Source organism: Microbacterium yannicii PS01 (assembly GCF_000304335.1).
GTDB lineage: Bacteria > Actinomycetota > Actinomycetes > Actinomycetales > Microbacteriaceae > Microbacterium > Microbacterium yannicii_A.
Map to the genome: position 1 here is coordinate 1 of NZ_CAJF01000017.1, position 81,970 is coordinate 81,970.

The 81,970-nt window shown below is 69.7% G+C and carries 74 protein-coding genes and 1 pseudogene; 24 read left to right on the forward strand and 51 right to left on the reverse strand.

The window, feature by feature from the left end; translation table 11 throughout:
* The 3 genes from WYM_RS19945 to WYM_RS10895 all read right to left on the reverse strand — a co-directional run.
* A partial coding sequence (locus tag WYM_RS19945) for an ABC transporter permease (protein WP_019180864.1) occupies positions 1 to 1,137 on the reverse strand: 1,137 nt, incomplete at its 3' end.
* A complete protein-coding gene (locus WYM_RS10890; protein WP_237739396.1) occupies positions 1,134 to 2,132 on the reverse strand; it encodes an ABC transporter permease in 999 nt (332 codons plus the stop codon). The genes WYM_RS10890 and WYM_RS19945, both read right to left, overlap by 4 nt.
* A 4-nt stretch (positions 2,133 to 2,136) precedes the next feature.
* Entirely contained in the window at positions 2,137 to 3,714 is a 1,578-nt protein-coding gene (locus WYM_RS10895) for an ABC transporter substrate-binding protein (protein ID WP_019180866.1), read from the reverse strand.
* 235 nt (positions 3,715 to 3,949) lie between these two features.
* Here WYM_RS10895 and WYM_RS10900 point away from each other — a divergent pair, with 235 nt between their 5' ends.
* Together WYM_RS10900 and WYM_RS10905 are read left to right on the forward strand one after the other, a co-directional pair.
* The gene (locus WYM_RS10900; protein WP_019180867.1) at positions 3,950 to 5,197 is read left to right on the forward strand and encodes a glycoside hydrolase family 1 protein; all 1,248 of its coding nucleotides are present in this window, start codon (positions 3,950 to 3,952) and stop codon (positions 5,195 to 5,197) included.
* A gap of 127 nt (positions 5,198 to 5,324) precedes the next feature.
* Positions 5,325 to 6,557: an MFS transporter gene (locus WYM_RS10905; protein WP_019180868.1), complete on the forward strand. Its 1,233-nt coding sequence runs from the start codon at positions 5,325 to 5,327 to the stop codon at positions 6,555 to 6,557.
* Positions 6,558 to 6,644: 87 nt separating this feature from the next.
* On the opposite strand, the gene WYM_RS10910 is transcribed toward WYM_RS10905, so the two are convergent.
* The 10 genes from WYM_RS10910 to WYM_RS10955 form a co-directional block, all read right to left on the reverse strand.
* Entirely contained in the window at positions 6,645 to 8,240 is a 1,596-nt protein-coding gene (locus WYM_RS10910; protein ID WP_019180869.1) for a GMC oxidoreductase, read from the reverse strand.
* 31 nt (positions 8,241 to 8,271) lie between these two features.
* On the reverse strand, positions 8,272 to 9,780 hold the full coding sequence (locus tag WYM_RS10915; RefSeq protein ID WP_019180870.1) for an MDR family MFS transporter: 1,509 nt from the start codon (positions 9,778 to 9,780) through the stop codon (positions 8,272 to 8,274).
* A gap of 153 nt (positions 9,781 to 9,933) precedes the next feature.
* A complete protein-coding gene (locus WYM_RS10920; protein WP_019180871.1) occupies positions 9,934 to 10,950 on the reverse strand; it encodes a fumarylacetoacetate hydrolase family protein in 1,017 nt (338 codons plus the stop codon).
* Positions 10,947 to 11,987: an amidohydrolase family protein gene (locus WYM_RS10925; RefSeq protein ID WP_019180872.1), complete on the reverse strand. Its 1,041-nt coding sequence runs from the start codon at positions 11,985 to 11,987 to the stop codon at positions 10,947 to 10,949. Before WYM_RS10925 ends, WYM_RS10920 begins: the two co-directional genes overlap by 4 nt.
* Positions 11,984 to 13,126: an FAD-dependent oxidoreductase gene (locus WYM_RS10930; protein ID WP_019180873.1), complete on the reverse strand. Its 1,143-nt coding sequence runs from the start codon at positions 13,124 to 13,126 to the stop codon at positions 11,984 to 11,986. The genes WYM_RS10925 and WYM_RS10930 overlap by 4 nt, the downstream gene beginning before the upstream one ends.
* Before the next feature lie 36 nt (positions 13,127 to 13,162).
* On the reverse strand, positions 13,163 to 14,200 hold the full coding sequence (locus WYM_RS10935) for a cyclase family protein (RefSeq protein ID WP_051008119.1): 1,038 nt from the start codon (positions 14,198 to 14,200) through the stop codon (positions 13,163 to 13,165).
* A 23-nt stretch (positions 14,201 to 14,223) separates the two neighbouring features.
* Positions 14,224 to 15,198: a fumarylacetoacetate hydrolase family protein gene (locus tag WYM_RS10940; protein ID WP_019180875.1), complete on the reverse strand. Its 975-nt coding sequence runs from the start codon at positions 15,196 to 15,198 to the stop codon at positions 14,224 to 14,226.
* A gap of 68 nt (positions 15,199 to 15,266) precedes the next feature.
* Positions 15,267 to 16,286, reverse strand: a complete 1,020-nt coding sequence (locus WYM_RS10945) for a VOC family protein (RefSeq protein ID WP_019180876.1) — start codon at positions 16,284 to 16,286, stop codon at positions 15,267 to 15,269.
* A gap of 105 nt (positions 16,287 to 16,391) precedes the next feature.
* Positions 16,392 to 17,159, reverse strand: coding sequence for a hypothetical protein (locus tag WYM_RS10950; RefSeq protein WP_157525094.1), 768 nt, complete (start codon positions 17,157 to 17,159; stop codon positions 16,392 to 16,394).
* Positions 17,156 to 18,196, reverse strand: coding sequence for a Gfo/Idh/MocA family oxidoreductase (locus tag WYM_RS10955; protein WP_019180878.1), 1,041 nt, complete (start codon positions 18,194 to 18,196; stop codon positions 17,156 to 17,158). Before WYM_RS10955 ends, WYM_RS10950 begins: the two co-directional genes overlap by 4 nt.
* 117 nt (positions 18,197 to 18,313) lie before the next feature.
* On the opposite strand from WYM_RS10955, the gene WYM_RS10960 reads away from it, so the two are divergent.
* The 3 genes from WYM_RS10960 to WYM_RS22215 all read left to right on the forward strand — a co-directional run bounded on the left by WYM_RS10960 (position 18,314) and on the right by WYM_RS22215 (position 21,154).
* Positions 18,314 to 19,576, forward strand: a complete 1,263-nt coding sequence (locus WYM_RS10960; protein WP_019180879.1) for an ROK family protein — start codon at positions 18,314 to 18,316, stop codon at positions 19,574 to 19,576.
* Positions 19,577 to 19,717: 141 nt separating this feature from the next.
* A complete protein-coding gene (locus WYM_RS10965) occupies positions 19,718 to 20,128 on the forward strand; it encodes a hypothetical protein (RefSeq protein ID WP_019180880.1) in 411 nt (136 codons plus the stop codon).
* 615 nt (positions 20,129 to 20,743) lie between these two features.
* A complete protein-coding gene (locus WYM_RS22215) occupies positions 20,744 to 21,154 on the forward strand; it encodes a hypothetical protein (RefSeq protein WP_019180881.1) in 411 nt (136 codons plus the stop codon).
* A gap of 62 nt (positions 21,155 to 21,216) precedes the next feature.
* Here the strand turns inward: WYM_RS22215 and WYM_RS10975 are convergent, their stop codons facing one another.
* From WYM_RS10975 to WYM_RS11035, 13 genes are all read right to left on the reverse strand, one after another.
* Positions 21,217 to 22,086 (reverse strand): ThuA domain-containing protein, encoded by an 870-nt coding sequence (locus tag WYM_RS10975; RefSeq protein ID WP_019180882.1) that lies wholly within the window; start codon positions 22,084 to 22,086, stop codon positions 21,217 to 21,219.
* Positions 22,083 to 23,291: a Gfo/Idh/MocA family protein gene (locus tag WYM_RS10980; RefSeq protein ID WP_019180883.1), complete on the reverse strand. Its 1,209-nt coding sequence runs from the start codon at positions 23,289 to 23,291 to the stop codon at positions 22,083 to 22,085. The genes WYM_RS10975 and WYM_RS10980 overlap by 4 nt, the downstream gene beginning before the upstream one ends.
* Positions 23,288 to 23,704 (reverse strand): C-glycoside deglycosidase beta subunit domain-containing protein, encoded by a 417-nt coding sequence (locus WYM_RS10985; protein WP_019180884.1) that lies wholly within the window; start codon positions 23,702 to 23,704, stop codon positions 23,288 to 23,290. Before WYM_RS10985 ends, WYM_RS10980 begins: the two co-directional genes overlap by 4 nt.
* A gap of 11 nt (positions 23,705 to 23,715) precedes the next feature.
* On the reverse strand, positions 23,716 to 24,762 hold the full coding sequence (locus WYM_RS10990; RefSeq protein ID WP_019180885.1) for a sugar phosphate isomerase/epimerase family protein: 1,047 nt from the start codon (positions 24,760 to 24,762) through the stop codon (positions 23,716 to 23,718).
* A gap of 25 nt (positions 24,763 to 24,787) precedes the next feature.
* On the reverse strand, positions 24,788 to 25,906 hold the full coding sequence (locus tag WYM_RS10995; RefSeq protein WP_019180886.1) for a sugar phosphate isomerase/epimerase family protein: 1,119 nt from the start codon (positions 25,904 to 25,906) through the stop codon (positions 24,788 to 24,790).
* Positions 25,903 to 26,298: a C-glycoside deglycosidase beta subunit domain-containing protein gene (locus WYM_RS11000; RefSeq protein ID WP_026059744.1), complete on the reverse strand. Its 396-nt coding sequence runs from the start codon at positions 26,296 to 26,298 to the stop codon at positions 25,903 to 25,905. Before WYM_RS11000 ends, WYM_RS10995 begins: the two co-directional genes overlap by 4 nt.
* Positions 26,299 to 26,361: 63 nt before the next feature.
* On the reverse strand, positions 26,362 to 27,927 hold the full coding sequence (locus tag WYM_RS11005; RefSeq protein WP_019180888.1) for a GMC oxidoreductase: 1,566 nt from the start codon (positions 27,925 to 27,927) through the stop codon (positions 26,362 to 26,364).
* Complete coding sequence (locus WYM_RS11010; RefSeq protein WP_019180889.1) at positions 27,924 to 28,718, reverse strand: TIM barrel protein; 795 nt, start codon at positions 28,716 to 28,718, stop codon at positions 27,924 to 27,926. Before WYM_RS11010 ends, WYM_RS11005 begins: the two co-directional genes overlap by 4 nt.
* A 68-nt stretch (positions 28,719 to 28,786) precedes the next feature.
* On the reverse strand, positions 28,787 to 29,623 hold the full coding sequence (locus tag WYM_RS11015) for a carbohydrate ABC transporter permease (RefSeq protein ID WP_019180890.1): 837 nt from the start codon (positions 29,621 to 29,623) through the stop codon (positions 28,787 to 28,789).
* Between the two features lies 1 nt (position 29,624).
* Positions 29,625 to 30,584, reverse strand: a complete 960-nt coding sequence (locus WYM_RS11020) for a carbohydrate ABC transporter permease (protein ID WP_019180891.1) — start codon at positions 30,582 to 30,584, stop codon at positions 29,625 to 29,627.
* A 76-nt stretch (positions 30,585 to 30,660) separates the two neighbouring features.
* The gene (locus WYM_RS11025; protein WP_019180892.1) at positions 30,661 to 31,962 is read right to left on the reverse strand and encodes an extracellular solute-binding protein; all 1,302 of its coding nucleotides are present in this window, start codon (positions 31,960 to 31,962) and stop codon (positions 30,661 to 30,663) included.
* Positions 31,963 to 32,163: 201 nt separating this feature from the next.
* The gene (locus WYM_RS11030) at positions 32,164 to 33,639 is read right to left on the reverse strand and encodes a C-glycoside deglycosidase beta subunit domain-containing protein (protein ID WP_019180893.1); all 1,476 of its coding nucleotides are present in this window, start codon (positions 33,637 to 33,639) and stop codon (positions 32,164 to 32,166) included.
* Positions 33,640 to 33,673: 34 nt separating this feature from the next.
* Positions 33,674 to 34,975: a C-glycoside deglycosidase beta subunit domain-containing protein gene (locus WYM_RS11035; protein WP_019180894.1), complete on the reverse strand. Its 1,302-nt coding sequence runs from the start codon at positions 34,973 to 34,975 to the stop codon at positions 33,674 to 33,676.
* Positions 34,976 to 35,209: 234 nt separating this feature from the next.
* Between WYM_RS11035 and WYM_RS11040 the strand changes: the two genes are divergently transcribed.
* Positions 35,210 to 36,163, forward strand: coding sequence for a LysR family transcriptional regulator (locus tag WYM_RS11040; RefSeq protein WP_019180895.1), 954 nt, complete (start codon positions 35,210 to 35,212; stop codon positions 36,161 to 36,163).
* A 108-nt stretch (positions 36,164 to 36,271) separates the two neighbouring features.
* Here the strand turns inward: WYM_RS11040 and WYM_RS11045 are convergent, their stop codons facing one another.
* The 7 genes from WYM_RS11045 to WYM_RS11075 form a co-directional block, all read right to left on the reverse strand.
* Positions 36,272 to 37,969: a sugar phosphorylase gene (locus tag WYM_RS11045; protein ID WP_019180896.1), complete on the reverse strand. Its 1,698-nt coding sequence runs from the start codon at positions 37,967 to 37,969 to the stop codon at positions 36,272 to 36,274.
* Positions 37,966 to 39,261, reverse strand: coding sequence for a glycoside hydrolase family 36 protein (locus WYM_RS11050; RefSeq protein ID WP_019180897.1), 1,296 nt, complete (start codon positions 39,259 to 39,261; stop codon positions 37,966 to 37,968). Before WYM_RS11050 ends, WYM_RS11045 begins: the two co-directional genes overlap by 4 nt.
* On the reverse strand, positions 39,258 to 40,352 hold the full coding sequence (locus tag WYM_RS19955; RefSeq protein WP_019180898.1) for a Gfo/Idh/MocA family protein: 1,095 nt from the start codon (positions 40,350 to 40,352) through the stop codon (positions 39,258 to 39,260). The genes WYM_RS11050 and WYM_RS19955 overlap by 4 nt, the downstream gene beginning before the upstream one ends.
* Positions 40,349 to 41,407, reverse strand: a complete 1,059-nt coding sequence (locus WYM_RS11060) for a zinc-dependent alcohol dehydrogenase (protein WP_019180899.1) — start codon at positions 41,405 to 41,407, stop codon at positions 40,349 to 40,351. Before WYM_RS11060 ends, WYM_RS19955 begins: the two co-directional genes overlap by 4 nt.
* A 64-nt stretch (positions 41,408 to 41,471) precedes the next feature.
* A complete protein-coding gene (locus WYM_RS11065; RefSeq protein ID WP_019180900.1) occupies positions 41,472 to 42,392 on the reverse strand; it encodes a carbohydrate ABC transporter permease in 921 nt (306 codons plus the stop codon).
* Positions 42,389 to 43,249: a carbohydrate ABC transporter permease gene (locus WYM_RS11070; protein WP_237739397.1), complete on the reverse strand. Its 861-nt coding sequence runs from the start codon at positions 43,247 to 43,249 to the stop codon at positions 42,389 to 42,391. The genes WYM_RS11065 and WYM_RS11070 overlap by 4 nt, the downstream gene beginning before the upstream one ends.
* Before the next feature lie 172 nt (positions 43,250 to 43,421).
* Positions 43,422 to 44,816: an ABC transporter substrate-binding protein gene (locus tag WYM_RS11075; protein ID WP_019180902.1), complete on the reverse strand. Its 1,395-nt coding sequence runs from the start codon at positions 44,814 to 44,816 to the stop codon at positions 43,422 to 43,424.
* 133 nt (positions 44,817 to 44,949) lie between these two features.
* Between WYM_RS11075 and WYM_RS11080 the strand changes: the two genes are divergently transcribed.
* Together WYM_RS11080 and purU (WYM_RS11085) are read left to right on the forward strand one after the other, a co-directional pair.
* Positions 44,950 to 46,095: an ROK family transcriptional regulator gene (locus WYM_RS11080; RefSeq protein WP_019180903.1), complete on the forward strand. Its 1,146-nt coding sequence runs from the start codon at positions 44,950 to 44,952 to the stop codon at positions 46,093 to 46,095.
* A gap of 26 nt (positions 46,096 to 46,121) precedes the next feature.
* Positions 46,122 to 46,997 (forward strand): formyltetrahydrofolate deformylase, encoded by an 876-nt coding sequence (gene purU, locus WYM_RS11085; RefSeq protein ID WP_019180904.1) that lies wholly within the window; start codon positions 46,122 to 46,124, stop codon positions 46,995 to 46,997.
* Here purU (WYM_RS11085) and WYM_RS11090 read toward each other — a convergent pair.
* The 11 genes from WYM_RS11090 to WYM_RS11140 all read right to left on the reverse strand — a co-directional run bounded on the left by WYM_RS11090 (position 46,994) and on the right by WYM_RS11140 (position 56,415).
* On the reverse strand, positions 46,994 to 47,815 hold the full coding sequence (locus tag WYM_RS11090; protein WP_019180905.1) for an IclR family transcriptional regulator domain-containing protein: 822 nt from the start codon (positions 47,813 to 47,815) through the stop codon (positions 46,994 to 46,996). The two genes, purU (WYM_RS11085) and WYM_RS11090, sit on opposite strands and share 4 nt — an antisense overlap.
* Positions 47,816 to 47,923: 108 nt before the next feature.
* Positions 47,924 to 48,550 carry a cyclodeaminase/cyclohydrolase family protein gene (locus tag WYM_RS11095; RefSeq protein ID WP_157525098.1) on the reverse strand — a complete coding sequence of 209 codons (627 nt, stop codon included), beginning with the start codon at positions 48,548 to 48,550 and terminating at the stop codon, positions 47,924 to 47,926.
* A 150-nt stretch (positions 48,551 to 48,700) separates the two neighbouring features.
* The gene (locus WYM_RS11100; RefSeq protein WP_019180907.1) at positions 48,701 to 49,870 is read right to left on the reverse strand and encodes a thiolase family protein; all 1,170 of its coding nucleotides are present in this window, start codon (positions 49,868 to 49,870) and stop codon (positions 48,701 to 48,703) included.
* Position 49,871: 1 nt separating this feature from the next.
* The gene (locus WYM_RS11105; RefSeq protein ID WP_019180908.1) at positions 49,872 to 50,570 is read right to left on the reverse strand and encodes a 3-oxoacid CoA-transferase subunit B; all 699 of its coding nucleotides are present in this window, start codon (positions 50,568 to 50,570) and stop codon (positions 49,872 to 49,874) included.
* Entirely contained in the window at positions 50,567 to 51,325 is a 759-nt protein-coding gene (locus tag WYM_RS11110; protein ID WP_019180909.1) for a 3-oxoacid CoA-transferase subunit A, read from the reverse strand. The genes WYM_RS11105 and WYM_RS11110 overlap by 4 nt, the downstream gene beginning before the upstream one ends.
* Before the next feature lie 125 nt (positions 51,326 to 51,450).
* Positions 51,451 to 51,849, reverse strand: coding sequence for a 4-carboxymuconolactone decarboxylase (gene pcaC / locus WYM_RS11115; RefSeq protein ID WP_019180910.1), 399 nt, complete (start codon positions 51,847 to 51,849; stop codon positions 51,451 to 51,453).
* Entirely contained in the window at positions 51,846 to 52,655 is an 810-nt protein-coding gene (locus tag WYM_RS11120; protein ID WP_019180911.1) for an alpha/beta fold hydrolase, read from the reverse strand. The genes pcaC and WYM_RS11120 overlap by 4 nt, the downstream gene beginning before the upstream one ends.
* Positions 52,652 to 54,055 (reverse strand): lyase family protein, encoded by a 1,404-nt coding sequence (locus tag WYM_RS11125; RefSeq protein ID WP_051008118.1) that lies wholly within the window; start codon positions 54,053 to 54,055, stop codon positions 52,652 to 52,654. The genes WYM_RS11120 and WYM_RS11125 overlap by 4 nt, the downstream gene beginning before the upstream one ends.
* Complete coding sequence (pcaG, locus tag WYM_RS11130) at positions 54,045 to 54,647, reverse strand: protocatechuate 3,4-dioxygenase subunit alpha (protein ID WP_019180913.1); 603 nt, start codon at positions 54,645 to 54,647, stop codon at positions 54,045 to 54,047. Before pcaG ends, WYM_RS11125 begins: the two co-directional genes overlap by 11 nt.
* Positions 54,647 to 55,525, reverse strand: a complete 879-nt coding sequence (gene pcaH / locus WYM_RS11135) for a protocatechuate 3,4-dioxygenase subunit beta (RefSeq protein ID WP_019180914.1) — start codon at positions 55,523 to 55,525, stop codon at positions 54,647 to 54,649. Before pcaH ends, pcaG begins: the two co-directional genes overlap by 1 nt.
* A 131-nt stretch (positions 55,526 to 55,656) precedes the next feature.
* A complete protein-coding gene (locus WYM_RS11140) occupies positions 55,657 to 56,415 on the reverse strand; it encodes an IclR family transcriptional regulator (protein WP_019180915.1) in 759 nt (252 codons plus the stop codon).
* Positions 56,416 to 56,600: 185 nt separating this feature from the next.
* Between WYM_RS11140 and WYM_RS11145 the strand changes: the two genes are divergently transcribed.
* The 3 genes from WYM_RS11145 to WYM_RS19960 all read left to right on the forward strand — a co-directional run bounded on the left by WYM_RS11145 (position 56,601) and on the right by WYM_RS19960 (position 60,341).
* Positions 56,601 to 57,353, forward strand: coding sequence for an IclR family transcriptional regulator (locus WYM_RS11145; RefSeq protein WP_019180916.1), 753 nt, complete (start codon positions 56,601 to 56,603; stop codon positions 57,351 to 57,353).
* Positions 57,354 to 57,858: 505 nt separating this feature from the next.
* Positions 57,859 to 59,043 carry a 4-hydroxybenzoate 3-monooxygenase gene (locus WYM_RS11150; protein ID WP_019180917.1) on the forward strand — a complete coding sequence of 395 codons (1,185 nt, stop codon included), beginning with the start codon at positions 57,859 to 57,861 and terminating at the stop codon, positions 59,041 to 59,043.
* Between the two features lie 68 nt (positions 59,044 to 59,111).
* The gene (locus WYM_RS19960; RefSeq protein ID WP_237739399.1) at positions 59,112 to 60,341 is read left to right on the forward strand and encodes an MFS transporter; all 1,230 of its coding nucleotides are present in this window, start codon (positions 59,112 to 59,114) and stop codon (positions 60,339 to 60,341) included.
* A gap of 493 nt (positions 60,342 to 60,834) precedes the next feature.
* Here WYM_RS19960 and WYM_RS11160 read toward each other — a convergent pair whose 3' ends face one another.
* Positions 60,835 to 61,293: a MarR family winged helix-turn-helix transcriptional regulator gene (locus WYM_RS11160; RefSeq protein ID WP_019180920.1), complete on the reverse strand. Its 459-nt coding sequence runs from the start codon at positions 61,291 to 61,293 to the stop codon at positions 60,835 to 60,837.
* Positions 61,294 to 61,386: 93 nt separating this feature from the next.
* Here WYM_RS11160 and WYM_RS11165 point away from each other — a divergent pair, with 93 nt between their 5' ends.
* The 5 genes from WYM_RS11165 to WYM_RS11185 all read left to right on the forward strand — a co-directional run bounded on the left by WYM_RS11165 (position 61,387) and on the right by WYM_RS11185 (position 65,786).
* Positions 61,387 to 62,304 (forward strand): SDR family oxidoreductase, encoded by a 918-nt coding sequence (locus tag WYM_RS11165; RefSeq protein ID WP_019180921.1) that lies wholly within the window; start codon positions 61,387 to 61,389, stop codon positions 62,302 to 62,304.
* Positions 62,305 to 62,373: 69 nt separating this feature from the next.
* Positions 62,374 to 63,303: a 4-hydroxyphenyl-beta-ketoacyl-CoA hydrolase gene (locus WYM_RS11170; RefSeq protein ID WP_019180922.1), complete on the forward strand. Its 930-nt coding sequence runs from the start codon at positions 62,374 to 62,376 to the stop codon at positions 63,301 to 63,303.
* The gene (locus tag WYM_RS11175) at positions 63,300 to 63,752 is read left to right on the forward strand and encodes a MaoC family dehydratase (protein WP_019180923.1); all 453 of its coding nucleotides are present in this window, start codon (positions 63,300 to 63,302) and stop codon (positions 63,750 to 63,752) included. The genes WYM_RS11170 and WYM_RS11175 overlap by 4 nt, the downstream gene beginning before the upstream one ends.
* 42 nt (positions 63,753 to 63,794) lie before the next feature.
* The gene (gene menE / locus WYM_RS11180; RefSeq protein WP_019180924.1) at positions 63,795 to 65,318 is read left to right on the forward strand and encodes an o-succinylbenzoate--CoA ligase; all 1,524 of its coding nucleotides are present in this window, start codon (positions 63,795 to 63,797) and stop codon (positions 65,316 to 65,318) included.
* Between the two features lie 6 nt (positions 65,319 to 65,324).
* Positions 65,325 to 65,786 carry a DUF3237 family protein gene (locus tag WYM_RS11185; RefSeq protein WP_019180925.1) on the forward strand — a complete coding sequence of 154 codons (462 nt, stop codon included), beginning with the start codon at positions 65,325 to 65,327 and terminating at the stop codon, positions 65,784 to 65,786.
* 110 nt (positions 65,787 to 65,896) lie between these two features.
* Here WYM_RS11185 and WYM_RS21105 read toward each other — a convergent pair whose 3' ends face one another.
* A complete protein-coding gene (locus WYM_RS21105) occupies positions 65,897 to 68,533 on the reverse strand; it encodes a prolyl oligopeptidase family serine peptidase (RefSeq protein ID WP_192813741.1) in 2,637 nt (878 codons plus the stop codon).
* A gap of 308 nt (positions 68,534 to 68,841) precedes the next feature.
* On the opposite strand from WYM_RS21105, the gene WYM_RS19970 reads away from it, so the two are divergent.
* The 5 genes from WYM_RS19970 to WYM_RS19980 are packed head-to-tail and all read left to right on the forward strand — an operon-like array spanning position 68,842 to position 74,534.
* Positions 68,842 to 69,837 carry a phosphate/phosphite/phosphonate ABC transporter substrate-binding protein gene (locus WYM_RS19970; protein WP_083866201.1) on the forward strand — a complete coding sequence of 332 codons (996 nt, stop codon included), beginning with the start codon at positions 68,842 to 68,844 and terminating at the stop codon, positions 69,835 to 69,837.
* A gap of 19 nt (positions 69,838 to 69,856) precedes the next feature.
* Positions 69,857 to 70,657, forward strand: coding sequence for a phosphonate ABC transporter ATP-binding protein (locus tag WYM_RS11200; protein ID WP_157525102.1), 801 nt, complete (start codon positions 69,857 to 69,859; stop codon positions 70,655 to 70,657).
* A gap of 49 nt (positions 70,658 to 70,706) precedes the next feature.
* Positions 70,707 to 72,296, forward strand: a complete 1,590-nt coding sequence (locus WYM_RS11205) for a PhnE/PtxC family ABC transporter permease (protein ID WP_026059749.1) — start codon at positions 70,707 to 70,709, stop codon at positions 72,294 to 72,296.
* A complete protein-coding gene (locus WYM_RS19975; RefSeq protein WP_019180930.1) occupies positions 72,296 to 73,567 on the forward strand; it encodes a cytochrome P450 in 1,272 nt (423 codons plus the stop codon). The genes WYM_RS11205 and WYM_RS19975 overlap by 1 nt, the downstream gene beginning before the upstream one ends.
* Before the next feature lie 16 nt (positions 73,568 to 73,583).
* Entirely contained in the window at positions 73,584 to 74,534 is a 951-nt protein-coding gene (locus tag WYM_RS19980; RefSeq protein WP_083866202.1) for a PaaX family transcriptional regulator C-terminal domain-containing protein, read from the forward strand.
* A gap of 12 nt (positions 74,535 to 74,546) precedes the next feature.
* Here the strand turns inward: WYM_RS19980 and WYM_RS11220 are convergent, their stop codons facing one another.
* From WYM_RS11220 to WYM_RS11240, 5 genes are all read right to left on the reverse strand, one after another.
* Positions 74,547 to 75,398 (reverse strand): PaaX family transcriptional regulator C-terminal domain-containing protein, encoded by an 852-nt coding sequence (locus WYM_RS11220; protein WP_019180932.1) that lies wholly within the window; start codon positions 75,396 to 75,398, stop codon positions 74,547 to 74,549.
* Positions 75,395 to 76,222 (reverse strand): ABC transporter ATP-binding protein, encoded by an 828-nt coding sequence (locus WYM_RS11225; RefSeq protein ID WP_019180933.1) that lies wholly within the window; start codon positions 76,220 to 76,222, stop codon positions 75,395 to 75,397. The genes WYM_RS11220 and WYM_RS11225 overlap by 4 nt, the downstream gene beginning before the upstream one ends.
* On the reverse strand, positions 76,215 to 77,039 hold the full coding sequence (locus WYM_RS11230) for an ABC transporter permease (protein WP_019180934.1): 825 nt from the start codon (positions 77,037 to 77,039) through the stop codon (positions 76,215 to 76,217). Before WYM_RS11230 ends, WYM_RS11225 begins: the two co-directional genes overlap by 8 nt.
* Positions 77,036 to 77,869, reverse strand: a complete 834-nt coding sequence (locus tag WYM_RS11235; protein ID WP_019180935.1) for an ABC transporter permease — start codon at positions 77,867 to 77,869, stop codon at positions 77,036 to 77,038. The genes WYM_RS11230 and WYM_RS11235 overlap by 4 nt, the downstream gene beginning before the upstream one ends.
* An 88-nt stretch (positions 77,870 to 77,957) precedes the next feature.
* Positions 77,958 to 78,944, reverse strand: a complete 987-nt coding sequence (locus WYM_RS11240; protein ID WP_019180936.1) for an ABC transporter substrate-binding protein — start codon at positions 78,942 to 78,944, stop codon at positions 77,958 to 77,960.
* A gap of 321 nt (positions 78,945 to 79,265) precedes the next feature.
* Between WYM_RS11240 and WYM_RS11245 the strand changes: the two genes are divergently transcribed.
* The 3 genes and pseudogenes from WYM_RS11245 to WYM_RS11255 all read left to right on the forward strand — a co-directional run.
* Positions 79,266 to 80,120 carry a methylenetetrahydrofolate reductase gene (locus tag WYM_RS11245; RefSeq protein ID WP_019180937.1) on the forward strand — a complete coding sequence of 285 codons (855 nt, stop codon included), beginning with the start codon at positions 79,266 to 79,268 and terminating at the stop codon, positions 80,118 to 80,120.
* A 10-nt stretch (positions 80,121 to 80,130) separates the two neighbouring features.
* Entirely contained in the window at positions 80,131 to 81,015 is an 885-nt protein-coding gene (gene purU, locus WYM_RS11250) for a formyltetrahydrofolate deformylase (RefSeq protein ID WP_019180938.1), read from the forward strand.
* Between the two features lie 51 nt (positions 81,016 to 81,066).
* Positions 81,067 to 81,970 (forward strand): annotated as a pseudogene (locus tag WYM_RS11255) (aminomethyl transferase family protein); the annotation flags it as partial.

Here is an 81,970-nt window from a genome sequence, read left to right on the forward strand (position 1 = left end):
CCCTTCTCGGGATCCTTCCTCCATCCGGGCCGATTCCACGACGATGGGCGCACCGTCGTCGACCAGCTCGGCGATCGAGATCACGGCCGGCGTGGCACCTGCGTCGCGCGTCGGATCGATGTTGCTCGAGGGGATGGATGCATCGCCCATCATGGCGAGGCCCTCGGGCGCCTCCTGCGGGGTCCGCTCCTCGGCGGGAAGGTCATCCGACAGCGCACTCGCCGAGATCTGGGACACCGGTGTCTTGCTCTTCTTGCGGCGCAGGGCCACGAGAGGCGGCGGCATCGCCGTCCCGCCGGCGAGGACATCGGCCAGAGAGTTGGCCGCGATGATCGTCAGCGCCAGGATCGCCCCCGTCGGGATCATCATCCAGGGCTGCTGGAAGATGAACCGCGACGCGGTCTGGATCATGCCACCCCACGTCGGCTCCGGCGGCTGCGGCCCGAGACCGATGAACGCCAGCGCCGCCTGGATCCCGATGCCGACACCGAACAGCAGCACGAACTGCACGATGACCGTCGTCGACATGTTCGGAAGGACGTGCCGGATGCTGGCGAGCATGGGGCGCACGCCGTCGACGGATGCCGCCTCGACGAACAGCTGCCTGTGCAGGGACTTCGCCTGCCCGAAGAGAACCTTGTACATCGCCCCGAACAGGAGCAGTCCGAACGCGATCATCACCAGAGGCATGTTGGCGCCGACCGCGGCGATGAAGGCGAGGAGGATGACGGTGCCCGGCAGCGAGAGGACGATCTCGCTGATCCTGTTCATGACGCCCTCGGCGCGAAGGCTGCGTGATGCCCAGAGCGTGATGGGAACGGTGACCCCGATGGCCACGACGGGCACCAGGACTGCGACGAAGATCGTCGGCGCCGCCGCTGTCACCAGACGCGAGAGCAGGTCGCGGCCCAGCTCGTCGGTACCGAGCAGGTGGGCGAGCGACGGCCCCTGGAGGACGGCTGTCAGATCCTGCTCGAGGGGACCGTATCTCAGCCACAGCGGCGACGTCAGCGATGCGAGGACCAGTCCGACGAGCCAGACCAGGGAGATCACCGCCGCGGGCGAGCGGAGGATCCGCCCTCCCAGTCGGCGCTCCGTGCGGCGAGGTCGGACGATCGATGTGGTGGAGACGGTCATGATGCACGCAGCTTCGGGTCGAGGGTCCGGTTGAGCAGTTCGAGGGCGACGTTGACGACGACCACGACGAGCGTCGCGACCAGGACGAGCGCCTGCACGAAGGGGAGGTCCGCCGAGCCGACCGCCGCCTGCATTGCCTGACCTATGCCGGGAAGGGCGAACAGCACCTCGATGATGACCGAGCCGCTGAACAGCACGATGAATTGGATGGCGATGCTCGCGATGATCGGAAGGCTCGCGCCGCGCAGAGCATGCACGTAGATGATCCGGGTCGTCGGCGTGCCGATGGCCCGGAGGGTGCGCATGTGCTCTTGAGTCAGCGTCTCCGACATCGACGCGCGCGTCTGCCGCGCGATGCCCGCAGCCGACGTGATCGCGATCGTCAGCACGGGCAGGATCAGCGATCGCGCCCATGCCTCGGGGTTGGTGGCGAACGGGACGAATCCCGTCGCCGGGAGCAGCCGTGCCTGAACGGCGAAGACATAGACCAGCAGCACGCCGACCCAGAACGCGGGAACGGAGAGGAGGACCCCCGACAGAGCGGTGATGAATCGGTCGACGGCACCCCCGCGAACCGCGGCGGTGACGCCGAGGACGATGCCCACGACGGCACTCAGGAGCGTCCCGAAGAACGCGAGCGCCGCGGTGACCGGCAGCCTCTTCGCGATGTCGGGGCCGATCGGGCGCCCGTCGATGAGCGAGACGCCGAGGTTTCCCTGCAGGACCTGCCCGACCCACGCGAAGTACTGCTGTATCCAGGGGTCGTACCAGCCGATCGACTCGTTGTAGGCGACGACCTCCTCGGGTGTCGCCGACTGTCCGAGGGCCACACCGCCCGGGGTCGAGCCGGAGAGGTGCACGAGGACGAAGGCGATGAACGACGCGATCAGCAGCGTCAGGATCGCCCACGCGACCCGCTTGAGTACGAAGAAGAGCATCATCACTCCCTGCGGTGACGGGGACGGTGCCGGCGGCGAGACCGCCGGCACCGTCACCTGGTCAGGATGCCGGCTGAAGGGTTGCCAGGATCGGGAAGACCTCCGCACCGGGGAAGGTCGGCTCGGCGACCTTCGCGGTGTCGTACGCCCACGGCGCGACCTGCTCGAAGAGCGGGATCAGCCAGCCCGAGTCGACGATGGAGCGATTCATGTCCTCGAGCGCGGTGGCCTGTGCCTCTTCGTCGCCCGAGCCCAGTGCTGCACCGTACGCGCCGGCCGCGGCCTGGATCTCGGGGTTCTGGGCTCCGTGGAAGTTGGCGAATCCGAAGAGGACGCCGAAGACGTTGCCCGCCGGGTTCGTCCACGTCAACGGGAGCGGGCCGCCGAGGGGCTCGGTCTGGACGACGGCGAACAGCTCTTCCGTCGATGCCGCGTTCTTCAGGGTGACGTCCACTCCGATGGCCTCCCAGTACGGCTGCAGTGCCTCGAGATCGCGCTGGCTGCCCTGCGAGATGGTGAACTCGAACCCGAAGCCGTCGGGATATCCGGCCTCGGCCAGGAGCTCCTCGGCGCCTTCCGGATCGTACGCGTACTGCTCATCGAGTTCGGGGAGGAAGCCGGGGCTGTCGGCGGGCAGAGCGTTGGCCGTCGGGATCTCGCCGGGATGGACCGCCTCGACATACGTCTCACGGTCGATCGCCATCGAGAGGGCCTGATAGACGCGCGGGTCTGCCCACTGCGGGCCGAGTGCTCCGACCTTGTCGAAGGCGACGATGTTCTGGACGGTGCCGCCGTTGGTCACCAGGCCGATGCCCGCGGACTCCACCTGAGGCTGCGTGTCCGCGGCGATCAGTGCCAGATCGACTTCACCGGAGATCGCAGCGTTCACGCGTGCCTGGGGGTCGACGATCGGCCGGAACTCGTAGGTGTCGAACGGGTAGTCGGCGGCGGCGTCGCTGTCGTCCTTCTTCACGAGCAGGTAGGTGTTGCCCTTGACGGTGGCCTCCTCGTCGACGGTGAGCGGTCCGGAGCCATCGGGCGTCGCGTCCAGGGCTGACCGGTCCGCGGTGCCTGTGGGACCGACGATGGCGCCGGCCGGCTGGACGAGGTTCGCCTCGAACCCCGGCTGGGGCGCCGCGAAAGTGAGCGTCACCGTGTCTTCGTCGACCACCGTCACATCTGCGATCTCCTGCTCGCCGCCGGCGGCGAAGCCGCTGTACGCGGACAGGTCGGGATCGCCGCGGAAGTCGAGGTTCTGCTTGACCAGGTCGGCCGTCACCGTGGAACCGTCGGCGAAGGTCGCGCTCGTGTCGAGATCCAGGGTGAGCTGCGTCTGGTCGGCGTTGTACTCGAAGCCGGTGACGAGATCGGGAACGACCTTGCCCTCCTCGTCGAGGACGAAGAGCGAGTCGTAGATCCCCTCGAAGAACATTCGCTGGCCGCTGCCGTACCGCAGCGGGTCGTATCCGAGTGCGGCCTGGTCGGAGTCGAGGGCGATGACAAGGGTCGACGCGTCTGCGGGATCGCCGCTCGCGCCCGTGCCGCCTCCCCCGCCGCCGGAGCAGGCGCTGAAGGCGAAGGCGGATACGGCCGCCGCCGCGAGGACGGCGGCGCCGCGTGCTGGTGTGATGCGAGACATCCTGATCTCCTGTGATCGTCGGGTGTTGGTGCGGACTTCAGTGTTCGCAGATCGCCCGAGAAGAGCGGTCCTGGTTCCTAGGGTGACCCCGCCGGTGTGGTTTGGCCATTCGGATACATACGGCCCTGCATTAGGTTGCGCCTAAGATAGCGCTCGATTCAAGAACCTAATGAAACTTACTTTCACTCATTGAACATGTATGCCAGGATGGCTTGCGAGTCAGAGAGGACCGCCCATGCGCGCATCATCCTTCCCCGAGACGTTCCTCTGGGGAGTGGCCACCGCCGGCCACCAGAACGAGGGAGACAACGTCCACAGCGACACGTGGTTCCTCGAGAACGTGACCCCCACGATCTTCCGGGAGCCGTCCGGGAAGGCGACGAACGGGTGGGAGCTGTGGGAGTCGGACCTCGATCTGGTCGCGGGGATGAACCTCAACGCCTTCCGCTTCTCGGTGGAATGGGCCCGCGTGGAGCCCGTCGAAGGCGAGTTCTCCGAAGACGCCCTCGCACACTATGAAGCGCTGGTGGAAGGATGCCTCGCGCGCGGTCTCGCGCCGATCGTGACCTTCAACCACTTCACCTCACCGCACTGGTTCGCCAAGCGCGGAGCCTGGCTCGACCCCGCGGCGCCGGAGCTCTTCGCCCGCTACTGCGGCGCGGTGATGGACCGCTTCGGGGATCGGATCGCACTGGCGGTCACCTTCAACGAGCCCGACCTTCCCGAGATGCTCACCTGGGCGCACCTGCCCGAGTTCATCGCCGACCTCGAACGCGAGACGCTCGAGGTCGCGAGCCGGGAGGCCGGGGTCGAACGATATCGGGCCGGGAACGTCATGCTGCGTGAGGACTTCGCCGGCATGCGCGCCGGCATGACGGCAGGGCACCGTGCGGCGAGAGCCGCGATCAAGTCCCGCCGCCCGGAACTGCCGGTCGGACTGTCTCTGGCGATCGTCGACGACGTCGCGGCGCCGGGAGGGGAAGAACTCCGCGACCGCAAGCGGGCTGAGGTCTACGAGCACTGGCTGATCCTCGCGCGGGAGGACGACTTCGTCGGAGTGCAGAACTACGAGCGCATCGTGTACGGCCCGGACGGCATGGTCGCGGCGCCGGAAGGCGCGGCCATCAACGGCATGGGCACCGCCGTGGAGCCTGACTCCCTGCGTGGCGCCGTCGCGTACGTGTACTCCGTCGCGCAGGTTCCGGTGCTGGTCAGCGAGCACGGGATCGGCACTGAGGACGACGTGCTCCGCGCCGGGTTCCTCGAGCCCTCGCTGGAGGGTCTCGCGAGGGCCATCGCCGACGGCGTGCCCGTGCTCGGCTACTGCCACTGGACGCTCATGGACAACTTCGAGTGGATCTTCGGCTATGGCCCCAAGCTGGGTCTGCACGAGGTCGACCGCGAGACCTTCGAGCGCACTGCCAAGCCGAGCGCCGGCGTCTACGCCGAGCTGGTCCGCAGTGCTCGAGGCGGGGAGGCGTAGCATCGGGCGACTGTCGGTGACGGATGCCGCGGCCGGCCATAACCGGCGTCGATGGGCTCGATAACCTAATCGGTCTTCGCTGATGCCCTCCGACCCCCTTCAATGAGGGTGAGTCGAAGGAGATTCAATGACGAAGCCCATTCTCGACGTCGAGAAGACGTCCACCCGACGCGCCGGAGCCTGGCAGGCCGCCCTCCTGCTCGCCGGCAGCTGCATGCCCGTGATGGGGTCGGTCCTCATCACGCCCGTCCTGCCCCAGCTGTCACAGGAGTTCGGCGATCAGCCCGGTTCGGACGTGCTCGTTCCGATGATCGTGGCGATCCCCGCCCTCATGATCGCGATCTTCGCGCCCTTCGCCGGGCAGATCATCGACCGGGTCGGGCGGAAGAACCTGCTGATCGTGGCGATGCTCGCCTATGCCATCGCCGGCACCGTTCCCGCCTACATCGAGAGCCTCGCCGGCATCCTCATCAGCCGCACCTTCGTGGGCGTGTTCGAGGCGGCGATCATGACGGTGTGCACGACGCTGATCGTCGACTACTTCCACGAAGAGCGGCGGCGCAACAAGTACCTGAGTCTGCAGACCGTCGCGACGACCCTCGGCGCCACGGTCTTCATCGCCCTCGGCGGAGCGGTCGGATCGGCGGGGTGGCACGCGCCCTTCTGGATCTACGCCATCGCGGCGCCCATCGCGATCGTGATGGTCTTCGCACTGTGGGAGCCCGGTCGCGGGGACTCGACGGACGCCCACATCGCTGCGGGCGAGAAGGCGCGGGTGCCGTGGCGCATCCTCGGCCTGCCGATCCTCGTCACCGTCTTCGGCGGCTTCACGTTCTACGTGATGATCATCGAGGTCAGCTACCTGGTCGTAGGCACCGGCGTCGTCCCGAACGACACCGCCACCATCGGCCTCGTCGCCGCGATCGCGTCGCTCGCCACGGCGGCGGGAGCCTTCACGTTCCCGCGGATCGCACGCCGCGGCATCGCGGTGCTGCTGCCGCTGGCGTTCGGACTCCAGGCCGTCGGCATGATCATCGTGTGGCTCTTCGCCGGATTCGCCGGCGTGCTGATCGGCGCGGTCGTCGCGGGCTTCGGCTCCGGCATCCTGCTGCCCGCCCTCGTCACGTGGGTCGTCTCCCGCACGCGGTTCGAGGAGCGGGGTCGCGCCACCGGCTGGTGGACGTCGTCGTTCTTCTTCGGCCAGTTCGTGACCCCGATCATCATGGGCGCGATCACCGGAGCCTCCGGCGCTCCGCTCCCCGTCGCGGTGGGCGTGGTCGGCATCGCCGCTGCGGTGGTGGCCGTCGTCCTCGCCGTCGGTCTGCGCCGCACTGCACGCGTCGAGACCGCCGCACACTGACAGCGGAGGAGGGCCGGACCCCGTCGACGGGGTCCGGCCCTCTCTCGTTGCGGAAGCGGTGTGCCCAGCGCGGGTGGCGCCGTGCGGTCACCGCGCAGCGGCCCCGACGACCGCGGCTCGCAGCTCCTCGACGATCCGGCGGGCACCGCGCACGGCGATCGCAACGCTCATGAGCGTCGGATTCATGGCGTTCGCCGTCGGGATGAGCGCGTTGCCGCCGACGACGAGACCGTCAAGGCCCCAGACGCGCGACCACGGGTCGGCCACCGACGTCCCGTCGTCGACCTCACCCATCCGCATCGTGCCCATGTAGTGCAGGCTCGACCCGTTGGGAAGGAGCCGTGGCTCTGCGACGAACGCACCCAGCGCACTCCCCACGCGGCGAAGCCGGTCGGTGGCCTCGACGATCTCGGTCTCTTCGGCTTCGGTCAGCGCGTACCGGATGGTCATGTTGGGAAACCCGCGATAGTCGGGCTCGCCGTCGTCGAAGGTGACCGCGTCTTCGAATCGCGGGCGCTTGCGGAGGCCGTAGCCCATGTTGACGAAGCCCCAGCGGTTTCCGGCGTACGGCGACGCCGGGTCGAGCGGGAAGGGCGTGGACTCGGAGTACATCACCTGCAGGGCGAACGGGTGATCGGGCTCCGAGAACGGGATGCGGTTGACCGCCGCCACCGGATCGGCCGGATTCGTCGCCCGACGGGCCTTCTCGGCGTCGAGGTCGTCGACCGTCGCGAACCGCTCCATCTTCTCGCCCTCGAGCGCGACCGTGGAGATGACGACCGGATGCTCCGTGAGGTAGTGGCCGAGTGCGGTCGGACGGATGCCGGAGGCCCACAGCAGCTGCGGAGAGCGGAAGGCGTCGGCGGCCACCACGACCACGTCGGCGGGAACGAACGACAGATCGCGCGTGCGCAGGTCTTCGACGGTGACGCCGGTGACACGGCCGTCCTCCCGCTCGATGCGGCGCACCAGGGAGAGGTCTCGCAGCTCGAACCTGGCGGCGAGAGGATGCCCCTCCTCGATGAGCGGCCCCAGAACGACGTCGGCGCCCGCCCAGCGCATCGTGCCGTCGGGCTGGGGGTCACCGGCGACGGGCAGCGTGCCGGGGCCGTATCCGTCCGGCAGCTCCCCCGCGAACTCCTCCTCCAGCAGCGAGCGGATCGCGCCGCCCACAGCGGAGTCGGCGAACGCGGCGCTCTGCACATGCAGAAGACGGCCGGCGTCGGCGATGAGCTCCTCCCACTCGGCATCGGGGATGAACGGGATCTTCTCGCTGAACGCCGGGGCTGGAGTTGCGCAGGTCCAATGGGCGCCCTGGCCGCCGACGTTCGTCGACGCCGCGACCGCGGGGAAGGTGGGCGCGTGCGCGGACCCCTCGCCGCCGAAGTCGAGCAGGTGCGTGCCCTGGCGAGCGGTGAACATTCCCTCGACGACGGCGCCGTCCGGAAGCCCGAGCGAGGCCCGGAAGGATCCTGCCTGCGGACCCTGCGACATCTCCCGTGCGCGCTCCTTCTCCGCCGGGTCGGCGATGTTGCGCACGCTCTCACCCGGAGTCGCGGTCAGCTGCGGGCCGGCCTCGAACATGACGACCCGCGCGTCGGGCGAGCCCTCCAGGATGAGTCGCGCGTATGCGGACCCGATGGGGCCGCTGCCGACGATGGCGATGGTGGGGCTGTGAGACATGGGTTCTCCTGAGGTCGCGAAGGCGAGGCTTTCAGACGGTGGTGCCCGCAGCGGGCATGCGGGACGGGGATGACGACGGTGCCGGCTCGTGTTCGTCCGACAGCCGGCCCTGAGGCAGCAGCACGGCTGCCACGATGCCGACGGCGTACACGATGGCGAGCGCCACGAACACCGGTGCGAACACATCGCGGTAGATGGCGGCGATCTGCGTCTGAACGCCGGCGGAAGCCGCATGCACCAGCTGCGGCGTGAGCGTCGCGGCATCGGTTCCCCGTGGCAGGAGAGCGGCGACCCCGAAGCCGACGACTCCTCCGATGACGGCGGTGGTCACGGTCGAGCCGATCTGACGAACGAGGTTGACGGTCGCCGTGATCGCCCCGGTGTCCGAGCGAGGCGCGGCGCTCTGGACGACGGCGATCACGAGGCTCATGAACGCTCCCGTGCCGGCGCCGACGACGAACATGACGGCCATCGGCACCCAGAGCGGAAGCCCCACGGGAAGCAGCGCCATGATCGTCAGGCCGACTGCCCCCAGGGCCGTGCCCGCGATCGGGTAGACGCGGTAATGACCGGTTCGGCTCACCAGGAAGCCCGAGAGGAGGTTGGTCAGCAGCATCCCGAAGACCGTCGCGATCGGGACCAGCCCCGACACCGTCGCGGAGGTGCGATAGGCCATCTGGAAGTACGTGGGCAGGTAGGCCGTGATCGAGAACAGGCCGATGCCGATGATGGCCGAGAGTGCGACCCCGGCGGAGATCGTGCGGTTCGCGAAAAGCCGCAACGGCACGATCGGCTCCTGCGCCCGGCGCTCGACGAGGAAGAACGCGGCGAAGCCGGCGGCTGCGACGAGGAATGCGGCGATCGCCGGGACCCGCGCCGCCGGGTCGCCGATCCAGGTCACGGCGAGCACGAGAGCGATGAAGGCGACGGCGAATGCGAGCGAGCCGGCGACATCGAAGCGCGGGCGGGCGGCGCCGTCGATGTGGGGCACCGTGAACACGGCGAACACGAGCGCCGCGATCCCGACCGGCAGGTTGATCCAGAACACCCAGGGCCAGCCCCAGTAGTCGGTGATGAGGCCGCCCAGGACCGGTCCGATCAGGATCGCGATCGGGAAGGCCGCGCCGATGACGGCCATGTAGCGCGGCCGCTCCCGGGGAGAGGTGACCTGAGCGACGATCGTCTGAGACATCAGCTGCAGTCCCGACGAGCTCATGCCCTGCACGAGACGCGCGGCGATCAGCCATCCCATGTCGGGCGCCAGTCCGCACACCAGAGAGGCGACGAGGAAGACGCCGAGTGAGACGAGGAACACTGCACGGGGGCCGACGATGTCACCGAGCCTGCCGAGCACCGGCATCACGACCGTGCTGGCGAGCGTGTACCCGACCACGATCCAGCTCATCTGCTCGAGCGCGCCCAGTTCGCCGGCGATCGTCGCGAGGGATGTCGCCACCACCGTGTGATCCAGGGCGCCGAGGAAGGCGACGGTGAGCAGGGAGGCGACGAGCAGACGGAGCCTGACCGGTGAGAGCGGCATACGAGTGGTTTCGCCCGAACGATCGGGCCGTCGACGCGACCGGTTGTGCCTTCGCCGAAACCATCCGGCGAAGAACGGGTCCGAGGACCCCAACGTCATGTCGATTCTAGACGAGCTTAGGCTCAAAAACAACCAAAGATAGACTTTCGGAGGTCAGGATCGGTGACGCGTTCGCGGGCGCGGGCGCGCGACCGGCAGCGGCGGCGCCGCGACGTAGTCGCCGACCGTCCCCCGAAGCTCGCCGATGCCCTCGACGGTCATCACGACCTCGTCGCCGGGTTGCAGCGGGCGTGGTGTGAGCCCGCCGTTGCGGCCCCACAGTTCGCCGAGGCATCCGCCGTTGCCGACCGTCCCCGACCCGAGCACGTCGCCCGGCACGACGCGCGCGTTGCGCGAGGCGTAGGCGACGAGCTCGGGAAAGGGCCACCCCATGTTCGAGACGAGGTCCTCGCCGATCAGCTCTTCGTTGACGCGCACCTCGGCGCGCACCGCAAGGAATCCGTCGGCGTCGAGGTAGGGTGCGAGCTCGTCGGCCGTGACGATCCACGGGCCGAGGCTCGTGCCGAAATCCTTGCCCTTCGCGGGCCCCAGGCGCACCTTCATCTCGCGGCCCTGCAGGTCGCGCGCGGACCAGTCGTTCATGATCGTGTAGCCGAAGATGCGGGATGCCGCGGCCTCCGCCGTCAGGTTCACCCCGTCGCTGTGGGAGCTCGACACACCGGCCCCTGACTCGGTCCCTGAGCCTGTCGAAGGGCCCCCCACGATCGCCGCGACCTCGAGCTCGAAGTCCAGCCGCTCGGTGACCGGAGGCTGGACGGTCTCGCCCGGACCGAGGATGGTGTGCGGGTTCGTGAAATAGAACGTGGGCGCCTGGTACCACTCGTCGGCGACGTGACTCTTGCCTTCGACGCCGGCGCTCACGCCCTCGACGTGCTCTTCGAAGGTCACGAAGTCGCGGACGGATGCCGGCACCAGCGGCGCGAGCAGCGTCACCTCGGCCAGCGGGGTGCCCGTATCGCCCGCGACGCGGGCGAAGGCGCCGTGTGCGGCCTCCAACCCGGCGGCGAGCACCGCCGCAACGGTCAGCCCGTCGGGGAAGGGCACCACCCGATCGTCGACGACGAAACCTTCGCCGACACCGGTCGCCTCTTCCCACCGCGCGAGCCTCATGCGGGCACCTTCGTCCGCAGCAGCTCTTCGGCGTTGCCCGCAAGGACGCGGCCCGCGACGTCATCCGGCAGACCCGCCGAGCGCACGAAGGCCACCGGGTCGTCGAGCCCCATGTCGAAGGGGAAGTCGCTGCCCAGCACCACCTGCGACGCCCCGGCGACCTCGATGAGATGCCGAAGGGCCGCGGGGTCGTGCACGACCGTGTCGAACCAGATCTTCTTCAGGTAGCTGGACGGCTCGTGCGCGCACCCGTGCGCGTCGGGCCGTACCCGCCAGGCATGGTCGGATCGCCCGATCGCCGTCGGCAGGTAGCCGCCGCCGTGCGCCGCGACGATCTTCAGGCCCGGGTGGCGGTCCAGCACGCCGGCGAAGATGAGGTGCGACAGCGCCACGGCGTTCTCAACGGGCTGACCCACGGTGTTCGCGAGGTAGAACCGATCGAGTCGCTCGTCCAGGCTGCAGCCGAACGGATGCAGGAAAACTACGCAGCCGAGCTCGGCGGCGCGCGCCCAGAACGGCTCGAGCCGTTCGTCCGAGAGCTCGACGTCACCGGCGAACGACGAGATCTCGACGCCGGCGAGTCCTCGTCCGAGCACGGCGTCGTCGAGATACTCGACGATCCGTGAAGGATGCTGCAGCGGCACCACGCCCAGACCCACCAGGCGATCGGGTGCCTGCGCGACGTGCTCGGCGACGAGACGGTTCGTCTCGCCGGCGACCCACACCGCGAGACCTTCGGGCGCCCACGGATAGAAGTGGTTCGGCGAGACGCTGACCCACTGCGTCGCAACCCCCTGCGCGTCCATCGCCGCGAGCCGCTCGCGCACATCGGTGAGCTTCGGGATGCGCGCGCCGACCATCGGACCCGAGACCTTCAGGCTCTCCAGGCCGTTGCGGCGGCGCTCGAGGTCGGCCGCCTCGGCCACCAGCTCGGGCGCGCGCTTCTCGACCTCGGCGTGGACGTGCGGCAGCAGAAGGTGCGCGTGGACGTCGGTGACCGTCGCGCCGGTGGACGCTCCGGCTTCGCCGACGCTCATGCCGGCTGCGCCATCTGCTGCGCGATGCCGAAGATCAGGCCGCCGGCGTCCGCGTCGCGGTTGCCGTCGATCTGCCACTGTCCCAGCTGGACGGATGCCTCGACCACCGCCTGCGCGCGCGGAAGCCGACGCGCGTGGAACTCGTCCCACAGCGCCGCGTCGACCGTGTCGCGGGAGGTGAGCAGCCCGGTCAGGACGAAGGCGTCCTCGAGACCCTGCGCGGCGCCCTGCGCGATGGTCGGCGGGCAGGAGTGGGCCGCGTCTCCGATGATGACGACACGACCGCGGTTCCACGGCTCGGTCACGATGTGCTGCGTGAACCACGTGTAGTTCGCGCGGGCGCCCTTCTCGAGGTCGGCGCGGATCGCGTTCCAGGGCCCGCCGTATGCGCGTGACTCCTCGAGCATGATGCGCGTGGCGTCCTCGTCCGAGACCGCGAAGCGGTCCTGGGCCTTCTCGACGAGGAACGCGTACATCGAGTTCTCGCCGGTCGGCGTGTACCCGGCGATGTAGACAGGCCCGCCGTAGTACAGCTCGCTGCGGACGACCTCGGCGGGACGCGAGACGAACGTGCGCCAGATGCCCATGCCGGTCGGCTCGGGCTTCTGCTCGATGCCGATGAGGTCCCGCACCGTCGAGTGCAGCCCGTCGGCGCCGATCACGAGGTCGTACTCCCCCGCGCTCTCGCCGTCCACGATCACGCTGACCGTGTCGTCGGGGCCGGCGCCGTCCTCCAGCGCCGTGAGCTTCACGCCGAAGCGCACCTGCGCACCGGCCTTCTGCGCGTGGGCGAGCAGGATCTGGGCGAGCGCGGGTCGCGGCATCCCCATCGCCGCCGGGTAGTCCGGTCCGCCCGTCTTGACGTCAGGCAGCTCCGCCACGATCGGGGCGTCCGGTCCGGGCGCGCGCAGGTTCAGGCCCTCGAAGGGGTAGCCGGCCGCGCGGATGTCGTCCCACGCGCCCAGCGCGTCGAAGACGCGCAGCGCGTTCCCCTGCAGCGAGATGCCCGACCCGAGCGCGCTGAGCTCGGGCTTCGACTCGAACACGTCGACGTCGACGCCCGCCTTCGCGAGCTGGATGGCGGCGGCGAGTCCGGTGACTCCGGCGCCGATGACGGCGACCTTGCGTACGGCGGTCATGTCAGAACCTCTCTGTTCTTCAGGATGTTGTTCGGGTCAGAGGACGGCCACGGGATTGATCGGCGAGCCGACCGCTCCGGTGATCGGCAGGGGCGCAGCCGAGAGCAGGAAGTCCCAGCGGCCCCGCGCCGCACACGCGGCGCCGAGCTCTTCGAGGTTCCACATCTCGCCGATCGTGAGCCCCATGTTCGGGATCACGACCTGGTGCAGCGGCTGGAACGCCGGCGCATCGAACTCGTTCGGCCGCACCTCAAAGCCCCACGTGTCGGTCGCGATGGCGGCGATCTCGGTGCGGTGCAGCCACCCCGCCGTCGTCAGCGAGAGGCCGGGAGCCGGCCCGCCGGCGTAGTCGCCCCAGCCGTCGCGGCGGGTGCGACCGTACTGGCCGGTGCGCACCAGCACGATGTCGCCGCGTCCGACGACGCTCGACGGCCCCTGGGCGGCGATGGTGGCCTCGAGGTCGGCGACGGTGACCGCATAGCCGTCGTCGAGCTCGCCCGACTCGGGGTTGATGTGCCGGCCGACGTCGAGCAGCACGCCGCGGGAGACGACGACGGATGCCGCATGCTCGATGCCCGTGACGAGGTCGCCCTCGCTCGTGACGACGTCGCCCGCGCGGCGCCCGTTCCATGCGTTGCCGTGGTCGAAGATGTGGCCGAGCCCGTCCCACTGGGTGGAGCACTGCAACGGCATCGCGATGACGTCATCGGCGCCGCCGATGCCGTGCGGGAAGCCCTGGTTGCCGCGCTCGGCGTCGACGCCGGTGTCGGTCATGGTGTGCACCGGGTTGGTGCGGCGGCGCCAGCCCTTCTGCGGGCCGTTCGTGTCGAAGGCCTGCGCCAGCGAGACGACCACGCCGTCGCGCACGAGCGCCGCGGCCGCCACGCGCTTGGCGGCATCGATGAAGTTGAGCGTGCCGAGCACGTCGTCGTCGCCCCAGCGGCCCCAGTTGCGGTACGCCGCAGCGCGCGCCGCGATCTCGGCCTCGGGGTCCTGGCGGTCGAGGTCGCCCGGGTCGTCCGACAGTTCCGGTCCCTGTGGTTCGACAGGCTCACCAACCGCTCGAAGCTTCATTCCGTCACCGACCGGTCGCAGAGTCATACTCCGCTCACCCCCTCGGCGATGCAGCGGACGACCTGGGTGCCCAGGCCCTCGATCGTGCCCGTCATGACGTCGCCGTCCCGCAGGAACCGTTTCCAGTGCTGACCGTTGCCGGCCGGGCTGCCGGTCAGCAGGATGTCGCCGGGCAGCAGCGGCATGGTCTGCGATGCGCCCGAGACGAGCGCCGGGATGTCGAACAGCAGGTCGCTGGTCGAGGCATCCTGCATCACGTCGCCGTTCAGTTCCAGACGCACGCTCAGGTTCGAGCCGTCGACGTAGGGCGCCGGCACCAGGAAGGGTCCGGTCGGCAGGAAGCCGGGCGCGTTCTTGGCGCGGTACCAGTCAGTGCCGATCTCCTTCATGTCCTTGCGGAACACGAGGTCGCGCGTCGTGATGTCGTTGACCATCGTGTAGCCGGCGACGTGATCGAGGGCGTCCTCGCGCGAGACGCGGAACGCCTCTCGGCCGATGACGACGGCGAGCTCGAGCTCCCAGTCGTGCACCTCGCTGTAGGGCGGCAGGGCGAGCGGCACGTCGTCGCCGACGACGCACGCGGGCAGGCCGATGAAGAAGTACGGCTCACCGTTCGCGGCGCGGTCGTCCATCATCTTCGCCGCCGCTTCGCGTGCTTCGTCGGGGGTGCGATCGGAGTTGTTCGTCAGCCCGGCCGCCACCAGCTCGATCACGTGCTGGCGGTAGTTCGCACCGGTCTGCAGCACCTGGCGCGGCTCGACCGGAGCGGTCAGCGTGACGTCGGCCAGCGGCATCCACCCCTCGGCAGTCTCCGCGAGCGCCGCGAGGCGGTCCCATTCGGGGCGGGCGAGGAAGTCGTTGAGGGATGGCGCTCCCAGGTCCTCGGGAGCGAGCGGGCGGATGCGATCGCGAACGACCAGTCCCAGACGCAGGGAATCGCCCTGCCGGTAGCGGGCGAGAGCGAAGGGGGCGGTCGTACCGTGCGACGTCGTCGTCATGGGATCTCCTGATGGGGTGGTGGTGCGGCGGAGGCGACCGATCGGCCGGTCGCCTCCGCCGGGTCTTGTCAGCCCTGGCCGTGCTTGGCGTACGGGTTGAACAGGGCGTCCTTGATCTCGTCGGGCACGCCCTCCTCGGTCGCGCTCGGGCCGTCGGCCGGCGGGAACGACTCGGTCATCGACATCGGCATCGCGCCGTTGCGGTAGAAGTTGTTCGATCCCTGCGACGGCTTCCAGGTGTTCGCCTCCCAGTCCGGGACGTAGTTGCGGTAGCCGCCGGTGTTGAGCTCGATGCGCAGGCTCGACGGCTCGCGGTAATACAGGAAGTTCTGCTCGCCGATGCCGTGGATCGACGGGCCGTACTCGATCGGGATGCCGTTCTCCATCAGCACGTCGGCGGCGATGAGCAGCTCCTCACGGGTGTCGACCCAGAAGGCGTAGTGGTTGACGCGACCGGCGCGGGTGGAGCCGTCGAGGACGACGCCCAGGTCGTGCGACTTCTCGTTGGTGGTGAGGACCGAGAAGACCGAGATCGGAGCCTCGTCGAGGACGGTGCGCGCCATGAAGCGGAAGCCGAGGACGTCGACGTACCACTTCACGAAGCCGTCGACATCGCTCGTCGCGATCGTCACGTGGTCGAGCTGCCGCGGGGCGCCCGCGACCTTGGACCGCTTCTCGGGGCGGTCAGGGTAGATCGACGCGATCTGCGGCTGCGCCTGGTGGCGCGTGACGTCCCAGTGCAGCGTCATCGAGTGCCCGAACGGCCCGGTGAAGCGGTACGCGCGACCGATGTGCGGGACGTCGTCGAGCCACTCGCCCTGGACGCCGGCCGCCTCGATGCGCTTCGCGGCCTCGTCGAGCGCTTCGGCGCTGGACGTGCGCCAGGCCATGGTCTCGAGCGACGGCTCGTCGCCGGGCACCACGACCACGGAGTACGCGTAGTAGTCGCCCCAGCAGCGGAGGTAGACCGCGCCGTCGATCCGGTCGACGACCGTGAGGCCGACCTGCTCTTCGTAGAAGCGGACGGAGGCCTCGACGTCGGGCGACGTGATCGCCACGTACGAGAGGTGAGAGAGGAGTTTGATCATCGTTGAACCTTTCCGGGAGGCCGGAACCTCCCGACCTTCTTCCACTATCCAGCCGAAGCCGTCATCACGGAAGCGGATTCTGTCAATGCCGGGAATCACTGGCGTTTATATGGCGGTCGACATGCCGAGAATCGCGCCGGCCCCAGCAGCATCGTGATGGAGGTCGGCGAGATCCGTTGGCGGAGCACCGGAGAGCGATGCCACCGCGCGACGCAGCGCGAGCCGGAGCCCGGTCTCCCAGTGGGGTCGCGGCTCGCGCGTCCCGTCACCACCGACGACCCGGATCCGCCGCTCGAGTGTGGCATCGTCGATGCGCACCTCGGTGCGCTCTGGCCCGATGGCGAGGATCTCGAAGGCCGGGCGCACGCCGTCGGCCGCCTGGGTGATCGACAGCGACACCGGAGCGCCGCTCGCGGTCCGTCCGGTCGCGATCGTGGCGACCGCCGTGTGCGCGGCGCCGTCTACGCCCAGCCCCTCGCCGGCCAGAAGACGCACCCATCCGACGGCATCCCGGGTGGCGGCGAGACCATCCGCTGCGACGCTGACGACATCGGCGACGAAGATGTGCATGCGCGATGCCGCGTTCCCCAGGGCGGGGAGGTCCGGAGGGAGGCGCGGCCGATCGAGGACGACGGGTGTGCCCGCCCGCTGCAGCGCATGGATCCGCTCCCCGCTCACCGCCGCAGGATCGGCGACGACCAGCGCGACAGCGCCTTCCCCGGCGAGCTCGAGAGCCCTCTCAGTCCAATCCTCGTCACCGTCGAGGACGCAGATCGCACCGGACGGTCCCGGCACCTGCTCCAGCGTGCCGGCGAGCCGGCCGAGCACTCCCATGTGCGAGGTCGCCTGGGTCCAGACCGGCGCCCGGGTCATGCTGCGGCCCCGTCGCGGATGAGGCGAGCGGCCTGGTCGGCGATGCTGACGGCGTAGACGGCATCGGCCCGCAGCTCGTCGTACTCCATCGGTCGCTCGCCCGCCAGCATCGCGGCGAGCGCGTGCCACTCGGCCTCGTATCCGTTCATCGGCGCAGGGGGAAAGGCGGTGCGTCGGCCGGCCGCATCCTGCACGCTCACGCGCCCGCTCCCGGCAGGGACGAACGGAGGCGGGAAGTCGATCTCGACCCGGTCCTGGTCGGTGACCAGGGTCACGCGCCACAGCGTGTCGGCGCCGTCGGGAAGCATGACCGCAGTGTGGCGCACGGCGATCCCGCTCGCCCGGAATCCGATGTCGAAGCCGATGGGCGAGACCAGGCGCGCGAAGTCGACGCCTTCGAGCTCGGGAGCCACGTCGCGCACGAGCGGCAGGTCGTGCACCGCGAGTCCGACGATGAGTTGCCGGACGATGCCGCCGGCCACGTGCGTGTCGGCGGGGTCCACCGGCGGGCGCGAAGCCGGCGGCGGCCCGACCAGAAGGTCCGAGGCCGCGTCGTGGTACCGCCCGTTCGGTGCGAGGGCGAGTGTGATCGAGACCGAACGCACCGCGGCACCGGTGGCGTCGAGCCGGTGCTTGACCCGCTCCCACGACGGGTCGAACAGGTGATTCGTGCCGACCACGAGCGCCACCTCGCCATCGATGCACGCGCCCACGGCAGCGTCGATCTCGGCGCGGGAGACACCCAGCGGCTTCTCGCAGAACACCGCTCGCTTGCCGGCTGCCACGGCGGCGAGAATCTGGGCGGCGTGCTCTCCGGGCGGACTGCACAGTGCCACGACGTCGACATCCGGGTCGTCGAGGATCCCCTCCGGCCCGGAGGACCAGCTGGCACCCGTCCGCTCCGCGAGCTGACGAGCACGCCCGCTGCCGGCGTCGGCGATGTGCACGACCTCGAAACGGTCGCGGAGGCCGGCGAGCGTCGGCAGATGGAGCGCCGACACTCCCGGCCCTGCCCCCACCACGCCCACGCGGTACATCCGTGCCCACCTCTTCCTCGAGGGACTTAGGGCGAAACTATACCAAAGTTGGCGCAGTCGACGGTTTGTTCTGTGCAGGATCGGTTATTCCTGTCGACCCTTGTGTCACAATCGAGCATGGCAACCGGATCCGTTCTGCGCTTCGGCGCCCAGACCGACGAGGTCACGAGCCTCCTGCGCATCGTCAACATGGTGCGGGCAGGTGAGGCGGCGACACGCCCTGAGATCGGCCGGCTCACCGGCCTCGGCCGCGGCGTCGTGGCACAGCGTGTCGATCAGGCGATCGAGATGGGCTACCTCGAGGACGCCGCTTTCGGCCCTTCGTCCGGCGGGCGAGCGCCGCGCACACTCCGGTTCCGCAGCGAGCGCGGTCGCATCGTGATCTGCGCGCTCGGGGCGCTGCATATCCACGTGGGCGTCTCGGACCTCGACGGAGAGATCCTGGCGCAGTCGCACCGTGACTGGTCGATCGCCCGCGGCCCCGCCGACACCCTCACCACCGCGCTGGAGATGGTGGACGAGCTCCTGTCCGAAGACGACACACCCGTATGGGCCGTCGCGGTCGGACTCCCCGGGCCGGTCGACTTCACGACCGGGCGGCCCGTGGCGCCGCCGATCATGCCCGGCTGGAACGGCTTCGACGTGCGTCGTCGCTTCGAGCAGCGATTCGATGCGCCCGTCTGGGTCGACAACGACGTCAACATCCTCGCGCTCGGCGAACGCGCCCGCCGCCGCAGCGCGGCGCCCGACCTCATCTACTGCAAGATCGGCACCGGGATCGGCGCCGGCCTGCTTTCTCACGGCCGGATCCACCGCGGAGCGAATGGTGCGGCCGGCGACATCGGCCACGTCCGGGTCGCGGACTCGGAGCACCTCTGCCGCTGCGGCAAGGTCGGGTGCCTCGAAGCCGTCGCCGGCGGTTGGGCCCTCGTGCGCGATGCCGAGGCGGCGATCGCCGGCGGCGCGACCGGGCCTCTCGCCGCGCAGGCCGGGCGTGGACAGGCCATCGACCCCGAGGCGATCTCGGTCGCAGCCGCGGACGGCGATGCGCTCTCGATCTCGCTGATCCAGGGCTCAGCCCGCGTCGTGGGCGAATCGATCGCCGCTCTCGTCAACATGTTCAACCCGAGCGTCATCGTCATCGGCGGTGCCGTCGCCTCGGCCGGCGAGGTGTTCCTCGCCGAGGTGCGCCAGCGCGTCTATGAGCTCTCGTTGCCGCTCGCGACGCGAGACCTGAGCATCGTGAACTCCGTCAACGATCCATCCGCGCCGCTCCACGGCGGCGTGGAGCTCGTGCAGGAGCAGCTGTTCGAGGCCACCTTCCCTCGCTGGTTCGCGGACGGACGGCCCACCCTCGCGCAGCTCACCGCCGTCGGCTGAGGCGGCGGACGGTCCGCGGAGACTTCTTACGAATTCAGACTTATCCGTGTATCTTTTGTGTAGAAGACGCGGAGGTCTGAATGGGTGCGACGACGGACGACACGACCGACAGCTCCACGCGCCTTGCGCGGAGCCGTTGACGTGCTCGAGATTCTCCGCGATGACGCGCTCCGCACCAGCGATGACGGGTTCACCCTGCGCATCTGCCTCCCGTGGATCCGCTCCCTCCCGCTTGCCAGCGTCGCCGGCCTGGCGATCGATGTCGACGGCGAGCCCGTCGAAGAGCCGGACGTCGTCCTCGGTCCGCGTGCGATCCCTGCCGGCAGGCTCTCGCTGGAGCCCGGCTGGTGGTTCGTTCAGGACCGGCTGGTCGTTGCTGGTCGGCGGCGCCTAAGTCCCGGCGCCCACGGCGTCCGCGTCTCGTTCGACCTGATCGTGCCCTACCTCGCCGCCGGTCCCGACGGACCCCTTCGGCTTCCGTTCCGGAGCGAACGGACCCTCGAGCTCGACGCGGTCGGTCCTGTCCCGAGCGTCGCGCTCGACGTCGCCTGATCCCGGAGTCCCCCGTGACACACGCACTCCCGCCCGGCTGGACCCTCTCGGCCAGCGCGTTCAACTGGACCCCCGAGGTCATCCGAGCCGAACGCACCGCCACCGACATCGCGGTCGGCATCGTCGCCGACGGCATCGCGCCCGTCATCGAAGTCGAACTCGGCCAGCTCTGGCGGTCCTTCCCCGTCCCGGCGGATGCCGAGGCCGAGGCTCTCCGTGACGCTCTTGCGGCGTGCGGCGGCCAGGTCGGCACCGTCGGAGCCAGCATCGACGACTGGGCGCCCGGGGCCCGGCGGCGCACCGACGACGAGCGCCTCGCCTTCCTCCTTCCCCAGCTGCGCGCTGCCCAGCGCCTGGGGGCCGGCGGCCTCCGGCTGCCGATCGGGCAAGCGGGCCCGGAGCTTCTGCAGCGCCTTCTTCCGCACCTGCACGACCTCGATCTCGTGCTGTTCGAAGAGGCACAGGGCCCGCAATCCCCGGCGGAGCCCGCACACGCCGCCGCGTACGACGTGCTCGCCGCCGTGGACGACCCCCGCCTCCGCCTCCTCATCGACATCAGCATGCTGATGCCCGACCCCCCCGGTGTCGTATCTGGAGCGACTGGCGGAAAGCGGCGTGCCCGATGGGCTCGTCGCGCAGCTGACCGAGTCGTGGCGCGATCCGCACACGCGAGACGCCGTCGTCACGCTGCTGCGATCGGGGGCGGTGCCCCCTCAGGTTCAGACGCTGTACATGAACCTGCTCGTCCGGTTCGGGCACTCGAACGCCGCGGATCTGCGCGACGTCCTGCCGCTGGTCGGCGCGTTCCACCTGAAGTTCTGGGATCTCGACGACAGCGCGGCCCGGGTCTCGCAGCCGATCCGCGAACTCGGCGCCGAACTCGCGCTCCAGGGCTTCACCGGAACGTTCACGAGCGAGTGGGGCGGCCACGAGTGGCTCGACGATGACCCGACGACGATGACCCGGGCGCATCTCGAACTGGCACGCACGGCGCTCGCCGAGGGCGCGGCATCCGCTTCCGCCTGACGACACCCGCCCAGCGCGGTCCCGGTGCACCGCCCGGGTGCATCGGGACCGCGTACGCCGCGTCAGCCCTCGTGGTTGTAGTACGGCCAGGGGAGGAAGCGTCGTTCGCCCCGGCGATCAGGACCGTTCAGGGTGATCTCGCCCGTCGCCGCCCACTCGACGCCGCGGGGGAACATCCGGATGAACTCGATGCGCCGGAAGGTGTCGATGTCGTGGCCGATGGTGATCGTGAACGACCGGCCTTCGCCGTACTCGTTGATCCACGCGATGGGCTGGTCGGTGTTCATGCCGGGCAGCGCCGCGATACCGTCCTCCGGGATCGTGACCGGATAGTGCGACATCGGCCACATCGGCGCCTTCTCATACGACTCGAGGTCGTCGAAGGTCGTCAGCAGCACCTGGGCATCGGGGTACAGCTCCACGCCCGTGAGGATGTCATCGCCGGTCACGGTCCAGGTGGGGCTGATCCCCTCGGTGATCTCGTGCCGCGGCTCGGCGGTGCGCAGCACCGCCTCTCCCCAGGGGCGCGGACGCAGGCCCGTCGCCACGCTGAGCTTGGCGCCGCGCATGACGTTGTACTCCTCGGGGTAGCCCCAGTCGTCCTCCTGGGCGGCCGAGCCGTGGAACCACACGATCCCCTTGCCGTCGTCGTGGACGAACCGCAGCAGCGCGGCATCGGTCTGCGCGCCGAACCCGACGGCCTTCTCGTGATAGCCGTCCCGGCCTTCGAACACGACGATGACGACGTCGTACTTGTCGATGACCTCGGCGCCGAGTCCGCGCGGGTCTTCGACGACGCGGACGCGGAACCGCCCGGTGTCTTCGAGCAGCGTCGTGAGCCACTGATTGTGCTGCCGGAAACTGCGGTACTCGTTGTCGTGCTCACGGGTCATGTGACCGGAGAGGATGAGGACGTTCAGCACCTCGGTCATCGTCGAGCTCCTCCGACCGCGACGGCCGCACCGACGCGGGTCCAGGTCGACCCGTTCCGGCTGCTCCCCTCGACCGCGTCGAGCACCTGCTGCACCGACAGGCCCTCGTCGAAGCTGGGGTGCGGGTCGGTCCCGTCGGCGATCGCCGTGACCAGGTCGACGACCTGGTGCGAGAAGCCGTGCTCGTACCCGAGCATGTGACCGGCCGGCCACCAGGCAGCCACATAGGGGTGGGATGCCTCGGTCACGAGGATCTTCGTGAACCCCTGGCGGATGTCGGGGGCCGTGCGATCGTAGAAGCCCAGCGAGTTGAGGTCCTCGAGATCGAACACCAGCGATCCGCGGTCTCCCGACACCTCGATCGAGAGGGCGTTCTTCCGCCCCGTCGCGAAGCGCGTCGCCTCGAACGACGCCAGCGCGCCATTGGCGAGCCGCCCCGAGAAGAGCGCGACGTCGTCGACGGTGACCTCTCCCATGGCCGCCCCGACCGCCCCCTCCCGCTTCGACAGGCTCGGGGAACGCGTCCCCTCCGGCAGCGGTCGCTGCTTCACGATCGTGTCGAGCGTCCCGGTGACCTCGTCGATGCCGAGCCCGGTGACGAACTGCGTCATGTCGATGATGTGCGCCCCGATGTCGCCGAGCGCGCCCGACCCGGCGTGCTCCTTCTGCAGTCGCCAGGCGAGCGGCATCTCGGGGTCCACGAGCCAGTCCTGCCGGTACGCCGCCCGCACCTGCTGCACCCGGCCGACCGCGCCCTCCGCGACGAGGTCTCGCATGAGGGTCACGGCGGGAACCCGCCGATAGGTGAACCCCACCATCGATCGCACGCCGCCCTCCGCCGCGCGGCGAGCGGCCTGTGCCATCGCCTCGGCCTCCGCGACGGAGTTGGCGAGCGGCTTCTCGCACAGCACGTGCTTCCCCGCTTCGAGCGCGGCGATGGCGATCTCGGCGTGCGAGTCCCCCGGCGTGACGATGTCGACGATGTCGATGTCGTCCCGCGCGATGACCTGGCGCCAGTCCGTCGCCGCCTCGACCCAGCCCCACCGGGCTGCGGCATCCGCCACCGTCTCGGCGTTGCGGCCGACGACGACCGTCATCTCGACGTCGCGCGGCAGTTCGAACATGCGCGGAGCCTGCCGCCACCCGACCGAGTGGGCGGCGCCCATGAAGCCGTGGCCGATCATCGCCACGCGCAGCGGGGTCATGCGAGAACGACCTCGCGCTGCACCGGAACCCGGTTGGTCACGTACCGGCCGGGCCCGCCGTCGACGCCCGGCATGATCTGCATGTACAGCAGCCGCATGGTCAGGACGACCTCGATCGTGAGCTTCTCGCCGCCCGCGGGGCTGTGATCAAGAGGGATGACGACCTCCGGCTTGTCGGCGACGAACCAGAGGGTGTCCCACTGCTCGGGCAGCTCCTCGATGCGGTAGCTCGTGCCGTTCAGTTCGAACCGCAGATCATCCTTGGGAACCGGAACGCCGTTGACGGATGCCGCGACGTCATCGACGGCCGACAGCCAGAGGCTCCGGTACCAGGGCAGCTGCACCGAGACGGCGATCGCGTCGTCGCGTCGGCGGACGTCCGTGTCGGAGAAGAGCGAGTTGTGCGTGGCCATGGCGGGTTCCCTTACCTGACTGTTCCGGCTGCGGCGCCGGCTGCGACGGATTCTTCGATGGCGCGGCGCATCAGCGCGTGCTGCTTCTTCACGAGGTCGATCGGGTCGGACTCGCCCAGATCGGAGAAGGCGTGTCCCTCCCATTCGCTCGAGAGGTAGCCCTGGTAGCCGCCCTCGACGAACTGGCGGACGATCCGCGGGATGTCCATCGCGGGCTCTTCCCCGTCGGCACCGATGTCGTAGAACTTCGCGTGGACGTGGAAGATCTGCGGCATGATGTCCAGCCACTCCTCGGGCGGGACCAGTCCGTGCATGTTGAACGCGAGGCGCGTGAACGGCCCGAACCGCAACGGGTCGACCCCCTCGCTCGTCAGGTAGTCCTCGAACTTCTGGTTGCGCACGTGCATCGGCGTCGGCTCGTGCCAGATCTCGTCCATCACCGGGAAGTGCTTCTCGTCCATCCCCATCTGGCGGAGCGTGCGCAGCAGCGTCGGCGAGAGGCTGTGCATCGTCGACGAGAAGTCGGCGGTGAAGCCGAGCCGGTCGGACTGCAGCTCGTCGTACATCTCGCGCATCTGCAGCACCTGCGGGTCGTTCGGTCCCGACGGGGCGTGGATCTCGTAGCCGAGCTTCTGGTCGTACTTCTCCGCCAGCGCAAGCAGGCTGCGCAGCAGCTCTTTTCCGTGGGAGCGGATGACGACCTTCTTGAACCCCAGCGTGTGCGCCGTCTTGAGCTGTCGCGCGAGGAAGTCGTGCTCCTCGTCGGGCGTCATGTCGCGGTCTTTCCGACGCCCCATGTCGAGGTTGGTCCCGACGGCGCTCGGCTCGAGGCCGTAGCGGTCCAGGCTGTCTCGCCACAGGCGGACGAACTCGTCGTCCACGTCGGGGTAGGTGCGCAGCATCTGGGCGATGTTGAATTCGATCCCGGGTCCGAGACCCTCGTCCGCCGCCGCCTTGATCAGCGTCTCGGGCGTGTACAGCCCGGCAGCGAACTCGGAGGTCAGCGAGTAGAGAGTGATGCCCAGTTTGATACCGGTTCCGGCGATGCCGTCAGTCATGTTCCTGGTCCTTGAGGTTCGAGGATCAGCCGCGGACGGGCTGAGCGAGATGGGTGGAGAGGAGGTCCCGAGCCTCGGCGGCGTCGGTGACCATGCGGCTTCCGGCATCCGCCGCCGCCGACCGCTGCACGGCCTGCTCGCCGGCGATGATCTCGAAGGGGCTCTGCCAGTGGTTCCAGTGCCAGCCTTCGTACTCGCTCGAGATCGCACCCGAGTAGCCGTTCTCGACGAGCAGGCGGACGAGGTCGCGAACCGGGACCGAGGGCTCCTCGCCGTTCTCGTCGATGCCGAAGAACTTTCCGTGAACGTGGCGGATCCACGGCATGATCTCGAGCCAGTCGTCGACCCGGGCGGGGCCGAAGAGCCCCGTGCCGTTGATGCCGAAGTCGATGCCGAGATCGGGACGCCCGTTCTGCGCCGCAAGGCCGATGAATCGTCCGAACCGCTGTCCGTGCTCGGCCTGGTCGGCCGGCGGGCCCTGCTCGTAGAACTCGTCCCACAGGCCGGTGACCTGTGCGAGCAGCTCTTCGGACGCGCCGCGTCGCCGGTACGCCTCGATGAGCGAGGGGGCGAAGCCCGAGACAGTCGCGCCCCAGTCCATCGTGAAGCCCAGGTAGGGCGAGGCGACCTTCTCGTAGCGGTCGCGGAGCGCGAGGATGCGCGGGTGGGAGGCGTACTGATCGGCGTGCACCTCGAGGGCGAGCGTGACGCCGTGCTCCTCGGCGATGGGAGCGAGCTGCTCCATCGAGTCGGGGGTGAGCGAGATCTGAACGCGAGCGATCGGGAAGCCGAGCGTCGCCGCGGCGACGATCTGCCGTCGCATGTACTCGATGAGCTCGTCCTGGTTCAGCAGACGGTCCCGATGGATGCCGATGTCGGCGTTCACGGCGAGCGACGTCGTGACGAGCCCGACCTCGTCCACGAGGTCGCGGAACCAGCCGGCGAACGTGTCGTCGATGTCGGGGAACCCGCGGAAGCTCGAGAATCCGATGATCTCGAGGCCCGGACCGTACCCGTCGGCGGCCACCTTGCGGATGAGGCCTTCGAGGTCGTACTCGCGGCCGTGGAAAGCACGCGTGAAGCTGTACAGGGTCACGCCCTGGATGGGCGTTCCCGGCCCCTCCGCCTGTCCAAGCGCGCTCATGCCGCCACCGCCTTCATGGTCTTCTTGTCGTGCTCCTCGATATGGAGCACCTCCGAGTCGGAGATGACGATGTACGGGATGAAGAGCGTCAGATCGACCTCGACCTCATGCTCGGCATCCGGAGCCGCCGCCACATCTCCCGACAGAACGGCCGAGTCGAGCGGGAACCACCACTCGTCGGTGTTCGTCGCCAGCTCGGCGAAGGTGAACTCACGGCCGTTCATGGTCCACCGGAGCGAGTCCGGGTCGGCTGGAATCCCGTCGATGGTGAGGCCGGCGCCCGCGATGCAGGATCCGGGCAGCGCGCGGTACCAGGGGATGCGAACTTCGACCGCGGCACGTGCGCCGTCGCTCGTGAGCGTGCCCTGCTCGATGATGCGGTCCGGAATCACCGGGACCTCCTCGTCTCTGTGGGCGGGCGATGCCGCCGACACCTTTGTCTTGATTCCTGCAGTCTAAAGTTCTTTTTCAACATAAGCAAGGCCCGGGCTGGCGGTGACGGCGCGGCCGAGCTCGGCCGCGATGCGCCGAGCGCCCCGCACCGCGAGGGCGACACTCGTCAGTGTCGGATTGCATGCCGTCGCCGTCGGGATCACGCCGTTGCCGGCGACGAAGAGGCCGGGAACGGCCCACACCTGGCTGTCGGGGTCGCAGACGCTCTCGCCGTCATCGGCCCCACCCATGCGTGTCGTGCCCTGGTAGTGAAGCGAGGCTCCGAGCGGCATCGTGAACGGACGCGGGTCCAGCGGGTCTCCGACGGCCGTCCCCATGCGCACGATCTCCTCGCGGCCACGCGCCAGCACGGCCTGATCCGTATCGGTCAGGCGGTAGTGGATGCGGATCGCCGGCATCCCGTACGCGTCCGTGGCGACATCGTCGAACGCGACCCGGTCGTCTCGCCGAAGGTCCTTGGCGCAGAAGAGCCCCAGCCCCACGATCGATCCGGGCTGGACCGGATCATCGACCGCGAGCGGCACCGGCGACGCGTCCAGCTGCATGACCTGGCCGTGGAACGGCACGTCGTCGGTGAAGGGCACCCAGCTGACACCGCTGTACTCGGCGAGAGTGCCGTCAGCCGGCACGTCGGTGTCGAGCGGCGGCACGTCGCGGAGCCGCACCGCGAAGACGATCTGCGCCTGGTCGTTGAGATAGCGACCGAGGGCGGGTGGGCGGATGCCGGAAGCCCACAGCAGCTGCGGAGTGCGCAGCGCGTCGCCGGCAGCAACGACGAATCGCGCCCGGACGATATGGGTGCCGCCGGAGCGCAGATCCCGTACCTCCACCCCGGATGCCTGCCCGTCCTCGAGCAGCACGCGAGTGACGAGGGACTCGTCGTGCAGGGTGAAATTCGCGTTTGCACGCGTCGCCTCCCCCAGCACCACATCGGACCCCGACCAGACGAGCCGTCCATCCCCGCGCCGGTGCACCGCGAGCGGCATCCGCTGGACGCGGGTCGCGTCGATGCGTCCCTCATCGACGGCTCTTGCCAGCCGGTCACGCACCAGATCGCCGAACGGCGAGCCGTCGAAGGCATGGGTGGTGACGCCGAGCAGTCGCTCGGCCTCGTCGAGCAGCTCGTCCAGGTCGGGAAGGAACGCGATGCGCTCACTGCCGCCGGGCCGCGGGCAGGCCGCCGTCCAGTGCGCGGCCATGCCGCCGACGTTGCTCGACATCGCCGCGACGGGCAGACCGTCCTCGCCCGGCTGCTGGTATCCCTCTTCGAGGAGGAACGTACCGGCCCGGGCCAGGCGCTGACCGCTCTTGACGGCTCCCGGGTTGCTGACGGTTTCAGCTGACGCTGCGGGTCCCTGCGAGGCGTGCTGGGCGGCGGCGCGTCGCGCCGGATCCTCGATGTTCTTGACGTGGGCTCCCGGCGGGTCCGAGACGGTCGGGCCGACCTCGAACATCGCGACGACGGCATCCGGCGCCCGCTCGCTGAGGATGCGCGCGTAGGCCGCTCCGGTCGGACCGCTCCCGACGATGACGACATCGACGTCGTCCGGGAAAGATCTCTCGGTCATGCCGTCGCCGCCAGCTCGACGATCCGCTTCACCGACTCCGCCGACGCGGTCTGCGGGTAGTACTCGAGCCCGATCGGGCCGTCGTAGCCCGACGCGCGCAGGTCGCCCAGCCGGGCCGGCCAGTCGATCGTCCCCGTACCCGGTTCGCCGCGCCCGGGAGCATCAGCGAGCTGGACGTAGCGGATGAGGTCACCGGCGTTCGCCAGCTCGGCCGCGACATCCTCGCCCTCGACGGTGGAGTGGTAGAGGTCGTAGAGCACCCCGAAGAACGGCGAGTCGACACCGCGTGCGACGTAGACCGCCTCGCTCGTGCGATCCAGGAGCGAGCCGGGGTGGTCGACCCGCACGTTGACGGGCTCGAGGACGAGCGTGATGCCCGACCCCGCGATCTGGGCGTCGGCCTTCTGGTAGATCTCGATGAGCTTGTCGAGCTGCACCTGTCGCTTCCACCCGCCGAAACCGGTCCCGCTTCCGACGACGATCCGGGGCGTGCCGAGCAGGTGAGCGATCTCGACGCCCTCATCGAGCTTGCGGTAGAACTCCGAGTGGTCCCACGGCGGGATCATGAACTGCGTCCGCGGCTCGGAGAGCTGGGCCGTCAGCTGCGTGCCGGTCTCTTCCAGCGCCGCTTTCAGCGCGGGCAGGTCCTTGGGCGTGGCAGGGGCGTCGGCGCCGGTCGGTCCCCACATCTCGACGGCGGTGAATCCGGATGCCGCCGCCGCACGCACGCGGTCGTGATAGTCGCCGGCCTCGGTGTAGAGGAGTTCGATGTTCGGGGCGAGCTGGTACATGGTGTCCTTCGGAATCGGGGTTGGTGAGCAGCGCCCGGAGCGAGATCCGGGCGTACACGTCGGGTAGGTCAGCCCTTGAGGCCGCCGGCGAAACCCTGGATGAAGCGCTTCTGCGCGAAGAGGTAGAAGGCGAGGATCGGGATCATGGAGACGATGACGATGGCGAAGATCTTGTTCCACGAGGAGACGAGCGAGCCGATGTAGTAGTACATCGCCACGGGAAGCGTCTGGTTCTCGGATCCGCCCAGGAAGATCAGGGAGGTGAAGAAGTCGTTCCAGACGATCAGGCCCGCGAGGATCGCCACCGTGCCCGTCGCGGGCGACATCAGCGGAAGCACGATGCGGAAGAAGATCTGCGTCCGCGAGGCGCCGTCGATCGTCGCCGCCTCTTCGTACTCGGTGCCCAGGCTCCGGAAGAAGCCCGCGTAGAGGAAGATCGAGAGCGGCAGGAGCATCCCGGTGTACAGGATGACCATGCCCCAGATCGAGCCGGTCAGTCCGATGGTCCGCGCCCCGATGTACAGCGGGACGGTGCCCAGCTGCGTCGGCAGCACGATGGCGATCAGGAACAGGTAGAACACCGCTCGGCTCCAGCGCCGCGTGCTGCGTGCGATCACGTATCCCGTGAGCGCACCCAGCAGCACGAGCCCGAGAATGCTTCCGGCGGTGATGATGACGCTGTTGAGCAGACCCTGAAGCACGTTCGAGTTGCCCTGCGCCGTCAGCACCTCCAGGAAGTTGCTGAAGTCGATACCTGTGGGCGGTGCCAGGTTCGAGGTCGTGATCACCTCCTCGTCTGACTTCAGCGCCGTGGTCACGAGGAAGTAGAACGGCGCGAGGAAGAGGATGGCGAGCACCCAGAAGAGGATCTCGCGAAGACCGGTGAGTCTGGTGTAGCGGAACATGTCAAGCCTCCTCAGGGCGACCGCTGGTCACTCGCTGCTGTATGACGGCGAACACGAGGATGATCACGGTCAGCAGGAGCGCGAGAGCCGCGCCGTAGCCGAAGTTTCCGAGCGCGAACGACTCCTTGTACACCTGGGTCGCGAGCGTCTCGGTGACACCGGCGGGGCCACCGCCGGTGAGTGCCATGATCTGATCGAAGACCCGCAGCCCGTTGACGAGCCCGAGTGTCGTCGCGATCGCCACGGCGGGGCGGATGGAAGGCAGGGTGACATGCCAGAAGCGCTGCCAGAGGTTGGCGCCGTCGATCGCGGCAGCCTCCTCGATCTCGACCGGCACGGCCGCGAGGCCGGCCATGTAGATCACCATGGCGAATCCGATGTTCTGCCACACGATCACGACGAGCACCGTCCAGATCGCCCACGTGGGGTCGGCGACCCATGCCTTCGCGAACTCGCCGAGCCCCATCCCCCGCAGGATCACGTTGATCGGGCCGTTGAAGTCGAAGATGAACTTCCACACGTACGACACGGCCAGGGGGCTCAGGACCACCGGCATGAAGAAGAGCACGCGAAGTGCGTAGCGGGTCTTCAGACCGCGATTGAGCCCCAGCGCGATGGCGAGCCCGGCGATGTTGCTGAGGATCACGGACGCGAACGCCAGGAAGAGCGTGTTCGTGAGGGCGCCGATCTGCGTCGGATCGTTGAAGATCGCGATGAAGTTGTCGAGGCCGATCCAGCGGAAGTCGCCGATCCCCGACCAGTCGGTGAAGGCGTAGAAGCCGCCGATCGAGGTGGCCACGTAGTGGATGGCGAGGACCATGAGGATGCCGGGCAGCGCCCACCACCAGTAGCCGAACTTCAGCAGGCCCGGCCGGCGCGGTGCGACGTCCCGCCGACGACCTCTGCGGTCGCGCTTGGGTACGATCAGCGCCTCGGTCTCGGAGTTCAAGGTGGCGGTCATGATTCCTCGTCTTCGTACGTCGTCGTGCAAAGGCCGGGCGGCCGCCCGGAGCTTTCCTCCGGGCGGCCGGTTTCGGTCACTCGCCCCAGGCTGCGTCCATGTCCTGCAGCACCTGGTCGATCGTCTTCTGCCCGGTCAGCAGACCCTGCACACCCACCTGCAGCGCTTCGTAGACCGAGGGGTTCGGCCAGATGTTGTTCGGCAGGGGCGCGTAGGCACCGTCGGCGAGCAGGTCCACCACCGGCGAATAGATCGTGTCGCTCAGGTCGAGCTCCTCGTACGAGGAGACGGGAAGCAGACCCGACGCCTCGTAGTAGATCTCCTGGGCCTCAGAGGTGGCGAGCCACTCCACGAATTCGGCGGCAGCGTCCTTCTTCTCCGACGCGGCGTTGATGGAGATCGTGTAGTTGGAGCTCGCGATGATGTACGGGGTTCCCCCATCCGCTGCGGGGAACGGCTGGACCTTGAAGTCGGCCTCCGGCGGAGCGGCGGTCGCGATCTCCACCGCCGAGCCCGACGGGATGAAGCTGCCGACCGAGAGGCCCTGCGCCAGACCGTTCGTAATGGCGTCGAAGCCGGCACCCTCTGCGCCCGCCTGGAAGCAGCCGCCCTCATTCAGGTCGATGACCGTCTGCAGGGTGTCGGCCCATCCCTCGCTCTCCGCGAAGGTGGTGTCACCGGCTGCCCGCTGCTCGTTCCAGTCCGGCGTCTCGCCGTACACCCGAGTGGCGGCGATGCCCTGCGCCGTGAGGCCGGCGTTCGGTCCGGCGGCCCCGGCGAGGGCAAGCAGCGACTTGCCGTCGGCGGCGAGCGCCGAGCATGCGTCGTAGAGCGCGGCCTCGTCGGCGGGCCACTCGTCGAGTCCGTTCATGGCGGCGGTGCCCATACTGGCGACGACACCGGCGATCGTGAAGTCCATGGGCTGGCCGTAGACGTCGCCGTCGATCTCGAAGATGGTCTCGCTGCCGGCGGGGACCAGCGACGCGGCGGTGTCGCCGAGCGGCTCGAGGAAGCCGGCCTCGGCGAGGGGGATGATGCCGCGGGCGTCGCCCGATCCCGGGGTCGTCTGCACGACATCGGCAGCATTGCCGGCCTGGAACTGCGTGCGGATGGTCTCGCCGTACTTGTCGTTCGGCGTCGGGTTCGTCGTGATGGTGACGTCGGGGTTGGCCTCCATGTACGCGTTCGCGAGCGTCTCGTACGGAGACTCGAGGTTGTTCGACGTCGCGAACGTGAAGGAGAACTCGGCAGAACCGGAGTCGCCTGACTCGCCGGACTCGCCGCCAGAACCTGAGCAGCCGGCAAGGAGGAGAGCTCCGAGCACGGGGATGGCGACGATCGCTCCCCGGCGACGGGCCGAGGGACTGTGCTGTGTCATGTCCAGCCTTTCTGACTTCGTTGTCGGCGGCTCGATCGTTCGAGCGCCTGTGCTGTTCCACCAGTATCGCCGGGATGTGCCAGAAACGCACATAAGTAATGCGGATATGCGGCATAAGCCGCACCGGCACGGTCACTCCAACGCTCGGACATGACGATCGCCGCCGAGGGGGAGGCCCATCGGCGGCGATCGTCGGCTTCGTCAGGCCGGAGAGGCGGCCCGCATGGAGGAGCGGATCAGGTCGTGCTGTCTGCGGACCAGCACGAGCGGGTCCACCTCGCCGAGCTCGGCGAAGGCGTGACCTTCCCACTCGCTCGACCAGTAGCCGCGATACCCGCCCTCCACGAAGACGCGCACGTGCGCCGGATAGTCGATCGCCGGCTCCTGACCGCCCTCGTCGATGTCGTAGAACTTCGCGTGCACGTGCAGGATCTGGGGCATGATCTCGGCCCATTCGTGCGGGTCGACGTGACCGTGCATGTTGAAGGCGAGGTGTGCGAAGGATCCCAGCCTGCCGGGATCGAAGTCGCGGCTCACCAGATAGGCGATGAACTCCTCCTGGCGCTCGCGCATCGAGGCGTCGGTGGCCCAGATCGCCTGCAGTCGCTCCAGCGCCTCGTCATCGAGTCCCGCCCGGCGCACCGCCCGCAGAAGGGTCGGCGACATCGCGCGCATGGTCGACGAGAAGTCGGCGACGAAGCCCAGCAGCGGTGAGTCCAGCTCGGCGTAGGTCTCGCGGACGCGCAGGATCGGATCCGCGTTCGGTCCCATGGGCGCGTGGATCTCGTAAGCCAGCTTCAGCTCGAGGCGCTCGGCGACCGGGAGGAGCCGGCGCAGCAGCTCCGGGCGGGCGCTCTGGATGCGAACGAGCGGGAACCCGAGCTTCTGAGCGCCGCGAAGCATCAGCTCGCTGAACTCGAACTCCTCGTCGGGTGTCATGTCGCGGTCCCGGCGACGGCCCATGTCGAGATTGGCCCCGAACGAGCTGGCGTCGAATCCGTGCCGGTCGAACGCCGCACGCCATGACCGGACGAACGCGTCCGAGACGACCGGGTACGTCGGCACCATCTGCGAGGCCACGATCTCGATGCCGGGCCCGATGCCCAGCTGCGCCACCCGGTCGAGCAGCCCGTCGAAGTCGAACCACCTGGCCCGGAATTCCGCACTCGCCGAATAGAGCGTCAGCCCGAGCCGGAACGGGTCCGCCTCCGTCGCCGGCGGCGGGGCGGTGACGTCGCTCACGAGCGCCGGGGGCGCGGCATCCTGATCCGTCGCCGTCAGGGTGAGCGTCTGCCGCACCACGTTCGGGACGTAGAGTCCCGGACCACCGTCGCGCCCGGGGGCGATCTGCATGTACGGGAGGCGCATCTCGCCGAGGATCGCGACCTCGTGCGTCTCACCCAGGGTGATCGGCCGGTCGCGCCGGACGATCAGCAGCGGATGCTCCTGCAGGTACCAGAGCGTCTCGCTCTGCTGCGCGAGGTCGTGGATCGCATAGCGGGTTCCGCCCAGTTCGAAGGCGAGGTCGCTCTCTTCGACGTCCTCGCCGTCGATCGTCAGACGCAGTGCGCCGACCGACGAGAGCCAGAGGCTGCGATACCAGGGAAGGGTGAGCGACAGTGCGAGACCCTCGGGGTGCCGGCGCAGGCTGTCCTCGGCGAGCAGGCCATTGGGCATGATGCGTTTCCTTTCGTCGATCGGATGCCGCGAGTCACAGTCGCGAGGCGACCCGACGCATGAGCGAGTGCTGGCGGCGGATCTGTTCGACCGAGCGCCACGGCGCGCGGTCCCCCTCGTACTCGCTCGAGAGCCAGCCGGTGTAGCCGGCGTCCTTCAGCCCCCGCAGCACCGGCTCCCACGGGATCTGCTGATCCTGGAGCTCGTCATCGATGTCGTGGAATTTCGCCTGGACGAACACGATGTACTCGCCGATGTCGGCGAGATCGCCCGGGTCGACGCCGATGCCGTCGAGGAACGCCGGGCGGGTCGCGCGAGACTCTCCGGGGCGCAGCGGGATCGGTCGGTCCTGGAAGATCCCGGTGTCGATGAGCAGGCCGAAGTGCCGCGTCCCGGTGCGCTGGATGAGAGACACGTAGTCGTCGACCACGGGGTGCTTGATCGGCGTGGGCGAGTGGATCTCGGGACAGATCACCACATCGAGCTCGTGAGCGAGGTCGAGGCTGCGCTCGATCGACTCCGTCCAGATCGGGTCCGGCACGAGATCGCCCGAGACGACCCCGATCTTCGGACGCACGAACCCGAATCCGAGCCGCGCCGCCAGACGGAGGTCGCGCTGAAGCATCGCAGCTCCCTCGCTCGCGGTGAGAGAACGGGCGCGGGGGCCGCTCGAGTGCAGCCGCGTGTCGATCCACGAGCCGTAGTTGGTCGGCTGCAGCGAGTACTTCTCGAGCAGGGCGAACCAGCGGTCGATCCATTCCGTCGTCGGCTCGGGATAGCCCGCCACGTGCCCCTCACCCAGGATCTCCACGCCCGTCGCTCCGACATCCGCGACGTGCGCGAGAGCGGTCTCGAGATCGAGCACCGTTCCGAAGTCGTGCATGAAGCTGTAGAGCGAGACGCCGTAGCGGAAGGGTCCGCCGTCCTCGTTCGAGGTCAGCGTGATGTGCCTGGTCGCCCGGTAGACCGACGGCTGATGCTCGACCGGGATGTACGACATGCGCAGCCGCAGCTCCACCGACACCTCATGGACGCCCTCCGGGAGTCCGCCCGGAAGCGGCACGGTCACCACGGCGGGCTCTTCGAGCTGCCAGCGCACGCCGTCGCTCTCCCACAGCTCGGCGAGGCTGTACGTGCGATTCCCGAAGGTCCAGCGCGGAACCTCGGGTCCGACGTCCACGATGTCGCCGACGCGCACCGCGATGCCGTCGACGAGCGAGGCCGCCATGCCGCGGTACGACGGCATCCGGACGTGGAACTGGAAGCCGGTGATCCGGTCACCCTCGACGATGTTCCGGAAGCCGGCGGACTGGAGGAGGTCTCTTTCGAGAAGCATCGGTGCTCGCTCTCTGTGAAGGGATGCCGCATCCGGTCGACGTCGACGGGAGGGCGGCCCTCCCACTCTAGAGTGTTCTGCACGAATCAGACATAAGCAAACCTGATTCGCACCTTGAGCTTCGTCTATCACCGACTCACCACACTCATCGGCGCGGACGATGTTCTCTGGCGCTCGAATAGACGGCATTGATACAGTGACCTCACGCGTCCTTACCCGGAGGATCACACCGTCGTGACCGACCACGCCCTGCTCTCGCGCCTCGATCTCAACCTGCTGGTCGCGCTCGACGCCCTGCTCACCGAGCGGAGCGTCACGCGCGCCGCCGAGCGTCTGCACCTGAGCCAGCCGGCGCTGAGCGCTTCCCTCGGCCGCCTGCGCACCCACTTCGGAGACCAGATCCTGGCGCGTCGGGGCAACACCTACGAACTCACGCCGTTCGCCGTGCGGCTCGCCGAGCACACGGCCGCCGCCCTCGAAGCGGCACGACGCGTCTTCGAGAGCCAGGCGTCCTGGTCGCCGGAGGAGTCCACCCGCGAGTTCTCGATCTACGGGTCGGACTACGGCTTCGTCACCGTCGGAAGCGTCGTGTCGCGCCTGGCCGCCGAACGGGCACCGGGCGTGCGTTTCCGGTTCATGCTGCACAACCCGACCATCGTCGAGGACGCCGCCTCGAAGCTGCGGTCCGTCGACGGCATGATCATCCCGCACGGCCCGTTGTCGGACCACCCGTACGTCGACCTCTGGCACGACGACTGGGTCGCCATCGTCTCCACGTCCAACGACGCCGTCGCCCACGCCCTGACCATGGACCAGCTGGCAGAGCTTCCGTGGGTGATGACGTACCAGACCCGCTCGGCCTTCACCTCTGCGGGGCGCCAGGTGCAGCAGCTCGGCATCGAGCCGCACGTCGAGGTGATCGTGGAGAGCTTCCTGTCGATGACCCACTTCATCGCCGGCACCCAGCGCATCGGCGTGATCCAGACGGCGATCGCCCCCCTGGCCGTGCGGGCGGGCGGCGTGCGGGTGGTCCGGCTGCCCTTCACTCCCACGCCGTTGACGAACGCGCTGTGGTGGCATCCGGTGCACGGCCGCGATCCTGAGCACGCCTGGATGCGCGAGCTCTTCGTCGAGGCAGGACGAGTGGTGGATGCCGGCGCCCACGTCGCCGACCCCCCGCTGATCTGACCCCATTCATCTGACCGCCGCGGACGCGCCCGTGGCCACTCGCCAGGACACGCCGTAGAACGGCGGGCGCGGCGGCGGGTTCTGGCGAGTCGCGGCAGGAAGGCCGCGTCAGAGCGGTCGAAGCCACACGTAGCCGAAAGGCTCCAGGGTCAGGCCGTCGTGCCGGCGCCCGGTGACGGCGTCGACGCCCGAGACGGACGGAGCAGATACCGCCTCTTCGCTGACGTTCACCACGGCGAGCACGTCGTCGGCCGTGCCGGCGGCCCGCCGCACGGCGAAGAGACGATCGTCGAGCCTCTCCACGCGCTGATCGGCGAACGGTGAGAACCCTGCGAGCGACCGCCGCACCGTCAACAGCCGCCGCAGGCCCTCGAGCATGCCGCGGCGGCGAGCAGAGCCGGCGAGCTCCCGGCTGAGCCGCTCGGCGTCCAGGACCTCGCGATTGATCCGCCGGGGGATGCCGCTCTCTTCCATGCCGCCGCGGTCCTGGCCGGAGCCGAGAAGCGAGTGGTAGTAGACGGCCGGAACGCCGATCACCGACAGCAGGATGGCGTGGGCTGCCAGTCCGCGAGTCACGGCATCCGCGTCCGGATCGCCGGACGCCGGGCTCACGAGCGCGTCGAGGAAGTTGGTGTTGAGCTCGTAGACACCCTCGGTGCCATCGGCCCGGCGGGCCATCGAGACCCTTCCGCCGCGCGCGATCGTGCGCTCCACGAGCAGCGCGCGGTCGTCGTCGGTGAGCAGACCCTCCGTGGGGCGGATGCCGATCCCGTCGTGGCTCGCGAGGAAGTTGAACCAGGTGGCGGAGTCGCTGACGGGACCGATCCTCGACGCCCACTCCGACAGGGCGGTCGCGCGCCCCGTGACGAATGCGTGCAGCACGAGCGGCGGCAGTGCGAACTGGTACACCATGTGCGCTTCGTCGGACCCGTCGCCGAAGTACGTGATGTTGTCGGCATGCGGGACGTTCGTCTCGGTCAGGAGCAGCGTTCCGGGCGCCAGCGCGTCGACGAGAACGCGCCAGATGCGGATGATCGCGTGCGTCTGCGGCAGATGGATGCACGTCGTTCCCGACTGCTTCCACAGGTACCCGATCGCGTCGAGGCGCACCGTGGTCGCTCCCCGGGAGAGATATCCGAGCAGCACGTCGGTGAGTTCTCGCAGAACAGCGGGGGTGCTCGGATCGACGTCGACCTGATCAGGGCCGAACGTCGTCCACGCGTGCGCGACGGTGCCGTCGGGTCGGTCGTAATCGTGCGTCAGGGGGCTGGTCCGGGGACGCACGACATGAGACGTGTCGAAGTCCTGGCCGGGCTCGAGGAAGTACCCGGCGTAGCGAGGATCGCGGGCGAGCCAGCCCTGGAACCACGGACTGGAGCTGGAGAGGTGGTTGGCGACGAAGTCGAGCGCGAGCGCGTGGTCCGCGCGCAGGTCGGCGACGTCCTCCCAGGTGCCGAGCTCCGGGTTGACCTCCCGATGATCGACGACGCCGAAGCCGTCGTCCGAGGTCCACGGATAGATCGGCAGCAGGTGAACGTCGGTGACGGCATCCCTCACGTGCGTGCGCAGCACGTCGGCGAGCGTATGGAGTGGCGTCTCGCCCTCCCGGCGGAACGCGTCGCCGTAGGTGATGAGGTAGGCGGTGCCCTCGTCGGGCCGCCCCCGGTCGGCGGGATGGAGCCGCGGCGCCCAGCGCTGCGCGAGGTCGGTGAGGGCGTCGAGGACCTCGTCGGCACGTCCGGGGTAGAGCCCCGAGACGAGCGGCTCAAGGCGCCGGCGGAGCAGGTCGATGTCGACGTCGGTCATGCGGTGCGTTCCTCCAGCAGTCGGCTCACCAGTCGCAGGCCGTGGTCGTCGAGCTCGGCGATCCGGTCGGAGAACCCCCGAAGCCCGGGCGCCTCGAGCACCACCCGTGCCCACTCGTCGCGAAGAGCGAACTCCGGACGGGCGACGAGACAGTCCGGGTCTGTCGTCCACAGGCGTCCGTGCTGCCAGGCCCTCGCTTCGAGCGACATCCGTCCGCGAAGCCCTTGCGACCCATCCTCGCCGCCCTCGTGGAACGTGTCGGGTGACACGCGCATCGCATCCACGAGTCCGACGCTGGGGAGCATCGGGGCACCGCACCCGAGCAGATACGCGTCCTCGCCCATCACGTCGCGGATGAGCGCGAGCCCCGAGCGGTATGCCGTGATGGGTGTGGCGTCAGGATCGTGACGATCGCCGGGCACCGCCCCGGAGTAGAGGAAGTCCAGCTTGAGGTAGTCGACCCCCAGCTCGCGCACGCCGGTGAACACCGTCGTCAGGTATTCGCGCACACCGGGATGGGTGAGGTCGAGACCGACGAGATCGTCGCCCCAGTTGTATCCCGCCGGTCCCACGAGCCAGTCCGGATGCCGTCGGGCCAGGACGGAGCCCGCGCCCACCGAGAACGGCGCCAGCCAGAGTCCTGCTCGTCTGCCGCTGTCGGCGATGGCGGCGACCGCGTCAGGCAACGAGCCGAAGTCCGGGTCGGGCCTGGTCCATTCTCCGGTCCCGAGGCTCCAGCCGTCGTCGATCTGCACGACATCCACCGGAAGGCGGTGCTGCTCGATGGCCTCGAGATTCTCGAGCACATCGGCCGCTGTGACCGCTTCGAAGTAGCGGTACCACGTGCACCAGACGCGCGGAACAGCGGGGTTCTTCCGTGCCCCCATGCGGACGCCGAACCGCTCGCCGAAGTCCGCGAGCGCCGGATGATCCCTGCCGGGCGCGACCGCGGCATCCGTCGTCCACTGCGCGATCGGCGCTTCCGCCTGCACCACGACGCGGTCGCCTCGCCACTCGGCACGGATGGACGGGACGACGCGAGAGGCGTCGAGCGTCGCGTAGACCCGCGACGGAGCGCCCTCGCCCGGATCGACGACGAGGAGTCCCTCGCCCTGAACCCCCTCGTCGGGGAGCGGTGTGCCGGGCCGGAAGCGCATGAGGTGCTGCCAGCCCTCCGCCGGGCGGTGCGCCGGGGCAGCCCGGTCGTACCAGGTGGTGGGGCTCCAGCTCTGCCACCCCTCCGCGTAGACGCGCGCGGACGGCGCGACGGGCACCTCGTCGATGATGGTCATGCCGCGGCCGCCCTTCGTGTCGCGCTCGTCAGGACGAGGTCGCTCGGATGCACCGGCGCTCCGCCCGCCTCGGCCGAAGCGACCGCGGCGAGTCCGAGCCGCACCGAGGCCAGGACATGGTCCGCGGCGTTCTCAGGCTCGCGCTCTTCCGCGATCGCGGAGAGCAGCTCCCCCATCGCGCCGGCGAATCCGTCGGTGAACCACTGCCCCTGCAGCGCGAACGGCGCGCGTGCGCCGTCGTGGTCGAGCTCGAGGAAGTCGCTGCCGAGAAGGACGCTCCCCCGGAGCGTGCCCGCAGTCCCGTGAATCCAGAACGGACAGCCGCCGGACCGGGTGCGGGCGTCGCCGACGATGCGCACCGAGCCGCTGGCCCCCGAGCTCGTCGAGATCTCGACGCCCGCATGCCACGGGTTCCGCGCGGAGTCGGGCTGACCCGGCACGCGCGAGTCGAAGGCCGAGACGCGCTCCGCGCTCGAGCCCTCGAGCCAGCACCGCGTGATGTCGATCCAATGGACGAGATAGTCGGCGAGGAGCATGTGGGGGACATCGTCGAAAGGGGTGCCGGCCAGCGGCGGCAACGGCTTGTCGTGGAGGTGCGTGACGCCGACGACCTCGCCGATCGTCCCGTCCCGGACGAGCAGCGTCGCCAGCCTCCACGCCGGCGCCCAGCGGGCGTTCTGGTTGACGGCGACCCGGAGCCCCCGATCGCGGGCGAGCTCGAGCACCTGCCGCAGCCGAGGGAGTTCGGATCCGTCGACACTCAGCGGCTTCTGCGCGAGCACGTGCTTGCCGGCGCGCACCGCCGCCTCGATCAGCTCGAGCCGGCCCGTCGGCCCGGTTGCGATGTCGACGACCTGAACAGATGGGTCCGCCATGAGGTCGGCCACCGAGGTGTGCACCGTCCCGATCCCGAAGTCTGCGGCGAGCGCTCGCGCCGATTCCGCGGTGCGCGAGGCGACGGCGACCACGGGGATGCCCCACGCGGCGTAGGCGGGAAGATGCGCGGACCGCGCGATGGCACCCGCGCCGACCAGTCCCACGCGCGCCGGGGAGGTCGGGATGCGGGGTCGGTAGTCCGGAAGATCGATCATCGCGCGCGCTCCGGAGCGGCATCGAACCGGAGGACCGCCTGCAGGATCTGCGGGTCTCCCGCGTCGAGACGCTCGAACACCGTGGCGACGTCCGCTGCCCCGACGACATCGGTCACGAGCGCGGCAGCGTCGACCGCCCCCGCCAGGATCAGCTCCATGACGGTGCGGACCAGCCGCGGCTGGTCCCATCGCCCGCCGAGCGCGACGGGCACCCCCGAGATCTGAGAGGCCACGATCCGCACGCGGTTGTGATGGAACTCCTCGCCGAGCCGCAGATTCGACGCGCCGCCCTGATAGAAGCCGGATGCCGCGACCAGCCCTTCCTCGACGACGCACCTCACCGCCTCGTGCAGCGCCCGGTCGGAGCCCGAGAGCTCGATCGCGCTGTCGGCGCCGCCCCCCGTCACCTCGCGGATGTAGGCGCCCGCCCCACCCGGACGGGCCGCGTCGATCGTCTCGACGGCGCCGAAAGCAGCGGCCATCGACAGACGCCCCGGGACGGTGTCGACGGCGTAGACCCGGCCGCCCGACAGGCTCGCCAGCCGTGTGGCGAGCAGTCCGATGACACCCTGCCCGAAGATCGCGACACGCTCCCCGAGCCGGACGTCCGCCGCGAGCACGCCGTTCAGAGCGATGGAGCCCACGCGGGCGAACGTGCCGAGGATCGGATCGGCACCGCCGGGCAGCTTCCGCCTGGCGAGAGCGGATGCCGGCAGCACGGCGTCGCTGCGGTGACCCCAGATCCCGTGGACCACATCGCCGGGGCGCAGCGCGGTGACGTCGTCGGCCACCTCGACGACCTGGCCGACTTCGGAATACCCCCACCCCTGCACGGGATAGGCGAAGCTCGGCTCTCCCGGCACGAAGAGCCGGCGCGTCGCGTCCCACGTCGAGGTGAGGTAGGGGTTCGTGCCGCGGTAGGCGGTCAGCTCGGTGCCGGCCGAGATCCCCGAGTACCAGGTCGCGATCCGCACTGCCCCCGGCGTGAGCGGAGCGCTCTCGGTCTCGACCAGCTCGACGCGCCCGGGTTCGGTGAATTGGACGATATGAGGCACGGGGACGTGCGCTCCTTTCGTGATGGGAGGGTGACGGATGCCGCGGCATGCGGCGAACGTGCGCTCAGCCCTTCTCGGCCCCGGCGGTGAGACCCCCGACCAGGAGGCGCTCGGAGGCGAAGAACAGGATGATGATCGGAAGAGTCAGGATGACCGATCCCGCCATCAGCACGGTCGTGGGAACCTCGATGCTTCCCGACAGCTGCGACAGACCGAGCGAGACCGTCCACGCGTCGCGCTTCTCGACGAGGAAGAGCAGCGCGAACAGGAACTCGTTCCACGCGATCATGAAGATGAAGAGTCCGTTCGACACCAGCGCCGGCATCGCCAGCGGAAGGCTGATCCTCCACATCGTCTGGAGCCGGCCGCATCCGTCGATGGCCGCCGCTTCTTCGAGCGAGACCGGAACGGTCGCGAAGTAGTTCCTCAGCGTGTAGATCGACACCGCGGCGACCTGCGAGACGTAGACGACCACGAGAGCCACCAGGGACCCCCGCAGTCCGAGCTGCGTGAAGAAGACGAACAGCGGCACGGCGAGAAGGATCGCCGGGAAGAAGTAGACCGCGAGGAACAGGCCCGACACCTGACGGCGGCCGAAGAACTGAAGCCTGCTCACGGCGTACGCGCCGGGGATGGCGACCAGGAGCGTCAGCACGACGGTGCTCAGCGCGACCAGCAGCGAGTTCCGCATGAAGACGATGAAGCCCTGGCCGCCGTCCGAGACGGGCGCCAGCACCTCGACGTACGTCGAGAGGTCGAGCTCTTCGATCGAGATCCACAGCGCGCCGGGATCCTGCAGCAGCGACTCGAGCGAGCGGAAGCTCATCAGGACCATGTAATAGAAGGGGAAGACGGCCACGATCAGCAGCAGCGCGATGACGACGGGCTTGAGCACCGAGAGGAGCACGTTCTCGACGCGGTCGCGGCCGACGCCACGGCGTCGCGGGCGTGGCGTGGAGGTCTTCTCCAGTGTGGTGACGGTCATGCCTGCTCCTCCTGTCGGCCGAAGAGCTTGAGATAGACCCCGACGAGGACGGCGAGGATGGCGGCGAGCACGAGCGCCTGCGCCGCGGCTGCGCCGATGTCGCCCCGGGCCGTCATGTAGTCGAAGACGCGCACCGCGACCACCTCGGTTCCGGCGCCACCGCCGGTGAGCAGGTAGATGTCGTCGAAGTTGTTGAACGTCCAGATGAACCGCAGCACGCACAGTACGGCGATCGTCGGGAGCAGCTGCGGCCACAGGATGTGCCAGAACCGCTGGGTGGGCGTGGCGCCGTCGATGCGCGCGGCCTCGTCGAGCACGTCCGGCACCGCCTGGAGCCGTGCGGTCAGGAAGAGGAAGGCGAACGGGAAGGAGCGCCACGCCTCGAAGCAGATCACCGTGAACAGCGCGATCGGGAAGTCGATCTCCCAGCCGAAGATCGAGATGGGCAGCGACCGCTGCGACAGGAAGGCGACAGGCTCCTCCCAGCCGAGCACCGTCGTGCCGAACCAGTTCACGAACCCGTACTGCGGGTTCAGCAGGGTGGACCACACGAAGGTGGCCGCCACCACCGGGGCGACGTAGGGCAGAAGGAGTGATGCGCGGATCAGACCGCGGCCGCGGAACGGCTTGCGCAGCGCCAGGGCGGCGATGAGCCCGATGCCGATCGCGAGCGCCGTCCCGCACACCGAGTAGACGATCGTCGTCCACAGCGCGCCGAGGAAGCCGGGAGAGGTCAGCACCTCGACGAAGTTGTCGAGCGTGTACTCCCCGATGATGCCGGTGTCGCGGATGTTGAGCAGCCGCACCTGCTGGAACGCGAGGGCGACCGCCCAGACGATCGGGATGATCACGGCCACCGTGATGATGATCAGGGTGGGACTGATCAGCAGGAGGCCCGCTCGATTCTCTTCGCGGCTGCGACGGGACCGACCCCGCCGAGCCGGGAGCAGGTGCTCTCCGGCCCGGGCGTCCTCGTCGTCGTCGGGGACGGGGGCGGACCCGACAGGTCCGACCCCCCAGCCAGCTGAGTCACTGGAGCGACTCCTGGACGGATCGCGCCGCCTCGGCCGCGGTCGCCGCCGCCTGCTCGGCATCGCCGCCCTGAGAGACCTCGTTCACGGCCGTGGCGACGGGCTGCTCACCCTGCAGCGCGCCGAGCAGGTCTCCCTGTCCCTGGGGAATCGCCCACCGCGCGATGTCCTCCGGTCCGGCCGCGACGGCCTCCAGCACCTCGGGCGCGTAGAAGTCCGACAGCGGAGCCTTGGTGTCGACGCCCGCGGGGAGCGTCGCCCACAGGTCGGAATACACCGTCGGCTCGTCCGCAGTGCCGAACCGCACCGGGACCTTGCCCTCGGGCGCGATCGCGATCCAGTCCTCGTACCCGTCGCTCATCATGTACTCGATGAAGGCCTGCGAGTCCTCGGCGTTCGCACCGTCGGTGATCGTCCACGACGTGATCTCACCGAACTGGGCGGGCCCCTCGCCGTCCGGCCCGGCGATGGAGGTCACGACGCCCGTGTTCGCCGCGAGGAACGCGGGGTCTGCCTCGCACTCCGGGCAGTTCGGCTTGGCGTCCTCGCGCAGGCCCGCCATCTCGTCCAGCACGAAGCTCGACCAGATGAACATCGCCGCGTCGCCGGCGAAGTAGGTCGCGCGTGTCGTGTCGACGTCCTGCGATCCGGGGACGGAGTAGTTGCTGGTGAGGTCGCCGTAGAAGCTGAGCGCCTCGACGCAGGGCGCGGAGTCGAGCTCGATCTCGCCGTCTTCGTTCACCAGCTCGCACCCGTTGCCCAGCGCGACCTGCTCGAACGTCTGCTCGGTGAACGCGTCGCCGGGCGCCGTCGCGCCGACGAAACCAGCCAGCTCGGGCGAGTTCAGCGCCTCTGCCGCCTCGAGGATCTTGTCGTAGCTGTCGGGGGCATCCAGGCCGGCCGCTTCGAAGAGGTCGGACCGGTAGAAGAGCATCTGCAGCCACGACTCGCTCGGCACCGCGAGCTGGGTGTCTCCGTCAGCCGTAAGCTCGAGCGCGCGCTCCGAGAACGTCGAAGGATCGAGCGCGTCGACGGCGGCTGCCACGGCGTCGGTGTCCAGGAGTTCGTTGGCCGACAGGGTTCGCACCTGCGGAAGCGAGATGCCGCCGATCACGTCGGGGAGGTCTCCGGCGGCCGCCGACGACGTGATGAGCTGAGCGAACTGGTCTTCGGCGACAGAGACGACCTCGACCTCGACTCCCGACTCCTCTTCGAAAGCGGCGACGATCTCTTCGGTCGCCGCGACCCGATCGGGAAGGTCTTCCTGGAGCCAGAACGTGATGCCTTCGGCGTCATCGCCGCCGTCGTCGCCGCCGCCGGCGGTACAGCCCGCCAGCACCAGCGCTGCCGCGCAGACCGCTGTGATGGTGACTGCTGTGGAACGGATCTTCACCGTACGCCTCCTCGCGCTTCATCGTGCAGGTGTGCTCGGCCGCGCCACCGCGGCGGATATGTATAGAAGCTAGGTGCGTTATGTCTAGCTGTCAAGCATAATTAGAATCGTCAGCGGACAGGAGATACACCCGATGCCCGGACCCGGCGACGTTCTGGACCTCATTCGCGAACGTGGCGCCCTGACGCGCGGAGAGGTTCTCGAGCACACGGGGCTCTCGCGCATGACGGTTTCGAGCCGCATCGACGCCCTCCTCGAGGCCGGGCTGCTCGTGGAACAGGGGACCGATCGCGTCACGGGCGGCCGGCCCTCGCGCCGGCTCGAGTTCAACCTGGCGCACGGGTCGGTGGTGACGGCATCCGTCGACACCACCCACACCACCGTCGCGATCACCGACCTCGCCGGCCGCATCCGCAGCGAGCGCCGCGTGGACGTCGCCGTCGCGGACGGACCCGTGCGCACCCTGGACGCCGTCGTCGACGCCACCCGCGCCCTCGTCGGCAGCTCGAACGGTCTCGAGGGCATCGCTGCGATCGGGATCAGCGTTCCCGGCCCGGTCGATCCCGACACCGGGCGCCCGAGTCAGCCGCCGATCATGCCCGGCTGGGACGGCTACCCGATTCCGGAGCACCTCACCGACGCGCTGGGCGTGCCCGCCCTCGTGGCGAACGACGCCGACGCGGCGGCGCTGGGCGAGCAGCGCAGCGCTCACCCGAACTCGCGGTCCCTGTGCTTCATCAAGGTGTCGTCGGGCATCGGGACGGGCATCGTCCTCGGCGGCCAGGTCTATCGCGGCACGGACGGCGGCGCCGGCGACATCGGCCACGTGAAGATCGCGGGGTACGACCACCTCGTCTGCCAGTGCGGCGCACACGGCTGCCTCGCTGCCGTCGCCTCGGGTCGCGCCGTGGCGCGCGCCCTCACCGATCTGGGCAAGCCGGCGTCGTCCGCGTCCGATGTCGGGGCCTATCTCGCCGACGGGGATCCCGACGCCGCCCGGCTCACGCAGCAGGCCGGACGCGTTCTCGGCGAGGTGGTCGCCACCGTCGTGTCGCTCCTCAACCCCGCCGAGGTGGTCCTCGGCGGCATGCTCGCGTCGGCACCGCTCCTCACCGGCGTGCGCGAGACGCTCTACCCCCGATCGCTGCCCCGCGCCACCCGCCATCTGACGGTCAGTCTGTCGACGCTCTCCCAGCGGGCGGCGACGGTCGGGCTCGCGGCGCTCGTCGTCGACCGCGAGTACTCGCCGGCGGCCGTAAACAGGGCCCTGAGCAGCTGAGCCGCCGGACACGGCAGAATCGAAGCATGCCCGCCGCGCCGAACCTGCTCGCCGACCATGCCTGCCTCATCGTCCACGGCAGTGACCGCCCGGGTATCGTCGCCGCCGTCTCGGCGATGATCACGCGGATCGGCGGGAACATCGTCGCGTTCGACCAGTACTCGGACGACCCGATCGGCGGGGCGTACTTCCAGCGCGTGGTCTTCCACCGGCCGGGCTTCGCGGCGGATCGGCCCGAGATCGAGGCCGGGATCGCCACGACGCTCGCCGACTTCGAGCTGGAGTGGTCGCTCACCGACCAGTCGGTGCCCAAGCGCATGGCGATCCTGGCGTCGCAGCAGGACCACTGCCTTCTCGACCTGCTGTGGCGGCACCGCCGCGGCGACCTTCCCGTCACCATCCCGATGGTGATCTCGAACCACACCACGTCGGCCGAAGACGTGCGCTCGTTCGGGGTGCCCTTCTTCCACGTGCCGTCGGCGCCCGGTCCCGACAAGTCCGCCGCCGAGGCGAAGATCGTGGAGCTGCTGAAGGGCAACGTCGACTTCGTGGTGCTCGCCCGCTACATGCAGATCCTGTCGGGCGACTTCCTGTCGCAGCTCGGGGTGCCCGTCATCAACATCCACCACTCCTTCCTTCCGGCCTTCATCGGCGCCGAGCCGTACAAGAAGGCCAAGCAGCGCGGCGTGAAGCTCATCGGAGCCACCTCGCACTACGTCACCGACGACCTCGACGAGGGGCCGATCATCGAGCAGGACACGGTGCGGGTCACCCACGCCGACTCGGCGGCGGAACTGGCCCGGCGCGGCGCCGACGTCGAGCGTCAGGTGCTGTCGCGAGCCGTGCTGTGGCACGCCGAAGACCGCGTGATCCGCCACGGCAACCACACGATCGTCTTCTAGATCAGGCGCAGCTCGGCGTCGATCGCCGTCGCCGCGGCCTGCAGTCTCGGCAGATAGGCGTCGAGGACGTGCTCGACGGTGTCGCGCGTGGCGCTCGTCGAGACGTTGACGGCGGCGACGACCTCGCCCCGCCGGTCACGCACCGGCACGGCGACCGAGCGCAGTCCGGGCTCGAGCTCGCCGTCGACCAGCGCCCATCCCTGCTCGCGGACGCGGGCCAGTTCCGCCCGCAGCGCGGCGGCGTCGGTGAGGGTTCGCTCGGTGAGGGCCTGCGGAGCGGATGCGGTCAGCAGGGCCTGGACCGCGGCATCCGGCTGCTCGGCCAGCAGCACACGCCCCATGGACGTCGCGTAGGCCGGGAACCTCGTGCCGATCGTGATGCGCACGCTCATGATGCGACGGGTGGGCACGCGAGCGACGTAGACGATGTCGGCGCCGTCGAGGACCGCCGCAGAGACGCTCTCGTCCACCTCGTGCGAGAGGCGCTCGAGGTGCGGCTGCACGACCTCGGGGATCGACACGGCGCTGAGGTAGCTGAATCCGAGTTCGAGCACCCGCGGCGTGAGGGCGAACCGCGCGCCCACGCCCGTCGCTGAGCCTGACCCGGTCGCTGAGCCTGTCGAAGCGCGCACGTATCCGAGCTGCTCGAGGGTGCGGAGGAACCTTCCCGCCGCGGCACGCGTGATCCCGGCGCGCCGAGCGACGTCGCTCAGGGTGAGCTCGGCGTGCTCCGCGTCGAATGCGCGGATGACGGCCAGCCCGCGCGCGAGCGACTGCACGAAATCGCCCGAGGGCGCCGACCGGGGCTCTTCACTCACTCGCCGTGCTCCTCGCGGGTGGAACGGGTGTCCGTACGCGAGACTATCGCGCCGTCCTCACCGTCCCCACGGCCCCTCCACTCGCCGCTGGCGCGTCGAGCGGAGCCTCTAGCCGCGTGGGCCCAGCCGGGCGAGCATGCGCGCCAGCTCGCCCCGCACGTCGGCGATCTCGCGCAGTTCACCCTCGGCCCGTCCGAGGGCGTCATCCAGCCCGTCGCCGGAGGTGCGATGCCCCGCGAGCAGCTCGAGGTCGGCCCGGGTGGTCGCGACGATCCCACCGAGCGCGGCGGCGAGGGCCTGGCCGGCGACGAGCAGGTCGGCTCGCACGTTCGGATTGCCGATCTCGGCCAGCAGACGCACCTCGTCGACGAGGGATGCCGCGACCCGCCCCACCGCCAGCGACGACTCCGTCGCCTCCACGGTGGCCGCGCGCACGGCGCGCTCACGCTCCGGGCCGTCCTCCATCGCCAGGGCCGCGCCGAACTCCGCCGAGCGCACGCCGTCCGCTTCGGCCGCTCCGGTCGCCTGCCGCCGGATGCGACCGACGCGTTCCCGCGCCCGCGCGGCCTCCGGCTCGTCGGGCGTGTAGGCGGCGACCATTCCGAGCAGCGCCGCCGAGATGCCGGTCATGACCGCGCACGCCGCGCCCCCGCCGGGCGCGCCGTGACCTTCCGCGAGCCGGTCGAGCCACTCGTCGAGCGGGGTCGCGGCAGGGATGAGATCGTCGTCGGCCATCATGCTCCTCGGCGTCGGCGTGCTCCGCCGGTGGGGGCGACGGATGCCGTCACCCTATGGTCCGGACGCCCCCGGCCCAGGGGGCTTGACTCTCCACTCGTCGGGACCGCACGTGTTCCGCCGAGACCGCAGGTTGCGGGCGCTCGTCGGTCAGCGCTCGAGCACCACCGCGAGGCCCTGGCCCACGCCGATGCAGATCGCGGCGACCGCGACGCCGCCGCCGCGGCGCTTCAGCTCGTGCGCGGCGCGCCCGATGATCCGTCCGCCGGAGGCCCCCAGCGGGTGCCCGATCGCGATGGCGCCGCCGTGGATGTTGAGCTTCGCGGGGTCGAGCTCGGTCCACAGCTGCAGGCAGGCGAGGCTCTGCGAGGCGAACGCCTCGTTCAGCTCGACGAAGTCGACGTCCGCCCAACTGCGGCCGGCCCGGGCAAGGGCGCGGTTGGCCGCTTCGACCGGCGCGATCCCGAACACGTCGGGGTCGTTGCCGAAGACGCCCCGGCCGGTGATGCGAGCGAGGGGCTCGGCATCCATCGCCCCCTCTGCGCCGAGCAGGACCGCGGAGGCTCCGTCGTTGATCGACGACGAGTTGCCCGCGGTCACGGTGCCGTCTGCGGCGAAGAGCGCCTTCAGGCCACCCAGCTTCTCGAGCGTCGTGTCATCGCGGATGCCTTCGTCGCGCGCGAGCTCGGCACCGGCGACCTGCACGATCTCGTCGTCGAAGACGCCGCCCGCCCACGCCTCGGCGGCGAGGCGGTGGCTCTGCAGCGCGAAGGCGTCCTGCTCCTCCCGCGAGATGCGGTAGATCGAGGCCAGCTTCTCGGCCGACTCGCCGTTCGCGATCGTCCACTCCTTCGGCAGCGCCCTGTTGACCATGCGCCAGCCGATGGCGGTGTTCCACAGGGTCTGGTTGCCGACCGCGGGCCACGGCTTCGCAGACTTCTCCACCACGAACGGGGCCCGGCTCATGGACTCGACGCCACCGGCGAGCACGATGTCGGCGTCCCCCGCTTCGATCGCCCGCGACCCCTGGATGACCGCCTCGATGCTCGATCCGCAGAGCCGGTTGACGGTCACACCCGGCACGCTCGTCGGGAATCCGGCGAGCAGTGCACCCATGCGGGCGACGTTGCGGTTGTCCTCGCCCGCCTGGTTCGCGTCGCCGAACACGACCTCCTCGATGCGGGCCGGATCGAGCCCGGTCCGCTCGACGGCCGCCTTCATGACGACGGCGGCGAGGTCGTCGGGGCGGACGCCCGAGAGACCGCCCGCGGCACGGCCGAACGGCGTGCGGAGGGCGTCGTAGATGTAGGTGGCAGGCATGTCAGTCCTCGGTTCCTTGGCCGGTCGAAGAGGCGGACGCCGCGGCTTCCCGCAGGCGGAGTCCGGTGAGTTCGGCGAGCGATTCCACGGTGTTGTCGCCGAAGGCCTCGCGCACCGCGAAGCCGTCGGGGGTCACGTCGAAGATCGCGTGATCGGTGTAGACGCGGGTGACGCAGCCGACACCGGTCAGGGGATACGTGCACTGCTCGACGAGCTTGGACTCGCCGGTCTTGGTCAGCAGGTCGGTCATGACGTAGACGTTCTTGGCGCCGATCGCGAGGTCCATCGCGCCGCCGACGGCCGGGATGGCACCGGGCGCACCCGTCGACCAGTTGGCGAGGTCGCCGTCCTGCGAAACCTGGAACGCGCCGAGCACGCAGACGTCGAGGTGCCCGCCGCGCATCATTCCGAACGAGTCGGCGTGGTGGAAGTAGGCGGCACCGGACAGAGCGGTGACGGGCTGCTTGCCGGCGTTGATGAGGTCGGGGTCGACGAGGCCGGGAGCGGGCTTGGGCCCCATGCCCAGCATGCCGTTCTCGGTGTGCAGGATGATCTCGAGGTCGTCGGGCAGGAAGTCGGCGACGAGAGTCGGTGCGCCGATGCCGAGGTTGACGTACGAGCCCTCGGGGATGTCGGCGGCGATGCGGGCGGCGAGCTCGTCGCGCGAGACCCGCGTGGCCGTGGGCTGGTCGGTGGTCACTGGTCCCCCTCCCGGGATGCCGTGGCATCCGCGAGCGGCCGCCCTTCGATGTCGACGCCGCCGACGAAGTCGCCGCCTCGCGTCCATGCCCGCTCGCCCACCGCGACGACGCGGTCGACGAAGATGCCCGGCGTGACGATGGTCTCGGGTTCGAGCGACCCGAGGGGAACGATCTCGTCGACCTGCACGATCGTCGTCGTCGCGGCGGCCGCCATGATCGGCCCGAAGTTGCGTGCCGTCTCGCGGTACACGAGGTTGCCCCAGCGGTCACCCTGCCGGGCGCTGATGAGGGCCACATCGGCCTTGATGGGGTACTCGAGCACGTAGGTGCGCCCGTCGATCACGCGCTCCTCCTTGCCCTCGGCCAGCTGCGTGCCGACACCGGTCGGAGAGAAGAAGGCGCCGACTCCGGCGCCGGCCGCGCGGATCCGCTCGGCGAGATTGCCCTGCGGGACGAGCTCTAGTTCGATCTCGCCGGCACGGTACAGCTCGTCGAAGACCCACGAATCGTGCTGGCGCGGGAACGAGCACAGGATGCGGCGCACGCGCTTCTTGGCCAGCAGCGCGGCAAGCCCGACGTCGCCGTTGCCGGCGTTGTTGTTCACGACGGTCAGGTCGGTCGCGCCCTGGGCGATGAGCGCGTCGATGAGCTCCACCGGCTGCCCGGCCCGGCCGAACCCGCCGATCATGACGGTCGATCCGTCGCGGATGCCGGCGACGGCCTCCTCGACGGACGCCACGGTCTTGTCGATCACAATGCCTCCGTGTTCGCTGTGCGAACGCTTGTACGTACTGCGACCAGTCTAACGATCGGTCGAGCGATGGGGAAGGGCTCGACGGTGACATCCGTCGCCGGTACAGGCGGCCGCGGTCGGCCGTGTCACTCGGCGGCGAAGACCTCGTTCGCGATGCGGAAGGCCGTGTTCGCGGCGGGGACTCCGCAGTACACCGCGCTCTGCAGGATGATCTCGCGGATCTCGTCGACCGTCAGCCCGTTGCGCAGCGCGGCACGCAGGTGCATGGCGAGCTCTTCGTGGTGGCCGAGGGCGATGAGCGCCGTGATCACCGCCACCGAGCGCGAACGCCGGTCGAGCCCCGGCCGCGACCAGATGTCGCCCCACGCCACGCGGGTGATGAAGTCCTGGAAATCGGCGGTCAGCTCGGTGGTTGCGGCCGTCGCGCGATCCACGTGAGCATCCGAGAGCACGGCTCGGCGCACGGCCATGCCCTGGTCGTAGCGCTCCTCGTCGGTGAGGCCCTCGCCGGCGGGTCTGGTCATGCGGATGCCCCCTGTGCTGCCGATCGGCCGGGTCGTCGCGATGCGAAGAAGTCGAGCAGGGCGGATGCCGTGGCCTCGGGCTGCTCGGCGGGCGGCAGGTGCGCGGCGCCGGTCATCGCCAGCGCCGTCCCGTCCACGACGCCGTCGGCGATCTCGACCGCCTTCGATTCGGGGGCCACGCCGTCGTGCTCGCCCCACACGGCGAGCACCGGCGTTCGGATGCTGCTGAGTTCAGGGCGGACGTCGTACCCGGCGAGCGCCTCGCAGCACAGGGCGTAGCTCTCGTCGTCGGCATCCTGCAGGGCGTGCAGCAGGCGGCCCGACAGCTCGGGGCGGCGGGCGACGGAGTCGGGGGCGAACCACCGCTGGGCCGACGCGATGATGAGGCTCGACGTGGACTGGGCGCGCACCTGGGCGGCCCGCTCGTGCCACGCGGCGGGATCTCCGAGCTGGGCCCCGGAGGCGAGGATGGCGGCGGCGGCGACCCGGTCGGGGTGCCGCAGCGCGAGGCTCAGCCCGACCGCGCCGCCGAGCGAGACACCGGCGTAGAGGAAGGGACCCTCGACCGAGGCCGCCACGGCATCGGCGAGGTCGGCGACGGTGAAGGACTCCGTGGCCGGGGACGAGGCGCCATGGCCTGGCAGGTCCCACGCGACGACGCGGTAGTCGGCGACGAGCGCCGGGGCCACGTCCTCCCACAGGATCGTCGATGTTCCGAGCGACGGACCGAGCAGCAGGAGCGGCGCGGCGTCCGCGTCGCTCACCGGGCGGCCCAGCGGCGTCAGCGCGATCGAGGGCAGGGTCATTCGTTCTCCTGAAGCCGGCCGGCGCCCGGTGACGCCGGTCGTTCGGCGACCGAGCTGTCGACGAGCGAGCCCGCCAGTCCGGTGTAGTTCGCGGGATCGAGCAGCGCGTCGATGTCGACACCGGCTGCCTCGGGGATCTCGTCCACCAGTTCGCGAAGATCGCCGCCGGCTCCGGCCGCCGACACGATCTCGGCGACGCGATCGGTGCCGATGAGCGGCCCGAGCACGAGCGACAGACGCTCGGCCACGATCAGCCCGCGCGTCGTGGTGAGGTTGCGGGCGACGGCGGCGGTGTCGACGTGCAGCCCTTCCACGAGCCGCTGCGCGGTCGCCGTCGCGCCGAGTGCCAGCCGCAGCAGTTCGCGCAGCGTCGGCCATTCGGCGTGCCAGGCGCCGTCCGGCCGCTCGTCGACGGCGAGCGCCGAGGCGAGGTGAAGGGTCGCGCCCAGCTGCGGGGCACGCAGGGCGGCGGAGCGGAGGAGTACGGATGCCGCAGGGTTCTGCTTCTGCGGCATGGCCGAGGATCCGCCGGCGGCGCCCTCGGCGAGCTCGCCGATCTCGGTGCGGCTGAGGGTCGCGACGTCCGCGGCGATCACTCCGACCGCGTCGATCGCCTGGACCAGCGCGTCGCCGAGTTCGGTCACCGGCCATCGCGTCGTGTGCCACGGGGCGGCGGGAGCGGCCAGGGCCAGCTCGCGCGCGAACGTGGCCGGCAGGGCGGCAGCGGCATCCGTCCCCGCGATCTCGGCGAACGAGGCGAGGGTTCCGCCTGCGCCGCCCAGCTGCGCCGGCAGCTCACGCCACGCCGCCTCGAGCCGGTCGCCGGCACGCCGGACGCCGCGCAGCCATGCCGCGGCGCGAAGGCCGATCGTCGTCGGTACCGCGTGCTGGGTCAGCGTGCGCGCGGCCGCCACCTCGTCGCGGCGCGAGCGGGCGAAGCCGCGCAGCGCGATCTCGGTGTGGCGCAGCGACGCGCCGGCCTGGATGGCGGCGCGGCGGCTGACGACCATGAGGGCCGAGTCGACGATGTCCTGGCTCGTCGCGCCGCGATGCAGCCACGGTCGGGCCGGCTCCGACAGGCGCTCCCTGAGCACGCGCACCAGCGGGATCACCGGATTGCCGCCCGACACCGAGGCCGCCGTCAGCGAGCCGAGCTCGACGCCGTGGTCGCGGCATCCGCGCAGTCCGCCTTCCCAGCCGAACTCGGTCTCGATCTCGTCGACCACCTCGGCGGGCGCAAGGCCCGCCGCACCGTAGGCCCGGGCCAGGGCGACCTCGGCCGTCACGAGGGCGTCGAGGATCGCGGCATCCGTCACCGCCTCGTCGTGACCCACGGTCACCGGCGAGAGCAGACCGGCATCCACCACGTTCGGCGGGCCGGCGGATGCATCAGAAGGCAAGGAACACGGTCTCCTTCTCGCCCTGCAGGTGGATGTCGTGGTGCAGGTGTCCGCTCGGCAGGCGCGTCGCGATGAGCGTAGCGCGCTCGTCGGACTCGAGCGAGGACAGCAGCGGATCCGCGGTGAGGAGCTCGTCGTCCTCGGGCAGGTAGATGCGCGTCACGAGCTTGTCGGGCAGGCCGCGTGCGAACACGACCACCGAGAAGAACGGAGCGCCGCCATCGACCGAGCCGGGGTTGCGGGTCCAGAACTCGTAGCGGCCGACGTCGGTGGTCGCCGAGCGGCCGAAGCCCGTGAACGAGTGGTCGTCGCGACGGAACGCGCCGTGCGCCTGCGGGATCTCGCCGTTCTCGTCGGCGCTCCAGATCTCGACGACGGCATCCGGGATCGGTGCGCCCGCCCCGTCGAAGACCGTGCCGCCCAGCACGATCGCGCCGGGGCTGTGGGGGAAGACGACCTCGTGCTTCTTCGGATAGTCCAGGCCGAAGGCGAAGAACGGGCCGACCGTCTGGCCTCCGGTGGGCTCGTGGGTCTTGGGACCCAGGTCACGCTTCGCGCGTGCCCCCCGGTGATCGAGCTTGTCGAGATCCATCAGTGCTCCCCTTCCTCGGGCTCGAACCACGTCGCATCGGGTCCGTCGACGACGATGTCGAAGCGGTACCCCATCGAGAACTCGGGCACCGACAGGTCGTGGTCGTACTGGCCGATGAGGCGGTCGCGGTCCTTCTGACGCCAGATGGTGTTGTAGATCGGATCGAGCGGGAACAGCGGGTCGCCCTGGAAGTACATCTGCGTGACCAGGCGCTGGGTGAACCCCGAGCCGAAGATCGAGAAGTGGATGTGCGCGGGCCGCCACGCGTTGACGTGGTTCTTCCACGGGTAGGCGCCGGGCTTGATCGTCGTGAACTTGTAGAAGCCGTTCTCGTCGGTGACCGTGCGACCCGCGCCGGTGAAGTTCGGGTCGAGCGGGGCCGGATGCTGGTCGCGCTGGTGGATGTAGCGGCCCGCGGCGTTGGCCTGCCACAGCTCGACGAGCTGGTGGGCGACCGGGCGGCCCCACGAGTCGAGCACGCGGCCCTCGACCGTCATGCGCTCGCCCTGCGGCTCGCCGAGGTGCTGCAGCGTCAGGTCGGACTCGATCGCGGCGACGTCACGCTGGCCGAAGGCCGGCGACCACAGCTCGATGGTCTCGGGATCGACGAGCTTGGGGTTCTTCGTCGGGTGACGCAGCAGCGTCGACCGGTACGGCGGGAAGTCGTGCAGGCTGATCGGCAGCTTCTCGCCCGCCTCCTCGCGGCGAGCCGCTTCGGCGTGGTAGTCGACGATCTCCTGTGTGATCTCGCCCTGCGTCAGCTGGTCGGGCGAGGCGAGCAGCGACTCGGGTGCCGCTGCGGCCGGCTGCTCGAGCACGACCGAGGACGAGAACGCCTCTTCGCCCCGAGGGTCGGATGCGGCTTCGGCTGAGGTCATGAGGTCTCCTTCGACACGCGGTTCCCTGCGGAACGGTCGTGACCAGGGTGACACCGCGGCTCCGGGGCGACGTCGAGAATTCTCATTCAGTGGGATTGACGGACGCGGCGGGCGCGGTCACATCCGCGCCTTCACCCCTGGCGGAGGTCGTGGTGCAGATCCTTCGCCGCCTGCACGACCAGCGGGCCGAGACGGCGCTCGTCCGCGCGCTCGAGGTGGACGACCAGGCCCATCGCGATCTGCGGGAGCCCCTCGACGCGCGGGAGCGCGGCCGCGACCGAGACGTTGCCCAGCGTCATCTCCTCGCGCGTGGTGGCATAGCCGAGAGCCCGCGTGCGGGCGATGTCGGCGCGCAGCTGCGACTCGGTCGTGATCGAGTTGAGGGTCTCGCGCTCGAGCGGCGCGCGGAAATATCGTTCGAGCCACGGCTCGTCGCGTGTGGCGAGCAGGGCCTTGCCGACCCCCGTGGTGTGCAGCGGTCCGCGGCCGCCCATGCGGCTCAGGGTCGGGATCGACTGGCGTCCCGTGAGCCGCCCGACGTAGAGCGCGCTCGTCGTCTCGGGGGTCGCGCCGTCGAGCACGGCGAGGTGGACGTTCTCGCCGGTCGCCTCGTACAGCCGCACCATGTGCGGCAGGGCCGTCTCGCGCAGCCGGAGCGACAGGGGCGAGAGCTCGCCGAGCTCCCACAGCCGGGGGCCGATCGCATACGTGTGGCCCGGGCCGCGGGTGAGCAGCCCCTCGTTCACCAGCGTCGCGAGCAGCCGGTGCAGGGTCGAGGTCGCCAGGCCGGTGCGTGTGGCCAGCGCGGCCGCGGTCACCGCCGGCTCGTCGTCGCTGAAGCACCCGAGCACGCGCAGCGTGCGCTCCAGCACGCCCTCGCCGTCGCTCATGGGTCCTCCCGGTGCGAGGCTACCCCTGCTCGTCCCCGGCCCTCGCCTTCGGCGAAACCTCCCTTCTCGCCGAAACCACCCGCCTCGGACGCGCCGACGAACATGGTCTCGCCGAGAAGGGGTGGTTCGGGCGCAATCGGTCGCCCCGAGCCGCCCGGAAGCTGCGCGCGTGACACAGTGGGCCTATGGCCAACTCGCCCTCCGGCGACTCGATGACCGAGCGCATCGTGCGCGTGCTCGAGACGTTCACGGCCGAGCGCTCGATGCAGACCACCGCCGAGATCGGGCGGCGGGCGGAGCTGCCGTCGTCGAGCGCCCACCGCATCGTCGACGAGCTCGTTGCCGCCGGCCTGCTGGAACGCGATGAGGACAGGCGCGTCCATCTCGGGCTGCGCCTGTGGGAGCTCGCACTGCGCGGCTCGACCGCACTGCGCCTGCGGCAGGCGGCCCTCCCCCACATGGAGCGCGTGCAAGCGCTCATCCGCCAGCACACGCAGCTCGCCGTCCTCGAGCAGGACGAGGCACTCTTTCTCGAGCGCCTCTCGCACCCCGACGCCGGGGCGAACATCACCCGCATCGCCGGGCGGCTCCCCCTCCATGCGTCCTCGTCGGGTCTTGTGCTGCTCGCGCATTCCCCGGCCGAGCTCCGGGATCGGGTGCTCGCGGGACCGCTGCGGGCGGTCGCTCGCGAGACGGTGACGGATGCCGCGCGCCTGCGCCGCCTGCTCTCCGAGGTCCGCCGATCCGGCGTGGCCGTCGCCCCGGGTTCGATCGAGGCGGTGTCGACCGGCGTCGCCGTGCCGATCCGGGATGCCGGCGAGGTCGTCGCGGCGCTGTCGGTGGTGCTCCCGCGCGAGATGCCGCCCGACGCCGCGATCGCCGCACTGCGCGAGGCGGCCCGCGCGATCGAACTCGCACTTCGCGCCGACCGCCGCTGACGCGTTCGTCACGGTCGACGCGCCAGGTCGGGAGGAGATGTGGCCGAGCGGAGGTCTCCGCCCCGGCATCCGTCCTCCCTTTCCCCACGATTCCTCCGCCCACAACCACCCCTCACGCCTCCTCCGCTCACCGTCTCCGCGCCAGGTCGGGAGGAGATGTGGCCGAACGCAGGCCCCGCCTTCGGCATCCGTCCTCCCTTTCCACACAATTCCTCCGCTCGCGCCCACTGCTCACGCCGCGCCCGCCCACCGCTCACCGTCTTCACGCCACGTCCGGAGGAGATGTGGCCGAACGGAGCACCTGAGCCACCGCATCCGCCCTCCCCTTTTCGCCACATCTGCTCCGTTCCGCCCGCCGTCGACGCCGCTGCCGCCATCACATCGCGCTCCCGATGAACGGGAATCATCGCGCGGCGCTCGGCCCGGCGGGGCACACTGGCTCCAGCATCCGTAGCGCTCATCGCGCCACTGCCACCGGGCACCGCCGGCCGTCGAAGGAGACGACATGACCACGATCCGCACGCGCGTCGCCATCATGGGCGCAGGCCCCGCCGGGCTGCTGCTGTCGCATCTGCTCGGAATCGCCGGCATCGAGTCCGTCGTGATCGACCGGCGCTCGCGCGAAGAGATCGAGACGACGATCCGCGCGGGAATCCTCGAGCAGGGCACCGTCGAGATCCTCGACTCCTCGGGCGCGTCCAGCCGTGTGCGCAGCGTCGGCAATCGTCACGACGGCATCGAGCTGCGCTTCGCCGGCGCCGGTCATCGCATCGACTTCGCCAGCACGGTCGGCCGCGGGGTGTGGCTCTATCCCCAGCACGAGGTGCTCAAGGACCTCATCTCGGTGCGGCTCGGCAAGGGGCAGGACCTGCGGTTCGGGGTGACCGCCGAGCGCGTCGAGGACGCGGCATCCGCTCGCCCCCGCGTGATCGCGACAGACGCCGACGGCGCGCGCCTCGAGATCGAGGCGGACTTCGTGGTCGGCGCCGACGGCTCGCGGAGTGTGGCGAGGGAGGCGGTGTCGGGATCGTCCACCGGCGGCTACTTCCGCGAGTATCCGTTCGCGTGGTTCGGCATCCTGTGCGAGGCGCCGCCCAGCGCCGACGAGCTCATCTACTCGAACTCGCCCGACGGGTTCGCGCTCATCAGCCAGCGCAGCGCCACGGTGCAGCGCATGTACTTCCAGTGCGATCCGGATGCCGATCCGAATGCCCTCACGGAAGCCGAGCTCTGGGAGGCGCTGCAGGCCCGCGTTCCCGGCACGACGCTGAAGGAGGGCCCGATCTTCCAGCGCGACGTGCTGCGGTTCCGCAGCTTCGTCGCCCACGAGCTGCTGCGCGGCCGGGTCGCCCTCATCGGCGACGCCGCCCACACCGTCCCCCCGACGGGAGCCAAGGGCATGAACCTCGCCGTCGCCGACGTCATGGTGCTCGAGCGCGCGCTGCGCGCACTGCTGCTCGACGGCGACGAGCGCCTCATCGAGGCCTTCCCCGAGACGGCGCTGCACCGCATCTGGAAGGCGCAGCACTTCTCGTGGTGGATGACGAACATGCTCCACGTCGCACCGGATGCCTCGGACTTCGACCGCCGCCGGCAGCTCGGCGAGCTCCGCTCGGTCGTCGAGTCCGAGGCCGGCCGCACCTACCTCGCCGAGGCCTACACGGGCTGGCCGCTGGAGGGGATCCGCTGACGCACGACTGCCGCTCAGCGGGAACCGTGCGCCGGCGCCGGACCGCGCTCGGCTAGAGTCCGGTGACCATGGCTCCATCGTCGTCGACGACTCCGCCGCGCTCCGCGTCGCGCACGACGTCGGTCGCAATGCTCATCGCCGCGGTGTGCCTGGTCGCCGCGAACATGCGGCCCGCGATCACCGGCCTCGGTCCGCTCCTCGATCAGATCGGCGCCGACACCGGCCTGTCGGTCGCGGTTCTCGGCGTGCTCGCCGCGGTGCCACTCATCGCGTGGGCGCTGTTCTCGCCGCTCGCGCATGCGGCGAGCCGCCGGTTCGGACAGCCGCGCGTGCTGCTCGGGTCGCTGCTCGTGCTCCTGGTCGGCACCGTCGTGCGCTCCCTGCCCGGCCCCGTGGTGAGTCTCTGGATCGGCACCGCGGTGATCGGACTCGGCATCGCGCTCATCAACGTGCTCATGCCCGCCGTCGTCAAGCGCGAGTTCGCCGGCCACGTGCGCGGGGTCACCGCCCTCTACACGGCGCTGCTGGCCGGGTTCGGAGCGATCTCGTCAGGCGTCGTCGTTCCGATCTCGCACATCGACCTCGGCGGCGACCCCGCGGGATGGCGCTTCGCCCTGCTCGTGACGGGCGCCATCCTGCTGCCCTTCGCGATCGTCGCCTGGTGGTGGGCGCATCGAGGTGCGCGCCGTGCCCACGTCCGCGCCGCGTCGCAGCACGGCCGCACCGGCATCTGGGCCGACCCCGTCGCGTGGCTGGTGGCCGCGTACATGGGGCTGCAGGCATCGATGTTCTACATGCTCGTGACGTGGCTCGCGGCGATCTCGATGTCGACCGGCCGGTCGGAGGTGGTCGCCGGCATCGACGTCATGATCTTCCAGCTCTTCTCGCTGGCCGGCTGCCTGCTGCTTCCCCTGCTGCTTCGCGGCCGGGTGGAGCGGCTCGTGCCCGCGCTCATCCCGTCGCTGGCGATCCTCGGCGTCATCGGGCTCATGCTGGCGCCGAGCGGGATCGTCTTCTGGGCCTCGCTGATCGGCCTGTCGTCGGGGGCGACCCTCGGCATGTCGCTCACGCTCATGGCGCAGCGCGCACGCGACCACGACGCCTCGGCCGCGCTGTCGGGCATGTCGCAGTCGGTCGGGTACGTCATCGCGGCGATCGGACCGGTCGCCTTCGGCTGGCTCCACACCCTCACGGGCGGATGGATCGCACCGCTGTCGCTCCTTCTCGGGGTCCTCGTGCTGCTCACGCTCGTCGGCGTCTTCGCCGGTCGCGAGCGCTTCGTCCTCGACCGCCGATAGCCGGGAACGGATGCCGTGCCCCGCTGCGCCCTCGCGGGGCAGTCTCTGCGGCCACGTCCCGGCGATGCCCGCAAGGACTGCCCCTCGAACGGACAGGCATCCACCGCCACGCAGCTCCGGGGTCAGCTTCTGCGGCTACCTCCGAGCGAAACCCGCAAGAACTGCCCCTCGAACGGACAGGCATCCACCGCCACACAGCTCCGGGGTCAGCTTCTGCGGCTGCCTCCGAGCGAAACCCGCAAGAACTGCCCCCCACGGACAGGCAGCCGGGAACGGATGCCGCGGCCGCGGCGCCCTCGCGGGGCAGTCTCTGCGGCTCGGACCCCGCGATACCCGCGCGAGCTGCCACCCGAACAGGCGCGGCATCCGCTTCTCCACGCTCGGGGGACACCTCGCGCAGCAACACCGGGGTCATACCCACGCGAGCTGCCCCCTGAATGACTCACGCGAGCCGGGGAACCTCGGCCCCGGGGAACCTCGGCCCTCGCGAACCTCAGTCCTCGGGAAAGGCCAGCGCGCGCAGCAGGTCGGTGAGGGTCTGCCGGTCCTCGTCGGAGAGCTGGGCGTGCACGCGCTCCTCGGCTGCGCGCGCGGATTCGCGTGCCGCGGAGGCCAGCGCGCGTCCCGCGTCGGTGGCGACCACGACGTTGGCGCGACGGTCGGCGGGATCGGGCCGGCGCTCGACGAGACCGCGGGTCTGCAGGTCGTCGACGAGGCTCACGACCTGACTCGGGTCGAGCCGCAGGAACTCGGCGAGTTCGCGCTGCGAAGGGCGCGCCTCGCCGGCGGCGAGCGAGAGCACCGAGTACGAGCGGGCCTTGAGGCCGTGCCCCGAGAGCGCGGCGTTGCCTGCGGCGAGCGCGATCGCATTGGCACGGGCGAGCAGGAAGCTCAGGTCATCGGTGAGCGCCGAGGCACGGAGGCCGGACTCGGCGGCGGCAGGCTTCGGCATGGCACGATCGTAGTCGAGTCCATGGAGGAACGGAACGATTGACTTTCTCAACGGTTTGGGTCTGTAATGGAGTCAGCAACGAAGGAGTCACGCATGACACTCGAAGGCAAGGTCGCCATCGTCACCGGCTCGGGCCGCGGTCTGGGTCTGGCCTACGCACAGGAACTCGCCCGCCAAGGCGCCGCCGTCGTCGTCAACGACGTCGATGAGGCGACCGCCGCGGACGCGGTCGCATCGATCGAGGCCCTCGGCGGGCGCGCCACCGCGGTGGTCGCTCCGGTCGGACCGACCGAGACGGCGAAGCAGCTCGTCCAGACCGCGGTCGACACCTACGGGCGGGTCGACATCCTGGTCACCAACGCCGGCGTGCTGCGCGACACGGTGCTGTGGAAGATGAGCGACGACGACTTCGACACCGTCATCAACGTGCACCTGCGCGGCACCTTCACGTGCGTGCGCGAGGCCGCCACCTACATGCGCGCCAACGAGATCCCCGGCCGCATCATCTGCATCGGCTCCCCGACCGGTCAGCGCGGCAACTTCGGCCAGACCAACTACGCCGCCGCCAAGGCCGGCATCGTCGGCATGGTCCGCACCTGGGCGCTCGAGCTGAAGAAGGCCGGCATCACCGCCAACGCCGTGATCCCCGTCGCCGCGACCGCGATGACCGCGACCGTGCCCTACTTCGCCGCCGCCGTCGAGGCCGACGAGAAGGGCGAGCCGATGCCCGCCTTCTTCCGCCACGACCTCGGGTTCGGCACCTCGGACGACGTCGCCGGACTCATCGCCTATCTCGCCTCGGATGCCGCGGCATCCGTCACCGGTCAGGCCATCGGGATCGGCGGCGATCGCCTGCAGCTGTGGTCGCACCCCGAGGCGGTCGCCACCGCCTACAGCGACGGCGGCTGGTCGTACGACGACCTGACCACTGGATTCGAGGAGGCTGTCGGCACGCTGCAGACCGTCGGCGAGAAGTTCCCGCCGCTCCCGGAGGACCTTCAGCGCTCCTGAACCTGATCGCTGAGCTCGTCGAGGCATCCTTCGACAGGCTCAGGGACCGCCCCGACCCGGAGGACCGGCATGACCCGCTACGAGCCCGCGATCGACCTCGATGCGATCGAGGCGATCGATGTGCACGTGCACATCGAGGTGGACGGTCACGGCCACGCGTCGCTTCCGCCCGACCTCGTCGAGGCCGCCTCGAAGTACTTCAGCGCCGACGGGCCACGCCCCGATCTCGACTCGATCGCGACGTACTACCGCGAGCGCAGGATGGCCGCCGTCGTTTTCACAGTCGACGCCGAGACCCAGCTCGGGCACGCGCCGGTCTCGAGCGCCGAGATCGCCGAAGGCGCCGCGCGCAACAACGACGTGCTGATCCCGTTCGGCTCGGTCGATCCGAACAAGGCGTCCGCGGTCGACGACGCCCGGCGCCTCATCGAGGATCACGGGGTGCGGGGTTTCAAGTTCCACCCGACGGTGCAGGGATTCGATCCTTCGGACCGTGCGCACGAACCGCTCTACGCCGTGCTGCAGGACGCGGGCGTGGTCGCCCTCTTCCACACCGGGCAGACCGGCATCGGTGCGGGGCTCCCCGGCGGCCGCGGCTTCCTGCTCGGCCTGTCGAACCCCATGCTTCTCGACCCGGTCGCGGCGCACTTCCCCGAGCTGCAGATCATCATGGCCCACCCCTCCGTGCCCTGGCAGGACGAAGCCCTCTCAGTGGCCACCCACAAGCACAACACCTGGATCGACCTGTCGGGCTGGAGCCCCAAGTACTTCCCCGAACAGCTCGTCCGCGCGGCCAACTCGTACCTCAAGCGGCGCGTGCTGTTCGGCTCGGACTTCCCGCTGCTGACCCCCGACCGCTGGATGACGGATGCCGCCCGTTCGACAGGTTCAGGGACCGCTCTTTTCAAGCCCGAGGTCATGCCCGGCATCCTCAAAGACAACGCGGCCCGGCTTCTCGGACTGGCCGCCTCGACCGCCCACCAAGGAGACACACCATGACCACCACCGTCGCCTACTCCGACGTCGCCGGAATGGCCGGCACCGACCTCGGCTGGTCGGACTGGCTCGAGGTCACGCAGGACCGCGTGAACCTCTTCGCCGATGCCACCGACGACCACCAGTGGATCCACGTCGACCCCGAGCGTGCGGCATCCGGCCCCTTCGGCGGCGCGATCGCGCACGGGTTCCTCTCGCTCTCGCTCACCGTGAAGTTCTGGTCGGAGCTGTTCGATGTGACCGACGTCACGACCCGGGTCAACTACGGACTCGACAAGGTGCGCTTCGTCTCGCCCGTGAAGGTCGGATCCCGCGTGCGCATGAACGCCGTCATCGCCGAGGTGACCGAGGTGCGCGGCGGCTACCAGTTCGCCGTCGACCAGACCATCGAGATCGAGGGCGCCGACAAGCCCGCGGTCGTGGCGCGGGGCCTGTACCGCTTCTACGCCTGAAACCGTCCACCGCCCATTCCTCACGCAGAGGACACCGCAACGATGCACCACAAGGGACTGGGTTTCTGGCTCGCCAAGCGGCGCCTGCGCGACCCCGACAAGCCCGCCGTGATCTTCGGCGACGACGTGCTCACCTATGGCGAGTTCGCGGATGCCGCGGACCGCGTTGCGGCCGTGCTGTGGCATCGCGGCATCCGCAAGGGCGACGCCGTCGCGTACATCGGCGAGAACAGCCCGCAGTTCCTGCAGGTCATGTTCGCCGCGGCGCAGCTCGGCGCAGTGTTCGTGCCGGTGAACACGCGTCTCGCGCCCCCCGAGATGCGCCATGTGCTGGTGGACTCCGGCGCGCGGGCACTCATCCTCGATGTCGACTTCCTCGAGCGTGCGATGCCCGGCGTCGAAGCCGCCCGCATCGCGCAGGTCATCGTGACGGGGGACGGCAGTCCCGAGAACCCGGGGCTCGCGCGACTGGCGGCCGAGCGCAACGCCGGCCACACCATCGCCGACGTCGATCTCGACGATCCTGCCGCGATCATCTACACCTCGGGAACGACAGGACGTCCGAAGGGCGCGGTGCTCAGTCACGGCAATCTGACGTGGGTCGCCCTTAACTGCATCGTCGACTACGACGTCGTCTCGACGGATGTGTCGCTGATGATCTCGCCGCTCTTCCACGTGGCGTCGCTCGGCATGGGAGCGCTGCCGGTCGTCCTCAAGGGGGCGACGCTCGTGCTCGAGAAGGGCTTCGAAGCGGGCCGCGCGCTGTCTCTGATCCAGCGCCACGGCATCACGATGCTCAGCGGCGTGCCGACGACCTATCAGATGCTGGCCGACCACCCCGACTGGGGGGCCACCGACCTCACGACGCTGCAGAAGCTCACGTGCGGCGGATCGGCCGTTCCCACCCGCATCCTGAACGCCTACGAGAAGCGCGGCCTGTCGTTCTCACAGGGCTACGGCATGACAGAGACGTCACCGGGAGCGACCTCGCTCTCGCCCGCCATGACGCGCGCCAAGCAGGGCAGCGTGGGCCTGCCGCACTTCTTCACCGAGGTGCGCATCGCCGATGAGAACGGCGACATGGTTCCCCGGGGCACGGTGGGCGAGATCGAGATCACCGGACCCAACGTCTTCCTCGGCTACCACGGACAGCCCGAGGCGACGGCAGAGGCCTTCACCGATGACGGCTGGTTCCGCTCGGGAGACCTCGGCTACCTCGACGCCGACGGCTACCTCTTCATCGCCGACCGGCTCAAGGACATGATCATCTCGGGCGGCGAGAACATCTACCCGGCCGAGGTCGAGAACCTGATCTCCGATATCGAGGGCATCTCGGGTGTCGCCGTGGTGGGCGTTCCCGATGAACGCTGGGGCGAGGTTCCGCTGGCCGTCGTCACGCTTCAGGAGGGAGCCGAGGTCGACACCGCGATCGTCCGCTCGCACCTGGACGGGCTGCTCGCCCGCTACAAGCTTCCGAAGAGCGTCGTGGTCGTCGAGGAGCTTCCGCGCACTGCGTCGGGCAAGGTGCGCAAGGCCGATCTCCGGGCGCGGTTCGAGCGGGGCTGATGCAGCGTGGCGCACGCTCCTCCCGTCCCATCGCTCGACCGCTCCTTCGAAGTGGTCGCCGACCTCGGGCCGCTGGAGGACCACGGGATGACCCGCGCCGGACATCGCCGGGTCATCCCGGTGATCGGCGGCACGGTCACCGGTGCGTTCACGGGGGTGATCCTTCCGGGCGGCGCTGACTGGCAGACGGTGCGCGCCGACGGCTCGATCGAGATCGACGGCCGCTACAGCGCCCGAGGAGAGGACGGGTCCCTCCTCTACATCCGCGCGAAGGGCGTGCGCAGTGGCGACCCCGAGGTGCTCGAGTCGCTCCTGCTCGGCGAGGACGTCGACCCCGTCGCCTACTACTTCCGCGCGGCGCTGACGCTGGAATCGGCTGCTCACCCCGAGTTCGAGCGCTCGGTCTTCGTCGCGTCCTACGTCCGCGAGGCTGCGCGAGTCCGGTACGTCGCCTACCGCCTCACGTGAGTCCACCACCCCCGGGGTGAGTCACGTCGGGCCTGCAGGGGTGATGGGCCGACGAACGACGCCCCGGCATCCGGATGACGGATGCCGGGGCTTTCGCTCGTCGTGGCCTCTCAGCCTCGGTAGGTGCCCCAGTCGTCGGCATCCCACATCCGGGCCGGAGCCCCGCCGTGCTGCGCCCGGTCGAAGCGAGCGCCGCCGAGCTCGAACTCACTCCGGTCGTCGAGCCACTCGGCGCGCTCGACCAGCGCGCGGGGCGAGGTGGACGGCCAGGAACCCTCGCCGATCCTCGTGAACATCGTCTCGAACGCGGCCGCCTCCTCTGCGGCGGTGAAGGTGCAGTGGCCCTCTGCCTGGACGAACGCCTGGTTGAGCTGCGCTCGCTCGCCGGCCTCGCGGACCGTGGCCTCATACGCCTCGTCGTCCTGCGTCGAACCGGCGCCATCCCCTGATGTGCTCAGCGACAGCACCGGCACCCGAAGCTCGCCCGTGAACGATGCGGTCTGCTCGACGAAACCGACGACAGCGGGATCAGCCGCCAGCCGTGTCGCGCCCGCCAAGGTGCGCAGGTCCTCGTCGAGCGAGAGCCCGGCGTCGCGGTAGGCGGCCGCGACCTCATTCCAGCGGCCGGACTCGCGCAGCGCTCGCCGATAGTCAACCCCGGTGTTCCACGAGAACGTGCCGCCCGCCGTGTCTTCGTAGCCTGCACGCACGTGGGTCCCGACGGCGAAGGGGAGGTACTCGAGATAGCGGTCGATCCGCGCAGCACGATCGGTGATGTCGGTCCCCGTCGCGGGATCGAGCGCCGGGATCTTGCTCATCGCAGCCGCGAAGGCCGCACGCGCACGCCCTTCCGGTGTCTCGGACGCCTTCGCGACGAGGCCGTTCAACGCGCCGATCTCAGCGTCCAGGTCGACGATGCCCGTGATGCGCATCGTCGACTCCGGGTCGACGAGCTCACGCAGGACGAAAGCCGTGTCGAGCTTGTAATTCCACGTGCTCACCGCGCCCGCCCCGCCGCCGCACATCGGCACGGCGCCGTCGAGCCAGTCCGGGGCCGAGTCCGCCACGATTCGTGTGACGAGTCCGCCCTGGGATCGGCCGGCGAGGACGACGTCGTCGGGCGTACCGACCAGCTCCGAGAACGTCGCGACGGCGACGCCTGCGTTGTCGCGATCGCGCACCAGATCCCACCCGTCCGAGAGGTCGTACCCGATCAGAGCGCTCCCCCGCTGAAGCAGCCACTCGGCCGAGGCGAACTGAGCCGTGGCGCGCCCCGGCACGACCACGAGCGAGCCGTCCCAGTCCCCCGGGGCGATTGCGGTGAAGGCCGATCCGTCCGGGAGGACCCCCTCGTGGGTGGTGAGCTCTGAGGGCGCAGGAGCGTAGACCTCGGGCTCGCGCTCGGGCCGCACAACGGAACCGGGTGCGTAGCGGACGAACGCTCCGCCGCGCTCCAGCCCGGTGGTCTCGGCGATGGCGTCAGCGCGCTTGTCGAGCGCGCGAGGGCTGGCAAGGTTCTTCCACTTTCCTGAGTCGAGCCGGTCCTGCAGGGCGGTGACGAGCGCGGCGACCTCGGCGTCGGCGTAGTCGCAGTGACCCGGACGATCGACGAAGACCTGCTCGATGAGCGAGGAGGCACGGTTCTCGCGGACACGGTCGGCGTATGAGCCTGCCTGCGCGACGACCGGCGCGGCGTCACCAGTCTCGTGAAGCGACAGGACCGGACCGTCGATGTCACCGGTCGGGGTGGCGTTCTTCTGCATGTACGCGACGGCTCCGGCGTCCGCCATGATCCTCTCCCCGCCGTTCAGCGCACCGAGGTCCTCGTCGAGCGAGAGCCCGGCCGCCCGGTAGAGCTGTCTCACGAGGGAGAGCTGGCCGGATGCGCGAAGGGCCTCGGCGTAGTCCACCCCGGTGTTCCACGAGAAGTTGCCGCCCGCGCGCTGCTCCAGGGGCTGGCGCGGCGAGACGGCACCCCACATGAAGATGCGATACAGCTGCTCCTGCTGGGCGTCGAGGTCGTTGCGGCCGGGCTTCTCGGTGCCCGGCTGCGACCACGTCGGCATCTGGGCCAGGCTCGCCGCCAGCGCGATCCTCGCGCGCCCTTCGGGGGTCTGCTGTGCGGCGTCGAGCACTTCCTTGAAGGCCGCCTGACGCGCGGGCTCGTTCGTGACGCGGGCGAGCTCCAGCCGGGCATCGGCCGGGGCCAGGAGCGTCTTCAACGCGTAGGTGCCGTCCAGCGACCCGTTGAGCATGGGAATGGCACCGGCGATCGAGCCGCACAGCGGCAGCGCCGCATCGAACACGTCCGGCTGCTGCTCGAGGAGAGCGACCGACACCTGTCCTCCCATCGACGAGCCCCACGCGACGACGTGCTCGGCCTCGCCGAGCGCGGCCTCCGCGGCGTCGACGACCTGCGGCTGCGCGACGAGGAGGTCCTCCACGGCCCATCCCGAGCCCGCCGCCGCGCCGGCGAGCGCGTACCCCTGACTCGTCAGCCACGTGACGACCTCGGGCGACGGCCCGGCTGAGGCGACGCCTCCTCCGCCGCCGTATCCGGGGCTCCAGGTGAGCAGCGTCCCGCTCCACTGGGCAGGCTGGTGCACGACGTACTGGCCGCCGCCAGGCAGCACGCCCCGTAGCTCGGATGCCTCGGGTGGTGGCGCCGCCGAGGCCGGAGCGGCAGACAGCGTGAGGGCGACCGAGGCGGCGATCGCCAGGCCGGCTCGGATCGAGAGCGGTGACATGGTGTCCCTTCCCGCGGCGATCTTCGAGGACGGGCTCAGCCCGTTGTGGTGCGCCGCGAACGTGGTCTTCGTCGACCGAGGGCGCGACAGTTGTGCTGACGTGCGCCACGGGAGGTGTAGCGCAATGACCATGACACGATCGATTGACGATGTCAACGGTGGGAAAAGGAATCCGTTGACAATCGCAACGATTCGTGTTTTTGTTGACACACCACACCTCCAACGACGGACGTAGTTGAAAGTGTTTCTCGCCAGCGTCGGCGGAAACCGTCGCGGCCGTCCTTCCCGAAGTCCGAAAGGTGCCCGACATGAAGAAGACAGCAGTTGTCGCCGCAAGCGTCATGGTGGCGAGCCTGCTCCTGGCGGGATGCGGAGCGAGCCCGAACGCACGGACAGCGAACGAAGACTCGACGTCCGACGCGCCCTCCGAGCTGGTCTTCGCGGTCGTGCCGACCGATGACAGCGAGGAGCTCGAGAACAGCTTCCTCCCCGTCGTCGCGGCGATCGAGGAGACGACCGGGATTCCCACCCGCATCGAGGCGGTCAGCAGCAACGCCGGGGTCATCGAGGCTCAGGTCGCGGAGCGCGTCGACATCGCTGCGTACGGCGCATTCTCGTATTACCTCGCGTCGGACGTCGCGGACGTGGCACCCGTCGCGAAGGACCAGCGCACGCCGGAACCCGGTTCCGGTGCGGTCAACTCCCTCGGCGTGGTCGTGCCCGGCTCGGACATCGCCTCGATCGAAGACGTCGCGGGCAAGAACGTCTGCTTCACCGACCCGGCGTCGACGACCGGCTACCTCACCGCGGCCGCAGCGATGACCGAAGCGGGGATCAATCCCGAGACCGACATCAGCCCGCTGTTCGTCGGCTCTCACGACGTCGCAGTGACCCAGATGCTCGCCGGCGACTGCGACATCGCTTTCGTTGCCGAGACCTTCGTGACGACGATCCTGCCCGAGCGCGGCATCATCACCGAAGGCGACACCGAGACGATCTGGACGTCCGACCCGATCCCGGGCACCCCGATCGTGGTCGGCAACTGGCTCGACGACGAGCTCCGCGACCAGATCGTCCAGGCCGTGACCGACTACAACGCGGTGAGCGCCTTCGAGGCCGACCTGTGTGCAGAGCAGAATCGTGAAGCACCTGCCGAGTGGGGCGAGGAGTATGCCGGCGCGACCGCATGCAAGTGGGGTGGCACAGGAGCCTTCGCCTTCGAACCGGCGACAGCGTCGGACTACGACGTGATCAACGCCATCTGTCAGACCCTCGAGACGGATGTCTGCCGCGGCGAGGAATGAGCCGATGACCGTTCCCCTCATGAGATCACCCGCTAAGCCCGGCGCCCCCGCCCCGTCGGCCGATGCCCGCCGCGTGAGCGTCGCGCTCCACGACGTCAGCATGCACTTCGGCGAGAAGACCGTCTTGAAGGGGGTCGAGCTCGAGGTCGTCGCCGGACAGTTCGTGGCACTCGTGGGCCCTTCCGGAGCCGGCAAGTCGACCCTCCTGCGTCTCATCAACGGCAGCCACAAGCCGAGCAGCGGATCCCTCGCCGTCCTGGGCGTCGATCCGGCGACCTGCGGCCGTGGTGCGCTGCAGCGCCTTCGCACTCGCGTGGGGTTCGTGTTCCAGCAGTTCGGGCTCGTCGGGCGCCTGAGCGCGATGGAGAACGTGCTGATGGGCGCGCTCGGCTCGCTGCGGTTGCCGCGCTACGGGATCGCCAGCTATCCGCGCGAGCTGCGGGAACGAGCGGTCGCCCACCTCGAGCGTGTCGGGCTTCTCGACCAGCGCTATCAGCGCTGCGACACGCTCTCCGGCGGTCAGCAGCAGCGGGTGGCCATCGCGCGGACGCTCATGCAGGAGGCCGAGCTCGTGCTCGCCGACGAGCCGGTCGCCTCACTCGACCCCAACGCGAGCGTCTCGGTGCTGCAGACGCTGAAGAAGCTGAGCGCCGAGGACGGCTTCACCGTCATCTGCTCCCTGCACCAGGTGGAGCTCGCGATGGCGGTGTCGGATCGGGTGGTCGCGGTACGGGACGGCTCCTTCGTCCTCGACGCGCCGACGGCCGACACCGCGGAAGCGCAGATCCGCGCCGTGTATGCCCAAGCCGAGCAGGACTGAGATGTCGCTGACCGTCGATCGGCCTCCGGCGCAAGCGTCCTCGCCTCGCGTGCCGCGTCGTCCACGCGCGTCGGCGGCGACGATCGGGATCCCGCTGGCCTATCTCGCCGTCACGCTGTTCGGCATGTGGTGGCTCGACATCCGTCCGGCCGCACTCCTCGACGGGTTCGAAGACATCGCGGCCCTGCTGCAGCGGATGGTGCCGCCGACGGTAGGCGACCCCGCGAACCTGCTCGCCCTGGCGCTGGAGACCCTGTGGATCGCGGTCGCCGGGACAGGTCTCGCCACGATCGCGTCGATCTTCCTCGGCGCGGCCGCCTCGCGTCACTTCAGCGGGCCACGGATCGTCGGGTGGCTCGCGCGCGGCATCATCATCGTGACGCGGGCGATCCCGTCCCTGGTGTTCGCCCTCATCCTCGTGCGCATCGTCGGCCTGGGCCCGCTCGCCGGCGGGCTCGCGATCGCATTCCACTCGGTCGGCATGATCGGCAAGATGTTCGCGGATGTCTTCGAGGAGCAGGACGCCGCGCCGCGCGAGGCCGTGGCCGCCGTAGGGGCCGGCCGGGCACAGAACTTCGTGGCCACGACCTTCAGCCGGGCTCTGCCCAGCATCACGGCGATCGTGCTGTACCGCCTCGACATCAACATCCGGGCCTCCGCCGTTCTCGGTCTCGTCGGCGCCGGCGGCATCGGGCTCGCGCTCCAGACCGCGATCGGATCCCTCGACTACCGTCGTGCGCTCGGCATCATCCTCGTCATCGTCGTGATGCTCCTCGTGCTCGAGCTGGCCGCGTACCTCGCGCAGCGTGCGCTGGCCGAACACGCCGAGGAGCACACCGCCGCTCAGCTCTACGGTCGCGGACGCAGCTCCTCCTCACCGGGCTGGAACCGTTCTCGCGTCCTGCGGGTCGGTTCCGGTGTCGCGGTGCTGATGCTGTTCGTCTTCTCGCTGACCCAGCTGCTCGCCGATGCCCCGCGACTCGCAGCGGCCTGGGAGAACGCCGTCGCCGTGCTGTCGGGCTTCTTCCCACCGGTCTTCACCCTCGACATCGCATACGGGATCTTCGAGAGCGTCGTCATGGCACTCTCGGCGACGACGTTCGGCGTGATCATCGGTCTGGCGATCGCGCTGCTGTCGACACGTCACCTCATCCGCTTCGAGCCGCTCTCCCTCGCGCTGCGCGGACTCATGGTGCTCGTCCGGGGCGTCCCCGACATCATCTTCGCGCTTCTCTTCGTCGCCGCGCTGGGACTCGGACCCTTCGCCGGCTTCCTCGCACTGGCGATCTCGTGCACGGCGCTCGCGGCGAAGTTCTTCACCGACTCGCTCATGAAGGTCGATCCCGCACCGCTGCGCGCGCTGGAAGCAACGGGCGCCGGCCGGCTGCAGGTCTTCGTCGCCGGCGTCTGGCCTCAGTTCGTTCCGGGCTTCATCGGCAACAGCCTGTTCACCTCCGACCTCGCTCTGCGGGAATCGGCGGTCCTGGGCATCGTGGGCGCGGGCGGCATCGGCTTCCTGCTCGAGGAGTCGGTGGCAACCCTCCACTACCAGACGACAGCGGGAATCCTCATCGGACTGATCGCCGTCGTCGTGCTGCTCGAGTCCGTCGCCCGCTGGGCGCGGAAGAAGGTGATCTGATGGCGACCTGCCCCTTCGGCTACACATCGCAGGAGCAGGATGCCGCGGCATCCGCCCCCGTCGACACACGCACGCGCTCCGAGCGCACCGGCGAGTGGTCGCCCTCCCTCGACGAGACGTTCGGCAGCGCCCACCGCGACTACGCCGCGCTGCGGCAGACGGACCCCTTCCCGTGGAGCGAGGAGTTCGGCGGCTTCTGGTCCGCGATGACCTATGACGACGTCGTCGCCATCGCCCAGGACGACCGGTTCATCACCTCGGTGCAGAACGTCGTGCCGCACGTGCCGCGGTCTTCGCGCCGCCCGCCGCTGCACTTCGATCCTCCTGAGCACACCGCCTATCGCGAGGCCATCGATCCGGTGATGCGCCGTGCCGTCGTCAAGTCGCACGAGTCGACGTTCCGCGCGAGCGCCGAAGAGCTCGTGGCGGCCATGATCGACGGCGAGCGCGCCGACGGCGTCGCCGACTTCGCCGCGCCGTTCGTGGTGGACTGCTTCGCCGCGTTCCTCGGCGTGCCGGTCGACCTCGCCCGCGAGGTGCGTGAGATCGGCGTGCGCTACGGGTTCGCCATCCAGGACATGGATGACGAGGTCATCGGCCAGTGCAGCACACGCCTGTACGAGATCGCCGAGCGGGTGTACCGAGACCGGCTCGCGGCGGGCGCCGATCCGTCCAGCGATCTCGTCGGGAGCCTGCACGCGGCAGCCCTGGACCCGGCCAACCACATCACGGAGCGAACGGCGATCGCGACCATCCGCCAGATGATCGTGGCGGGCATGGGTGCACCGCAGGCCGTGCTCGGAAGCTGCGTCGTGCACCTCGCGCAGGACCCTGATCTGCAGGAGCATCTGCGCCGGCACCCGGCGGATCTGCCGGCGGCGATCGAGGAGTTCCTGCGCCTGCACGCGCCCTATCGCGTCTTCGCCCGCACGCCCCGGGAAGACACCGTGGTGCACGGACGGCTCGTGCGGCAGGACGAGGCCGTGGCGCTGGTGTTCCCGTCGGCGAACCGGGATTCCGCGGCCTTCCCCCGCCCCGACGAGTTCGTCCTGCACCGGAAGAACAACTCGCACCTGGCGTTCGGCCGCGGAGCGCACAAGTGCCCGGCGGCGACGATGGGCCGCCTGGAGCTGCTCATCGCGCTGGAAGTGCTGCTGGAGCGGACGAGTTCGTTCGCCCTGGCCGGCGATGTCCGGATGATGAACTGGCTGGAGTACGGTCCCCGGGCCGTTCCCCTGTCGCTCGCGCCGGCGAACGCCGCGGCCCGCTGACTGACACAATCGCTCCATGCGGCCAGCAGACCACTTGCTCCCCCGGGACCAGCAGGGCGCCCGCTCGCAGCAGCTGCTCATCGTGCTTCTGGGCGACTACTGGCATCTGCGTTCCGAGCCCCTTCCCTCGGCGGCGCTCGTCGCACTCCTGACACTGTTCGACGTCACGCCCGCGGGCGCCCGCGCGGCTATCCAGCGGCTGGCCAAGCGCGGTTTCCTCATCACGGTGAAGAACGGCCGCACCACGGCGTACGCCGTCTCGCCGATGAGCCAGGAGTCGGTCGACGCGCACGTCGAGCTGCTCTTCCGCAGTCACATCCCCCGCCCCTGGGATGGAACCTGGAGTGTGGTGGGGTACTCGCTCCGCGAGGACCAGCGAAGCACGCGCAACGCGCTGCGCGAGCGGCTGCGGCAGTCGCGCTTCGGGAACGTGCACGACGGCCTGTGGATCCGGCCTGGAGACCGCCGATCCGAAGTCGAGGCGATGGTGCGGGACCTCGCGGCTCCCCCCTCGACCGGCCAGCTCACGGTGTTCACCGGCGCCCGGCTTCCCCATGAGAGCGTGACGGCGACGGCGCGCGAGGCCTTCGCGCTGGATGAGCTGGCGGCGGCCTACCGCCGGTTCGTGGAGCAGTGGCAGCCGGTCGCGGCACGCGTGTCCTCGCTCACGGATCCTGGCCGGAGCGGGTCGGATGACGACGACCTGCTGCGCGTGCGGACGTCGATCATGCGCGACTGGCGGGAGCTGCGCCACATCGATCCGATGCTTCCCCAGTCCCTCCTGGGCGCCGACTTCCCCTTCGAGCGCGCCCTCGCGGTCTGCTCGATGATCTACGACTCCACCGGTCCCGCTGCGGAAGCGGCCTTCCGGCGGATCCTCGAGCCCCACTCGGTCGACCTTGCGAAGCACGTGTCTCACCACACCTTCGCGGCCTACGCCGCGGACGCGGCTCCGCGGCCCTCCTGACGCGCGCGAGGGTCAGGCGACTCGAGCGGCGAACTCGCGCACGGCGGGAAAGGCGAACTCGCGGTGCCGGCGGGTGAACAGCTCGTACGAGCGATCGGCGGGCCAGTCCGCTCCCATGTACTGGCGCGGGAGCCGGGGATCGACGCGCAGCAGCGCGAGCCAGTCGGCGACCAGCAGGGTGCGCGCCGTCAACGGCGGAAGATCGGATGCCGCATCCTCCCGTCCCCAGTGCGCGATGAACTCGTGATGGGCGTCGCGGATGCGTTCGACGTCCCAGGCCACGCGCACGGCCTCGTCCATCGGGAACCCGGCGAGCTCCGAGGCCGTGAAGGCGTTGACCGCGCCCGGCCCGAGATCGGGGATGATGGCGTCCAGCGCGCTGGCGAGGTCGACCGCGCCGGGCGCGATCCACATGCCGTCCCGCAGGACTGCGAATCCCGACCACGTCAGGGCCGCCCGCAGGCGGTGGCGGAGGGTCCGCCGGTGCTCGGGGACGGTGAAGCTCACCAGCGTCCATCCGTCCCCCTGCGGCTCGAACGGCGCCGGTCCGTTCACGCGACCGGACGCCTCGCGCAGCACCTCGCTGCCGTGCGGTGTCAGCTCGAAGCCGATCTCGCGGCCCAGCCGCGTGCGCTCGAGCATTCCGCTGTGCACCATCCGGTCGAGATTCGTGCGCACGGCGGGCGCACCGACTCCCGCGCTCTCGAGCACCCCGATCAGCACGCTCGCGCGCACCGGCTCGAAGTACCGATCGCAGACGTACTCGCCGAAGAAGGCCAGCAGCAGCTGCCGGGGCTTGCGGGTGAGCACCGAAGCCTCGGCATCCGTCTCTCCGAGCACCTCCGACAGGGTCAGCGTGCTCACGCGGCGCTCGCTCCGGGGCGGACCGCCTCGCCGCGCTTGGCGCGCTGGATCTGCTCGTACACGTGGGTGCGCAACTCGGTGAACCGCGGCAGCGCGCGCGTCGTGATCTGATCGCGCTCGGGGGCGAGGTCGATGGCGAGGTCCTCCTGCACCCACGTGGGCGACTTCGAGAGCACGATGACGCGCTCGCCGAGATACACCGACTCGTCGATGTCGTGCGTCACGAACAGGATCGACATGCCGCGGTCGCGGTGCAGCGCGCGCACCAGATCCTCGAGGTCGGCACGGGTCTGCGCGTCCACGGCGGCGAAGGGCTCGTCCATGATGAGCACCTCGGGCTGATAGGCCACGGCGCGCGCGATCGCGACGCGCTGCTGCATGCCGCCCGACAACTGCCACGGGTAGCTCTTGGCGGCGTGGTCGAGTCCGACGGCGGTGAGCGCGTCGTCGATCAGCCGGTCGCGGTCGGCGCGAGACAGCTTCTTGTGCTTCAGCGGAAGCTCGACGTTGCCGCGCACGGTGAGCCACGGGTAGAGGCTGCGGCCGTACTCCTGGAACACCAGGGCCATGTTGGGGGGCGGCGCGGTCACCCGGCTGCCGTCGAGCTCCACGAGGCCAGAGGTCGGGCGCAAGAGGCCCGCGATGCACTTGAGCAGCGTCGTCTTGCCGCAGCCGGATGGGCCCACGATGCACACGAGCTCGCCGGCGTTCATCTGGAAGCTGATGTCTCCGATCGCCTCGACGTTGCCCGTCGAGGACTCGTAGACCTTGCGCAGATGCTCGACTTTCAGCAGCGGCTGCTTCGTCTCCGTCGCGTCAGGCACGTTCGACCTCCTTGATTCCGTGGTACCAGCGCAGCACCCGACGCTCGGCGAATCCGAAGATCACCGCGAGCAGCACGCCGATGAGCCCGAGCAGCACGATGCCGCTCCACATCTCGGCGATCAGGTAGTTGCGCTGGAAGTAGACGATCTGAAAGCCGAGCCCCGACGAGGAGAAGAACATCTCCGAGATCACCATGAGGATCAGTGCGATCGAGAGGCACTGCCGCACCCCCGTCATGATGCGGGGGCTGGCCGCGGGCAGCACCAGGTAGCGCAGGCGCTCGCCCGGCGTGATGGCGAACGAGCGGGCGGTCTCGGTCATGACGGAGTCGGTCGCCCGGACGCCCTCGATGGTGTTCAGCAGCACCGGCCAGATCGCACCCGCGACGATCACCACGACCTTCATGAAGTCGTTGGCGCCGACGAGGACGGCGATGATCGGGATCAGGACGGGCGGCGGCACGGCGCGGAAGAACTCGAAGATCGGCTCGAGCAGCTCGCGCAGCCATCGCACCAGCCCGATCAGGGTGCCGGCCGCGATGCCGAGGACCACGGCCAGCACGATCCCGATCGCCAGCCGGCCGAGGCTCGGGAGGACGTCGGTGAAGAAGGCCGGCCCGACCCACGTGTCGATGAAGGCCTCGAGGATGACGAGCGGGCTGGGGAAGAACGGCGCCGGCGAGACGGACGACCAGACGCCCCAGATCACCAGCAGCAGAATCGGAAGGCCGAGGGCGTACGCGGTGTTCTCGCCGATGCCGGCCCACACCCGGGAGGGGCGCTTCGGCGTCACGACGGTGCTCGTGTAGAGGGTCACAGCACTTCCTCCCCACGGATGGACTGATGCCACGACAGCGAACGGCGCTCGATCGCCCGGAAGACGAGGTTGATCACGAGCCCGAGCACGCCGGTGACGACGACCAGCGCGTACACCGTGGTCCACTGGCCGGAGTCGCGAGCCAGCATGATCGCCCGGCCGAGGCCGGGGTTGCCGATGAACATCTCGGCGGTGATGGCCAGGATCAGCGCGACGGTGGCGGCGAGCCGCAGCCCGGTCATGAGGTAAGGCAGCGCCGTCGGGAAGACGAGGTTGACGATGCGAGATCCCCGCGACAGACCGAAGCTCCGCGCGGTGTCGCGCGCCACGGCATCCACATCGGCGACGCCGTAGAGCACCTGGATGAAGACCTGCCAGAAGCTCGCGAACACGATGATGATCAGCGCGGCCTGCAGCTGATAGCCGTACATCAGGATGGCGAGCGGGATGAGGGCGACCGAGGGGATCGGCCGCAGGAACTCGACCGTCGTGTGGGTCGCGCGCCTGAGGAAGGGGACGAGTCCGATGACGGTGCCCAGCACGACGGCGAGCACCGTGGCGATCACCAGGCCGATGGCCCACGCCGTCATGGTGCGGCCGACGTTGCGCCAGAACTCCATGTCGCGGAACTCGACGAGCAGCTGGGCGAGGGTGTCGGTCGCGGTCGGGAAGTAGGCCGGGTTCACGATCCCGAGCGTCGGCAGCAGCTGCCAGGTCGCGAGGAACCCGATGATGCCGGCCATTCCGAGCGCGAACTTGCGGAGGGTGCGGTGCTGACCGGGCCGCGCTGGTGACGCGACGGTCGGTGGGGCGTCGGCGGTGACGGTCACGGTGGTCCGATCGGTGCGGTCGGCGGGAAGGGCAGACGCAGGTGAGGGATGACGGGATGCCGAGGCTCTCGGCATCCCGTCTCCACCACTACTGCTGCTGGATGAGGCGGGCGTAGTCGGGCTCGGCGTCGATGTATGCGAACTCGACCGCGAGGGCGCCCAGCTCTTCGATGTCTTCGGCGGTCAGCTCCCATGTGAACTCGGGGAGCGTGATTCCCGCGGCCGCCTCTTCGGGGATCTCGAGGTTGGTCGCGATCGCGGCGCGCACGGCCTCTTCGTTGCCCGAGGCCCACTCGAGCGCCTCGGCCATGGCCTCGGAGTACGACGCGACGAGCTCGGGGTCATCGTCGAGGAGCGCCTGCGTCGTGATGCTCGTCAGCACCGAGAGCCCCGGGATCGTGGCCTGATAGGGCGAGACCACCTCGACACCGCCACCGCCGACGATGATGCCGCGGAACGGGTCGGGCGCCCAGGCGGCGTCCATGGTGCCCGCCTCCAGCTGGGCGGGCACGTCGGGGAAGGCGACCTCGACGAACTCGATCGTCGAGGGGTCGCCGCCGTCGTCCTGCACGGCTTTGCGGATGGTGAGGTCGCCCGCGGCGCCGATCGTGTTGACCGAGACCTTCTTGCCGGCGAGATCCGCGGGACGGGTGATGCCGGCGTCGGCTCCCGCGACGACCGCGTTGACGTCGGTGCCCTCGGCGAGGCTGTTGGCGTAGTTGCCGATGATGACGACGCCGAGATCCTGCAGGTCGGCGCGGATGGGTCCGAACGGCTGACCGATCGCGAACTGGATGTCTCCGCTGATCAGCGCGGGAATGGCGTTCGCGCCGCCCTGCGCGGGGACGACCTCGATCTCGAGACCGTGCTCTTCGAAGATGCCCTCCTCCATGGCGGCCCACAGGGCGCCGGTCTCGGCGATGGGCAGCGCCGCGACGCGCACGGTGGTGAGCTCCTCGGAGCCCGACCCGGCGTCGCCGGTGGACGTGTTCGACGGAGCCGCGGAGTCGGTGCAGCCGCTCAGCGCAAGCGCGGCGGCGGCGAGGACGCCGATGGTGGCAAGACTCTTCTTCATTGACGGGCCTCTCTCGGGTGATGCACGGGTTCACCGGCGCCGGGTCCGTCCGACGCTGCGTCGGAGTCCTCACCGCGGCGTGCCGGACACAAGTCATGGTGCGCCCGCCTCGGAGGATTGTCAAGAGATTCGTGACGCCCGTCACGAAAGCATTGACCGTCGTTCTCGCGCGATCGTCGTCTCAGATCGGCCCCAGGGATTCCTCTCAACGGAAATACCTCTTGCCAGTACCTATGCACATAGGTACTCTCGCTGCAGAGCGCAGAGCCGCGTTCCCCCATGAGCTGGAAGGATCCGCACGTGGCGCACATCGCACCCGCAATGAACAAGGCCGCTGCCGTGGAGTTGGTAGAGGGTTTCTCGCTGGAGATGACGGGCAAGGACGTTCCCGGTCTTCGCGAGGCGGCCCCGGTGATCCCGCAGGGCACGAAGGTGAACGTGACGTTCCTGGGCAACGAGGACCTGGAGATGCGAGTCGCGGCGGCCCAGGCGGTGCGAGAGCTGGGCTTCGTGCCGGTGCCGCACATCTCGGCTCGCCGGCTCGCCTCGCAGGACCAGCTGGAGGAGTTCCTGGGCCGGCTGCAACAGGTGGGCGCGTCGACGCACGTGTTCGCCGTGGGCGGCGACCCGGCCGAGCCGGAGGGCCCGTACCCGGACGCGCTGACCCTGATCCAGTCGGGTCTGCTGCAGAAGTACGGCGTCGCGGAGGTGTCGATCGCGGGCTATCCCGAGGGGCACCCCGACATCGCCGCCGACGTGCTGTGGCGGCATCTGGATGAGAAGGCGCTGGCGCTGGCGCAGCAGGGTCTGGGAACGACGATCCTCACCCAGTTCGCGTTCGACACCGACCCGGTGATGACCTGGATCGACCAGGTCCGCGCGCGGGGCATCGACGCCCCGATCCGCATCGGCACGCCGGGACCCGCAGGCATCAAGCGGCTGATCGGGTTCGCCCGCCGGTTCGGGGTGGGCGCGAACGCGATGATCGTGAAGAAGTACGGCTTCTCGCTGACGAACCTGATGGGCACCGCAGGGCCGGACCGGTTCGTCTCGGACCTGTCCGAACTGCTCGCCCGCGACCCTGCCCACGGGCCGGTGGGGCTGCACTTCTACACGTTCGGCGGGCTGCTGGCCACGTCCGAGTGGGCGCGGGACTACCTGGCCGCGCAGGCCTGAGGCGGCCTGGATGTCTCCGCACACCGAGGCGCTGCGCGATCAGGCGTGCCTGATCGTCCACGGACCCGACCAGCCCGGGCTGGTCGCCGCGGTCACCGGGCTGATCGCCCGCCACCGCGGCAACATCGTGACGCTGGATCAGTACTCCGACAACCCGGCCGGGGGCGAGTTCTTCCAGCGGGTGGTGTTCCACCGCACCGACCTGGCCGCCGCGCTGCCCGAGATCGAAGCCGACCTCGAAGAGACCCTCACCCCGTACGGGATGCAGTGGCGGCTGACGGACCAGTCCATCCCGAAACGGATGGCGATCCTCGCCTCCACGTCCGACCACTGCCTGCTCGAGCTGCTGTGGCGGCACCGCCGCGGCGAGCTGCCCGTCACCATCCCGATGGTCATCAGCAACCACACCAACACCGCCGAAGACGTCCGCGCGTTCGGGATCCCGTTCTTCCACGTCCCCTCCCAGGGACCCGACAAGACCGAGGCCGAAGCCCGCATCCTCGAGCTGCTGAAAGGCAACGTCGACTTCATCGTGCTGGCCCGCTACATGCAGATCATCTCGGAGGACTTCCTCGACACCGTCGACGTCCCCGTGATCAACATCCACCACTCGTTCCTGCCCGCCTTCATCGGCGCCGCGCCCTACCGCAAGGCCAAGGAACGCGGCGTGAAGCTCATCGGCGCGACCAGCCACTACGTCACCAAAGACCTCGACGAGGGCCCCATCATCGAGCAGGACGTCGCCCGGGTGAACCACGCCATGACCGCCGCCGACCTGCAGGCCCGCGGCGCCTACGTCGAACGGGCCGTCCTGTCCCGCGCCGTCCAATGGCACGCCGAAGACCGCGTCATCCGCCACGGCAACCAGACCATCGTCTTCACCGACCGACCGTAAACACCGGATGCCTCGAGCCGAGGCATCCGCTCACAGAACAGAGAGGTTCACATGGCCGACAACCTTCAGCAGCTGCTGGATCAGACCAACCCGGTGGAGCTGCTGCGCAACTCGCAGATCGGCTCCTACATCTACCCCGTCGTGCCCGCCGACTTCCAGAACTGGATCAAGGAGCAGAAGGCGTGGCGTGACACCGCGGTGCTCTACGACCAGTCCCACCACATGGACAACGTCTTTCTCAAGGGCTCGGACGCCATCAGGCTGATCAGCGACACCGCGATCAACTCGGTCGCGAACTTCGCCGTCAACAAGGCCAAGCAGTACGTGCCGACCACGGCCGCCGGTCACGTCATCGGCGACGGCATCCTGTTCCGCGAGGCCGAAGACGAGTACACCTACGTCGGCCGTGCGCCTGCGTCGAACTGGCTGCTGTACCACGGCGAGACGGGCGGCTACTCGAACCTCGACGTCACGGTCGACCGTCGTTCGCCGTCGCGTCCCTACGGAGCTGCCGTCGAGCGGCAGTACTACCGGTTCCAGATCCAGGGTCCGAACGCATGGGCCGTGATCGAGAAGCTCAACGGCGGAACGCTCGAGAAGCTCGGCTTCTTCAACATGTCGACGATGAACATCGCCGGCAAGCAGGTCCGCACGCTGCGGCACGGCATGGCCGGCGCCCCCGGGCTCGAGATCTGGGGACCGTACGCCGAGCACGGAGCGGTCCGCGACGCCATCGTCGAGGCGGGCGCCGAGTTCGGGCTCGTCGCCGTCGGTTCGCGGGCGTACCCGTCGAACACGCTCGAGTCGGGATGGATCCCCTCGCCCCTGCCCGCCATCTACACCGGCGAGGCCGAGCGCGGCTACCGCGAGTGGCTCGGCACCGACAGCTACGAGGCGACCGGCACCCTCGCCGGCTCGTTCGTGTCGGAGAACATCGAGGACTACTACCTCACCC

What these genes read in the sequence shown, in the direction of transcription:
- WYM_RS11100 (WP_019180907.1), bottom strand. Translation starts at nt 49,870, where the DNA reads ATGCCTGCCACCTACATCTACGACGCCCTCCGCACGCCGTTCGGCCGT.
- WYM_RS10985 (WP_019180884.1), bottom strand. Translation starts at nt 23,704, where the DNA reads ATGGCCACGCACAACTCGCTCTTCTCCGACACGGACGTCCGCCGACGC.
- WYM_RS10990 (WP_019180885.1), bottom strand. Translation starts at nt 24,762, where the DNA reads ATGACTGACGGCATCGCCGGAACCGGTATCAAACTGGGCATCACTCTC.
- WYM_RS10975 (WP_019180882.1), bottom strand. Translation starts at nt 22,086, where the DNA reads ATGACCGAGGTGCTGAACGTCCTCATCCTCTCCGGTCACATGACCCGT.
- WYM_RS11010 (WP_019180889.1), bottom strand. Translation starts at nt 28,718, where the DNA reads ATGTACCAGCTCGCCCCGAACATCGAACTCCTCTACACCGAGGCCGGC.
- WYM_RS11095 (WP_157525098.1), bottom strand. Translation starts at nt 48,550, where the DNA reads ATGGCCGACGACGATCTCATCCCTGCCGCGACCCCGCTCGACGAGTGG.
- WYM_RS11140 (WP_019180915.1), bottom strand. Translation starts at nt 56,415, where the DNA reads ATGAGCGACGGCGAGGGCGTGCTGGAGCGCACGCTGCGCGTGCTCGGG.
- WYM_RS11045 (WP_019180896.1), bottom strand. Translation starts at nt 37,969, where the DNA reads ATGACCGACGTCGACATCGACCTGCTCCGCCGGCGCCTTGAGCCGCTC.
- WYM_RS10955 (WP_019180878.1), bottom strand. Translation starts at nt 18,196, where the DNA reads ATGTACCGCGTGGGCGTGGTGGGGGCAGGGCCGGGAGTGTCGGCGCTC.
- WYM_RS11175 (WP_019180923.1), top strand. Translation starts at nt 63,300, where the DNA reads ATGACCACCACCGTCGCCTACTCCGACGTCGCCGGAATGGCCGGCACC.
- pcaH (WP_019180914.1), bottom strand. Translation starts at nt 55,525, where the DNA reads ATGACCTCAGCCGAAGCCGCATCCGACCCTCGGGGCGAAGAGGCGTTC.
- WYM_RS19980 (WP_083866202.1), top strand. Translation starts at nt 73,584, where the DNA reads ATGCGGCCAGCAGACCACTTGCTCCCCCGGGACCAGCAGGGCGCCCGC.
- pcaC (WP_019180910.1), bottom strand. Translation starts at nt 51,849, where the DNA reads ATGACCAGACCCGCCGGCGAGGGCCTCACCGACGAGGAGCGCTACGAC.
- WYM_RS11005 (WP_019180888.1), bottom strand. Translation starts at nt 27,927, where the DNA reads ATGACCGAGAGATCTTTCCCGGACGACGTCGATGTCGTCATCGTCGGG.
- WYM_RS10960 (WP_019180879.1), top strand. Translation starts at nt 18,314, where the DNA reads ATGGCAACCGGATCCGTTCTGCGCTTCGGCGCCCAGACCGACGAGGTC.
- WYM_RS11165 (WP_019180921.1), top strand. Translation starts at nt 61,387, where the DNA reads ATGACACTCGAAGGCAAGGTCGCCATCGTCACCGGCTCGGGCCGCGGT.
- WYM_RS11035 (WP_019180894.1), bottom strand. Translation starts at nt 34,975, where the DNA reads ATGCTTCTCGAAAGAGACCTCCTCCAGTCCGCCGGCTTCCGGAACATC.
- WYM_RS11015 (WP_019180890.1), bottom strand. Translation starts at nt 29,623, where the DNA reads ATGTTCCGCTACACCAGACTCACCGGTCTTCGCGAGATCCTCTTCTGG.
- WYM_RS11150 (WP_019180917.1), top strand. Translation starts at nt 57,859, where the DNA reads ATGACCACGATCCGCACGCGCGTCGCCATCATGGGCGCAGGCCCCGCC.
- WYM_RS11065 (WP_019180900.1), bottom strand. Translation starts at nt 42,392, where the DNA reads ATGACCGTCACCACACTGGAGAAGACCTCCACGCCACGCCCGCGACGC.
- WYM_RS10995 (WP_019180886.1), bottom strand. Translation starts at nt 25,906, where the DNA reads ATGAGCGCGCTTGGACAGGCGGAGGGGCCGGGAACGCCCATCCAGGGC.
- WYM_RS10945 (WP_019180876.1), bottom strand. Translation starts at nt 16,286, where the DNA reads ATGATCAAACTCCTCTCTCACCTCTCGTACGTGGCGATCACGTCGCCC.
- WYM_RS11120 (WP_019180911.1), bottom strand. Translation starts at nt 52,655, where the DNA reads ATGACCCTGCCCTCGATCGCGCTGACGCCGCTGGGCCGCCCGGTGAGC.
- WYM_RS11050 (WP_019180897.1), bottom strand. Translation starts at nt 39,261, where the DNA reads ATGACCATCATCGACGAGGTGCCCGTCGCGCCGTCCGCGCGCGTCTAC.
- WYM_RS11030 (WP_019180893.1), bottom strand. Translation starts at nt 33,639, where the DNA reads ATGCCCAATGGCCTGCTCGCCGAGGACAGCCTGCGCCGGCACCCCGAG.
- WYM_RS11245 (WP_019180937.1), top strand. Translation starts at nt 79,266, where the DNA reads ATGAACAAGGCCGCTGCCGTGGAGTTGGTAGAGGGTTTCTCGCTGGAG.
- WYM_RS19960 (WP_237739399.1), top strand. Translation starts at nt 59,112, where the DNA reads ATGGCTCCATCGTCGTCGACGACTCCGCCGCGCTCCGCGTCGCGCACG.
- WYM_RS11025 (WP_019180892.1), bottom strand. Translation starts at nt 31,962, where the DNA reads ATGACACAGCACAGTCCCTCGGCCCGTCGCCGGGGAGCGATCGTCGCC.
- WYM_RS10920 (WP_019180871.1), bottom strand. Translation starts at nt 10,950, where the DNA reads ATGAGGCTCGCGCGGTGGGAAGAGGCGACCGGTGTCGGCGAAGGTTTC.
- menE (WP_019180924.1), top strand. Translation starts at nt 63,795, where the DNA reads ATGCACCACAAGGGACTGGGTTTCTGGCTCGCCAAGCGGCGCCTGCGC.
- WYM_RS21105 (WP_192813741.1), bottom strand. Translation starts at nt 68,533, where the DNA reads ATGTCACCGCTCTCGATCCGAGCCGGCCTGGCGATCGCCGCCTCGGTC.
- pcaG (WP_019180913.1), bottom strand. Translation starts at nt 54,647, where the DNA reads ATGGATCTCGACAAGCTCGATCACCGGGGGGCACGCGCGAAGCGTGAC.
- WYM_RS10925 (WP_019180872.1), bottom strand. Translation starts at nt 11,987, where the DNA reads ATGAGCGTCGGCGAAGCCGGAGCGTCCACCGGCGCGACGGTCACCGAC.
- WYM_RS19970 (WP_083866201.1), top strand. Translation starts at nt 68,842, where the DNA reads ATGAAGAAGACAGCAGTTGTCGCCGCAAGCGTCATGGTGGCGAGCCTG.
- WYM_RS11080 (WP_019180903.1), top strand. Translation starts at nt 44,950, where the DNA reads ATGCCCGGACCCGGCGACGTTCTGGACCTCATTCGCGAACGTGGCGCC.
- WYM_RS11240 (WP_019180936.1), bottom strand. Translation starts at nt 78,944, where the DNA reads ATGAAGAAGAGTCTTGCCACCATCGGCGTCCTCGCCGCCGCCGCGCTT.
- WYM_RS11170 (WP_019180922.1), top strand. Translation starts at nt 62,374, where the DNA reads ATGACCCGCTACGAGCCCGCGATCGACCTCGATGCGATCGAGGCGATC.
- WYM_RS10910 (WP_019180869.1), bottom strand. Translation starts at nt 8,240, where the DNA reads ATGTCTCACAGCCCCACCATCGCCATCGTCGGCAGCGGCCCCATCGGG.
- WYM_RS10935 (WP_051008119.1), bottom strand. Translation starts at nt 14,200, where the DNA reads ATGAAGCTTCGAGCGGTTGGTGAGCCTGTCGAACCACAGGGACCGGAA.
- purU (WP_019180938.1), top strand. Translation starts at nt 80,131, where the DNA reads ATGTCTCCGCACACCGAGGCGCTGCGCGATCAGGCGTGCCTGATCGTC.
- WYM_RS11160 (WP_019180920.1), bottom strand. Translation starts at nt 61,293, where the DNA reads ATGCCGAAGCCTGCCGCCGCCGAGTCCGGCCTCCGTGCCTCGGCGCTC.
- WYM_RS19955 (WP_019180898.1), bottom strand. Translation starts at nt 40,352, where the DNA reads ATGATCGATCTTCCGGACTACCGACCCCGCATCCCGACCTCCCCGGCG.
- WYM_RS10905 (WP_019180868.1), top strand. Translation starts at nt 5,325, where the DNA reads ATGACGAAGCCCATTCTCGACGTCGAGAAGACGTCCACCCGACGCGCC.
- WYM_RS10940 (WP_019180875.1), bottom strand. Translation starts at nt 15,198, where the DNA reads ATGACGACGACGTCGCACGGTACGACCGCCCCCTTCGCTCTCGCCCGC.
- WYM_RS10950 (WP_157525094.1), bottom strand. Translation starts at nt 17,159, where the DNA reads ATGACCCGGGCGCCGGTCTGGACCCAGGCGACCTCGCACATGGGAGTG.
- WYM_RS11020 (WP_019180891.1), bottom strand. Translation starts at nt 30,584, where the DNA reads ATGACCGCCACCTTGAACTCCGAGACCGAGGCGCTGATCGTACCCAAG.
- WYM_RS19975 (WP_019180930.1), top strand. Translation starts at nt 72,296, where the DNA reads ATGGCGACCTGCCCCTTCGGCTACACATCGCAGGAGCAGGATGCCGCG.
- WYM_RS10900 (WP_019180867.1), top strand. Translation starts at nt 3,950, where the DNA reads ATGCGCGCATCATCCTTCCCCGAGACGTTCCTCTGGGGAGTGGCCACC.
- WYM_RS10895 (WP_019180866.1), bottom strand. Translation starts at nt 3,714, where the DNA reads ATGTCTCGCATCACACCAGCACGCGGCGCCGCCGTCCTCGCGGCGGCG.
- WYM_RS10915 (WP_019180870.1), bottom strand. Translation starts at nt 9,780, where the DNA reads ATGCCGCTCTCACCGGTCAGGCTCCGTCTGCTCGTCGCCTCCCTGCTC.
- purU (WP_019180904.1), top strand. Translation starts at nt 46,122, where the DNA reads ATGCCCGCCGCGCCGAACCTGCTCGCCGACCATGCCTGCCTCATCGTC.
- WYM_RS11145 (WP_019180916.1), top strand. Translation starts at nt 56,601, where the DNA reads ATGGCCAACTCGCCCTCCGGCGACTCGATGACCGAGCGCATCGTGCGC.
- WYM_RS10930 (WP_019180873.1), bottom strand. Translation starts at nt 13,126, where the DNA reads ATGACCGCCGTACGCAAGGTCGCCGTCATCGGCGCCGGAGTCACCGGA.
- WYM_RS11200 (WP_157525102.1), top strand. Translation starts at nt 69,857, where the DNA reads ATGAGATCACCCGCTAAGCCCGGCGCCCCCGCCCCGTCGGCCGATGCC.
- WYM_RS10980 (WP_019180883.1), bottom strand. Translation starts at nt 23,291, where the DNA reads ATGACCCCGCTGCGCGTGGCGATGATCGGCCACGGCTTCATGGGCGCC.